The 111635-nt window shown below is 59.6% G+C and carries 108 protein-coding genes, 1 tRNA gene and 1 pseudogene (1 of these 110 running past the window's edge); 47 read left to right on the top strand and 63 right to left on the bottom strand.

The window, feature by feature from the left end; genetic code table 11:
• A pseudogene (locus tag ACTJJ7_RS20830) lies at positions 1–411 on the top strand (hypothetical protein); the annotation flags it as partial.
• Positions 412–544: 133 nt separating this feature from the next.
• Complete coding sequence (locus ACTJJ7_RS20835; protein ID WP_105732037.1) at positions 545–1477, top strand: ribose-phosphate pyrophosphokinase; 933 nt, start codon at positions 545–547, stop codon at positions 1475–1477.
• On the opposite strand, the gene chrA is transcribed toward ACTJJ7_RS20835, so the two are convergent.
• A complete protein-coding gene (gene chrA, locus ACTJJ7_RS20840) occupies positions 1474–2781 on the bottom strand; it encodes a chromate efflux transporter (protein ID WP_440968693.1) in 1308 nt (435 codons plus the stop codon). The two genes, ACTJJ7_RS20835 and chrA, sit on opposite strands and share 4 nt — an antisense overlap.
• Positions 2782–3053: 272 nt before the next feature.
• Here chrA and ACTJJ7_RS20845 point away from each other — a divergent pair, with 272 nt between their 5' ends.
• Genes ACTJJ7_RS20845 through ACTJJ7_RS20865 form a run of 5 tightly spaced genes read left to right on the top strand, consistent with a single transcriptional unit; the run spans position 3054 to position 6536 of the window.
• Positions 3054–3692 carry a 50S ribosomal protein L25/general stress protein Ctc gene (locus ACTJJ7_RS20845; protein ID WP_440968694.1) on the top strand — a complete coding sequence of 213 codons (639 nt, stop codon included), beginning with the start codon at positions 3054–3056 and terminating at the stop codon, positions 3690–3692.
• 26 nt (positions 3693–3718) lie between these two features.
• Positions 3719–4432 carry an aminoacyl-tRNA hydrolase gene (gene pth / locus ACTJJ7_RS20850; RefSeq protein ID WP_105732033.1) on the top strand — a complete coding sequence of 238 codons (714 nt, stop codon included), beginning with the start codon at positions 3719–3721 and terminating at the stop codon, positions 4430–4432.
• Positions 4433–4444: 12 nt separating this feature from the next.
• Complete coding sequence (gene ychF / locus ACTJJ7_RS20855; protein ID WP_440968695.1) at positions 4445–5548, top strand: redox-regulated ATPase YchF; 1104 nt, start codon at positions 4445–4447, stop codon at positions 5546–5548.
• 50 nt (positions 5549–5598) lie between these two features.
• Positions 5599–6069 (top strand): MaoC family dehydratase, encoded by a 471-nt coding sequence (locus ACTJJ7_RS20860; protein WP_440968696.1) that lies wholly within the window; start codon positions 5599–5601, stop codon positions 6067–6069.
• Complete coding sequence (locus tag ACTJJ7_RS20865) at positions 6066–6536, top strand: MaoC family dehydratase (RefSeq protein WP_440968697.1); 471 nt, start codon at positions 6066–6068, stop codon at positions 6534–6536. Before ACTJJ7_RS20860 ends, ACTJJ7_RS20865 begins: the two co-directional genes overlap by 4 nt.
• A 20-nt stretch (positions 6537–6556) precedes the next feature.
• Here the strand turns inward: ACTJJ7_RS20865 and ACTJJ7_RS20870 are convergent, their stop codons facing one another.
• From ACTJJ7_RS20870 to ACTJJ7_RS20895, 6 genes are all read right to left on the bottom strand, one after another.
• Positions 6557–7102, bottom strand: a complete 546-nt coding sequence (locus tag ACTJJ7_RS20870; RefSeq protein ID WP_105732029.1) for an adenine phosphoribosyltransferase — start codon at positions 7100–7102, stop codon at positions 6557–6559.
• A 112-nt stretch (positions 7103–7214) separates the two neighbouring features.
• Positions 7215–8084, bottom strand: coding sequence for a cytochrome c1 (locus tag ACTJJ7_RS20875; protein ID WP_440968698.1), 870 nt, complete (start codon positions 8082–8084; stop codon positions 7215–7217).
• Positions 8085–8104: 20 nt separating this feature from the next.
• Complete coding sequence (locus tag ACTJJ7_RS20880) at positions 8105–9403, bottom strand: cytochrome b (RefSeq protein ID WP_105732027.1); 1299 nt, start codon at positions 9401–9403, stop codon at positions 8105–8107.
• Positions 9404–9424: 21 nt separating this feature from the next.
• Positions 9425–9988: a ubiquinol-cytochrome c reductase iron-sulfur subunit gene (gene petA / locus ACTJJ7_RS20885; RefSeq protein ID WP_105732026.1), complete on the bottom strand. Its 564-nt coding sequence runs from the start codon at positions 9986–9988 to the stop codon at positions 9425–9427.
• A 235-nt stretch (positions 9989–10223) separates the two neighbouring features.
• A complete protein-coding gene (locus tag ACTJJ7_RS20890; RefSeq protein ID WP_440968699.1) occupies positions 10224–12074 on the bottom strand; it encodes an ABC transporter ATP-binding protein in 1851 nt (616 codons plus the stop codon).
• A gap of 168 nt (positions 12075–12242) precedes the next feature.
• Entirely contained in the window at positions 12243–14093 is a 1851-nt protein-coding gene (locus ACTJJ7_RS20895; RefSeq protein ID WP_130269790.1) for an ABC transporter ATP-binding protein, read from the bottom strand.
• A gap of 393 nt (positions 14094–14486) precedes the next feature.
• Here ACTJJ7_RS20895 and ACTJJ7_RS20900 point away from each other — a divergent pair, with 393 nt between their 5' ends.
• A complete protein-coding gene (locus ACTJJ7_RS20900; RefSeq protein ID WP_440968700.1) occupies positions 14487–14963 on the top strand; it encodes a tRNA (cytidine(34)-2'-O)-methyltransferase in 477 nt (158 codons plus the stop codon).
• A 49-nt stretch (positions 14964–15012) separates the two neighbouring features.
• On the opposite strand, the gene ACTJJ7_RS20905 is transcribed toward ACTJJ7_RS20900, so the two are convergent.
• Both ACTJJ7_RS20905 and ACTJJ7_RS20910 read right to left on the bottom strand, forming a co-directional pair.
• Positions 15013–16116 (bottom strand): ABC transporter substrate-binding protein, encoded by a 1104-nt coding sequence (locus ACTJJ7_RS20905; protein WP_105732022.1) that lies wholly within the window; start codon positions 16114–16116, stop codon positions 15013–15015.
• A gap of 229 nt (positions 16117–16345) precedes the next feature.
• The gene (locus ACTJJ7_RS20910) at positions 16346–16618 is read right to left on the bottom strand and encodes a hypothetical protein (protein ID WP_440968701.1); all 273 of its coding nucleotides are present in this window, start codon (positions 16616–16618) and stop codon (positions 16346–16348) included.
• Between the two features lie 147 nt (positions 16619–16765).
• Between ACTJJ7_RS20910 and hemF the strand changes: the two genes are divergently transcribed.
• A complete protein-coding gene (gene hemF, locus ACTJJ7_RS20915; RefSeq protein WP_105732020.1) occupies positions 16766–17680 on the top strand; it encodes an oxygen-dependent coproporphyrinogen oxidase in 915 nt (304 codons plus the stop codon).
• A 122-nt stretch (positions 17681–17802) separates the two neighbouring features.
• Positions 17803–17985 carry a DUF1059 domain-containing protein gene (locus ACTJJ7_RS20920; RefSeq protein ID WP_105732019.1) on the top strand — a complete coding sequence of 61 codons (183 nt, stop codon included), beginning with the start codon at positions 17803–17805 and terminating at the stop codon, positions 17983–17985.
• Here the strand turns inward: ACTJJ7_RS20920 and ACTJJ7_RS20925 are convergent.
• Genes ACTJJ7_RS20925 through ACTJJ7_RS20935 form a run of 3 tightly spaced genes read right to left on the bottom strand, consistent with a single transcriptional unit; the run spans position 17982 to position 20496 of the window.
• The gene (locus ACTJJ7_RS20925; RefSeq protein ID WP_440968751.1) at positions 17982–19247 is read right to left on the bottom strand and encodes a CCA tRNA nucleotidyltransferase; all 1266 of its coding nucleotides are present in this window, start codon (positions 19245–19247) and stop codon (positions 17982–17984) included. The genes ACTJJ7_RS20920 and ACTJJ7_RS20925 overlap by 4 nt on opposite strands.
• A 2-nt stretch (positions 19248–19249) precedes the next feature.
• The gene (locus ACTJJ7_RS20930) at positions 19250–19891 is read right to left on the bottom strand and encodes a CoA pyrophosphatase (RefSeq protein ID WP_105732017.1); all 642 of its coding nucleotides are present in this window, start codon (positions 19889–19891) and stop codon (positions 19250–19252) included.
• The gene (locus ACTJJ7_RS20935; RefSeq protein ID WP_105732016.1) at positions 19888–20496 is read right to left on the bottom strand and encodes a DUF1285 domain-containing protein; all 609 of its coding nucleotides are present in this window, start codon (positions 20494–20496) and stop codon (positions 19888–19890) included. Before ACTJJ7_RS20935 ends, ACTJJ7_RS20930 begins: the two co-directional genes overlap by 4 nt.
• A 134-nt stretch (positions 20497–20630) precedes the next feature.
• Between ACTJJ7_RS20935 and ACTJJ7_RS20940 the strand changes: the two genes are divergently transcribed.
• Genes ACTJJ7_RS20940 through ACTJJ7_RS20955 form a run of 4 tightly spaced genes read left to right on the top strand, consistent with a single transcriptional unit; the run spans position 20631 to position 27466 of the window.
• On the top strand, positions 20631–21638 hold the full coding sequence (locus ACTJJ7_RS20940) for an AAA family ATPase (RefSeq protein WP_105732015.1): 1008 nt from the start codon (positions 20631–20633) through the stop codon (positions 21636–21638).
• The gene (locus ACTJJ7_RS20945) at positions 21638–22552 is read left to right on the top strand and encodes a DUF58 domain-containing protein (RefSeq protein ID WP_105732014.1); all 915 of its coding nucleotides are present in this window, start codon (positions 21638–21640) and stop codon (positions 22550–22552) included. The genes ACTJJ7_RS20940 and ACTJJ7_RS20945 overlap by 1 nt, the downstream gene beginning before the upstream one ends.
• The gene (locus ACTJJ7_RS20950) at positions 22552–25383 is read left to right on the top strand and encodes a DUF4159 domain-containing protein (protein ID WP_440968752.1); all 2832 of its coding nucleotides are present in this window, start codon (positions 22552–22554) and stop codon (positions 25381–25383) included. The genes ACTJJ7_RS20945 and ACTJJ7_RS20950 overlap by 1 nt, the downstream gene beginning before the upstream one ends.
• Before the next feature lies 1 nt (position 25384).
• Positions 25385–27466, top strand: a complete 2082-nt coding sequence (locus tag ACTJJ7_RS20955; protein WP_440968702.1) for a hypothetical protein — start codon at positions 25385–25387, stop codon at positions 27464–27466.
• 8 nt (positions 27467–27474) lie between these two features.
• On the opposite strand, the gene ACTJJ7_RS20960 is transcribed toward ACTJJ7_RS20955, so the two are convergent.
• Positions 27475–27987, bottom strand: a complete 513-nt coding sequence (locus tag ACTJJ7_RS20960; RefSeq protein ID WP_440968703.1) for a GNAT family N-acetyltransferase — start codon at positions 27985–27987, stop codon at positions 27475–27477.
• 300 nt (positions 27988–28287) lie between these two features.
• Between ACTJJ7_RS20960 and ACTJJ7_RS20965 the strand changes: the two genes are divergently transcribed.
• Complete coding sequence (locus tag ACTJJ7_RS20965) at positions 28288–29265, top strand: glutathione S-transferase family protein (RefSeq protein WP_440968704.1); 978 nt, start codon at positions 28288–28290, stop codon at positions 29263–29265.
• A gap of 3 nt (positions 29266–29268) precedes the next feature.
• Here ACTJJ7_RS20965 and ACTJJ7_RS20970 read toward each other — a convergent pair whose 3' ends face one another.
• Entirely contained in the window at positions 29269–29739 is a 471-nt protein-coding gene (locus ACTJJ7_RS20970; protein WP_440968705.1) for an NUDIX domain-containing protein, read from the bottom strand.
• Between the two features lie 85 nt (positions 29740–29824).
• Between ACTJJ7_RS20970 and ACTJJ7_RS20975 the strand changes: the two genes are divergently transcribed.
• A complete protein-coding gene (locus tag ACTJJ7_RS20975) occupies positions 29825–30748 on the top strand; it encodes a metallophosphoesterase family protein (protein ID WP_440968706.1) in 924 nt (307 codons plus the stop codon).
• A 3-nt stretch (positions 30749–30751) separates the two neighbouring features.
• Here the strand turns inward: ACTJJ7_RS20975 and ACTJJ7_RS20980 are convergent, their stop codons facing one another.
• The 9 genes from ACTJJ7_RS20980 to putA form a co-directional block, all read right to left on the bottom strand.
• Complete coding sequence (locus tag ACTJJ7_RS20980; RefSeq protein ID WP_440968707.1) at positions 30752–31384, bottom strand: hypothetical protein; 633 nt, start codon at positions 31382–31384, stop codon at positions 30752–30754.
• A gap of 76 nt (positions 31385–31460) precedes the next feature.
• Complete coding sequence (locus ACTJJ7_RS20985) at positions 31461–32225, bottom strand: alpha/beta fold hydrolase (RefSeq protein ID WP_440968708.1); 765 nt, start codon at positions 32223–32225, stop codon at positions 31461–31463.
• 56 nt (positions 32226–32281) lie between these two features.
• The gene (leuA, locus tag ACTJJ7_RS20990) at positions 32282–33982 is read right to left on the bottom strand and encodes a 2-isopropylmalate synthase (RefSeq protein ID WP_440968709.1); all 1701 of its coding nucleotides are present in this window, start codon (positions 33980–33982) and stop codon (positions 32282–32284) included.
• Between the two features lie 304 nt (positions 33983–34286).
• The gene (locus tag ACTJJ7_RS20995; RefSeq protein WP_105732005.1) at positions 34287–35231 is read right to left on the bottom strand and encodes an alpha/beta hydrolase; all 945 of its coding nucleotides are present in this window, start codon (positions 35229–35231) and stop codon (positions 34287–34289) included.
• Positions 35232–35535: 304 nt separating this feature from the next.
• On the bottom strand, positions 35536–36714 hold the full coding sequence (locus tag ACTJJ7_RS21000) for an ATP-binding protein (protein ID WP_440968710.1): 1179 nt from the start codon (positions 36712–36714) through the stop codon (positions 35536–35538).
• Between the two features lie 219 nt (positions 36715–36933).
• Entirely contained in the window at positions 36934–37842 is a 909-nt protein-coding gene (locus tag ACTJJ7_RS21005) for a cation diffusion facilitator family transporter (RefSeq protein ID WP_105732003.1), read from the bottom strand.
• Complete coding sequence (locus tag ACTJJ7_RS21010) at positions 37842–40025, bottom strand: anthranilate synthase (RefSeq protein ID WP_440968753.1); 2184 nt, start codon at positions 40023–40025, stop codon at positions 37842–37844. The genes ACTJJ7_RS21005 and ACTJJ7_RS21010 overlap by 1 nt, the downstream gene beginning before the upstream one ends.
• A gap of 237 nt (positions 40026–40262) precedes the next feature.
• Positions 40263–41942, bottom strand: coding sequence for a formate--tetrahydrofolate ligase (locus ACTJJ7_RS21015; RefSeq protein WP_105732001.1), 1680 nt, complete (start codon positions 41940–41942; stop codon positions 40263–40265).
• Positions 41943–42085: 143 nt separating this feature from the next.
• On the bottom strand, positions 42086–45178 hold the full coding sequence (gene putA / locus ACTJJ7_RS21020; protein WP_440968711.1) for a bifunctional proline dehydrogenase/L-glutamate gamma-semialdehyde dehydrogenase PutA: 3093 nt from the start codon (positions 45176–45178) through the stop codon (positions 42086–42088).
• A 110-nt stretch (positions 45179–45288) separates the two neighbouring features.
• On the opposite strand from putA, the gene ACTJJ7_RS21025 reads away from it, so the two are divergent.
• A complete protein-coding gene (locus ACTJJ7_RS21025; protein WP_105731999.1) occupies positions 45289–45750 on the top strand; it encodes an Lrp/AsnC ligand binding domain-containing protein in 462 nt (153 codons plus the stop codon).
• A gap of 741 nt (positions 45751–46491) precedes the next feature.
• Here the strand turns inward: ACTJJ7_RS21025 and ACTJJ7_RS21030 are convergent.
• Positions 46492–47616, bottom strand: a complete 1125-nt coding sequence (locus ACTJJ7_RS21030) for a DUF2333 family protein (RefSeq protein ID WP_440968712.1) — start codon at positions 47614–47616, stop codon at positions 46492–46494.
• 253 nt (positions 47617–47869) lie between these two features.
• On the opposite strand from ACTJJ7_RS21030, the gene ACTJJ7_RS21035 reads away from it, so the two are divergent.
• Together ACTJJ7_RS21035 and ACTJJ7_RS21040 are read left to right on the top strand one after the other, a co-directional pair.
• Positions 47870–48619 carry a M57 family metalloprotease gene (locus ACTJJ7_RS21035; RefSeq protein WP_440968713.1) on the top strand — a complete coding sequence of 250 codons (750 nt, stop codon included), beginning with the start codon at positions 47870–47872 and terminating at the stop codon, positions 48617–48619.
• Between the two features lie 41 nt (positions 48620–48660).
• On the top strand, positions 48661–49002 hold the full coding sequence (locus ACTJJ7_RS21040) for a hypothetical protein (RefSeq protein WP_440968714.1): 342 nt from the start codon (positions 48661–48663) through the stop codon (positions 49000–49002).
• 18 nt (positions 49003–49020) lie between these two features.
• Here ACTJJ7_RS21040 and ACTJJ7_RS21045 read toward each other — a convergent pair whose 3' ends face one another.
• From ACTJJ7_RS21045 to ACTJJ7_RS21065, 5 genes are all read right to left on the bottom strand, one after another.
• Entirely contained in the window at positions 49021–50304 is a 1284-nt protein-coding gene (locus ACTJJ7_RS21045) for a DUF6638 family protein (RefSeq protein ID WP_440968715.1), read from the bottom strand.
• Complete coding sequence (locus tag ACTJJ7_RS21050) at positions 50304–52214, bottom strand: AAA family ATPase (protein ID WP_440968716.1); 1911 nt, start codon at positions 52212–52214, stop codon at positions 50304–50306. Before ACTJJ7_RS21050 ends, ACTJJ7_RS21045 begins: the two co-directional genes overlap by 1 nt.
• A gap of 12 nt (positions 52215–52226) precedes the next feature.
• A complete protein-coding gene (locus tag ACTJJ7_RS21055; RefSeq protein WP_440968717.1) occupies positions 52227–53378 on the bottom strand; it encodes a hypothetical protein in 1152 nt (383 codons plus the stop codon).
• Complete coding sequence (locus ACTJJ7_RS21060) at positions 53378–54466, bottom strand: hypothetical protein (protein WP_105731994.1); 1089 nt, start codon at positions 54464–54466, stop codon at positions 53378–53380. The genes ACTJJ7_RS21055 and ACTJJ7_RS21060 overlap by 1 nt, the downstream gene beginning before the upstream one ends.
• 123 nt (positions 54467–54589) lie before the next feature.
• Positions 54590–55180, bottom strand: a complete 591-nt coding sequence (locus tag ACTJJ7_RS21065; RefSeq protein WP_440968718.1) for a thymidine kinase — start codon at positions 55178–55180, stop codon at positions 54590–54592.
• A 190-nt stretch (positions 55181–55370) separates the two neighbouring features.
• Between ACTJJ7_RS21065 and ACTJJ7_RS21070 the strand changes: the two genes are divergently transcribed.
• The 4 genes from ACTJJ7_RS21070 (at position 55371) to ACTJJ7_RS21085 (ending at position 58983) form a co-directional block, all read left to right on the top strand.
• Complete coding sequence (locus ACTJJ7_RS21070) at positions 55371–56312, top strand: choline ABC transporter substrate-binding protein (RefSeq protein WP_440968719.1); 942 nt, start codon at positions 55371–55373, stop codon at positions 56310–56312.
• Positions 56313–56391: 79 nt separating this feature from the next.
• Positions 56392–57234: a choline ABC transporter permease subunit gene (gene choW / locus ACTJJ7_RS21075; RefSeq protein ID WP_105731991.1), complete on the top strand. Its 843-nt coding sequence runs from the start codon at positions 56392–56394 to the stop codon at positions 57232–57234.
• Entirely contained in the window at positions 57231–58280 is a 1050-nt protein-coding gene (choV, locus tag ACTJJ7_RS21080; RefSeq protein WP_105731990.1) for a choline ABC transporter ATP-binding protein, read from the top strand. Before choW ends, choV begins: the two co-directional genes overlap by 4 nt.
• 73 nt (positions 58281–58353) lie before the next feature.
• Positions 58354–58983 carry a toxin-antitoxin system TumE family protein gene (locus ACTJJ7_RS21085; RefSeq protein ID WP_440968720.1) on the top strand — a complete coding sequence of 210 codons (630 nt, stop codon included), beginning with the start codon at positions 58354–58356 and terminating at the stop codon, positions 58981–58983.
• Positions 58984–58996: 13 nt separating this feature from the next.
• Here the strand turns inward: ACTJJ7_RS21085 and ACTJJ7_RS21090 are convergent, their stop codons facing one another.
• The 6 genes from ACTJJ7_RS21090 to ACTJJ7_RS21115 all read right to left on the bottom strand — a co-directional run bounded on the left by ACTJJ7_RS21090 (position 58997) and on the right by ACTJJ7_RS21115 (position 64624).
• Positions 58997–59263, bottom strand: a complete 267-nt coding sequence (locus ACTJJ7_RS21090; protein WP_440968721.1) for a hypothetical protein — start codon at positions 59261–59263, stop codon at positions 58997–58999.
• A gap of 83 nt (positions 59264–59346) precedes the next feature.
• Positions 59347–60180, bottom strand: coding sequence for an ABC transporter ATP-binding protein (locus ACTJJ7_RS21095; protein ID WP_440968722.1), 834 nt, complete (start codon positions 60178–60180; stop codon positions 59347–59349).
• Positions 60177–61031, bottom strand: a complete 855-nt coding sequence (locus tag ACTJJ7_RS21100; protein WP_105731985.1) for an ABC transporter ATP-binding protein — start codon at positions 61029–61031, stop codon at positions 60177–60179. Before ACTJJ7_RS21100 ends, ACTJJ7_RS21095 begins: the two co-directional genes overlap by 4 nt.
• A gap of 4 nt (positions 61032–61035) precedes the next feature.
• On the bottom strand, positions 61036–61896 hold the full coding sequence (locus ACTJJ7_RS21105) for an ABC transporter permease subunit (RefSeq protein ID WP_105731984.1): 861 nt from the start codon (positions 61894–61896) through the stop codon (positions 61036–61038).
• Positions 61897–61959: 63 nt separating this feature from the next.
• Complete coding sequence (locus ACTJJ7_RS21110) at positions 61960–62967, bottom strand: ABC transporter permease subunit (RefSeq protein WP_105731983.1); 1008 nt, start codon at positions 62965–62967, stop codon at positions 61960–61962.
• A 52-nt stretch (positions 62968–63019) separates the two neighbouring features.
• Positions 63020–64624, bottom strand: coding sequence for an ABC transporter substrate-binding protein (locus ACTJJ7_RS21115; protein WP_105731982.1), 1605 nt, complete (start codon positions 64622–64624; stop codon positions 63020–63022).
• A gap of 333 nt (positions 64625–64957) precedes the next feature.
• Here ACTJJ7_RS21115 and ACTJJ7_RS21120 point away from each other — a divergent pair, with 333 nt between their 5' ends.
• The 5 genes from ACTJJ7_RS21120 to ACTJJ7_RS21140 all read left to right on the top strand — a co-directional run bounded on the left by ACTJJ7_RS21120 (position 64958) and on the right by ACTJJ7_RS21140 (position 68909).
• Complete coding sequence (locus ACTJJ7_RS21120) at positions 64958–65719, top strand: 3-hydroxyacyl-CoA dehydrogenase (RefSeq protein ID WP_105731981.1); 762 nt, start codon at positions 64958–64960, stop codon at positions 65717–65719.
• Between the two features lie 179 nt (positions 65720–65898).
• Positions 65899–67092 carry a hypothetical protein gene (locus ACTJJ7_RS21125; protein ID WP_440968723.1) on the top strand — a complete coding sequence of 398 codons (1194 nt, stop codon included), beginning with the start codon at positions 65899–65901 and terminating at the stop codon, positions 67090–67092.
• Positions 67089–67679 carry a protein-S-isoprenylcysteine O-methyltransferase gene (locus ACTJJ7_RS21130; RefSeq protein ID WP_440968724.1) on the top strand — a complete coding sequence of 197 codons (591 nt, stop codon included), beginning with the start codon at positions 67089–67091 and terminating at the stop codon, positions 67677–67679. The genes ACTJJ7_RS21125 and ACTJJ7_RS21130 overlap by 4 nt, the downstream gene beginning before the upstream one ends.
• A 54-nt stretch (positions 67680–67733) precedes the next feature.
• On the top strand, positions 67734–68417 hold the full coding sequence (locus tag ACTJJ7_RS21135; protein ID WP_440968725.1) for a hypothetical protein: 684 nt from the start codon (positions 67734–67736) through the stop codon (positions 68415–68417).
• A gap of 102 nt (positions 68418–68519) precedes the next feature.
• Positions 68520–68909 (top strand): DUF930 domain-containing protein, encoded by a 390-nt coding sequence (locus ACTJJ7_RS21140; RefSeq protein WP_440968726.1) that lies wholly within the window; start codon positions 68520–68522, stop codon positions 68907–68909.
• A gap of 54 nt (positions 68910–68963) precedes the next feature.
• Here ACTJJ7_RS21140 and ACTJJ7_RS21145 read toward each other — a convergent pair whose 3' ends face one another.
• A complete protein-coding gene (locus ACTJJ7_RS21145; protein ID WP_440968727.1) occupies positions 68964–69914 on the bottom strand; it encodes a cell wall hydrolase in 951 nt (316 codons plus the stop codon).
• A 239-nt stretch (positions 69915–70153) separates the two neighbouring features.
• On the opposite strand from ACTJJ7_RS21145, the gene ACTJJ7_RS21150 reads away from it, so the two are divergent.
• The 3 genes from ACTJJ7_RS21150 to ACTJJ7_RS21160 all read left to right on the top strand — a co-directional run bounded on the left by ACTJJ7_RS21150 (position 70154) and on the right by ACTJJ7_RS21160 (position 72042).
• On the top strand, positions 70154–70345 hold the full coding sequence (locus tag ACTJJ7_RS21150) for a hypothetical protein (protein ID WP_130269732.1): 192 nt from the start codon (positions 70154–70156) through the stop codon (positions 70343–70345).
• A 76-nt stretch (positions 70346–70421) separates the two neighbouring features.
• Positions 70422–71201: a HugZ family protein gene (locus ACTJJ7_RS21155; protein ID WP_440968728.1), complete on the top strand. Its 780-nt coding sequence runs from the start codon at positions 70422–70424 to the stop codon at positions 71199–71201.
• A gap of 4 nt (positions 71202–71205) precedes the next feature.
• Positions 71206–72042 (top strand): TrmH family RNA methyltransferase, encoded by an 837-nt coding sequence (locus tag ACTJJ7_RS21160; RefSeq protein WP_440968729.1) that lies wholly within the window; start codon positions 71206–71208, stop codon positions 72040–72042.
• Here ACTJJ7_RS21160 and ACTJJ7_RS21165 read toward each other — a convergent pair.
• Complete coding sequence (locus ACTJJ7_RS21165) at positions 72013–73074, bottom strand: hypothetical protein (RefSeq protein WP_440968730.1); 1062 nt, start codon at positions 73072–73074, stop codon at positions 72013–72015. The two genes, ACTJJ7_RS21160 and ACTJJ7_RS21165, sit on opposite strands and share 30 nt — an antisense overlap.
• 144 nt (positions 73075–73218) lie before the next feature.
• The gene (locus ACTJJ7_RS21170; RefSeq protein ID WP_105731972.1) at positions 73219–73800 is read right to left on the bottom strand and encodes a DUF1134 domain-containing protein; all 582 of its coding nucleotides are present in this window, start codon (positions 73798–73800) and stop codon (positions 73219–73221) included.
• A gap of 324 nt (positions 73801–74124) precedes the next feature.
• Here ACTJJ7_RS21170 and chpT point away from each other — a divergent pair, with 324 nt between their 5' ends.
• Positions 74125–74754 carry a histidine phosphotransferase ChpT gene (chpT, locus tag ACTJJ7_RS21175; RefSeq protein WP_105731971.1) on the top strand — a complete coding sequence of 210 codons (630 nt, stop codon included), beginning with the start codon at positions 74125–74127 and terminating at the stop codon, positions 74752–74754.
• A gap of 105 nt (positions 74755–74859) precedes the next feature.
• Complete coding sequence (locus ACTJJ7_RS21180) at positions 74860–75225, top strand: response regulator (RefSeq protein ID WP_105731970.1); 366 nt, start codon at positions 74860–74862, stop codon at positions 75223–75225.
• A 10-nt stretch (positions 75226–75235) separates the two neighbouring features.
• Here the strand turns inward: ACTJJ7_RS21180 and ACTJJ7_RS21185 are convergent, their stop codons facing one another.
• On the bottom strand, positions 75236–76102 hold the full coding sequence (locus tag ACTJJ7_RS21185; RefSeq protein ID WP_440968731.1) for a LysR family transcriptional regulator: 867 nt from the start codon (positions 76100–76102) through the stop codon (positions 75236–75238).
• 92 nt (positions 76103–76194) lie between these two features.
• Between ACTJJ7_RS21185 and ACTJJ7_RS21190 the strand changes: the two genes are divergently transcribed.
• The 3 genes from ACTJJ7_RS21190 (at position 76195) to ACTJJ7_RS21200 (ending at position 78310) form a co-directional block, all read left to right on the top strand.
• Complete coding sequence (locus tag ACTJJ7_RS21190; protein ID WP_440968732.1) at positions 76195–77160, top strand: quinone oxidoreductase family protein; 966 nt, start codon at positions 76195–76197, stop codon at positions 77158–77160.
• 76 nt (positions 77161–77236) lie between these two features.
• Complete coding sequence (locus ACTJJ7_RS21195) at positions 77237–77599, top strand: VOC family protein (RefSeq protein WP_105731968.1); 363 nt, start codon at positions 77237–77239, stop codon at positions 77597–77599.
• Between the two features lie 132 nt (positions 77600–77731).
• A complete protein-coding gene (locus tag ACTJJ7_RS21200; RefSeq protein ID WP_105731967.1) occupies positions 77732–78310 on the top strand; it encodes a tyrosine phosphatase family protein in 579 nt (192 codons plus the stop codon).
• A gap of 76 nt (positions 78311–78386) precedes the next feature.
• Here ACTJJ7_RS21200 and ctrA read toward each other — a convergent pair whose 3' ends face one another.
• Entirely contained in the window at positions 78387–79088 is a 702-nt protein-coding gene (gene ctrA, locus ACTJJ7_RS21205) for a response regulator transcription factor CtrA (protein ID WP_105731966.1), read from the bottom strand.
• Positions 79089–79543: 455 nt separating this feature from the next.
• On the opposite strand from ctrA, the gene ACTJJ7_RS21210 reads away from it, so the two are divergent.
• Positions 79544–79930, top strand: a complete 387-nt coding sequence (locus tag ACTJJ7_RS21210) for a flagellar export protein FliJ (RefSeq protein ID WP_105731965.1) — start codon at positions 79544–79546, stop codon at positions 79928–79930.
• A gap of 24 nt (positions 79931–79954) precedes the next feature.
• Here the strand turns inward: ACTJJ7_RS21210 and ACTJJ7_RS21215 are convergent, their stop codons facing one another.
• Both ACTJJ7_RS21215 and sciP read right to left on the bottom strand, forming a co-directional pair.
• A complete protein-coding gene (locus ACTJJ7_RS21215; RefSeq protein ID WP_130269714.1) occupies positions 79955–80251 on the bottom strand; it encodes a GNAT family N-acetyltransferase in 297 nt (98 codons plus the stop codon).
• 150 nt (positions 80252–80401) lie between these two features.
• The gene (sciP, locus tag ACTJJ7_RS21220; RefSeq protein WP_091878079.1) at positions 80402–80677 is read right to left on the bottom strand and encodes a CtrA inhibitor SciP; all 276 of its coding nucleotides are present in this window, start codon (positions 80675–80677) and stop codon (positions 80402–80404) included.
• Between the two features lie 304 nt (positions 80678–80981).
• Between sciP and mnmA the strand changes: the two genes are divergently transcribed.
• Positions 80982–82172, top strand: a complete 1191-nt coding sequence (gene mnmA / locus ACTJJ7_RS21225; protein WP_440968733.1) for a tRNA 2-thiouridine(34) synthase MnmA — start codon at positions 80982–80984, stop codon at positions 82170–82172.
• A gap of 39 nt (positions 82173–82211) precedes the next feature.
• Here mnmA and ACTJJ7_RS21230 read toward each other — a convergent pair whose 3' ends face one another.
• Together ACTJJ7_RS21230 and ACTJJ7_RS21235 are read right to left on the bottom strand one after the other, a co-directional pair.
• Positions 82212–83339 carry a DegT/DnrJ/EryC1/StrS family aminotransferase gene (locus ACTJJ7_RS21230; RefSeq protein ID WP_105733045.1) on the bottom strand — a complete coding sequence of 376 codons (1128 nt, stop codon included), beginning with the start codon at positions 83337–83339 and terminating at the stop codon, positions 82212–82214.
• Positions 83340–83511: 172 nt separating this feature from the next.
• Positions 83512–84474 (bottom strand): Gfo/Idh/MocA family protein, encoded by a 963-nt coding sequence (locus ACTJJ7_RS21235; RefSeq protein WP_105733044.1) that lies wholly within the window; start codon positions 84472–84474, stop codon positions 83512–83514.
• Between the two features lie 187 nt (positions 84475–84661).
• On the opposite strand from ACTJJ7_RS21235, the gene ACTJJ7_RS21240 reads away from it, so the two are divergent.
• Positions 84662–84738, top strand: a tRNA-Met gene (locus ACTJJ7_RS21240).
• A gap of 79 nt (positions 84739–84817) precedes the next feature.
• On the opposite strand, the gene ACTJJ7_RS21245 is transcribed toward ACTJJ7_RS21240, so the two are convergent.
• Complete coding sequence (locus ACTJJ7_RS21245) at positions 84818–85279, bottom strand: Lrp/AsnC family transcriptional regulator (protein WP_105731963.1); 462 nt, start codon at positions 85277–85279, stop codon at positions 84818–84820.
• Between the two features lie 111 nt (positions 85280–85390).
• Between ACTJJ7_RS21245 and ACTJJ7_RS21250 the strand changes: the two genes are divergently transcribed.
• Complete coding sequence (locus ACTJJ7_RS21250) at positions 85391–86002, top strand: LysE family translocator (protein WP_440968734.1); 612 nt, start codon at positions 85391–85393, stop codon at positions 86000–86002.
• A 10-nt stretch (positions 86003–86012) separates the two neighbouring features.
• Here the strand turns inward: ACTJJ7_RS21250 and ACTJJ7_RS21255 are convergent, their stop codons facing one another.
• Positions 86013–86891 carry a LysR family transcriptional regulator gene (locus ACTJJ7_RS21255; RefSeq protein WP_440968735.1) on the bottom strand — a complete coding sequence of 293 codons (879 nt, stop codon included), beginning with the start codon at positions 86889–86891 and terminating at the stop codon, positions 86013–86015.
• 228 nt (positions 86892–87119) lie between these two features.
• On the opposite strand from ACTJJ7_RS21255, the gene ACTJJ7_RS21260 reads away from it, so the two are divergent.
• Positions 87120–88667, top strand: coding sequence for an MFS transporter (locus ACTJJ7_RS21260; protein ID WP_440968736.1), 1548 nt, complete (start codon positions 87120–87122; stop codon positions 88665–88667).
• Positions 88668–88715: 48 nt separating this feature from the next.
• Here ACTJJ7_RS21260 and ACTJJ7_RS21265 read toward each other — a convergent pair whose 3' ends face one another.
• Complete coding sequence (locus tag ACTJJ7_RS21265) at positions 88716–90137, bottom strand: coniferyl aldehyde dehydrogenase (RefSeq protein ID WP_440968737.1); 1422 nt, start codon at positions 90135–90137, stop codon at positions 88716–88718.
• 237 nt (positions 90138–90374) lie between these two features.
• Here ACTJJ7_RS21265 and ACTJJ7_RS21270 point away from each other — a divergent pair, with 237 nt between their 5' ends.
• On the top strand, positions 90375–90761 hold the full coding sequence (locus ACTJJ7_RS21270) for a RidA family protein (RefSeq protein WP_105731958.1): 387 nt from the start codon (positions 90375–90377) through the stop codon (positions 90759–90761).
• 15 nt (positions 90762–90776) lie between these two features.
• On the opposite strand, the gene ACTJJ7_RS21275 is transcribed toward ACTJJ7_RS21270, so the two are convergent.
• From ACTJJ7_RS21275 to ACTJJ7_RS21290, 4 genes are all read right to left on the bottom strand, one after another.
• The gene (locus tag ACTJJ7_RS21275; RefSeq protein ID WP_130269702.1) at positions 90777–91550 is read right to left on the bottom strand and encodes a molybdopterin-binding protein; all 774 of its coding nucleotides are present in this window, start codon (positions 91548–91550) and stop codon (positions 90777–90779) included.
• The gene (locus ACTJJ7_RS21280; RefSeq protein ID WP_440968738.1) at positions 91547–92407 is read right to left on the bottom strand and encodes a cytochrome b/b6 domain-containing protein; all 861 of its coding nucleotides are present in this window, start codon (positions 92405–92407) and stop codon (positions 91547–91549) included. The genes ACTJJ7_RS21275 and ACTJJ7_RS21280 overlap by 4 nt, the downstream gene beginning before the upstream one ends.
• A gap of 70 nt (positions 92408–92477) precedes the next feature.
• Entirely contained in the window at positions 92478–92765 is a 288-nt protein-coding gene (locus ACTJJ7_RS21285; RefSeq protein ID WP_105731955.1) for a pentapeptide MXKDX repeat protein, read from the bottom strand.
• A 143-nt stretch (positions 92766–92908) separates the two neighbouring features.
• Positions 92909–93622, bottom strand: a complete 714-nt coding sequence (locus ACTJJ7_RS21290; RefSeq protein WP_440968739.1) for a DUF1223 domain-containing protein — start codon at positions 93620–93622, stop codon at positions 92909–92911.
• 208 nt (positions 93623–93830) lie between these two features.
• On the opposite strand from ACTJJ7_RS21290, the gene ACTJJ7_RS21295 reads away from it, so the two are divergent.
• Positions 93831–94388 carry a sigma-70 family RNA polymerase sigma factor gene (locus ACTJJ7_RS21295; RefSeq protein ID WP_105731953.1) on the top strand — a complete coding sequence of 186 codons (558 nt, stop codon included), beginning with the start codon at positions 93831–93833 and terminating at the stop codon, positions 94386–94388.
• Complete coding sequence (locus ACTJJ7_RS21300) at positions 94375–95016, top strand: NrsF family protein (protein ID WP_105731952.1); 642 nt, start codon at positions 94375–94377, stop codon at positions 95014–95016. The genes ACTJJ7_RS21295 and ACTJJ7_RS21300 overlap by 14 nt, the downstream gene beginning before the upstream one ends.
• A 15-nt stretch (positions 95017–95031) precedes the next feature.
• Here the strand turns inward: ACTJJ7_RS21300 and iolB are convergent, their stop codons facing one another.
• The 6 genes from iolB to ACTJJ7_RS21330 form a co-directional block, all read right to left on the bottom strand.
• The gene (gene iolB / locus ACTJJ7_RS21305) at positions 95032–95826 is read right to left on the bottom strand and encodes a 5-deoxy-glucuronate isomerase (protein ID WP_105731951.1); all 795 of its coding nucleotides are present in this window, start codon (positions 95824–95826) and stop codon (positions 95032–95034) included.
• A gap of 4 nt (positions 95827–95830) precedes the next feature.
• The gene (locus tag ACTJJ7_RS21310; protein WP_130269695.1) at positions 95831–96052 is read right to left on the bottom strand and encodes a DUF3329 domain-containing protein; all 222 of its coding nucleotides are present in this window, start codon (positions 96050–96052) and stop codon (positions 95831–95833) included.
• Positions 96049–96933: a myo-inosose-2 dehydratase gene (iolE, locus tag ACTJJ7_RS21315; protein ID WP_440968740.1), complete on the bottom strand. Its 885-nt coding sequence runs from the start codon at positions 96931–96933 to the stop codon at positions 96049–96051. The genes ACTJJ7_RS21310 and iolE overlap by 4 nt, the downstream gene beginning before the upstream one ends.
• Positions 96934–96981: 48 nt before the next feature.
• Complete coding sequence (gene iolD, locus ACTJJ7_RS21320; protein ID WP_440968741.1) at positions 96982–98832, bottom strand: 3D-(3,5/4)-trihydroxycyclohexane-1,2-dione acylhydrolase (decyclizing); 1851 nt, start codon at positions 98830–98832, stop codon at positions 96982–96984.
• Positions 98833–98855: 23 nt separating this feature from the next.
• A complete protein-coding gene (locus ACTJJ7_RS21325) occupies positions 98856–100787 on the bottom strand; it encodes a bifunctional 5-dehydro-2-deoxygluconokinase/5-dehydro-2-deoxyphosphogluconate aldolase (protein WP_130269690.1) in 1932 nt (643 codons plus the stop codon).
• 135 nt (positions 100788–100922) lie between these two features.
• Positions 100923–101765, bottom strand: coding sequence for a MurR/RpiR family transcriptional regulator (locus ACTJJ7_RS21330; protein ID WP_440968742.1), 843 nt, complete (start codon positions 101763–101765; stop codon positions 100923–100925).
• A gap of 160 nt (positions 101766–101925) precedes the next feature.
• On the opposite strand from ACTJJ7_RS21330, the gene ACTJJ7_RS21335 reads away from it, so the two are divergent.
• On the top strand, positions 101926–103059 hold the full coding sequence (locus tag ACTJJ7_RS21335) for a Gfo/Idh/MocA family protein (protein WP_440968743.1): 1134 nt from the start codon (positions 101926–101928) through the stop codon (positions 103057–103059).
• Positions 103060–103135: 76 nt separating this feature from the next.
• Here the strand turns inward: ACTJJ7_RS21335 and iolG are convergent, their stop codons facing one another.
• The 6 genes from iolG to ACTJJ7_RS21365 all read right to left on the bottom strand — a co-directional run bounded on the left by iolG (position 103136) and on the right by ACTJJ7_RS21365 (position 110218).
• Entirely contained in the window at positions 103136–104125 is a 990-nt protein-coding gene (iolG, locus tag ACTJJ7_RS21340; RefSeq protein ID WP_440968744.1) for an inositol 2-dehydrogenase, read from the bottom strand.
• 54 nt (positions 104126–104179) lie between these two features.
• Positions 104180–105205, bottom strand: a complete 1026-nt coding sequence (locus ACTJJ7_RS21345) for an ABC transporter permease (protein ID WP_105731944.1) — start codon at positions 105203–105205, stop codon at positions 104180–104182.
• Between the two features lie 28 nt (positions 105206–105233).
• Positions 105234–106775: a sugar ABC transporter ATP-binding protein gene (locus tag ACTJJ7_RS21350; RefSeq protein ID WP_440968745.1), complete on the bottom strand. Its 1542-nt coding sequence runs from the start codon at positions 106773–106775 to the stop codon at positions 105234–105236.
• 75 nt (positions 106776–106850) lie between these two features.
• Positions 106851–107780 (bottom strand): sugar ABC transporter substrate-binding protein, encoded by a 930-nt coding sequence (locus ACTJJ7_RS21355; RefSeq protein ID WP_440968746.1) that lies wholly within the window; start codon positions 107778–107780, stop codon positions 106851–106853.
• Positions 107781–108232: 452 nt separating this feature from the next.
• Positions 108233–109060, bottom strand: coding sequence for a TIM barrel protein (locus ACTJJ7_RS21360; RefSeq protein WP_440968747.1), 828 nt, complete (start codon positions 109058–109060; stop codon positions 108233–108235).
• A 126-nt stretch (positions 109061–109186) separates the two neighbouring features.
• Positions 109187–110218 carry a LacI family DNA-binding transcriptional regulator gene (locus tag ACTJJ7_RS21365; RefSeq protein WP_440968754.1) on the bottom strand — a complete coding sequence of 344 codons (1032 nt, stop codon included), beginning with the start codon at positions 110216–110218 and terminating at the stop codon, positions 109187–109189.
• Positions 110219–110382: 164 nt separating this feature from the next.
• Between ACTJJ7_RS21365 and ACTJJ7_RS21370 the strand changes: the two genes are divergently transcribed.
• Together ACTJJ7_RS21370 and ACTJJ7_RS21375 are read left to right on the top strand one after the other, a co-directional pair.
• Positions 110383–111477: a fatty acid desaturase family protein gene (locus ACTJJ7_RS21370; protein WP_440968748.1), complete on the top strand. Its 1095-nt coding sequence runs from the start codon at positions 110383–110385 to the stop codon at positions 111475–111477.
• Positions 111478–111552: 75 nt separating this feature from the next.
• Positions 111553–111635, top strand: the 5' end (the start) of a protein-coding gene (locus ACTJJ7_RS21375; RefSeq protein WP_105731938.1) for a MocE family 2Fe-2S type ferredoxin. The gene runs 235 nt beyond the window's last position; only the first 83 of its 318 coding nucleotides appear in the window; it begins with the start codon at positions 111553–111555; its stop codon lies off the right edge, out of view.

The raw sequence follows: 111635 nt of genomic DNA on the forward strand, positions 1-111635 counted from the left end.
GGCACCGCCGTGGCATCGGGCGCCGCGCAGCCGGGCGTGTCCCGCACGGCAAAACTGCGTTTCGCCCCGATCGTCGGCGCCCCGATTGCCGCCGCCACACCTTTGTCGCAACGTCTTTCGGCGCTGGCCAAGGCCAAGGGCATTGTGCTCGGCACCGCCGCCGATACCGACAACACACATATCATGAAGGGCTATTTCTCCGCCCTGCCCGACGGCAACCAGACGACGATCATCTATGTCTGGGACGTGCTCGATCCCGCGGGGACCCGGCTTCACCGCATCCAGGGACAGGAAATCGTCCCCGGCAACGGCACCGATCCCTGGAGTACCGTACCGCCGAAGGTGATGGAATCAATCGCCGACAAGGCCATCGACGGCTATCTGAAATGGGTATCCGGCGCCAAGACGTGACATATTTACGCGTTTGACGCGATAATTGCGAGGAACTGTGCATGAATCTGCCCTGCCCGCTTGCAATGTGCGTCAGGCACAGTAAAAGGCCCGGCATATCCTTCACTTGGCTGGCACCGGGGAAAATACGGGCATGAAACTATTCGCGGGCAATTCCAATCGCGTTCTCGCTGAATCTGTCGCCAAATATCTCAATATTCCGCTTGGAAAGGCCAGCGTCCGGCGCTTCGCCGATCAGGAGATATTTGTCGAGATCCAGGAAAATGTGCGCGGCGAAGACGTCTTCGTCATGCAGTCGACATCCTTCCCGGCAAATGATCACCTGATGGAACTGCTCATCATGATCGATGCTTTCCGCCGCTCCTCGGCGAAGCGCATCACCGCAGTCCTTCCCTATTTCGGTTATGCCCGCCAGGACCGCAAGGCCGGTCCGCGTACGCCGATCTCCGCCAAGCTGGTGGCCAATCTGATCACCGAAGCCGGTGCAAACCGCGTGCTGACACTTGATCTGCACGCCGGCCAGATTCAGGGTTTCTTCGATATCCCGACCGACAATCTCTATGCGGTTCCCGTTATCGCCAGTGATGTCCGCACCCATTACGGCACGTCGAATGTCATGGTCGTATCACCAGACGTCGGCGGTGTCGTCCGCGCCCGCTCACTGGCCAAGCGCATCGACGCGCAGCTGGCCATCGTCGACAAGCGCCGCGACCGTCCCGGCGAGTCGGAAGTCATGAACGTCATCGGTGAAGTCAGCGGCAAGGATTGTCTGCTGTTCGATGACATCGTCGATTCCGGTGGCACATTGTGCAATGCGGCCGAGGCCCTCCTCGCCAAGGGGGCCACCAGCGTCACCGCTTACATCACCCACGGTGTACTCTCCGGCGGCGCGGTTGCCCGCATCACCAGCTCGAAACTGAAGGAACTGGTGATCACCGACTCCATCCAGCCGACACCGGCCATCGAAGCGGCGCACAACATTCGCGTCCTGTCGATTTCCGACCTGATCGGCGAAGCGGTTTCGCGCACGGCGGCGGAAGAGTCTGTTTCCAGCCTGTTCGATTAGAGCCGGAGCAGGATACCGGCCAGCGCCGCCAGTCCCAGCACAACAAGCATGTTCAGGCGCAGCGCAATCAGCGCGACTGCCGCCCCCGATGCTATGGCCGCCGCCGCCCAGTCAAAGGCGGCGAGGTCCAGCAGCGGCAGATGCAGCGGGCCAAGCAAGGTCTCCTGAAAAGCGCCAAACAGCACATGCAGGCCGAACCACACGGCAAGATTGGCGATGACACCGACGACGGCAGCGGTAATTGCCGCCAGCGAGGCCTTCAGCCAGCCGACATGGCGCAGCCGCTCGACAAAGGGTGCACCGGCAAAAATCCAGAGAAAACACGGCGCAAAGGTGAACCACAGCGCCGTCAGCCCGCCAAACAGGCCGCCGGTGAGCGGATCGAAGCCGGACAGGCGCGCGCCGCCGACGAAACCGACAAAGGCCAGCACCAGGATCAGCGGTCCGGGCGTGGTTTCCGCAAGACCGAGACCGGTGAGCATTTCGTCGGGCTTCAGCCAGCCGTAATAGTCCACGGCCTGCTGCGCCACATAGGCAAGAACCGCATAGGCGCCGCCGAAGGTTACCACCGCCATCTTGGAGAAGAACGCTGCTTCGGCGGCAAAGACATTGCTTTGCCCCAGCCCCGCCACTAAGAGCACAAGCGGTCCCAGCCAGAGCATGGTCCACACCATGGCGGACTGGAAAGCGCCGCGCGCCGCCGGTTCAGCAAGGCTTGCCTCCGGCAATGATGGGGGCAATCTATTGGTCAGGCGATAGCGCGCGAAACCGAAAAGCCCGGCGATCAGGATGACCAGCGGGAACGGCATCTTGATGAGGGCAATGGCGATAAACGCGCAAACAGCGATACCATAGGCGGGATAGTCGGTCAGGGCGCGCTTGCCGACCTTGATCAGGGCTTCGAGCACGATCGCCAGCACCGCCGCTTTCAGACCGAACAGCAGCCCCTCGACAACAGGCACCTGCCCGAAACTGACATAGAGCGCCGACAGCGCCAGCATCACGCACGCGCCCGGCAGGATAAACAGAAGCCCGGCGACAACACCGCCCCTCACCCCGTGAAACAGCCAGCCGAGATAGGTGGCAAGCTGCATTGCTTCGGGTCCGGGCAGCAGCATGCAGAAATTCAGCGCATGCAGGAAGCGTTCCTCGCTGATCCACTTTCTTTCATCGACCAGCACCCGGTGCATCATCGCGATCTGCCCGGCGGGACCGCCAAAGGACAGAAGGCCGATCTTGCCGAAGGTATAAAACGCGTCGCGCGCCACGATTTTTTGCTGTTCCAGCGCTATTGTCCCGGCCATTGCCCGCCCTTGTTTTGTTTTCCCGCCCTAAACAGCGCCTGTAACGGTGGAATGACAGACTTTCCCGCCATGCCGGTCAAGCAACAAACTTGCACATGGCGTCTCTTTCCGTTATAGAGCCGCCATCCGCGTAGACACCCTTGGAGGCAACGCGGAATGGGGCGGTCATTTCATCCGGTTCCGGATGGCCATGCGACCGCTTCATGTTTTTTGGGCTATCCTTGCAGACAACCCGGAAAACACTCCAGATTTGAACCTCGAAAGGAAATGCCATGAGCGAAGCATACGAGCTCAAGGCCGAGGCGCGCGAACGGGTTGGTAAGGGGTCCTCCCGGGAACTTCGCCGCAACGGTAAAGTGCCAGCAGTCATCTATGGTGACAAGCAGGCACCAATCTCGATTACCCTCGACTACAAGACACTCTACTACAAGATTCACGGCGGCGGCTTCAAGACGACGATCGCGAACATCCAGCTGGATGGCAAGTCCATTCAGGTCCTTCCCAAGGATTTCCAGCTTGATCCGGTCAGCGACAAGCCAGTGCATGTTGACTTCCTGCGTGTGTCGGCAAAGTCGGTTGTGAACGTGAACGTCCCTGTTCACTTCCTCAACGAAGAACTGTCCCCAGGCATCAAGCGCGGCGGCGTTCTCAACATCGTTCGTCACGATGTCGAACTGCATGCCCCAGCAAATGCAATTCCGGATGCGATCGAAATCGATCTGACCGGCCTGCAGATCGGTGACTCGATCCACATTTCCGCTGTTACACTGCCGAAGGGCGTAACGTCGGTTATCCATGATCGTGACTTCACCATCGCCACGATTGCCGCTCCGGCTGTTCTCGCTGCAGAAGACGAGACCGTTGAGGCAGCAGCCGAGACCACTGAAACGGCAGAAAAAGACGGCGAGTAATCGTCTCTATTGGGAGCTATGGCACCGTGCTGCTCATCGCAGGTCTTGGCAATCCCGGCTCCCAATATGCTGCAAACCGGCATAATATCGGTTTCATGGCGGCGGATGAAATACACCGTCGCCATCGTTTTTCTCCCTGGACCAAGAAGTTTCAGGCCCTGATCGCCGATGGCACGATCGACGGCGAAAAGGTCATTCTGATCAAGCCCCAGACCTTCATGAATCTGTCCGGCCAGTCCGTTGGCGAGGCCATGCGCTTCTACAAGCTGGCGCTGGACGATCTCGTCGTCATCTATGACGAACTGGATCTGCCGCCGGGCAAGCTGCGCGTGAAGACGGGCGGCGGTTCGGGCGGGCACAACGGCATCAAGTCCATCGATGCCCATTGCGGCAAGGACTACCGGCGCATTCGTGTCGGGATCGGTCATCCCGGCGTCAAGGAGATGGTGACGCACCATGTCCTCGGCAATTTTTCCAAGGCCGATGGCGAATGGGTCGAGCCCATTCTCGGGGCCATCGCCGACAATACGGGTTTGCTCGTCAAGAAGGACGATGCCGGGTTCATGAACCGTGTGGCGCTCGCCACCGGCAGCGGCCACAGGAGCGAACCGAAACCCGTTGCAAAACCGGCGGGTCAAAGCCATATCCGGCAGGCGCGTCCGGCCAAGCCGACCGTCACCATTCCAAAAACCGGCCCGATGGCCGACATGCTGAACAAGCTCTTCGGCAAGAAAGAATAAGGATCGCAGATTATGGGTTTCAAATGCGGCATCGTTGGCTTGCCCAATGTCGGCAAATCGACGCTTTTCAACGCCTTGACCAAGACAGCTGCCGCGCAGGCTGCGAACTATCCGTTCTGCACCATCGAGCCGAACACCGGCGAAGTTGCCGTGCCCGACCCGCGCCTGCAGGCCATCGCCAAGATCGGCAAATCCGCCAACATCGTCCCGACCCGCATCAGCTTTGTCGATATCGCCGGCCTCGTGCGCGGCGCATCCAAGGGTGAAGGCCTCGGCAACCAGTTCCTCGCCAATATCCGCGAAGTCGACGCCGTGGTGCACGTCCTGCGCTGCTTTGAAGATGACGACATCACCCATGTGGAAGGCCGGATCGATCCCGTCTCCGACGCTGAAACCGTCGAGACGGAACTGATGCTTTCCGACCTTGACAGTCTTGAACGCCGCATCGTTCAGTTTCGCAAGCGCGCTGGCGTCAAGGACAAGGAAGCCCTTACCGTTCTTCCCGTCATGGAACAGGCACTCTCCCTGCTGCAGGGCGGCAAGCCGGTCCGCTTCATGCTGAACGGCATCGCACCTGAAGACCTCCTCATTCTGCAGGGCCTCAATCTCCTGACTTCAAAGCCGGTGCTTTACGTCTGCAATGTCGCCGAAAGCGATGCGGCAACCGGCAACGAACACACGCAAGCCGTCGAGGAAATGGCAACGGCCCAGGGCGCCGAGACGGTCACCATCTCCGCTGCCATCGAAGCCGAGGTTGCACAGCTGCCGGATGAAGAAGCCAAGGAATATCTCGACGCGATGAACCTGGACGAGCCGGGTCTCGATCGCCTGATCCGCGCGGGTTACAAGCTTCTGCACCTGATCACCTATTTCACCGTGGGGCCGAAGGAAGCCCGCGCCTGGACCGTTGAACGCGGTTCCAAGGCACCGCAGGCCGCCGGCGTCATCCACACCGATTTCGAGCGCGGCTTCATCCGCGCGCAGACCATCGCCTACAATGACTATGTCACCCTCGGCGGCGAAGTCGCTGCCAAGGAAGCGGGCAAGGCGCGCGACGAAGGCAAGGAATATGTGGTGCAGGACGGCGATATCATGCTGTTCCGTTTCAACACATAAGACGCGCTTCTGCCTCTTGAACCAAATGCGCTCATGCCTATTATGATGGCATGAGCAACGATACCCCCCGATATGCCTATGAGGATTTCACGGTTGGCAGCGAATGGCTGCTGCCCGCAAAATCCGTCGAAGCCAGCGAGATCATCGATTTTGCCACGCAGTTCGACCCCCAGCCCTTCCATCTGGACGAGGCTGCGGGCAAGGCCAGCATCCTTGGCGGCCTTGCCGCCTCCGGCTGGCACACGGTCTGCATGTTCATGCGCATGATGTGCGATGCCTATCTTCTCGATTCCACATCGCAGGGTGCGCCGGGCATCGACTACGCCAAGTGGAAAAAGCCGGTTCTTGCCGGAGACACGCTGACCGGCAAGAGCACGGTCATCGAACGGCGGGTATCCAAATCCAAGCCGGACCTCGGCTTCATCGTGCTGCACCACGCCATCTCCAACCAGCATGGCGAGGTGGTCTGCGAACTGCAGAACACCGGCATGTTCACATTGCGGGAGCCCGCCGCAGCATGAGCGCAGCCCTCACCGCCCTTATCGGGATCGAACGCGATCTCGGCTCGCACACATTCACCGCGGAAGAGATCGTCACCTTTGCCAGGAAATACGATCCGCAGCGTTTTCACGTCGATCCGGAAGCGGCCAGGCATAGCAATTTCGGGGCGCTGTGCGCCTCCGGCTGGCACACGACGGCCATCTGGATGCGGCTGAATGTCGAGGACATGAAACGCCAGGTCAAGGCGGCCATGCAGCGGGGCGAAACGCCGCCGCAATTCGGCCCCTCGCCCGGCTTTGAAGACCTGAAATGGCTGAAGCCGGTCTATGCCGGCGATACGATCCGCTTCACCCGGACATTGAACGGGTTTCGCGCGCTGCAATCGCGCCCAGGCTGGGCGATGATGCAGATGTCATCAGCGGCCTATAACCAGAACGAACAGAAGGTCCTGGAGTTCAACAGCGCCGCGTTGATAGGATTAGCCTAGTAACGGCCCGCAGAAGGCCCTCAGTGGCCTTCATAGGCGACGAGCGTGCGCACGTTGACGCCAAGCGCTTCGAGCTTCCTGCGCCCGCCCAGGTCAGGCAGATCGATGATGAAGCAGGCGCTCACAATGTCGGCGCCCATCTGCTGCAGCAGTTTCACCGCAGCTTCGGCCGTACCGCCCGTCGCGATCAGGTCATCGACGAGAATGACCTTCTCACCCGGCACGATGGCATCCCGGTGCATCTCCATTTCATCGACGCCATATTCCAGGCTGTAGGCAATGCGCACCGTATCATGCGGCAGCTTGCCCTTCTTGCGGATCGGCACGAAACCGGAGGACAGCTGGTGCGCCATGGCGCCGCCGATGATGAAGCCGCGCGCTTCCACACCGGCAACCTTGTCGACCTTGCCGCCCGCATAGGGATGGACCAGTTCATCGACGGCCCGGCGAAAGGCGCGTGCATTGCCAAGCAGGGTCGTGATGTCGCGAAACATGACGCCGGGTTTGGGATAGTCGGGGATATTCCGAATGGCATCCACCAGCGTCTGCTTCAGCGTCGAATCCATGTCGTCACTCCTTTGTGCCTGCAAGGCGCACAGCGGTGCAGTTTAATAGACCACCACCGCAAAAGAAAAGGGCGCAAGGCGCCCTTTCCGGATCAGATATTGTCAGAGCCGATCAATGTTCGATGTCGGCCCAGATACGGCGCTTGGCGACGTAGAGGAGACCTGCAAACAGAACAAGGAAGATCATGACGCGGAAGCCGGTCTTCTTGCGGTCTTCCAGGTGCGGTTCAGCAGCCCACATCAGGAATGCCGATACGTCCTTCGAATACTGCGCCAGCGTCTGCGGCGAACCGTCATCATAGGTCACCTGGCCATCCTGCAACGGCTGGGCCATGGCCAATGACTTTGCGGCGATGAAGTAAGGGTTGTAGTGCGTTCCCTCGGGAATCTTCATGCCTTCCGGCGGTGTCTCGCCGAAGCCGGTCAGCAGCGCGTGAATATAGTCCGGTCCGCCTTCCTGATACTGTCCCCAGAAGATATCGATCAGGAACTGCGGGAAGCCGCGCTCGACGGCACGGGCCTTGGCGATCAGCGAGAAGTCGGGCGGAGCGGCACCATTGTTGGCGGCAGCCGCTGCCTGTTCATTGGCGAACGGCGCCGGGAAATGATCGGCCGGGATAGCCTTGCGGGTGAACATCTCACCTTCCGCATTGGGGCCGTCCTTCACCTCATATTCCGCGGCGAATGCCTTGACCTGCGCTTCGCTGTAGCCGAGTTCCGAAAGCGAACGGAAAGCCACCAGCTTCATCGAATGGCAGGCCGAGCAGACTTCCTTGTAGATCTTCAGACCGCGCTGCAACTGCTGCTTGTCATAGGTGCCGAAGGGTCCGGCGAAGGACCACTTCATCTGTTCCGGATGCTTGATCGGGAAATGCGTCGGCTCAGCCGCATTGTGGGCTGCTTCTTCCGCAAACGCACCGCCGCCGAGAGCCAGCATGGTACCGAGACCGGCAGCTGCGAGACCGAGGAGGATTTTTTTCATCGGAGAGTCCTTCACGTTTCTCAGCCTTTGGTTTCCGGAGCCGCCGCAACACCCGCGGGCTGACCGCCGCTCTTGGTCTTGGCAAGCACAGCTTCCGTAATCGAGTTTGGTATGCGGCGCGGCGTTTCGATCAGGCCGAGCAACGGCATGATGATGATGAAGAAGCCGAAGTAGAAGGCTGTGCCGAGCTGCGAAAGGATCGTGTAGATGCCTTCGGCAGGACGCGAACCGAGCCAGCCGAGCATGATGGCATTGGCAACGAAGATCCAGAAGAACAGCTTGTACCAGGGACGGTAGACGGCCGAACGCACCTTCGATGTATCGAGCCACGGCACGATGAACAGGATCGCGATCGAGCCGAACATGGTCAGAACGCCGCCGAGCTTCGAGTTGATCGGTCCGATGTTGAAGGTGATGGCGCGCAGCATCGCGTAGAACGGCAGGAAGTACCATTCAGGAACGATGTGGGCTGGCGTCTTCAGCGAGTCGGCCGGGATGTAGTTGTCCGGATGACCCATGTAGTTCGGCATGTAGAAGACGAAATAGGCAAAGAGGATCAGGAAGAGCGACAGCGCAAATGCATCCTTGATGGTTGCATAGGGTGTGAACGCCACCGTGTCCGTCTTCGACTTGACTTCAATACCGGTCGGGTTGGTCTGGCCGGTCACATGCAGGGCCCAGACGTGCAGGATGACAACACCGGCAATCATGAAGGGCAGCAGGTAATGCAGCGAGAAGAAGCGGTTGAGGGTCGGATTATCCACGGCAAAACCGCCGAGCAACAGCTGCTGGATCGGGTCGCCGATGATCGGAAACGCCGTAAAGAAGCCGGTGATGACGGTTGCACCCCAGAACGACATCTGGCCCCATGGCAGGACGTAGCCCATGAAGGCGGTTGCCATCATCAGGAGAAGGATGATCACGCCGAGGATCCACAGCAGCTCGCGCGGCGCCTTGTAGGAACCGTAGTAGAGCCCGCGGAAAATATGCACCCAGACCGCAAGGAAGAACATCGATGCGCCGTTGGAATGCAGGTAGCGCAACAGCCAGCCCGAATTCACATCGCGCATGATCTTTTCAACGGAATTGAAGGCCAGTCCCGTATCGGCCGCATAATGCATGGCCAGAACGACACCGGTGATGATCTGCGAAACCAGCATGATCGCCAGGATGCCACCGAAGGCATAGGCGTAGTTGAGATTGCGCGGAACAGGATAGGCGACGAATGAATCATAGATCAGACGCGGCAACGGAAGTCGCGCATCGACCCATTTTTCGATACCTGTGTTCGGCGTATAGGATGAATGTCCACCGCTCATGTCGTGTCTCCCCCTGGAACCTTAGCCGATCTTGATGACGGTGTCGGAAATGAATGAAAGTGGCGGGACGGGCAGGTTTTCCGGTGCGGGACCGGAACGGATGCGCCCGGCAGTATCGTATTGCGAGCCGTGGCACGGGCAGAACCAGCCGCCGAAATCCCCCTGCTGCCCGAGCGGAATGCAACCCAGATGGGTGCACACGCCGATCATGACCAGCCAGTTTTCCTTGCCTTTGCCTGCACCGCGATCCGCATCGGTCGCCTGGGCATCGCTCGGCAGATTGGCATTGCGCGCAATCGGATCCTTGAGCTGGCTCAGCTGGACGTTTTTGGCATCCTCGATTTCCTTCGGCGTACGGTTGCGAATGAAAACGGGTTTGCCGCGCCATTTGACTGTCAGGGACATGCCCGGCGTCAGCGCTGAAACATCAACTTCGATGGACGAGACTGCCAGCGTGGATGCGTCCGGTCTCATCTGGTCGATGAAGGGCCATGCAAAGGCTCCCGCTCCGACCACACCGGCCATACCTGTCGCAATATAGAGGAAGTCACGCCGTGTCGGCTCGGTCGTATCGTGTGCGCTCACGGGGCCTGTTCCTTTCCGAATAACAACGCAGCAGGAGAGTCCACTTTGTCACCACAATACACGACTGGCCCATAGAATGAGCCTCGCGGATTCCCCAGCATATTGCGTGGTTTCTAAGCATGTCGCAGGAGCTTGTCCAGCCTGACAGAGCCACAAGGGCAGGATGTCGCAGGGATAAGTCGCCACACCTTTTCCACTCTTTGGCCATGAATCTGTTTGCATTTTCGCAGCGGCCTCACGAGCGCCCGATAAAGCCGCCGGATTGGCGCGCCCAAAGCCCGGCGTAGAGCCCGTTGGCAGCGATCAGCGCGTCATGGCTGCCGCTCTCGACAATGCGTCCGCCATCCATGACCACAAGCCGGTCGAGGGCAGCGATGGTCGACAGGCGGTGCGCGATGGCGATGACGGTTTTGCCGCGCATCAGCCGGTAGAGATTGTCCTGAATGGCGGCTTCCACCTCCGAATCGAGCGCCGACGTCGCCTCATCGAGAATGAGAATCGGTGCATCCTTCAACATGACCCGCGCAATGGCAATCCGCTGCCGCTGGCCGCCGGACAGCTTGACGCCGCGCTCGCCCACATGGGCGTCAAAGCCCTGCCTGCCCTTGGGATCGGTCAGGGCGGCAATGAAGGTTTCGGCCTGTGCGTTCTCCACCGCCTGCCGCATCAGTTCGTCGGATGCGTCGGGACGGCCATACAGAATGTTGTCACGCACGGAGCGATGCAGCAGCGACGTGTCTTGCGTTACCATTCCGATATGCGCACGCAGCGAGTCCTGCGTGACCTGCGCAATGTCCTGCCCGTCGATCAGGATGCGCCCGGCCTGGACGTCGTAGAAGCGCAGGAGCAGATTGACCAGGGTGGACTTGCCCGCACCGGAACGTCCGACAAGCCCGACCTTTTCGCCGGGAAGCACGCTCAGCGACAGATTGTCGAAGACCGGCTTCGAACGGTCGTAGTGAAACTGCACATTGTCGAAATGGATGGCGCCTGCGGGTACCGCAAGGCGCGCCGCACCGGGCTTGTCGACCACGGTGACCGGCCGCGCCAGCAGCTCCATCGAATTCTGGATGGTGCCGTAATTGCGCAGGAGACCGTTGAGGTTGGCCATGGTCCGTCCCAAAAGCATGCTCAGCCGCAGGACAAGGCCGAGGGTGAAGGCGATGGCGCCGGGCGATATTTCCGACTTCAACCACAGATCGATGGAAACAATCGCCACAGCGCAGATCATGACACCGCTGGTTGCGCCGAGCGCAATGCGGATGCCGCTCAGGCCGCGCGTCAAAGGAATGATGGCATCGAGCCAGCGCTGCATGCCCTGCCGCATATAGGCGTCATCGCGCTCGGCGCTGCCGAACAGTTTCAGCGTCTGGATATTGCTGTAGCCGTCGACCAGCCGGCCCGTGACGACGGAGCTTGCTTCCGCGGTCTCCGCCGCAGCCCGGCGCACGCGCGGCAGGAAATAGCGGGCGATCAGGCTGAACACCGCGAGCCAGACGACGACGATCGTCGCCAGCCGCCAGTCAAGGTCGCCGATCAGCGCGATGGTGGTGACGCTGTAGACGATGCAGATCCAGATGGCCTGCAGAAGCGTCATCATGAAATCGCCAACCGCCTGCCCCGTCGCCCAGACCTTGGTGACGATGCGGCCGGAAAAGTCATTCTGGAAGAAGGCAAGGCTCTGGCGATAGGTGTGCAGATGCGCCTGCCAGCGCACCAGATTGAAGAAACCAGGTACAACCGTCTGTTCCTCGACCAGCGCCGACAGCGTCAGGATGATCGTCCGGGCGATGAGGACACCCGCCAGCATCAGAAGAAGCGGCGTGCCGTGATCCTGCATCAGGCCTTGCCAGCCCTTTGCCGGGTTGACCGATGCCAGGATATCAACGAGCCCGCCGAGAAACCAGAACAGGCCCGCTTCCGTCAGCGCCACCAGCCCGCCCAGCACCAGCACGGCGAAAAACGCGGCCTTGGCCTGCCGGACATAGAACCAGATGAACGGAAACGGCCGCGACGGGACATGATCCGCCGGCGGTGCAGCGTAGGGATCGATCCAGCTTTCGAACAGACGGAAGAGATTTCTCATGCGGTGCAGAAGCCTTTCTGGGTCAGACGTGCAGCGCGCGACTGAAAAGATACTGTTGAGTGAGTCCTCCTGCCCGTCAAATTAAAGTTCGTTCAGATATTCTCCGGCAAAGAAAACGCCCCCCGGCCGAACCGGGAGGCGCCATGTCTGAAACAGGGTAAAAGCCGGTTATTCCGCCGCTTCCTGCTCGTCATCCAGCCCGAGGAAGCCGCCGGATTGCCGCGCCCAGAGGTTGGCGTAAATGCCGTCGGCGGCAATCAGTTCCTCATGGCTGCCGCTTTCCACGATCCTGCCCTTGTCCATCACCACGAGACGATCAAGCGCCGCAATGGTGGACAGGCGGTGTGCGATGGCAATGACCGTCTTCCCCTGCATCAGCCGGTAAAGATTGTCCTGGATGGCCGCTTCCACTTCCGAATCAAGCGCGGAGGTCGCCTCATCCATGATGAGAATCGGCGCATCCTTGAGCATGACCCGGGCAATGGCGATACGCTGGCGCTGGCCGCCCGAGAGCTTGACGCCCCGTTCGCCCACATGCGCATCGAACCCGCGCCGTCCCTTGGGATCGGATGCCGCTTCGATGAACGCCTCCGCCTGTGCATTCTGCACGGCCTGGCGCATCAGCTCTTCCGAGGCATCGGGCTTGCCGTACAGCACGTTGTCGCGGATGGAGCGGTGCAGCAGCGAAGTATCCTGCGTGATCATGCCGATATGTTCGCGCAGCGAATCCTGCTTCACCTTGGCGATGTCCTGGCCATCGATGGTGATGCGGCCGCTCTCCAGATCGTAGAACCGCAGCAGCAGGTTGACGAGCGTCGACTTGCCCGCCCCTGACCGGCCGACCAGCCCGATCTTTTCGCCCGGCCGGATATCGAGGGACAGCTTGTCGATGACGCCCGCACCCTTGCCATAGTGGAAACCGATGGCTTCGAAGCGGATGGCACCGGCGCTGACGGCCAGTTCCGGCGCGTGGGGAACATCGGTGACAAGGCGCGGCAGCGAGATGGAGGTAATGCCGTCTTCCACTGTTCCGATATTCTCGAACAGCGCCGACATTTCCCACATGATCCACTGCGACATGCCGTTGAGACGCAGCACGAGGCCAATGCCCACGGCCACAGCGCCAACGGAGATGGCCGAACCCAGCCACAGCCAGATCGCAATGCTGCTCACCGAGAACAGCAGAAGGCAGTTCATCGCATAGAGCATGACATGGAATCCCGTCACCATGCGCATCTGCGTATAGGCTGTGGACAGGAACTCCTCCATTCCCTCGCGGGCATAGTTTTCTTCCCGCTTGGAATGGGAGAAAAGCTTGACCGTGGCAATGTTGGTGTAGCTGTCGACGATGCGGCCGGTCATGGATGAGCGTGAATCCGCCTGCGCCTTGGATGCCACCTGCAGCTTCGGAATGAAGTACCACATCAACCCGATATAAGCGGCAAGCCAGATCAGGAACGGCACCATGAGACGCAAATCCGCAGCGGCGGCGATGATGAGCGTGCCGCTGAAATAGACAATCACATAGTTCAAGACATCGAGCAGCTTCATCACCGCCTCGCGCACGGCGAGCGATGTCTGCATCAGCTTGGTGGAAATCCGCCCGGCAAACTCGTCCTGGAAGAACGTCATGGACTGGCGGACGACATAGCGATGCACCATCCAGCGGATGCGCATGGGGTAGTTGCTCAAAAGGGTCTGGTGAATGACCAGCGAATCGAGCAGCACGATGCCGGGCATGACGATCAGCACGACGCCTGCCAGCAGTGCGAGCTTCCAGCCCTCCTGCGCGATGAAGGTTTCACGCGACTGGTTGGACAGCCAGTCGACGACATTGCCCATGAAGGCATACATCGATACTTCAAGGACGGCGATCGACGCCGTGCACACCGCCATGACCGCGAGCCACGGCCAGACGCCGCGCGTATAGTGCATGCAGAATGCAACGAGTGTCTTGGGTGGCTCACCGGGCTCGGCGGATGGAAACGCCTCAAGCCTTTTTTCAAACCAGCGAAACATTATCTAACCTCTTTCGGGCGACGGTCTCGGCATGACATGCGAGACGAGAATGATTCCGGCGCAGAGTGGCGGTTACTGCGCTTAGGTTGCCGGAGCATGATGGAAACAGAAGGAAACAAACATGCAAACGCCAACCATGGGACGATTGCGACTTGTGTCAGGGAAGAAAAACTACGCGGAAAAAACAGACACAAGACCGCCAACGACACCGGCCACGGCTTCTTCAGGAGAAGCCATCCGGTTTGGAAGAAGTCGGAAAAATTCAGTCATCGACACCTCCAAAGTTAGCGTTGCGGTCGAAACCCTATACCTATTATGAACGGAAAAAGCGAGAGCCTATTCTCATGAAATACGCCTGCATGAGTAAAATATTGCCAATGGAGCATGCCGCCTGTGACTGAAGTCAAAACCGACCTGCGAATCGCGCTTTATCAGCCGGATATTCCGGGCAATACCGGTACGATCCTGCGCATGGCTGCCTGTTTTGGAATCGGCGTCGACCTCATCGAGCCCGCGGGCTTTGATGTTTCCGACCGCTCGCTCAAACGCGCGGGGATGGATTATCTCGAGCAGGCCGCACTCACCCGCCATGCCGACTGGCAGCACTTCCAGAAATGGCGGCAGGGCGAACAGCGCCGCCTGCTGCTGTTTTCGACCAAGGCAGCCGTGCCCTACACGCAGTTTGCCTTCCGGCGAGGCGATATCCTGCTGCTTGGACGCGAATCATCAGGCGTACCGGATGAGGTGCACCAGTCGGCCGATGCCAGGCTGATCATTCCCATGGTGCCGGGCGCGCGGTCGCTCAATCTGGCGCTGTCGGCGGCCATCGCAACCGGTGAAGCCTTGCGGCAGTTCTCGCTGCCCGCATGAAAAACGCCGGCCATGTCTGACCGGCGTCCTCATTCAACTGACAGGAAGCTTACTTGACTTCAGCTGCCTTGCCGTCTTCCCACTTGTAGAGAACGAAGGTCGGCGTCGTCAGGTCGCCTGTTTTCGCGTAGGTCAGGTCGCCGACAACGGTAGAAACGGCCGCACCGGAGTGCAGGGCCGCAGCCACGGCTGCCGGATCGGCGGAACCAGCCTTTTCAATGCCGGCCTTGATGACCTGCAGCGCCGCATAGGCATTGAGCGTGAAAGCTTCAGCCGGAATGTTCTTGGCCTTCAGCGCTTCCATGATCTTTGCGGCAGACGGGTTCTTTGTCGGATCGGCGCTGTTGGTGAACAGCGTACCGGCAGCTGCAGCCCCGCCAATGGCCCAATATTCCGTGTTCGACAGGCCTTCGGCACCGATGATCTGGGCCTTGATGCCCTGGTCAGCCAGCTGGCGGGCAATCAGGCCGCCTTCCGGATGATAGCCGCCGAAATAGATGACTTCGGCCTTTTCGGACTTCAGGCGGGTAATGAGCGCGCTGTAATCCTTTTCACCGGCATTGATGCCCTGATCGACAACTTCCTTGACGCCGCCCTTGTTGAGCGTTGCCTTCAGATTGTTGGCAAGGCCCGTGCCATAGGTGTTCTTGTCATAGACAACCGCGACGCGCTTGTCCTTGTAATGCTTGAGAATGTACTGGGCAGCAACCTCGGCCTGCTGGTCATCGCGGCCGCAGGTGCGGAACACGGTGTCCAGGCCGCGTGTCGTCAGATCAGGAGTGGTGGAGGTTGGAGTGATCATCAGGATGCCGTTTTCAGCCAGCACGTCGGAAACCGGCATCGAAACGCCTGACGTGACCGGGCCAACCACAAACTTGATACCTTCGCCGACCACCTGGTTGGCAACCGATACACCCTGCTTCGGCTCGCCGGCATCATCGAAAAGCTTGATGACGATCTTCTCGCCCTTGATGCCGCCCTCGGCATTGATGGCTTCCGCAGCCGCTGCAACACCGTTCTTCACCTGCATGCCATAGGCAGCCACAGGGCCGGTTACAGGCGCGATGTTGCCGATGACGATGTCAGCACGGGCGAATGAAGTCATCGCCATGACAGCCGTCAACGCCACGCCAGAGATCAACGATAAGCGCATAGTGTCCTCCTTGAATTTTTTATTGCGCGGCCGGAAGATTCTCCGGCGCTGAAAAAAGTTCTACTGTCTTTATGGCAGGCTGTCAGCCACGATTCATGACAATCCTGAATCCATCATTGAAATAATTTGATGCCATTTATGAAGAAAAGTGTTCGATTGCTGACAATTCGCGTCAATTTTTCCTGCAATTCTGAAAATTTCACACTTTCAGCAGTCTTTCCAGTCGACTTTAGTCGGCATTGGGCAAACGGCGCATGGTGAATTCGATGATATCGCCCGGCCGTTCGTACCAGCTTTCGATTTCCGTCCAGTAGGCCGCCTTCGGGTATTGCTCGAACCACTCCTTCGCCTTCTCGCGGGCGGCAGGACGCGGCAGGCGAAAGCTCTCGCGGATGAATGCGCCGCGCTGCCGGGTGGCTTCGCCCCGGCTTTCCTTCAACTGCTTGCGCAAGCCGTCGAGCGGCGGCTTGGGAAAGTGTGTCCTGGGTACTTTGGAGACCATTTTGCATCCCTGCCTGAACCCTGTATGGCGGAGAGTAGATCAAACCCCGCCCCGAAAACGAGTCATTTTTTTGGGATAGCCCAAAGACCACCTTCCTTTGCCGCGCCCCGGATGTGATAAAGTGCACAGCAAGAAGGAATCGCTCATATGGACCGCCCGGATATTCCCGCCATCCTGCCTGAGGCACTTGAAGACAAGAAGACAGCCGCCACTGCGTGGTTTGCCGAATTGCGCGACAAGATCTGCGCCAGTTTCGAGCAGCTCGAGGATGATCTGGAAGGCCCCCTCTCCGACCGGCCGGCGGGCCGCTTCGTCCAGACGCCCTGGCAGCGCGAGGAAGGCAAAGGCGGCGGCGGGATCATGTCGATCATGCATGGCCGGGTCTTCGAGAAGGTCGGGGTTCACACCTCCACCGTCTATGGCGAATTTTCACCGGAATTCCGCAAGCAGATACCCGGTGCGGATGAAGATCCGCGCTTCTGGGCCTCGGGTATTTCACTGATTGCCCATCCGCAGAACCCGTTCGTCCCGGCAGTGCACATGAACACGCGCATGGTTGTCACCACCCGCCAGTGGTTTGGCGGCGGCGCCGACCTGACGCCGGTTCTCGACCGCAAGCGGACGCAGGAAGACGCGGACACCGCCGCTTTCCACAAGGCGATGAAATTCGTCTGCGACAAGCATGCGGCAGTCGCCAGCCACCAGAAGTTCAAGGACTGGTGCGACGAGTATTTTTATCTGCCGCACCGCAAGGAGCCGCGCGGTACGGGCGGCATTTTCTATGACTGGCTGCATTCCTCCGACGAGAATGGCGGCTGGGATGCCGACTTCGCCTTCACCCGCGACGTCGGCCGGGCCTTTTCGGTGGTCTACCCCTATCTCGTCCGGCAGAATTTCAACCGGGACTGGAGTTCCGAAGACCGGCAGGAACAACTGGTCCGGCGCGGACGCTACGTCGAATTCAACCTGCTCTATGATCGCGGCACCATCTTCGGCCTGAAGACCGGCGGCAATGTGGATTCGATCCTGTCGTCCATGCCGCCAACGGTCAAATGGCCGTGAACTGATTTTTTCAGGGATCAATCCGGGCTTTCATGCGTTATGGTGCTGCCGGTACGGTATCTAGCCGTATCTCGATGGAGAGGGCTCGCGTCACACCGGGCCCACAACAGGGAGAAAAGGCCATGAAAGAACTTCATTGCATCGTTCCCGGTTGCCAGTGGCATACCCGTCACGACACCGAAGCCGAGATCATCCGCCGCGCCACCGAGCACCTTCGCGAAACCCACGGCGAAACGGCCATTCGCGAAGCCATGCTCGAAACGATCAAGGCCAATATCCAGCCTGAAAAGGGCAAGGCAGCCTAGGCTTTCCCGATAAATTCGGGAATTCTGGCGAGCAGCGCATCGCGGTCGAGCGTGAAGCCCGAGTCAATCCAGACATCCTCAAGCGCGCGTTGCAGCTTGCCCACATCGGGGCCCTTTTCCAGACCGGCCGCAATGAGATCGCCGCCGGTGATGGGGAATTTGGGTTTCTCGTACGTCCTGGCAAATTCCAGAAGTTTTGACAGATGGCCGGCACGCATCATAGCGGCATTGTCATTGAGCGCCTCCATGCGCGCTGAAACCAAGGCAAGGCGCAGGCGGTCCATCATGCCCTGCTTCTCGCTGCGGTAAAGCCGCTTGGCAAACCCGCCCTCGGAAATTTCGGCATTGGGCAACACGGCACCAGCCCATGCCTGCAGCCGCTCGCGTTCCTGATTGGAAAGCTTGAGGCGCACCGCCATGGCGTGAATGCGCTCGGCATTGGGCGGGATCATGCTGGCAAGGCGCAGCAGCGGATCAGCCGCCCAGCCCAGCTCGTTCCCGGTCTTGACGAGACCATGGATCGCATCGATGCCCCATTTCTCACTCTCGGGCAAAACGGCCGTCAGCACGCCCGCCTGACGCATCCACAACAGCGCGCGCGAAGGATCCGGCGCCGCCAGCATTTTCTTCAGCTCCGACCAGATACGCTCCGCCGACAGCTGCGCCAGCCCATCCTTCAGGCGGGCGCAGGCCTTCAGGCCTTCGCTCTCGGGACGGCCATGGCCATACCAGGCAAAAAACCGGAAGAAGCGCAGGATGCGCAGATAGTCCTCGCGGATACGCTGCTCCGCGTCGCCGATGAAGCGCAGGGTCCGGCTTTCAATATCGGCAAGACCGCCGACCAGATCGACGATCGTGCCATCCGCCTCGACATAGAGCGCGTTGATGGTGAAATCGCGCCGGTTCGCATCGACCTGCCAGTCCCGGCCGAAGGCCACGGCGGCATGGCGCCCGTCGGTCTCGACATCGGCGCGCAACGTCGTCACCTCGAACGGCCGCTTGCCGGCGACAACGGTCACCGTGCCGTGGCTGATCCCGGTCGGCACGGCCTTGAACCCCGCCGCCTGTGCCCGGTGAATCGTTTCATCCGGCACACAGGTGGTCGCGATATCGAGATCGGACACCTCCTGCCCGAGAAGCGCATTGCGCACTGCACCGCCAACGACGCGTGCGCCCTCGCCATTGGCGGAAAGGGCAGCGAGCAATCTTTGCAGGGCCTCGTCCTTCAACCATGGGGCCTTGCCGGCAATCGAAACTGTCATGCTCAAGAATAGAGCCTTTCATAAAGTGTACGGATGATGCCCGCCGTGACGCCCCAGATGAAGCGGTCGCCAAACGGCATCGTATAATAGAAACGTTCCTTGTCCTGCCATATCCGGCTTTCCCTGCGGTGGTTGGCAGGATTCATCAGAAAGGACAATGGCACTTCGAAGACATCGGCCACTTCATCCGGGTTGGGCGTCAGGTCGAAGGGCGGATGAACGAGCCCGAGCACCGGGGTAATGGAATAACCCGTCGTGGTGAGATAGCGCGGCAGGCGGCCGAGAAGTTCGACATGCCGCCCTTCCAGCCCGATCTCCTCATGCGCCTCGCGCAGCGCCGCCTTTTCCGGCTGGAAATCATCTTCCGGATCGATGGCGCCGCCGGGAAACGCCACCTGGCCTGAATGCTTGCGCATGTTGGCATTGCGCAGGGTGAGAATGACACCCGCTTCATCCCCGTGATCGACGATGGGGATCAGCACCGCCGCCTCACGCAGTTTTGTCGCCGCGATCAGGGCATCGAGGTCCGGATTGAGCAGGTGGTCGCCATGATCGACACTCAGCGTCTCATGGCCCTTCGCCGCAACGCGCTGCGCAAAGGCCCGGGCCGAAAAGCCGTCATCCCTCAATATTGTCTGGTTCATAGACTTTGCTCTTCCAGTTCGCCCGATGGCATGATCGGAAAGACCGTACCGCCGGAACGCACGGCAAACATGGATTTGCCGCCAACGACGATATCTTCGCCATGGCTGACCAGTTCATACATGACCGGGCGGGCCAGCAGCGCTTCCAGCCGTCCGCGCACCAGCACGTAGGGCTTGAGGCCGCCATTGGCCGGGTCGATGACAAAGCGCAGGGGATTGCCGGCATTTGCCTCGACAATATCGCCGACATTGGTGCGGAAGGTCATGACCTGATCGCCGCCCTCGCCCGATACATTAAGCTCAACGCCAAGGAAGGGCGCATCCTCGACGCGGATGCCGACTTTCTCGACGGGCGTGACCAGATAGGTCTTGCCATCGGCATCCCGGCGTAGAACCGTGGAGAACAGCCGGACCAGCGGTGCGCGGCCGATAGGTGTTCCCATGTAGAACCAGGTGCCATCCGCCTTGATCTCCATATCAAGATCACCGCAGAAATCCGGGTTCCACTTTTCCACCGGCGGCAGGCCCTTGCCTTGTGCCGCGGCGCGCGAAATCAGCGCTTCAAGCCCTGCCGCATCGCGCAACGTGCCTTCTGACTGTGCCATACCAAGACCTTTTTGTTCATTCGTCACGAAATAGTCACCGTTAAACCGCTTGTCTGCATGTCATAGTGATTTAGACTCATTTAAGTGTGAAGCTGACCATAAACCAGCTCCGCAGGCCAGAGACGAGGTAAACCATGACAATCATCAAAACCGGGGAACCATCGGATCCGAAGGCCATGATAGCAGAGGCGGAAAAGGCTCTGGCCGATATCTCCAGGGTACGCGCTGCCGTCGGCACTGTCATCTTCGGCCAGGAAAGCGTGATCGAACGCACGCTCGTCGCGCTGCTTGCCGGCGGCCATGCCCTTCTCGTCGGCGTTCCCGGCCTTGCCAAGACCAAGCTCGTTGAAACCCTCGGTACCGTGCTCGGCCTCGATGAGCGCCGTGTGCAGTTCACGCCCGACCTGATGCCGTCGGACATTATCGGCTCGGAAGTCATGGAGCAGGACGACCATGGCAAGCGCTCGTTTCGCTATGTCAAAGGCCCGATCTTCGCCCAGCTGCTGATGGCTGACGAAATCAACCGCGCCTCGCCGCGCACCCAATCCGCCCTGCTGCAGTCCATGCAGGAATATCACGTGACCGTAGCCGGTGAACGGCACGACCTGCCGGCGCCGTTCCATGTGCTGGCGACGCAAAACCCGCTGGAACAGGAGGGCACCTATCCCCTTCCCGAGGCGCAGCTTGACCGCTTCCTCATGCAGATCGATATCCTTTATCCGGAACTCGACGCAGAGCGCCGCGTCCTGCTGGAAACCACCGGCACGTCCGAAGCCCGCGCGGCCAAGACCATCACTGCCGAGCGCCTGCGCGACATGCAGCAGCTGATCCGCCGGATTCCCGTGGCCGAAGGCGTTGTCGAAGCCATCCTCAAGCTCGTGCGTTCGGCCCGCCCCGGTGCGGACAACGATATCGCGCAAAAATTCATCGCCTGGGGCCCCGGCCCGCGCGCCAGCCAGGCGCTGATGCTGTGCGCGCGCGCCCGCGCGCTCTATGACGGGCGTCTCGCGCCGTCGATTGACGATGTCAGGGCGCTGGCCGAACCAGTTCTGCAGCACCGCATGGCACTGACCTTCGCTGCCCGCGCCGACGGCATGAACGTGCGCGAGGTCATCGCCAATCTGACCAAGGCCGCACTCTGATGGCAGCCATTGGCGCGCAGGTCGAGAAGACCGCGACACGCGAGGCACTGGCGCGTGCACGCCAGCGCGCCGCGCTGTTGCCCGATCTTCTGGTCGAAGCCCGCCGCATCGCCAACACCACCAATACCGGCTGGCATGGCCGCCGCAAGAGCGGCGTCGGCGAGACCTTCTGGCAATTCCGGCCCTACACGGACGGCGAAGCCATTGCGCGCATCGACTGGCGCCGGTCGGCGCGCGATGACCGCACCTATGTCCGGGATCAGGAATGGGAAGCCGCCCATACGGTCTGGCTCTGGGCTGATTCCTCGGCCTCCATGCTCTACAAATCGGATATGGCGCAGGTATCGAAGGAATCGCGCGCGCTCGTGCTCATCCTGGCGCTGGCCGAGCTTTTGTCGCGCAGCGGCGAGCGCATCGCCTTTCCCGGCGTCACCGATCCGGCCTCCGCCGCCAATGGCGCGGAGCGACTGGCGGTTGCATTGTCGCATGTCATCGATCTGCCGAAGCAACCGGATTTCAGCAAGGTCCGGCGCTTTTCCGATGTGGTGCTGGTCAGCGATTTTCTCGAGCCGGTCAGCGAAACGCTTGCCCTGCTCGAGCAGATTGCGCAGCGCGGCGCTCGCGCGCATCTGGTCGAAATCTACGATCCGGCCGAAGCGGATTTCCCCTACAAGCGGCGCACGGAATTCGTCGATCCGGAATCCGGCGCTGTTCTGACCGTTGGACGGGCGCAGGACTATGCCGAGGAATACAAGCGCCTGTTCCTTGCCCGGCGTGAAACGCTCAGCGCCTATTGCCGCCGCATCGGCTGGAGCTACACCGCCAACCGCACCGATCGCCTCGCCTCCGAAGCACTGGTTTCCGTACACCTGAACATGACCGCCGATGCCGGCTATCAGAGGACGGGCCTATGATGGGTGCCTTTCCTCTTGCCCTCGGTGCACCGGCAATCCTTTTCGGTCTTCTGGCCCTGCCTGTCATCTGGTGGCTGCTGCGCGCGACGCCGCCGCGGCCGGTCCGGGAATCCTTCCCCCCGCTGAAAATTCTGGCCCAGATCCTCAAGAAGGAGGAAACGCCGGACCGCAGCCCCTGGTGGCTGACGCTGCTGCGGCTTGTGCTCGCCGCGCTCGTCATTCTGGCGCTCGCCGAACCCGTATGGAATCCGCGCGCCGAGACTTTGAGCGGCAAGGAACCGGTCGCCATCGTGCTCGACAATGGCTGGTCTTCCAATGAGGAATGGGCCGCGCGCAAGGAAACGGCGGAACGGCTCATCGCCGATGCCAATGCCTCCGGCGCGCTGATCTACATCCTGGGTACGGCCGAGAAGCTGAATGCTGACGTCGGCCCGTTCGATGCCGCAACCGCGCTTGAGCGGCTGCGCGCGCTGAATGTCCGGCCGATTCCCGTCAACCGCAGCGCAGCCTTCGACCGGCTGAAGGCCGCCCTTGTCAATGTCAAAGGCGTGCGCGTCGCCTACCTCAACGATGGTGTCGACACTCCGCAGGCGGCGACAGCCGTCAAATCCATGGAGGGGAGCGGGATCGCCTCGGTGATCTGGTATCAGCCATCGATCGCAGCTCTTTCTGCCATCCGGCAGGTGGAGAACAATGCGAATGGACTGACGGTCCACGCCGTGCGTTCCGATGACAGCCGCGCCTCGGGCGGCATCACCATCGGCGCCTATGATGAAAAGGGCCGCCGCATCGCCGAAACCGGACTGGTTTTCCGGGCCAATGAAGCGGCCGGAGAGGCCGTCATCACGGCGCCCTATGAACTGCGCAACGACTTTCACAGCCTGCGCATCGACAACGCCCCGCATGCGGGCGCCACCTTCCTTGTCGACGACAACAACAAGCGCCGCCGCGTTGCCCTGCTGTCCGGTTCTGAAGCCGACCTGTCACAGCCGCTGCTGTCGCCGCTCTATTACATCTCGCGCGCGCTTGAGCCCTTCGCCGATCTCCTGCGGCCGCGCAATGCGGAACTGATCAAGGCCATCCCCGAACTCCTGGAGCAGAAGCCGTCCGTCATCATCATGGCCGATATCGGCAAGCTGCCCGGCGAGACCGAACAGGCCATGGTGGACTGGGTTGCCAAGGGCGGGACACTCATCCGCTTTGCCGGTCCGCGCCTTGCGGGCAACAGCGAACACGACCCGCTTCTGCCGGTCAATTTGCGCAAGGGGGAACGTTCCCTGGGCGGTGCCCTGTCGTGGAAGGAATCCCAGCCGGTTGCCGCGTTCCCGGATACGGGTCCGTTTGCCGGGCTGCCGACGCCGCAGGACGTCACGGTCAATCGCCAGGTGCTGGCAGAGCCCGCCATCGACCTTTTCGAGAAGAGCTGGGCCAATCTTGCCGACGGCACGCCGCTGGTGACGGGCGAGACCCGCGGGCGCGGTCAGATCGTCCTCTTCCACGTCACGCCGGAAGCCACGTGGTCGAACCTGCCGATCAGCGGCAGTTTTGTCGACATGCTGCACCGCATCGTCACCCTGTCGCGCAACACCGGACCATCGCCGCAGGAAAATGGCGCGGGGGCTTCCCGCGCCTTTCCGCCCTATCTGACATTGAACGCCGAAGGGGCTTTGACCCCTCCCGGCGCGGATGCCAAGCCGCTTATCCTCAAGCCGGGCGAAACCGGCACGGTGAGCTTTGACAATCCGCCCGGCTTTTACGGCGTCGAGGATTCCATGAGCGCCCTCAACCTCTTCAAGCCGGACAGCGGCATCAAGCCTCTGGTCCGTCCCGAGCTTGCCATTCCCGTGACCACGGCACGCTATGCCGTCGATGAATCGGTACCGCTGCGCGGTCCGCTCTTCGGGCTCGCCGCCCTGCTGCTGGCGCTCGATGCGCTTGCCATTCTCTGGCTCGGCGGGCATTTGCGCCGCCGCTTCAAGACGGCAGCAGCCGCCTCTCTCGCAATCCTCATCATTCCCGCCATCCTGGCATTCGGACCCTCTCCGGCCCATGCCCAGCAGAACGACAGCAAACCGGGCGACCAGACCATACTGGACGCGGTCAATGCCACGCATCTCGCCTATATCATCACCGGGGACCGTGCTATTGACGATATCAGCAAGGCAGGCCTTTTCGGGCTTTCCAGGGCGCTGGCCGACAGCACGGCGCTGGAGCCCGGCGATCCCATAGGCGTCAACCCCGAAACCGACGAGCTTGCCTTCTTTCCGCTCATCTACTGGCCCGTCGACGCCGCGGCCAAAATGCCGTCGCGGGACGCCATTGCCAAGATCGACGCCTATATGCAGCAGGGCGGAACCGTTCTGTTCGACACGCGCGATCAGGATGCCGCCGCCATCAGCTTCGACAACAGTTCGACCCCGGCCAATGCGCGCCTGCGCGACATTCTTTCCGGCATGAACATACCGGCGCTGGAACCGGTTCCAAACGACCATGTGCTGACCAAGGCCTTCTATATCCTGCAGGATTTTCCCGGCCGGTTCCGCGGCAGCCAGCTATGGGTACAGGCCTCGCAGGCACCCGAAGCCAACAAGGACCGTCCCGTGCGGGTCGGCGACGGCGTTTCCCCCATCATGATAACCGGCAATGATCTCGCCGGCGCCTGGGCCGTCAATGCCAGCGGTGCTCCCCTGCTCCCGACGATCCCCAACGATCCGGATCAGCGGGTCCTTGCCTATCGCGCGGGCATCAACATCGTCATGTACATGCTGACCGGCAACTACAAATCCGATCAGGTGCACGTGCCCGATCTTCTGAAGCGGCTGGCGAACTGACATGTATCTCTCCCTCGATTTCCAGCCCCTGCTGTCGACCCCGCTGCTGGCACTGCTGCTTCTGCCTTTGCTGGCGCTTGCATTGGCGGGCCTGTACCTGCGCCAGCGCGGCGGCGTGATCCGCCTGCTCGCCGTGGCCGCGCTCGCCATGGCCCTGTTCAATCCCGTTGTCATCAACGAGGAACGCGAGCCGCTCAAAAGCGTCGTCGCCGTGATCGCCGACCGCAGCCAGAGCCAGGATATCGGCGAGCGCACCGCCGATACGACCGAGGCGCTCAAGCAGGTCCAGGCCGCGCTGGCGCGCCTGCCGCAATTCGAGGTGCGGACCGTGGAAACCAACCGCGCCAGCGAAACCGACGATGCCACGGCCACGCGGCTGTTCCAGGCCATGAACGGCGCATTCCGCGATGTTCCGCCTTCGCGCATCGGCGGCGCCATCATGATCACCGACGGGCAAATCCACGATATCCCGAACAATGTCGCGGCGCTTGGTTTCAATGCACCGGTCCACGGGCTGATCACCGGACGTCCGGGCGAGATCGACCGGCGTATCCAGTTTGTGCGGGCGCCGCGCTTCGGCATTACCGGCAAGCCGCAGCAGATGACCTACAAGGTCACGGCCGCGGGTGAATCCCAGGGCGGCCGGGCACGCGTCACCGTGCGGGTGAACGGCAATGAGGTCACCTCCCAGGATGCCATCATCGGCCAGGAAATGCCGCTTGAAGTGACGCTGCCCCGCGCCGGCGTCAACATTGTCGAGCTGGCGGTCGACGCCGTTCCCAACGAGCTGACCGAAATCAACAACCGCGCCGTCGCCATGGTCGACGGCATCCGCGAAAACCTGAAAGTACTGCTGGTTTCGGGCGAGCCGCACAATGGCGAGCGCACCTGGCGCAACCTGCTGAAATCCGATGCATCGGTGGATCTGGTTCATTTCACCATTCTGCGCCCGCCGGAAAAGCAGGACAGCACGCCGATCAATGAACTGTCGCTGATCGCCTTCCCGACGCGGGAACTGTTCGTCGAGAAGATCGACCAGTTCGATCTCATCATTTTCGACCGCTATCAGCACCGCGACGTGCTGCCGCTGCTCTATTACGATTACATCAACGACTACGTGCAGAAGGGCGGCGCATTGCTGATTGCCGCCGGTCCTGAATATGCGGGCAACGTCTCCATCGCCAACACGCCGCTCCTGACCATCCTGCCGGCAACGCCGACGGGGGACGTTACCGAGAAAGCTTTCTATCCGCGCCTGAGCGACGACGGCAAACGCCATCCCGTGACGCGCGGGCTTGAAGGCAGCACACAGGAGCCGCCGCAGTGGAGCCGCTGGTTCCGCGTCATCGATGTCAACAAGCCGGAAGGCACGGTCGTGATGAATGCCGGCGACAAGCCGTTGCTCGTCCTCAACCGCATTGGTGAAGGCCGCGTCGGCATGTTCCTGTCCGATCAGGGCTGGCTGTGGGCGCGTGGCTTTGAAGGCGGCGGCCCGCATGCGGCGCTCTACCGCCGCATTGCCCATTGGCTGATGAAGGAACCGGAACTGGAAGAGGAAGCCCTGACAGCGACCGGCAGCGGCCGCAACCTCGAAATCCGCCGCCAGACGATGAAGAAGACCGCCCAGCAGGCCAGCATCATCACGCCATCGGGCAAGAAGCAGGACATCCCGCTCACTGAGACCGAGCCTGGCGTATTCAGCGCCTCGGTGCCGACAACGGAAATCGGCCTGTTTCAGGTTGCCAATGGCGATCTGACGACGCTTGCCCATGTCGGGCCGGTCGATGCACCAGAATTTGCGGACTATATATCGACGACAGCCAAGCTCGACGGCTTCGCCCGCGAAACCGGCGGCGGTGCCCGCCGCTTGCGGGCAACCGCAGACCAGGCATCGATCGAAGTGCCCAGCATCGTCGCTTCGCGCAGCTTCGCCAGCGCCAGCGGCGACAACTGGATCGGGTTGCGGCCGACGAGTGAAACGGTCCTGAAGAGCGTCAACCGCCTGCCGCTGTTCTCCGGCTTCCTCGGACTTGCCGCGATGATCCTCGTCCTTGGCAGCATGTGGTACCGCGAAGGCCGGTGATTACCGGCCTACTGACCGTCAATCCCCGCATGCCGTACCCGGCCCTGCACATCTTTCAGGGCGCGCGGCGTGAGTTCGCAGGCAAGGAACCGCGATGGTTCGACCGGCGCAGGCATCTCGATCTGATGCCCGACAATGGGGCGGAAGCCGAATGGCGCATAATAGGGCTCGTCCCCCACCAGAATGACCAGCTTGTGACCGGCAAGCCGGGCGGCTTCCATGGACATGCGCATGAGCGCCGCGCCGATGCCCTGTTTTTTCCAGGCGGGCCGGACTGCTAGCGGACCGAGCAGCATCGCCGGTGTCTTGCCGATCAGGATGGGCGTCAGCCGCACCGACCCCACCACATGCTCGCCGTTCAGCGCGACAAAGGACAGGGCACGGTCATGCGGACCGCCCTCGCGGATGCGGTAGGCGGCACGGGTGAAACGGCCGGGGCCGAAAGCTTCCTTGTTGATGTCTTCGATGGCAGCGTCATACACCGGTTCTTCCGGCGCGTAGGTCACGACATGGGTCAGCATGCTGGGTATCTTCATAAAGGAGTAGACAATGGCCTTTGGCCAACACAGGAACGTCCGCCGCGCTGTTCAAGCGCCGGTTCGGGTTTCATCGTCGGATGAAGAGGAATCCTGTCACAAAATGTCTCCTTTTTTCCCGCGTAGCATCTCAGCCGCCCGCCGTAAACCGATTTTCGCGCGCCCATGGCAAAAAGTGACACTCTGTTCACCCGGGCCGGGGTGGTTTGAACGGCATTTGTGTCTAGGTATAGGCAATAAACGCAGGCATCATTGCACGCAGGTTTGCGAGCCAAGGAGTATGAAATGGGTCTTCTGATTGACGGCAAGTGGCACGACCAGTGGTACGACACCAAGGACAGCGGCGGGCGCTTCATCCGTTCGGAATCGCAATTCCGCAACTGGGTGACGGCGGATGGCTCTGCCGGTCCATCGGGCAAGGGCGGCTTCAAGGCCGAGGCCGGACGCTATCACCTCTATGTTTCCTATGCCTGTCCCTGGGCGCACCGCACGCTGATCTTCCGCGCGTTGAAGAAGCTCGAGGATGTCATTTCCGTATCCGTGGTCGATCATTTCATGGGTGCGGAAGGCTGGACCTTCCATGCCGTGGACGGCGCCACGCCGGATCACCTCTTCGGTTCGAAACGGCTTCACGAAATCTACACGCGCGCTGATCCTTCCTATTCCGGCCGCGTGACGGTGCCTGTTCTGTGGGACAAGCAGCAGAACACCATTGTTTCGAACGAGTCCTCCGAAATCATCCGCATGCTCAACACGGCGTTCGACGCCTTTGGCGATGCATCGCAGGATTTCTACCCCGACGCCCTGCGCAGCGAGATCGACGCCGTCAATGCCCTCGTCTATCCCAATATCAACAATGGCGTATACCGCGCAGGCTTTGCCACCACGCAGGAAGCCTACGGGGAAGCGTTCGACCAGCTGTTTGCCACACTCGATCAGCTGGAGGAGCGTCTCGGCAGGCAGCGCTATCTCGCGGGCAATCGGGTTACCGAGGCGGACTGGCGGCTGTTCACCACCCTGCTGCGCTTTGATCCGGTTTATGTCGGGCATTTCAAATGCAACCGCCAGCGCATCGCCGACTATCCGAACCTGTCCAATTACACCCGCGATCTCTACCAGGTGCCTGATGTGGCCGGGACCGTGAACATGCTGCACATCAAGGCGCATTATTACGGTAGCCACAAAACCATCAATCCGACAGGTATCATCCCCAAAGGGCCGCAGGTGGATTTTGCCGCGCCGCATGACCGGGACCGGTTCTGAAACTCACCAGGTGAGCGATATCTCGGCGCCATCGAGAATTTCGGCAAGCCGCCGCCGCGTCGCGGCGGTGGTGCCTTCCGGCAGGGCATCGAGCCGGAAAAATCCGGCCTCGGCGATTTCGCGGTCCGGCAGGCGCGGTGCGGTCTGCCGGAACGAACGGCAGACATAGAGCGCGACATGATCGCGCTTCGAGGCATGCGCATTGTGATAGATGGCAAAAAGCTGCGGCCTGGCCGTCAACTCGATATTGCCTTCTTCTATCAACTCCTTTGCCAGCGTGTGTTCGACCGTATGGCCGGTTTCCACGCCGCCGCCGGGAAACTGCCAGCCGGGCACATAGGTATGCCTGATGAGAAAGACCGACCGGGCCGCTTCGTCGAGGATCACGCCGCGCGCGCCCAATGTCATCGGGCGCCGCAGGAGAAAGTAGGTGTGAAACAGGCGATGCCGCCATTTCACGTTTTTGTCAGCCATTTCACCGGTCCTAAATGGGAACCCTGCTGCAGAGCAAAGGTTCTAACACTGGATTCCTACACCAGAGTCTCTTAAAGCTGGCATAATGTTTCGTCTCGCACATATCTCCGACATCCACCTGTCGCCCCTGCCCGCGCCAAGTCTGCGCGAGCTCGTGTCAAAACGCATCACCGGCTATATCAACTGGCGGTCCAACCGCAAGGGTTCGATGACCGAAGGCACGCTCGATACCCTGATTGCCGATCTGAAGACGCAGGCGCCGGACCATCTGGCGGTGACGGGCGATCTGGTCAACCTCGCGCTGGACGAGGAACTGGAGACCGCCGAGCGCTGGCTCAAAACCCTGGGCAATCCGCATGACGTGTCGGTTGTCCCCGGCAATCACGATGCCTATGTGCCCGGTGCTTTGAAAAAGACCCGGCGTTACTGGGCGCCATGGATGCTGGGCGACCGCGAGGCCGCCGAACACCGTCCGGTTGAGTTCCCTTACCTGCGGGTCCGCGGCGACGTCGCCCTGATCGGCGTGTCATCGGCCCGTGCCACCGCACCGTTCATGGCAACCGGCGATCTGCGCGACCGGCAGGCACGCCGCCTCGGCGAAATCCTTGGGGAGACCGGCAACCGCGGCCTGTTCCGGGTGATCATGATCCATCACCCGCCGGTACGCGGCGCGGCGCCGTCGCACAAGCGGCTGCTCGGCATCGGCCTGTTCCAGCGGACCGTGCGGCGGCACGGGGCGGAACTTGTCCTGCATGGCCATACGCATCTGGCGACACGCTACGAGATCGACGGCCCCGGCTGGAAGATACCCGTCATTTGCGTCCCTTCCGCCAGCCAGAGCTTCGGTGGCCACAAGCCCCCGGCGCGCTTTAATATCTTTGCCATCGCGAAGACGGCCTCCGGCTGGTCATGCCGCATGACCGAGCGCGGCATCGTCGATGCCGCCATGACCATCAGCACGATAGCCGAGCATGAGCTTCACGTTGGCGTTGTATCTGCGCCCGCCTGAGCGTCAGAAATAGGGTGAAAGCCGGTCCCAGAAAAAGGCGAGCAGCGCACCAGCACCGGCGAAAGCGCCGATCAGCAGCCAGATGACCGCATTGACGAAATCATTCGCCATCGAGCGATGCTGCCGCAGCTGAACCGCCGGTGCCACCGCCGGTTGCGGTGCGGGCTCAGCCGGGCCTTGCGGCACGGCATCGGCCTCTGGACGCAGGCTGATGCGGGCGCCCTCCATCATGCGCTGCCGTTCGACGATCCGCTCGGCAATGTAGGTGGTGACCGCGTCGGAAACCGGTTTCACCTCGGGCGACTCCGCCAGAACAGTCCGGCCAAGCCTTGTATCCCTGACAAAGCGATAGGTGCGCCTGTCCCGTCCCATCATCACATGCGCGGTGGCATCGATCCACAGGCGCGGTTGCAAGCCGGTGGAAATGGCAAAATCCCACTGCTCGTCATCGGCGGGGACGTCGTCGAAGACCGGCTGCAGATCCTGCGCCAGGATTTCGATGCGGGCGAGATCGGCTTCCTTCATGTCGATGACGACATCGCCGCGGTCGGCCGCTGCCACCTGCGCGCCGCGAATGGCATCGCCAAGCCTGCGTCTGGCATCCATCGGGCTGATCTTGTCGTGCATCTCACTCATAGGCGTTTCCGGCAAGGTGGGGTTAAGGCATCATTAACAATATGCGTCCGTCGTTGCATCACAAACTTGTCGGAATTCAGCCTGTGCGCACAGTTGTCGAAATGAGATGGATGACCTCGCCCGGAATCTCCTCGACCAGCATGTGACCAGCCCCGTCAAAACGATGTATCGAGAAACGCGGCGGCAGCCCTTCCGATTGATACACCGGCAGGACATTGTCCAGCCGGCCCCATGCAACGGTGACCGGCATGGCGAAAGCCTCGATGAACGCCTTGGGAATAGTTCCCTGCAATCCGTCCTTCATCATTCGGGCGAGAATGGCACCGAGCCGTTCGATCTGTCCCGGTTTGCGGCGCAGGTCCACGTCGCGCCGGATCATCTCTTCAGGAACAGGATTGCGCCAGCCGAACATGCCCTCTAAGGCCACCTGAAGCGCGTCATATGTTCGGGCCGCCGCATAATGCTGGAGCAGCCGTCCATTGATATCCGGGCCGAACCCGCCGGGAGCCAGCAAGGTCAAAGACGCCACCCTCTCCGGGGCGAAGGCGGCAACCAATGCGGCGGTTGCGCCGCCCATGGAGTGGCCGACCAGATGAACCCTTGGGATACCGCGCCTGTTGAGGTCCTCGACAACCGCCTGCGCGAAATGGCGGGCGGTCACCGCATCGGGATAGTCCAGCGATGCACCATGACCGGGCAGATCGAATGCAAGGGTCGGATGATCAGCGGAAATCGCCGTTTGCACGGCATGCCAGCCGGCAGCTGTTCCGCCAAACCCATGCAGGAAGACGATGGGCGTTGCCTTCCCCTCACCCATCCCGATTGCGTGCAACTGGTGCATGAAACGCTCCCAACAGAAAAAGGCCGCTTCACAGCGGCCTTTTTGAGGTGTGCGGCTTATTTGCCGATGATGCGGTTGGCCGCCGAGACAATCCCCTCAAGCGAGGCGGCAACAATGCTCTTGTTGATGCCTGCACCGAAAATCTTGCCGTTCGGATGCTCGATTTCCATGTAGCTGATAGCCGCGGCATCGGAACCATGCTGGAGCGAGTGCTCCGAATAGTTGACGACCGAGAGCCTGAAACCGAGATAGTGCGACAGGGCATCAATGAAGCCGTCGACAGGACCTGTTCCCCTGCCCTCGATCCGCTTCGTCTCACCGCGGTCGGTAATCTCCGCCGAGAGGATGCGCATGCCCTTGTGCTCCGTATCGGGATAGGTGTGGTGATCCACGAATTTCAGGCGGGCATCCGGCTGATCGACATAAAGCTCGAGGAACCGCTGATAAATCTGCTTGGATGGCATCTCTTTGCCTTCCTCGTCGGTGATCTGCTGGATGTCATCGCGGAACTCCACCTGCATGCCGCGTGGCAGATTGATGCCATAGTCAGCCTGCAGGATATAGGCGAGTCCGCCCTTGCCCGACTGGGAGTTGATGCGGATGATCGCCTCGTAGCTGCGGCCGACATCCTGCGGATCGATGGGCAGGTAAGGCACTTCCCACAGGGTCTTGTTGGCCTGCTTGATCGCCTTCATGCCCTTGTTGATCGCATCCTGATGCGAGCCGGAGAACGCCGTATAAACCAGTTCGCCGACATAGGGATGGCGTTCCGGAATCACCAGCTGGTTGGAATATTCGTAGACTTCCTTCATCCGGTTGATATCGGAACAATCGATTTCCGGGTCGACGCCCTGCGTGAACATGTTCAATGCCAGCGTGACGATATCGACATTGCCCGTCCGCTCGCCATTGCCGAACAGGGTGCCTTCCACCCGGTCGGCACCGGCCATCAGGCCGAGTTCTGTCGTGGCGATGCCCGTTCCGCGGTCATTGTGCGGATGCAGGGAAATGATCAGGTTTTCGCGATTGTCGAGCTGGCGGCACATCCATTCGATGCGGTCGGCATAGACATTCGGTGTCGACATCTCGACCGTCGACGGCAGGTTGATGATCAGCTTGTTGTCTGGCGTCGGCTTGACGATTTCCGTGACGGCATTGCAGATCTCGAGCGCCACATCGAGTTCGGTGCCGGTAAAGCTTTCCGGCGAATATTCGAAACGGAAGCCGCCGCCGGCCTTGGCCGCCATGTCGGTGATCATCTTGGCCGCATCGGTGGCAATGGATTTGACGCCGCCGACATCCTTGTTGAACACAACCCGGCGCTGCAATTCACTGGTCGAGTTGTAGAAATGGATGATCGGCTTGGTGGCGCCCTGCAAGGACTCGAAGGTGCGGGTGATCAATTCCGGGCGGCACTGCACCAAGACCTGCAGGGATACGTCGTCGGAAATATTGCCTGCCTCGACACACCAGCGGGCAAAGTCGAAATCCGTCTGCGATGCCGAGGGAAAGCCGATTTCGATTTCCTTGAAACCCATGTCGAGCAACAGGGCGAACATCCGCACCTTGCGGTCGTGGCCCATCGGATCAATCAATGCCTGGTTGCCATCGCGCAAGTCGACGGAACACCAGATCGGCGCCTTTTCGATGCGCTTGGACGGCCATTGCCGGTCTTTCAGATCAACCAGCGGATACGGCTCATATTTCTTGCTGGCATCGGGCATGCCCATGGTGCGGGGAGCGGTCATATCGGTCATTTGCTTCTCGTTTCCGGCCGTCTGCGCATCTCTGGCGCTGATGCGGCACTTTTTCAAGCGTTGGAATGGTCTTGTAAAGGGGTAAGGAGCAAAAAGCCTGGCGGCACTTTCGACCGCCGGACGCTCCTCTCAACGAGCCCGGCGATCGCCGATAAGGTCGAGAAGAAGCGGAAGGAGATAGGCGCGGCTGGTCAAACCCGCAAAAGCGGATTTGGCAAAAGACGACATATGTGTCTGGCGCGTTTCCATGGGCCAGACAATTAACCGACTGTCCGGCCGGATGCAAGAGGCGATCGCAGGGAACTCAGTTCTTCTTTAACTGGGCGCTCGTTCCCGAAAGCCACTCGCTGACAACTTTGACATCGTCATTGCCAAGACCGTGATCTGATTTGATCGAACGCGCCTCGACCGCCGCCCCGTGCGAACGCAGCAAGGTCGCAAGCGCTGGCGCGAATGGCGCATAGGTCTGGTCGGCGACACCGGAAACCGTCAGGACCCGGGCACCGGCGAGATTGGCATCGGTATTTTCGGTCAGCACCGGCATGGAGCGCAGCAGCACCGCCTGCTTGACCATGTCGGGATAGAGCATCATCACTGCGCCAACCAGGTTGGCGCCGTTTGAATAGCCGAGGAATGTCGTGCGGTTGAGATCGATCTTGTACTTCTCGGTCGCCTGCTTCAGGAAACCGGCGAAGGCCTTGGCCTCGACATGAATATCCTTCTGGTCAAAGCTGACCGGCGTCAGGCGGCGATACCACCGGCTGGTGCCATCCTGTACAACCCGGCCGCGCACGGCTAGCAGCAGGGCGTGCGGCGCGATCTTGGTGGCAAGGGAGACGAGACTTGTTTCGTCCTGACCCGAGCCATGCAGAAGAACCATCGCATCGCCATTGGGCTCATCCGGCCGGTAGAGGCGGTATTTGAACGCAAGGTCGTCGCGCAGCGCGCTCTCCCCCTGTGGAACAATCTCGCCCTTCACTGCCTTTTTCAACATGCCCGCACCGCCTGTTGCAACGATATTGATGGGCTGCACCTTCTCCGGCGCCGCCACTGCAGCCAGCGGCTTCTGCCCGCAGGCTGCAGCGCTAGTTTTAGCGGGAACCGCAAGCGGATCAACCGTGTTCGCAGGGACCTGTGTCTTCGCCGCCGCTGGCTTCTCACAGTCAATGATGATCCGCGCACTGGCGGGATAGGCCGCAGCGATCAGTGAAAGCCCGGTGAGAAGTGCGTAGAGGGTCGGTTTACCCATAAGTTAATCCTGACAGTTAAAGGTTAACCAGTCTTGTAAACAGCCGCGGTTATCCGCTCGGCGCTGCCATGCGTTCTTGGCGCTCGATTCCCTGAAGAATGGATGCTTGCCGCCAAATCCTGTGTCCCCTGACAGACGCCCCCGGCGCTGCATCATCGATGGAGAAAATGTACCGACTGACAATGGTGTCATTCAGCGGCTCTGCTATGTCAATACAATTGTAACAAAATCATGACAGTCCGAAACATTGCGTGACAAATGTTGCGGCGATGCACCATTTTCATTGCGCTCCAAACCAGATTTATCAGTTCCAGAGATGCGAGACCGGCACGGCAAACATGTTGGAACCGAATGGAACAACCTTATCGCCATCATAGATGAGCATACCCGCGATAAAGCGGCCTTTTGTGGCCTCTGCGAGCTTACGCATTCCACGAAAATCCGCCGATAGCACGGTAGCGGACGCCTTGACTTCAAGCCCCACGATCCCGCCCCGATTGTCTTCAAGAACAAAATCAACCTCTTCCTGGGTCCGGGTCGTCGTCCTGAAATGATGAATGGATATTCCTCGCGCCTGCATCCATCCCACCTGTTTGAGAAGCTCGCCAAAAACAAAACTTTCCAGCAAATATCCGAACACATTCCGGTCCGACTTGATTCCATCCATTGTGGCGCCGAGTACGGCAGCAAGCAGTCCGCTATCCAGAAAGTGAAGTTTTGGCGACTTGGCCAGCCGCGATATCTGATTGTTGTGCCATGGTTCCACAGAGTAAGTGATGTATAAGGCCGTGAAGATATCGAGATAGCGTTGGACGGTCTTGCGATCCATTGCCAGAGCAGCACCGATTTCACTGAAATTGACGAGTTTGGCCGAATAGTTTGCAAAGAGACGGATCAGCCGCGGCATGTCCCCAATACGAGCGATATCTGCGATGTCGCGCACGTCCCGCTGAATAATGGCGTTTATATAGTCGAGATACCATTTGGTGCGGCGCTCCGGCGTTGAGCGTGCGATTGCTTCGGGATAGCCGCCTGCCAGGACAATCTCAATCAACTCGGAGCCTGAAACGGATGTTCCTTTAACCGGTGCCACCTGGCCTTGAAACGCCAGATCAAGAAAGGCTGGCTTGTGCCCGCTGATTTCACCCCGCGCCAACGGCATCAAAGTAATCACTTCCATCCGGCCCGCCAGGGAATCGGCGACTGTTGGCAGTGTCATGATGTTGGCCGAACCAGTCAGCAGGAAGCGTCCCGGGCGCGGATCTTCGTCAACACTTTCCTTGATAGCGAGCAATAAACCAGGCGCTCGTTGAATCTCGTCAATCGTCACGCGATCCAGGTCCCTTATGAAACCTTTGGGATCAGATTTGGCAGCATTCAATATCGTTGCATCGTCGAGCGTAAAATAGCTCCTCGACACGTCTGACACAGACTTTGCCAAAGTCGATTTTCCTGCCTGACGTGGCCCTGCAATCAGCACCACTCTGCTGTCCGTCAGAGCAGACCTTACATCCTGTGCTGAAAATCTCGGATACATTTTCCAACTGCGTGAATGGCTTGCAAATCGACCCTAAGACACAAAATGGGATTCTACAAGACACAAAACGGGATTTCACCCGATACAAAATGGGAATCGAAATGACGCAAAAGAGGATGTAAATCACCAAGCTGCCCCCAACCAAGAGCCTATAGGTTGGATCGCTCAGGCAAAGGGAACAGCAGCCGTGCCGATCGGCAGTTTGGCCTCTTCCTCCGGTTCGACATGAATGACGACACTCGAATCGGGAATCTGTTCCATGAGCGCATTCTCCATCCGGTCGCAAATGACATGCGCATCGCCAACGCTCATGCTGGCATGAACGACCAGATGAAACTCGATGAACGTCACCCGCCCGGCAATGCGCGTCTTCAGGTCATGCACCTCCAGCGCACCGCCGGCATTGGCCGAGATGATGTCGCGGATGCGCATGGTTTCCTCGGTGGGAACACCGACATCCATCAGGCCCTGCACCGAAGAGCCGATCACCGTCCAGCCCTGCCAGAGGATGTTGAGCGCCACGATCACCGCAAGCAGCGGATCAAGGAACGTCCAGCCGGTAATCACGGCGCCGACAAGACCGATGAACACGCCGGCGGATGTGACCACATCGGTCATGATATGCTTGCCGTCCGCCAGCAGGGCCGGCGATTTGTGCCGCCGGGCACGGCTGATCAGCAGCGTGGCCCACAGGGCATTCACCAGCGACGCACCGCCATTGATCGCCAGACCCAGCCATGGTTCCTCCATGACCTTGGGCGTCTCCCAGGCCGACCAGACTTCCCGCAGGATCAAGAGCGCCGCCACGACGATCAGCACGCCCTCGAGCACCGCCGAAAAATACTCGGCCTTGTGGTGCCCGAAGGGGTGATTCTGGTCGGCGGGCTTGTGGCTGACACGGATCGCCCACCAGGCGGCAAGCGCCGCCACGACATTCACGATCGATTCCAGCGCGTCGGAATACAGCGCAACCGAACCGGTGACGTGATAGGCGGCATATTTCAGTGCCAGCACGCCCATGCCGACGAAAATCGACCAGAATGCCAGTCGCTGGACGACGTTTTCACCTTCCATCAGGCAGCTCGCTCCTTGGCCTTGCGCGGCAGATGCGCCACGATGTTTTCAATCATGCGCATGCCCGCATTGTGCCCGAGCGTCATAATCGATTCCGGATGGAATTGCACCGCCGCAATCGGTTCGCTCTTATGCTCGAAGGCCATGATGACCCCATCTTCGGTCTCGGCCGTCACGACAAACTCATCCGGCAACCGCACCGGATCAGCAAAAATCGAATGATAGCGGCCAACCGTGACCTCCTTGGGCAGCCCGGAAAAAATCCTGCCCTGCTTTGTAATCCGGATACGTGACGGTTTTCCGTGCATTGGAACATGCAGTTGCCGCAGCGTGCCGCCATAGGCTTCCGCCAGCGCCTGCAAGCCGAGGCAGACACCGAAGATCGGCAGGTCGCGCTTGCGTGCGTTCTTGATCGTCGCCTTGCAGTCGAAATCCTCCGGCGTGCCGGGCCCCGGCGAAAGCACCACCAGATCGGGCTTCAACCGGTCGAAGATTTCATCGGGCACCGGCGTGCGGACGGTAGTCACAGTTGCGCCCGTCTGCCGGAAATAATTGGCGAGCGTATGGACGAACGAATCCTCATGATCGACAAGGAGGATCGACAGTCCCTCGCCGACCCGCGCAACGGCGCGTTCTTCCACGGGGATATTGCTCTTATGCGCCTCGCGCACCGCCGCGATCATTGCCGAAGCCTTGAGTTCTGTTTCCGCCTCTTCCTCTTCCGGAATGGAATCAAACAGCAGCGTGGCCCCCGCCCGTACCTGCGCGATGCCGTCCTTGATGCGGATGGTGCGCAGGGTCAGGCCAGTGTTCATGTCACCATTGAAATTGACCATGCCGATGGCGCCGCCGTACCAGGCGCGCGGGCTGCGCTCGTTCTCTTCGATGAAGCGCATGGCCCAGAGCTTTGGCGCCCCGGTCACCGTCACGGCCCATGCATGCGACAGGAAACCGTCAAAGGCGTCCATATCCTCGCGCAGACGGCCCTCGATATGATCCACCGTGTGGATGAGGCGCGAATACATTTCGATCTGGCGGCGGCCAATCACGCGCACGGAACCCGGCTCGCACACCCGGCTCTTGTCGTTGCGGTCGACGTCCGAGCACATGGTGAGTTCGGACTCGTCCTTCTTGGAATTGAGCAGCTTGATGATCTGCTCGGCATCGGCAATCGCATCCTCGCCGCGCTTGATCGTTCCTGAAATCGGGCAGGTTTCGATACGGCGGCCAACCAAGCGCACGAACATCTCCGGCGAAGCCCCGACGAGATATTCATTGTCGCCGAGGTTGATGTAGAAGGAATAAGGCGACGGGTTGATGGCTTTCAAACGGCGCGAAATGACCGAAGGCTTGGTCTCGCAGCGCTCATAGAATGTCTGGCCCGGCACAACCTCGAAGAGGTCACCGCGCTTGAAGCTTTCCTTGGCTTTCTTCACCAGTTCCGCATAGTCGCCCGGATTGTGATCGCCGCGCCCCGGAATCGTGTCCGTTGGCTTGAATGCCCTGGCTTCGGTTTCGCGCGGCAGGCCTTCCGTGGAAGCACCTTCAAACGTGTATTCGTAACGGTCGAGCCATGCCTTGGCCGCGTGGTGATCGACGACCAGAATTTCGTCCGGGAGATAGAGCACGATATCGCGCTGATCATCCGGCCGCTTCAGCTTGTACTGGATCGGATCGAACTGGAACGCGAGGTCATAGCCGAATGCGCCGTAAAGGCCGAGATTGGCGTCTTCCTCGCTGAAGAACAGCGCAACAATGCCGCGCAACACCGTGAAAACTGAAGGAATGCGCGAGCGTTCTTCTTCGGTGAAGGCGCGGCTCGGCAGAGCGATTTCAAGATCGAGCCTGGTCGCGCTTGCGGCGGATACCGACACATCGGCGAGGGCCGAAACCGCTTTGTGGATCGGGCGCAGCAAGATTTCGCCGCGCTTGTTCAGCGCCTCGATCGTCATATGGCGGCCATTGGAGGTGATAACGACCGGCGGATCGATGATCGCCGTATCCCAGCGTGTATAACGGCCCGGATACTCGTAATTGGACGAGAAGACTGCCCCGCGCCGTTCATCCAGCCCGTCGACATAGCTGTCGATCGCGCTGGCATAGGCGGTCGCAATGCGTGACCGGGAAATGGTAACACCGCCCGCGGTATCGAATATTTCCACATCGCCCTCAATTTTATGCATCATCATTTCCACTCCGTTGCATTTGGCTTTGCGGGCTTCTGGCGGTCAAACAAAAAGGCCGCCCGGAAAACCCGTTGCGGCCCTGATCCCTTTACGTGCGTGCAAAAGGCTGCGTGGCCGCTATCAGCGAGCCCACCACCAGCCATTTGCAATAACAACGCACGTGTTCATGGCGGTGATTGTTAGCGTTACGCGGCGATGCATGCAACAGCAAAAATCACCGGCCTGAAAAACGCTTCAGAACAGCCCCTCGATCAAGCCCTGCGCGTTGAGATGAATGCGTTCGGCGGAAGGCGACTTCGGCAGACCCGGCATGGTCATGATCTCACCGCAGATCGCCACGACAAAACCCGCGCCAGCCGAAAGCCGTACTTCGCGTACATGCACCACATGATTGACCGGTGCGCCGCGCAAATGCGGATCCGTCGAGAACGAATATTGCGTCTTGGCCATGCAGACGGGAAGATGGCCGTATCCTGCGGCCTCCCACTGCCGGAGCTGCTCGCGCACGCTGGCATCGGCATCCGCCTCTGCCCCGCGATAGATGCGCTTGACCACCGTCTCGATCTTGTCGAACAGGGACAATTCATCCTCGTAGAGCGGCGAGAACTGGGCCGAACCGCTCTCGGCGAGAGACACCACCTTGTGTGCCAGTTCCTCGATCCCGGCCGATCCAAGCGCCCAGTGCTTGCACAGGATGGCTTCGGCGCCGTGGGCCGCAACGAAATTTTTCACCGTTTCGATCTCGGCATCCGTATCGGCGCTGAAATGATTGATCGCCACGACCACCGGCACACCGAACTGGCGGACATTTTCCATGTGGCGGCCAAGATTGGCGCAGCCCGCCTTCACTGCCGCAACATTCTCAAGACCGAGATCGTCCTTGGCGACACCGCCATGCATCTTCATGGCGCGCACCGTGGCGACAATGACGGCGGCAGCAGGTTGCAATCCGGCCTTGCGACATTTGATGTTGAAGAATTTCTCTGCGCCGAGATCCGCACCGAAACCGGCTTCGGTCACCACATAATCAGCAAGCTTCAGCGCGGTTGTCGTGGCAACGACCGAATTGCAGCCATGGGCAATATTGGCAAAAGGACCGCCATGCACGAAGGCCGGGTTGTTTTCCAGCGTCTGCACCAGATTGGGCTGCATGGCATCCTTCAACAGGACAGCCATGGCCTTGTCAGCTTTAAGGTCCCTTGCATAGACCGCGGTCTTGTCAAAACGGTAGCCGATGATGATATCGCCCAGCCGCCGCTCCAGATCCTGCAAATCCGTGGCAAGGCAGAGAATGGCCATGACTTCCGACGCCACCGTGATGTCAAAACCCGATTCACGCGGAAAGCCATTGGCCACGCCGCCCAGCGACGATGCGATGTCGCGCAGCGCGCGGTCGTTCATGTCCATCACCCGCCGCCAGGTCACCCGGCGCGTATCGAGATTGAGCGCGTTCCCCCAGTAGACGTGATTGTCGATCAGGGCTGCCAGCAGGTTGTGCGCCGCCGTGATGGCATGAAAATCACCGGTAAAATGCAGGTTGATGTCCTCCATCGGGATGACCTGCGCATAGCCACCGCCGGCGGCGCCGCCCTTCACGCCGAAACAGGGGCCAAGCGATGCCTCGCGGATACAGACAATCGCCTTCTTGCCGATGCGATTGAGGCCATCACCCAGACCGACGGTGGTCGTCGTCTTGCCTTCGCCGGCCGGTGTCGGGCTGACCGCCGTCACCAGAACGAGCTTGCCATCCCTTGCGCCACGCTTTGAGCGAATGAATTGCGCCGAGAGTTTTGCCTTGTCGTGCCCATAGGGAACGAGGTGCTCCGGCGCAATGCCAATCTTTGCACCGATCTCGAAAACCGGTTTCTTGGTTGCAGCGCGGGCGATCTCAATATCGGACTTCACGACAGCCATCGGCATATCCTCCCCATTTTAGGGTTGCGCCCTATTTATCGGTTACCATTCTGAATACGCCAAATAGCATCGTAGAAGCGAATTGGGGATAGTGAGTGCCCCACTATCCCCAATCGCGCATCTGATTTCAGCCGTTTTCCCGCTTATTCGCCCATGGCGATGAGGCTGGCATTGCCCCCGGCTGCGGCGGTGTTGACTGAAACCACCTGTTCCAGCGCAAACCGGGTCAGATAGGACGGACCGCCCGCCTTGGGTCCGGTGCCGGAAAGTCCAGACCCACCGAACGGCTGTGTCCCGACAACCGCGCCGATCGTGTTGCGGTTGACATAGACGTTGCCGATGTCGAGCCGGTCGATGACCTTGGCGACCGTTGCCTCGATGCGCGTGTGCAGACCGAAGGTCAGGCCGTAACCGGTCGAGGCGATCTGGTCGAGCACAGCGTCCAAATCCTTGGCCTTCCAGCGCACCACATGCAGAACCGGCCCGAACACCTCTTTCTCCAGTGCTGCCGCAGTGTTGAGTTCAACGATATGCGGCGCAAAGAACAGACCTTCGCCCGGGGCCGTACCGGCATAGCGAACCTTCTGGCTCGTGCGCATCGCGGCAATATGGGCCGCGAGCATATCGCGCTGCGCCTGATCGATGATCGGACCGACATCAGTGGAGGCCAGCGAGGGATCGCCAAGTGTCAACTCACGTGCCGCACCCTCGATCATTTCGAGCATGTTGTCGGCGATATCTTCCTGCAGGTAGAGGATTCGCAACGCAGAACAGCGCTGACCTGCCGAACGGAACGCCGACATGACCACATCGTCGGCAACCTGTTCGGAGAGCGCGGTTGCATCGACAATCATGGCATTGAGACCGCCGGTCTCGGCAATCAGCGGTACGATCGGGCCTTTCTTGGCTGCCAGCGCGCGGTTGATGGCCCAGGCCGTATCGGTCGAGCCGGTGAAGGCAACGCCGGCAATATCCGCATGGGATGTCAGCGCCGCACCGACCGAGCCGTCACCCGGGACATAGAGCACGGCATCTTTCGGCACGCCCGCCTCATGCAGAAGCCGGATGGCTTCATAGGCGATCAGCGGTGTCTGTTCCGCGGGCTTCGCCACAACGGTGTTTCCAGCAGCCAGTGCCGCGGTGACCTGCCCCAGGAAAATCGCCAGCGGGAAATTCCAGGGGCTGATGCAGACGAAGGCACCGCGTCCGCGATGGCGCAGCTTGTTGTCTTCGCCCGTCGGGCCGGGCATGGCTTTGTCGGAGGCAAACTGGCGGCGTGCCTCGGCGGCGTAGTAGCGGCAGAAATCCACCGCTTCACGAATTTCGGCAATGCCGTCATCCAGCGTCTTGCCCGCTTCACGGGAGAGAAGGTCCATCAGCAGATCGCGGTGGCTCTCAAGAAGGTCCCCGGCCTTTTCCAGGGCCTTGGCGCGGGTTTCCACGGGAACGCGCGACCATGAGACGAAAGCTTTTTTGGCAATGCCGACCGCCTTTGCCGCTTCGTCGGCTGTCGCGAACACAACCGTTCCGACAGTTGCGCCATTAACCGGCGAAATCACATTCTGGGCCTTGCCCGCAGCCTTCACGCCGTCGATCAGCGGAACAGCGTTGACCGTTCGGGATGCCTTGGCGATGCCGCCCAAAAGGGCTGCCAGTTCCTTGCGGTCACCCAGTTCCACACCGGCCGAATTGGCACGCTTGCCATAGATTTTGGCAGGCAGCGGGATATGCGGGTGGCGGTAACCCTTGCCGTCATTGAGTTTTTCCGCCGGGCGCACCAGCAGGTCCGCTATCGGCACGTTGCTGTCACCGACAACCGACACGAAAGATGAGTTTGCACCGTTTTCAAGCAGACGGCGAACCAGATAGGCTAGAAGGTCGCGATAGCCACCAACGGGTGCGTAGATGCGGCAGGCGATCTTCTCGTCCTTTTCCGTGATCTGCTTGTACAGGCTTTCGCCCATCCCGTGCAGGCGCTGGAACTCAAAGCCGGTTTTATCGTCGCCAGCCATTTCCAGGATCATGGCGACCGTCAGCGCATTGTGGGTGGCAAATTGCGGGAATATGCGCGGACGGGCGTCAAGCATGCGCTTGGCACAGGCCATATAGGACGCATCGGTTGCGGGCTTGCGGGTGAACACGGGATAATCAGGCAGACCGCGCTCCTGTGTCCGCTTCACCTCCGTGTCCCAGTAAGCTCCCTTGACCAGACGCACCATCATCTTGCGGTTGTGGCGCGCCGCCAGGCGGTCAATATGGTCAATCACCTCAAGCGCACGCTTCTGATAGGCCTGAATGGCCAGGCCGAACCCGTCCCATCCATCCAGCGACGGATCGGCAAAAACCCGGTCGATCACATCCAGCGATAACTCAAGCCGGTCGGCTTCTTCAGCATCGACCGTGAAATTGAGATCGTAGGATTTTGCCTTCTGCGCCAGTGCCAAAAGATCCGGCACCAGTTCAGCCATGACCTGATCATGATGCGTGGCGAGATAACGCGGATGCAGCGCGGAGAGCTTGACGGAGATGCCCATGCGATCCGGCAGCTTCTTGTTGCCCGTGGCACGGCCGATCGCGTCGATGGCATCGGAATAGGACTTGAAATAGCCGCGCGCGTCCTTGCGCGTACGGGCTCCCTCGCCCAGCATATCAAAGGAATGGCGGTAGCCCTTGGCCTCGTTGGAGGCAGCACGTTTCAGCGCATCCTTGATGGTTTCGCCAAGAACGAAGTGGTGGCCGAGATAACGCATGGCCTGCTTGGTGGCGGTGCGGACCGTGGGAAGACCAATACGCTTGACCAGCGAGGAAATCACCCCTTCCGGCGTCTCACCCGGCTTGATCACCTTGGCGGAAAGGCCGAGCGCCCAGGCTGACGCCGATACAAACCATGTATCGCCGCTTGGCTCGTGCTCCGACCATTTGCCCTGCTTCAGCTTGTCCTCGATCAGCTTGTCCTGCGTTGCCGCATCCGGCACGCGCAGAAGGGCTTCGGCGAGAACCATCAGCGCCAGCCCTTCACGGGTGGACAAGCCATATTCGCGTAGGAAATCCTCCACACCGCCGATACCGCTCGCTTCCTTGCGAATCGTCGCAATGTATTTACTGGCGCGTGCATCGATGCGGCGGTTGACGTCTTCGGGCAGTGCGATGGTTTTCAGCAAAGACGCAACCAGTTGCTGGTCATCGACAGCATATGGCGCAGTAAAATCGTTTGAAGACGGCAGTGGTCTGGTCATCAGGCTTCCCCTTATTGATTTTTTCCATATAATCTATTCCACTTGGTTCTTCTCACCAATGAACGCTTGAGAAACAGCGTAAAAAACTAAAAATACGGGGTATTTTAGAGATGAAAAACCTGGACAGTCTTGACCGGCGCATTTTGCGCGAGCTGCAGAAGGACGGGCGGCTCTCCAACACCGAGTTATCCGAGCGTATCAGCCTCTCGCAAACAGCGACCACGGAACGGGTCAAGCGCCTGACAAGAGACGGCTATATCCTTGGCTACACGGCCAGACTGTCGCCGAAAAAGCTCGACCGTGCAATGCTGGTCTTCGTCGAAATCAAGCTGGACCGCACCACTCCCGATGTTTTTGCCACCTTTGCCGCTGCGACCCGGCGCAACCCCGACGTGATGGAATGCCACATGGTTGCCGGCGGTTTCGATTACCTGATCAAGGCGCGCGTCGCCGACATGGAACATTATCGCCGTTTTCTCTCCGATGCCCTGCTGTCACTGCCGGGCGTGCGCGAGACGCATACCTATGCCGTCATGGAAGAAGTCAAGGAAACCACGCACCTGCCGGTTTGATCGACCTGCAACCGGATACCTATCGCCACACAACTCCCCGTTCGTTGCCGAAGCGGTCGCACTTCGTCATCAATGGAGGTGTTGAGGGCAAAAGCAACAGCACCGGGCCAGCGGTGTATCGGAGGAGATAGGCTGCTCCGGCTGCGGCATCAGCCATGCTTTCAAACTTGGAGGTGGAGCGATGTGGTTTAAACCCTTCGGCATCACCCTGGAAATGAAAAAAACCCGGACTGGCTGGCAAGTCACTATCCGGGTTCTTTTCAAGTAGCCAGGAAAGAGGGTGGGCGAAAGCTCGCCCTCACTCCAAGGCCAAATATAGCATTTTATCCGATCAAGTCCACTTATTGCTGCAGAGCCCGCTTGATATCGATCCGGTTGGAACGCACGCCTGACGGTTTGACCGCCCCGCAACCGGATACCTATTGCCACACAACTCCCCGTTCGTTGCCGAACCGGTCGCACTTCGTCATCAATGGACGTGTTGAAGGCAAAAGCAACAGCACCGGGCCAGCGGTGTATCGGAGGAGATGGGCTGCTCCGGCTGCGGCATCAGCCATGCTTTCAAACTTGGAGGTGGAGCGATGTGGTTTAAACCCTTCAGCATCACCCTGGAAATGAAAAGGATCCGGAATCGCTGGCAAGTGATCCTCCGGATCCGATTCATGTAACCAGGAAAGAGGGTGGGCGAAAGCTCGCCCTCACTCCAAGGCCAAATATAGCATTTTACCCGCCCAAGTCCACTTATTGCTGCAGAACCTGCTTGATATCGATCAAATTGGAACGCACGCGCAGGATATAGAAACCCATGGTTGTCAGATGGTTGGGCAACAACCAACCGCCCTCGCTGCCATTGGCAATGATCCATGGCGTTATGTTGAGCGCCGAACGGAGCTGTCCGTCCATGCCATCCCACAGGGGAGCCAGATTCTTCTGCTGCACGACCTGCTTGAAGTCGACCTTCGCCGCATTCATCAGACCGTAATAGGCGTAGAGCTGGCCATAGGCGAACCAGAACCGGTCATCCGCACGGGTATCGAACCAGCCATAATTGTTCTTCTCCGAGCGATCCTTCAGGATAGCAGAGGTAGAGCCGATATCATTGGCAATACGGTCGATGAACTGCATGAGATTGTCGGCACGCGCGTCGAATACGGCACTGCAGGTTTCAAGTTTCGAATTGAACGTCCTGAGGTCTTTGACCGCCGAGCGGTAGTAGCTCGGGGTTGGAGTCTTGGGGCCAAACGGGTTGAGGCCAAAATACCATGCATCCTCGGTGAACTGCAGGTTGCCGCGCGCTTTCTGCAGATCATTATCGATCTGCGATGTGCCGCGGACGCGGCCAAGCGTGTCAACAAGCTCGACAGCTGTCCGCCGCACGGCGGAGTTGATACCGCGCTGGAACGCCGCCTTGTTGTCGAGGAAGGGCGTATCGTCCCACGACATGCCGAAGAAACCGAGCTTGAACAGCAGCATGGAGGAAATCCAGGCATTCTGGTTCACGTTGAAATCAGTGAGATCAGCCGTGACTTCCACAATGGCCGACCGGGCGCAGCTCTTGGGTGCCGTCCCGGCGGCTTGCGCAGCAACCGGTTCGCCGGCAGCAACGTCACGCTTGTCGAAATTATAGGCGGCGACATAGTCCGGATTGAAATTCGTCCAGACCTGCGTGACCCAGAAGAAATAACCGTAAAGCCCGACCCAGAGAATGAGTATTGCACCCACGACTGCCTTCAGGATCCAGCCGCGCTGGGTGTACCAGCGCCCTGCCCACAGGAACGGCCACAGGAGGATACCGACCGCATAGCCGATGCCGCGTCCGATCAGATAGAAAATCCGGCTGAAGAAGTTGATGACGGGATCGAGCATTGTGCATCCTTGTTAGGAGGTGAGACCGTAGAGCCGCCTGCGCAGCCCTTCCTTGTCCTTCAAATAGGTGGTTTTGAGTATATCGACAACGTGTTCCTGATAGGCAAGGCTTCGATCTCAAATATCCAGCACTAATTCCCCCTGCATATTGGTAGGGGATGAGGCAAGATACCCCCTACGAAAGTAATATTGACGGCCGCATCCGGTTAACCTCTTCATGGGCATCATTTGCGAAAGATCGAATGGAGTCCGCATGTCTCGTTTCCATCTTTTTATCGCAGCCTTCGCCGCCTGCACGCTGCTGATAGCAAGCGGCGTTAACAGGGATAGCGGCTGGGCTTTTTCTCAGGCGAGTGCTCACAGCCCCAAGCAGGAAAAAGGATATCCCCTTACCACGGTTTTATGGCCGATAGCACCCATAACGACATGCTGGAATATGCAACCCCAAACATTCAATGACTATGCCGCACAGCGCGAAATAGTAAGACAAGCGGTTGCTGATACATGGGAGGCCGCTTCGCTCATCCGCTTCGTCGGATGGGAGCGATGCGTAGCGGGAGTGCAAAACGGGGGGCTAACCATCGTTGTCAACGAAGAGGGCCCAGCAACTTACGGCTTGGGAACCCGATTGAAAAACCTTGATCCCGGCATTCAACTGAATTTCGAGTTTACACAATGGAGCCCTGGTTGTCAGAGGACAACGGCTGACTGCATCAGAAAAATCGCCGTCCATGAATTCGGACATGCCCTCGGGTTCGCCCACGAACAAAACAGACCGGATACCCCACCAGGCGCGTGCGATCACGACCAGGGAGCACAGGGTACCAATGGCGACCTGCTGGTTGGCGCATGGGATTTGGCTTCCGTCATGAATTATTGCAATCCGAAATGGATCGGTGATGGCAGGCTTAGCGCGACGGATATCGAGATGGTGCAGCGCTTTTATGGTAGTCCAAACAGTGCCGCAGACATTGGAGCAAGCATATATGTACTACTGAACTAAATCATTTAATTCCAACGATAATTATAATACGGGTATTTCTTATGAGAAAATCTACATGCATTTTTACCACGTTACTTATAGTATATACCATTCCAGCCGATGCTACTGGGGACGGCTCAGGTTTAGTTCAAAATATAATTGCTAATCCCGGCGGATCTGTAACGTTCAGCTTAGATAAGCCACATTCAGGCGGACCCGCTTGTGGTTCTGGAACTTTCAAAGATGATTTCGCTTTTGACGGCAACACCGCTGATGGGAAAAACAAGCTAGCCATTTTGATTGCAGCAGCAAATGGTCGAAAACTAGTTAGAGTCCTCGGAACTGGCAATTGTGCCGTGTGGGGTGATCGTGAAACCGCAAACTACATCATCGTCTATTTCTAATTTGAACATTGATAGGCTTCACTCAAGACCATACAACCGCCTGCGCAGCCCTTCCTTGTCCTTCAAATAGGTGGTTTTGAGTATATCGACAACGTGTTCCTGATAAGCGGGGTTCCAGCGGCCGTAATCGGCGTAGAAGCCCTGCTTGTTGAAAATGTAACGCGACAGGAAATCCCATGGGACAAAATCACTGATCAGCTGATTGACCAGCCAGGCATCGGGATGGCTTGGGAGCGCCCGCACCACCAGAAAACGGCGCGCCGGATCGATCTCGGAGAGGTTGATCTGCCCTGTCTGGGCAATTTCACGTTTCACGGCGTTCAGGAACGGCCATGTCCCGTCATGATTGATCAGGCTGGCATTGGCGTGAATCCAGGTCTGCAGCCAGATGCGATCAATGCCGCTCAGATTGCGTTCCGGTTCAAGCGTCTGGATGAGATGGCGGATGATCATTTCGCCGCGGTTTTCCAGATAGCCCGACTGCTCGATCCACGAGCCGCGCGGCAACTCGATACGCCCCGTCGCGGCAAGAAACTGGAACACCTGGTCGGCATCCTTGATCGAGATGTAATTGACCTGCCAGGGGCGCGAGCGGCGGAAACCGGGAGCAGCGGGATCGCCGATGACCGTTGTCGTATTGTCATCGACAAAGATATAGATGCCGCCGAAATGGCTGGTCCAGAAGGCGCTGTGGCGGAACACCACCTTGTCGGGCACCAGTGAATTCTCGCGGATATCGCCGGTGACCTTGGCAAGGTCGACCATGCGGTTGATGAGATCGTCGTCGCGCCAGGTGTTCGGCTCGTTCTGCAGCCGGTCCACCAAGAGACGCAGTTCCGCCGCCTGCCCCATGACGTTTTCAGCGGAAAGGACGCGGAACTCGACCTGATTGATCGACAGCAGATCCTCGATGTCGTTGACAATGGAAACACTGTCCTCGATCTCGCCGAAGATCACATCCTTGATGGTCAGCGCGTTGATCGCCCGCGCATTGCTGCTGAAAAACTCGTACATCAGCTGGGACGTGTTGGAGAACTGCGTGTGAACCACCGGCAGCGTCGCCTGATCCGGCGTCAGAATGATGAAGCGGCGGTTGACGCCATTGGGATCGAGATAGGACGGGTCCTTCAGCTCAGCGGCGATTTCCGGCGAGAACCCCGTCCGGTCAATATTGAACCGCGCAAGTTCGGTTGCCTTGAAGCCAAAAGCCGTCAGCGCCCGGTTGTAGCGTTCGATCAGATGCGGCTGGTCGATCGTCAGCAGACGCCCGTAGATCAGTTCGTTTTCATAGAGAAGGTCCATCAGGCGTCCCACTGCCCCCTGGCTTTCAGGGCTTCCACTTCCCTGATCGCCCGTTCGCGCAGGCGCGCATCGCGAACGATTTTCTCCACGGCGGCATCGTCGGACTTGTCGGCATAACGGAATTCCGAATCCGCATACCGGTTGGTTTCCTGCAGCACCATCTCCATGGTGAAGGGCTTGCGCAGTTCCTCAACCATTGCCTTCTTGTCGTCGTAGGGTTTGTGCATGAAGGTCTCGGGCTTTTCGAACCACTCATCCGGCAGCTCAATGTCCATGGCGCGCATCTTGATCGCGTCCGTCACATTCTTGATGGCGCGGCCGGTGAACCGCGGTTCGCGCTCCTTGATCATGTGCAGATAGGTGCCGATATCGGCAAGCGTTTCCGGTTCGCCGTTCTCGGAAATGAAGCGCTCATACACCGCTTTCAGCCCGTCTTCCTGCGGCTTCGACAATTGTTCATAGGCGGCATCCACGGCGCGTTCGATCTGCTGGTCTTCGAACAGCGTGTGTTCACCCAGCGGAATCCTGTGGTTCTTGCCGGCAAGCAGCGCAAAGATATCGATGTAATCGTTGCGCGTCTGCGGCCCGTCCACCAGCCAGCGTGCCCCGGCGCGCTGGCGCAGTGCATCGTCGACATTCTCCGGATAATTGGAGAACATGCCGAACGCGCAATTGCCGCGCACCACCGTCGATGCCCCGGCAAAAGCTTCCATCAGCACGCCGGTAATTTCCTGCTGGCCGGCAGACGCCCGGTCGTCGGAACGCCGCGCCGCAACCTGATCGATATCGTCGATGGTACCGAAGCCGATCACGCGCGGATTGAGCACGTTGTTGACGAATTGCCGGCAGTTCTGCCCGGATTTTCCCTGATAGGAGGAAATCTGGTCGACGCCGAAATTCTCGTAATGGAAGGCATAGCCCGCCACCTGGCAGTAATCGTTGACGAGACCGGCAATCATCTGGATCAGCGTCGTCTTGCCCGTGCCGGGTGCGCCGTCGCCGATGAAGGTGAACAGAAAGCCGCCCAGCTCGACGAACGGGTTGAGCTGCCGGTCGAAATCATAGGCCATCAGCATCTTTGACAGCTTCAGCGCCTGATATTTGGCAATGTGATTACCGATGACTTCATCCGGCTTTTTGAAGGTCATCACCAACGGCGTGCGCTTCTTGCCCGGCGCTACATCGAAACCGTCAAGCGTGAAATCGTCGCTGTCGAGACGCAGATGCGTGTCTTCAAAGCTGCCAAGCCCGTCAAAACGCCCCTTGCGCTGCAGCAGGCCTTCAATGGCCGCAGCGGCATAGGCCTTCGCCCGCGCCAGCATGGTCTGTTCATCGGCGGCACCGGCAATGGCCCGGTCCAAACCGCCGACGATGGATTTCAGTGCATCCTGCGCCGTATCGAAATTAAAGTCTGGAACCGTCACGTCATTGGCGGCTTGGCTATCCGCTTCGATCAGCTGGCCGAGATAGGCAGCCAGCGCAAAGGCCGAGACGTAGGCAGCGGCGGACAAGAGCTTCTTGAAATGGCTGGCGTCTTCTCCCTGCAGGGGTGCCGAGGCATTGCGCGCCAAAAGGTTCTCCAGATCACTCTGCCGGCCGAAAACATCGGCAACAGCCAATGCCACCGCCACGCCACGGCGCACCCGGAACAACAGCGTGTGCTGGGCGATGGACAACATCTGGTCATCAGGACGGACGGCCTGGATTGTCCTGGTCAGATCCACCTCGCGCGTTGACCGCAAACCGCCGGTCGAAACGGTTGAGACAAACCGCCGCCCGGTACCGGCAAGCTCGGTCCCGGATTTCGCATCGCCCGATTCCAGCACGACAAAGCGCGTGACCATGGCCTGCGCCACCGGCAGATGCTTGGTGATGTCCTTCTCGTCGATGGTGGTCAAACCGACATCCATGATCGTGCTCCCCTAAATGTCGCTGATGACCTGGCCATTGGACAGGATATGGGTTTTGAACCCGCTGAAAATGCGGCTGGCCTCGCCCGAGGCATAGAGCGCCTGATAGGCTTCGTGCGGCACCAGCGCGTGCTGTTCGTAACTGCTGACGCCCTGCCGGGCTGCCTCCAGATCATCCGTATTGATATAGAACTCCTCGCGCGCCGGCTCCGACGACCACAGCCCGCGCTTTCCCGGCCGTTCCGCCTTGGAGAAAACCTCCTGCATGGTCCATGTCAGAAGCCAGGCATCCTCCGGCTTGCGCACGCGTTCCAGAACGTCGGCAACCGTCTGGTTATGCTCGGTAATACCCGTCGTATAGAACGGCCCGAGAACCACGCGCCGCAACTGCTTGGGGTGAAGCTCCGGAAAATCCGTATCGAGGCTTGTCGCAATCGTGACCGGCGACAGCGAATAGGCCGAATTCTTGGCGGCGAAATCATCAAAACGCCGCGCCAGTTCCGGATTGAGCAGGCCGCCGACAGGCAACGGAATCCGCACGCCGGGATTGAGCTTGCCATCCTTGCCCACGAGGGTTTCCACGAGGCCGTCCGACGAATCCTCGATGATCGCCATGTAGATCAGCGGCAGGTTGGAAGCGCCGTCAAAGGCGCCCCAGTGCACCACGTAGAGCGGCCGCATGGTCTTTGGATTGACTGAAACGCGGATGGTCACCGGCAGGATGAAGGGCGAGAAAACCTCGCCCTGCTCGACCGCTTCCAGATAAATCCGCTCCGCCATCGATTTCTGCAGATCGCGCGGAAAGGCGCGGTGCCGCAGGATGAAATCCGCCATTTCATGGCGCAGCGCTGCCGCTGGCGGAATGGCCGCCAGCCGGGCCCTGGTGTCCCGCTTGTCATTTTCCAGTTCCAGCACATTCTGGAAAACCGGAAAGCCGCTTTCGGCGCGCGAAATCTGGAACCGGTCGGTAAAGCCGATCCGGTTGCGCCAGCATTCGAAGGAGGCTTCCAGCCGCCGCAGATATTCCGATACGGTCTGGGCGACGAGATCGTGCTTGTAGAGCGGCGACTGCTGGTTGTTGAGAAAAATATCCAGCCCGTCCAGCGCAGCGCGGATCGCACCGAAATAGCGTTCGGCGGCGGTCAGATCAGCATTCCCAGCCATTAATTCTGCACGTAGTCAGCGGAATTGTGTTTCTTCAGGACTTCCGAGAAACGGCGTGAGAATGCATCGTCGGCGAGCTTCTTGCGCCGCTGGATATCCTGGGTGCTGACCATGTTCTTCTCGTGCATCTCCAGAAGGTCGCCAATGTGTTTCTGCGCCGCGGCGCCAACACCGGCCATGGTCTCTTCCGCCGCCGTATCGACGCGGCTGCCAAGGGTATTGATCTTGTGGGCAACGTCCTGCTGGGCGGCCGTCTTCAAGGAATCTTCCAGCGCCTTGTAGAGAACGATGCGCTGTTCGGTATCGATCGACAATTTGTTGATCAGCGTGCTCTGCGCGGCGATCTGGTTGTTGAGCGAATCGACGAATGTCTGGAACATGGAGGTGTAGCGTTCCAGCGTCTGGCTTTCCGCCAGAAGCTCCTGCTCCTTCGCCTGACGCTCATTGTATTCCGTTGCCAGTTTCGAGCGGTCGCCTTCCAGCGTGGCGCGGGTGCCCTGATCGGTGGAGGCGGCAATCCGGTTTTCAATATCGAGCAGCAGCGGGTTCAGCTCTTCGATGCGCTTCTGGGTGGCTTCGAGCGTCGCCACTGTCGTCTTGCGGCGCTCGATCACATTGGCAAGGCTGGCTTCCGACGTCTTGTAGCGCGCATCGAGAATGGTCTTCTGCTCTTTGAGAATGCCAACGATGCGGTCGGACTTCGACAGCAATTCCTGCAGATTGCCGGCCAGCGACATGTTGCGCACGCGATCCGTGCGCAGACGCTGCATCTTGTCCTTGGAGAAAACGCCGACCAGCTTTTCCCAGCCGGAATAGCTCTTCATGCTTTCAAATTCGGAACCGAAGACATTGGTCGCATCTTCCAGTCCGATGATCAGGTCGGCAATATTGCCTTCCATCACCTTCTGCTGGCGCAGGACATCGTCGATGCGGGCATTTTCAATATCGAAGTCAGGATTTCCAATCGCGGTATCCGCCTTGGCGAACTTGTCGAGCACGACGCTGGACTGGTCTATTTTCGTCCGCATCTCATTGACCATGTTCCGGGTCTTTTCGATCTCGGTATCAAAGCTCTGCAAGCTCGCCATTGGTGTCTCCCCTAGATGCCCAAGATAAAATCATAAATTTATCTGCCGCCCGAATATAGACACGGCATTTAACGAAAAAAAGCCTGTAGAAAAATGACAGGCGATATTGGGCCGGAGCCGGCTCTAATGGTCCAAAGCAATCCGCCCGGTTTCTTCTTCCCAATGCTTGCGGCAAAGCGAGACATACACGGATTTCTCGATGGACACCTGATCTCCTTCAACGATTGCCCTGCCAGCCGCATCATGCCGGACGACCATGGTCGCCTTCGAGCCGCAATGGCAGATGGTCCTGATCTCCCGCAGCGTATCGGCGATGGCCAGCAGCTCCGCCGAGCCGGGGAAAAGCTTGCCCTGAAAGTCCGTGCGCAGTCCGAAACACATGACGGGCAGATGCAGCCGGTCGGCAACGCGTGCCAGTTGCCAGACCTGTTCCCGGGTGAGGAACTGCGCCTCGTCAACGAAAACGCAGCTCAATGCATTCTCGCCATGCGCCGATGCAATCCGGTCGAAAAGATTGTCCTCGTCGCGGTAAAGCTCGGCCGCAGCGGTCACGCCAAGACGGGAGGAAATCACGCCGACGCCATTTTCCGCATAGTGCGCAGCCGTGAACATCATCGTCCGCATGCCGCGTTCCTGATAATTGTAGGACGCCTGCAGGAGCATGGTGGACTTGCCGGCGTTCATTGTGGAGTAGCTGAAATAAAGTTTTGCCATAGGGGCGTTTAATCAGACTCGTGGCCGCGCTTGAAGCCTCTCCGGTGCAGAGGGTGCAACTTTTGCCGGAATATCAACAACTGTCGCGAATTGACCGGATTTATGCGCGGCTATGCTTGAACCCCTGCGAAATTGGTGCTTGGTTCATGCCCTTAACAGCCGGTAGAAAACCGGAGAGGGAGAACAATCGATGAAAATGTTGACCAAACTGACCATTTCACTGGCTCTCACGCTGACCGCCGGCACCGCATTCGCCGCGGAACCCGCGAGTTGCAAGTCCGTTCGATTCGCCGATGTCGGCTGGACCGACATTACCTCGACCACGGCAGCGGCAAGCGCCGTGCTCAAGGGACTGGGTTATTCCACCGATACGAAGGTCCTGTCGGTTCCCGTAACCTATGCGTCCCTCGGCAAGAAAGACATCGACGTATTCCTGGGCAACTGGACGCCCAGCATGGCCGCCGATCTCAAACCCTATCTCGACAACAAGACGGTTGAGGATCTCGGTGTGAATCTCACCGGCGCAAAATATACGCTGGCAGTACCGCAGTACCTTTATGACAAGGGTTTGAAAGACTTCAAGGATATCGTCACGTTCAAGGACGAGCTCGGCGGCAAGATCTATGGCATCGAGCCGGGCAATGACGGCAACCGCCTGATCCTCGACATGATCTCCAAGAATGCTTTCGGCCTAAAGGGCTTCGAGGTTGCCGAATCATCCGAGCAGGGAATGCTGGCGCAGGTTGCCAAGCAGACGAAAACCAAGGGGCCCATCGTCTTCCTCGGCTGGGCGCCGCATCCGATGAACACCAACTTCAAGATTCAGTATCTTTCCGGCGGCGATGATTTCTTCGGCCCCGACTTTGGCGGTGCAACCGTTCACACCAATGTTCGCGCCGGCTATACGACCGAATGCCCGAATGTTGGCAAACTTCTGGCCAATCTCAAATTCGACCTGAAAATGGAAAACGAGATCATGGGCAAGATTCTGGATGACGGCGAAGACGGCCCGAAGGCCGCCTCCGAATGGCTGAAGGCCAATCCTGCCATTCTCGACACCTGGCTTGCCGGTGTGACCACGGTTGACGGCAAGGACGGTCTGCCAGCCGTCAAAAAGTCTCTCGGTCTTTAAGGCCTGCCGATATTGTCGCCCGGCGCCTGCGCCGGGCGATTCTTTCGCCTGATACTGCAACCGACAGAGGAATTTTCGCTTGGACTGGCTGACACAAGACAAGATTCCGGTAGGCAAGACGGCAAAGGCCGTCGTCGACTGGCTCACGAACAATTTCGCCGGGTTTTTCGATGGGCTCGCCTTCGTCATGCAGTCGTTCATCGACGGCCTCATGTTCGTCCTGAAATATCCGCATCCGCTGATCATGGTCGCCATCTTTTCAGCGGTTGCCTATGCGCTGCGCCGTTCGATTGCGGTCACCCTGCTCACTCTCTTCGGCTTCCTGTTCATTCTCAATCAGGGCTACTGGAAGGAAACGATGGAGACACTGACGCTGGTGCTCTCCTCCTGCATCCTGTGCATGGGCATCGGTGTCCCCGTCGGCATCATCGCCGCCCACCGCCCCCGCTTCTACGCGGCCATCCGGCCCGTCCTTGATCTGATGCAGACATTGCCGACCTTCGTCTATCTCATCCCGGCCATCGTCTTCTTCGGCATCGGCATGGTGCCCGGCCTGATCGCAACGGCGATCTTCGTTCTGCCTGCTCCGATCCGGCTGACGCATCTGGGCGTGTCCTCCACCCCGCAGCATCTGGTTGAGGCAGGTGAAGCCTTTGGCGCATCGTCGCGCCAGCTTCTGTGGAAGATCGAACTGCCCTATGCCATGCCGCAAATTCTGGCGGGCCTGACCCAGACCATCATGCTGTCGCTGTCCATGGTGGTCATTGCCGCCCTGGTCGGTGCCGATGGGCTCGGCGTTCCGGTTGTCCGCGCGCTCAATTCGGTCAACACGGCATTGGGCTTCGAGGCAGGCCTTGTCATCGTGGTCGTCGCCATCGTGCTTGACCGTATCTTCCGTCCCGGCAAGGAGCCTGGTGAATGACCGCGATCACCCTTGAAAACGTCTGCATCATTTTCGGCAAGAAGACAGACGGCGCGCTGGCGCTTGCCGACCAGGGCAAGAGCCGGTCGGACATCCAGGCGGAAACCGGCCATGTGCTCGGCGTCCACAATTGCTCAATCACTATTGCCGAAGGTGAAATCCTCGTGCTTATGGGCCTGTCCGGCTCGGGCAAATCCACGCTCCTGCGCGCCATCAACCGCCTCAACCCGATTTCGCGCGGCTCGGTCGTCGTGCATCATGGCGGCCGCTCCGTCGATGTCGGCAAGGCGGACAAGAATACGCTGCGCGATCTGCGCAAGCATCTTGTCTCCATGGTCTTCCAGCAGTTTGGCCTTTTGCCCTGGCGCACGGTCGAGGAAAATGTCGGCTTCGGTCTCGAATTGTCGGGTGTGTCCAAGGAAGACCGGGCGGAAGCCGTGGAACAGCAATTGGCGCTGGTCAATCTGAAGGACTGGGCCAAGCGCAAGGTCGGCGAGCTCTCCGGCGGCATGCAGCAGCGTGTCGGCCTTGCCCGCGCCTTTGCCACCGGCGCACCGATCCTGTTGATGGACGAGCCGTTTTCGGCGCTCGATCCGCTCATTCGTACCCGCCTTCAGGACGAACTGCTCAGCCTGCAGGAACGGCTGAAGAAAACCATCGTTTTCGTCAGCCACGATCTCGACGAAGCGATGAAGATCGGCAATCGCATCGCCATCATGGAGGGCGGCCGCATCATCCAGTGCGGCACGGCGCAGGATATCCTGCTCAACCCGGCCAATGATTATGTCGCTGACTTCGTGGCCAACATGAATCCGCTGGGTGTGCTGACGGCCGGCGACATCATGGTGCCGCTTGACCGCAGCCGGTCCGCCAACCGTCCCTTCGCCGCGACGGCACGGCTGGCCACCCCCGTGCGCCAGATCATGCAGGCGGTGTCGAAAAATGGCGGCGATGTCGGCATTGTCGAGAACGGCGCCATTCTCGGCATGATCTCCGCCGACGACATCGTGCGGGGGCTACTAAAGCATCAGAGAAACCAGCCGTGAACATCCCTACAATGCGATGGTTCACTCCATATTGATGGTGTGATTTACATCGTTTTTTGATGATGGTACAGTCATGGCGCAGGCAGAAAGCCTTGTTTCCCGGCGGGTCTTCGTGGGCCAGAACATATTCACGGAGATTGTGGTCTGGCGTATTCCGGCGCCATTGAAAGGCAGCAGCCACACGTACAAATATCGTTTTGCTTTGGTTGCCAATAATGTCTGCGTGTTACGGTACGACAATGAAGCTGGCAAAGGCGATCACAGGCATATTGGAGAAGCGGAAATTCCCTATGCGTTTTCGACGATAGAAGCGCTTCTGGCGGATTTCAAAGGCGATGTTGAAAGATGCTCCATGAAAACAATCACCTTTAAGGTTCAGACACTGGCGTCCGCTCTCGATGATGTTGAGATCGCCTGGAAAACAGGTGAGGCCGAGACGACACCCCAGTTCAGTTTTGTCACCTGGGAGGTCATGCACAAAATTCTGTCGCCCAAGCGATTGGAGATCGTGACCGCAATGGCCGGAGCAGGCCCTCTGAGCATCCGCGAAATCGCACGCCGGGCTGAGCGCGATTTCAAGGGCGTTCATGCGGATGTCACACTGCTTCTGAATGCGGGGGTGATCACCAAAACCGGGACTGGCAAGATGATCTTCCCTTACGACAAAATCCACGTCGATTTCGAGATTTCAGCGGCGGCTTGAAGCGCGGACAGGTCTACTTGTCGTCGCCGTCCTCATCGTTATCGCCGCTTTTGCCGGCCGGTTGCCATGCATGCGGCGTGACTTTCTTCTGCGTGTTTGAATCGGTGAAGATCCACCAGCCCGCGTCGGTTTCATCCCACTGGCCGCCAGTTGCCTTCAGGCGGTCCAGCGACCGGTATTGCGCCAGGGATTCGTTCTCCTGCCCGTCCTCGTCCGTCCAGAAGACCTGGACCTTGCTGCCGTCCTTCGGGGCAGTTGCAATCGGCTGACGTCCGCTCATAACAGTTCCTCCTGCAAATCGTGCTGTGCGTGGTTAACCACGCACAACGGGTCTGCCATTAACGGACGAACCGCGCGCTAAAATCAAGCGGCGGCTTTTTTCTTCTCCAGACGGGCACGGATGCTGGCGACATCGGATTTCGGCGTCGCCGCAAACAAGGTCTTGGTATAGCTGTGCTGCGGGTTCGAAAATACCTCGTCCCGCGTTCCGTACTCAACCACTTCGCCGTAATACATCACCATCACCTCATCGGCGATGTAGCGCACGACCGACAGGTCATGGCTGATGAACACATAGGTCAGGTTGAATTCATCCTGAAGGTCAGCCAGCAGGTTGAGGACCTGTGCCTGCACCGAAAGGTCAAGCGCGGAGACCGGCTCGTCAAGGACAAGCAGGCTTGGGCTCATCATCAATGCACGGGCAATGGCGATACGTTGGCGCTGCCCGCCGGAAAACATGTGCGGATAGCGGTTGTAGTGCTCCGGACCGAGGCCAACTTTCACCAGCATCTGCATGGCAAGGTCCCGCCGCTCGGCGGCGGACTTGTTGGTGTTGAGCAGCAGCGGTTCGCCGAGAACCTCGCCGATCTTCTGGCGCGGGTTGAGCGAACCATAGGGATTCTGGAAAATGATCTGCACCTTGCGGCGCATTTCCGGCGTCACCCTGTCCTTGGCAATGTTGATGGGTTTGCCGTCAATCAGCAGCTCGCCTTCCGACTGCGGATCAATCAGCGTCAGGATGCGGCCGAGCGTCGACTTTCCGCAGCCGCTTTCGCCGACAATGGCAAGGGTCTTGCCTTTCTCCAGCGTGAAACTGACACCCTTGACCGCACGCACTGTCTTCGGCTTGCCGAACAGGCCGCCGCTGACGTGGTAATCGCGGACAATATTGCGCCCTTCAAGAACGATCTCGCTCATGTTGCTGCTCCTGCATTGGCGGCTTCGTTCTTCATGAAGTCTGCGACGGTGGACAGGCGGTCACCCGTCGCATTTTCCGGCAAGGCCGAAAGAAGGGCACGCGTATAGGGACTCTTCGGCGTTTCAAACAGAGACAGCACGTCGGCTTCCTCCATCTTGCGGCCTTTGTACTGGACAATCACGCGATCAGCCGTTTCCGCGACGACGCCCATGTCATGGGTAATCATGATCAAACCCATGCCATGCTTGGCCTGCAGGCTGACCAGCAGATCGAGAATCTGCTTCTGGATGGTCACGTCGAGCGCCGTCGTCGGTTCGTCGGCAATCAGCAGCTTGGGATTGCAGGCAATGGCGATGGCAATCATGACGCGCTGGCATTGGCCGCCCGACATCTGGTGTGGGAACGAGTTCAGCCGTTCCTCCGGCGTGGGAATACCGACCTGCTGCAGCAATTCGATTGCCCGCGTGCGCCGGGTTCTGGCATCCATTTTCATATGGAAGCGCAAAACTTCTTCCAGCTGGAAGCCAACCGTAAAGCACGGATTGAGGCTTGCCATGGGTTCCTGAAAGATCATCGCCACGTCGCGGCCGACGATCTCCCGCCGCTGTTTGGTCGTCATCGTCAGCATGTCATGGCCATTGAAGGTCATGGTGTCGGCCGTGACGGTGGCCGTCTTCGGCAAAAGCCCCATCACCGCAAGCATGGCAACCGATTTGCCGGAGCCGGACTCACCGACAATGGCCAGCACTTCGCGGGCATCGACATGCAGGTCGATCCCCTGCACGGCCATGAACTGGCCAGAGCTCGTGTCAAATCCGACCGAGAGATTCTTGATTTCAAGCAGCGCCATGATCTCAGCTCCTCTTCAGCTTGGGATCGAGGGCATCGCGCAGACCGTCGCCGACGAGATTGATCGCAAGCACGGTAATCAGGATGGCCAGACCGGGGAAAGTCACAACCCACCAGGCACGCAGGATGAATTCGCGCGCTTCGGCAAGCATGGTGCCCCATTCCGGTGTGGGCGGCTGCGCACCCATGCCGAGGAAGCCAAGAGCCGCCGCTTCAAGAATCGCGTTCGAGAAGGACAGCGTGCCCTGAACGATCAGCGGTGCCAGACAGTTCGGCAGGATCGTCTTGAACATCAGCCGTATGTGACCCGCGCCGGCAAGCTTGGCGGCAGTCACATATTCACGGTTCTTTTCGCTCATGACCGCTGCGCGCGTCAGACGGGCGAAGTGCGGCTGCAGAACCAGCGCAATGGCGATCATCGCATTGAACAGCCCAGGTCCCAGAATGGCGACGAGCACCAGCGCCAGCAACAGCGGCGGAAAGGCGAGAATGATGTCCATGATGCGCATGATCAGCGCATCGACCCAACCGCGGAAATAGCCGGCGAGAACACCGAGAATGACGCCCGTGACCATGGAAATGGCAACGACGATCAGACCGATGAACAGCGAGAAGCGCGCGCCATAGATCAGGCGGGACAGCAGATCGCGGCCGACGGCATCCGTTCCCAGCAGGAACGACGAATTGCCGCCCTCCTGCCAGGCTGGCGGCGTCAACAGCGCTTCACGATATTGCTCATAGGGCGCATGCGGCGCAATGAACGGTCCGAGAATGGCAACAAGTACCAGAAAAATCAGAGTGGCAAGCCCGATGACAGCGCCCTTGTTGACGCTGAAATAGAACCAGAATTCCGTGAACCTGCCCATGCGGCCCGTTGACGGGGCGGCGGCGAGCGGTGCGGGAGGGGAAACTTCGTTAGTCACGGTTCCTCACTTTACGCGGATACGCGGGTTGACGACCGCATAGAGCAGATCGACAATCAAATTGACGGTCATGACGATCAGCGCGACCAGCATCAGGCCGCCTTGAACGACGACATAATCGCGCTTGGCGATGGCGTCGATCATCCACTTGCCGATACCTGGCCAGGAGAAAATCGTCTCCGTGAGGATGGCGCCTGCCATCAGCAGGCCCATCTGCAGGCCAATGGTCGTGATGACAGGGATCATGGCATTGCGCAGGGCATGGATGCCGATGACCCGCTTGGGCGCAAGACCCTTGGCACGCGCCGTGCGCACATAATCCTCACCCAGCACTTCCAGCATGGCTGAACGTGTCTGGCGGGCGATGACCGCGAGCGGAATGGTTCCAAGCACAATCGTCGGCAGGATCAGGTGCGAGAATGCGGATTTGAACGCACCTTTCGGCCCGGAAATGAGACTGTCAATCAGCATGAAGCCGGTTGTGGGCTTGAAGAAATAGATCAGATCCATGCGGCCCGAGACCGGCGTCCAGTGCAGAATACCGGCGAACAGGATGATCAGCAGGATACCCCACCAGAAAATCGGCATGGAATAACCAACCAATGCAATTCCCATGCTCAGCTGGTCGAAGATCGAACCGCGCTTGACCGCGGCGAAAATGCCGGCGGGAATGCCAATGATGACGGCAAACAGCATGGCGCAGAGACTGAGCTCAAGCGTAGCTGGGAACAGGGAGAGGAAGTCCGCAAGGACCGCCCGTTTGCTGGCGATCGACGTCCCAAAATCCCCATGGAAAATATTCCAAAGGAACGAGAAGTACTGCTCCCAGATCGGCCTGTTGAAGCCGAACTGCTCAAGCAGCATCTGGTGACGCTCCGGCGTCATGCCGCGCTCGCCTGCGAGCGCAATGACAGGATCGCCCGGCAGCAGGCGGATAAACATAAAAGCCACAAAGCTGATGCCGATAAAGGTCGGAATCAGCAGCAGCACTCGTGAAGCGATGTATCGGAACATGGTAACCCAATAAAAGGCGGTACCGGCCGAAGCCGGTACCGCGAGGAGTCAATTACTCGGTGATGTCAACATCGGCGAAGTTGTGAACACCGAACGCGCTTTGCACGTAACCGGTCACATTCTTCGTCGTCACATCGGTTACCAACGAGTGCGCCAAAGTGGCCCATGGTGCTTCACGCTTGAAGATGACCTGAGCCTGTTCGTAAAGCTTGGTGCGTTCGGCCTGATCGGCAGTCACAGCAGCCTTGTCGATGAGCGCAGTGAACTCCTTGTTGCACCATGCGGTACGGTTGGCCTGGCCAACGGCCTGACACGACAGCAGCACGGCAAGGAAGTTGTCCGGATCGCCATTGTCACCGGTCCAGCCGAGGATGACCGCACCGTCATGCTTCGGATCGGAAGCGCGCTTCAGGTATTCCTGCCAGTCATAGCTGACGATCTCGACCTTCACGCCGACCTTGGCAAAGTCGGACTGCAGCAGTTCAGCCGTACGGCGGCCGTTCGGCATGTAGGGGCGCGCAACCGGCATCGCCCAGATCTTCATCGACAGATTTTTGACGCCAGCCTTTTCGAGAGCCTTCTTGGCTGCTTCAGGGTTGTATTCGTCATCCTTGATTGCCTTGTCATAGGACCACATTGTCGGCGGGATCGGGTTGACCGCCGGTGTGCCCTGACCGAGATAGACGGCATCAACGATTGCCTTCTTGTCGATGGCCATATTGAGCGCCTTGCGCACTTCCGGCTTGTCGAAGGGGGCCTGGGTCGTGTTGTAACCAAGATAAGCAATATTCAGGCCTGGCTTCTGAATAACCTTCAGATTGGTATCAGCCTTGAGGCCCGCCACGTCAGCCGGATCAGGATAGATGGTGATATTGCATTCGCCCGCCTTGATCTTCTGTACGCGTACAGCAGCATCGGTCGTTATAGCGAAAATCAGGTTGTCGATCTTTACCTTGCCCTTCCAATAGCCGGGGTTGGCTTCATAACGGATGGCCGTGTTCAGCTGGTAATCAACGAACTGATATGGGCCTGATCCGACGGGCTGCTCGTTGAACTTCTGCGGTGTGCCGTCAGCCTGAAGCTTATCGGCATATTCCTTCGAGACGATCGAGGAGAAGTCCATTGCAAGACCGGCAAGCATCGGGGCGCTTGGCTTGTTCAGCACGATCTTGACCGTCAGGTCATCGACCTTCTTGACTTCCTTGATCAGCTTGGGGAAGTCCATGCTTTCAAAATATTCGTAGGTCGCGCCTTCGACATACTTGGCCCATTTGCTGCCTTCCTTCTGACGTTCGAAGGAGAAAACAACGTCATCGGCATTCAGATCGCGCGTTGGCGTGAAATAGCTGGTTGTCTGGAACTTGACGCCCGGACGAAGCTTGAATGTGTATTCAAGGCCGTCATCGGAAATCGTCCAGCTTGTTGCCAGGCTCGGCTCGACTTCGGATGTACCAAGCTTGAATTCAACAAGCTTGTTGAAAACAGCCTGTCCGGTCGCGTCAAGCGTTTCACCGCCGGTATAGAGCGCAGGGTCGAAACCGCCGGGAGCAGCTTCAGAGCAGAACACGAGAGATTTAGCCGAGGCTCCACCTGCCATCAGCCCACCCGTCAACATTGCAAGCGCTGTCGCCGCAAGGAGTTTCTTGTAGGTCTTCATTTTTCCACCTTCAGAGGTTTTTTGTGTTGCCGGCCCCCATGCCCGCAACCGAGGTTGCATGGAAGCCTTTGCAATGTCGCAATGCAAGCAGATTTATTCGCAGTCAACCTACCACCTCATGAAGAAACGAAGATTCTGGGGAAACTTTTTAACAAAGCCGTAAAAATAGCGAAATTCACTAAATGAGACGTCTCGAACTTTTGCTAAGCAGCGTTTTTAAATCGGCATAATCCGGGCCCGGACATGCTTTTCACCATCTGCGCCCGCAAATAACGACTGGATCAGCACCCAAACTCGTGCCAGAACGCATGAAAATCAACGAGGAGATGCATTGTGAACGTTCAGGGCCAAACAGCGATTGTTACGGGTGGCGGATCGGGCCTGGGCGCGGCGACGGCGCGCGCGCTGGCAGAGAAAGGCGCAAAAGTCGCCCTTTTCGACATCAATGCCGATGCGGCGCAAAAAGTTGCCGATGACATAGGCGGCCTGGCGGTCGCCTGCAACGTATCGAGCGCGGACGACGCCGAGCGGGCAGTCGCCCATGTCGCAAACAAGCTTGGCACCGCACGAATCCTGGTGAACTGCGCCGGTATCGCCAATGCCGGGCGGATTGTCGGCCGCGACGGTCCGCATGATCTGGAACTGTACCGCCGGGTCATCGAGGTCAATCTCATCGGTTCGTTCAACATGCTGCGGCTGGTCAGCGATGCGGCCGCCAAGCTCGAGCCGCTGGACACGGGTGAACGCGGCGTGATCATTTCAACCGCCTCGGTTGCCGCCTTCGATGGCCAGATCGGCCAGGCGGCCTATGCTTCATCGAAGGCAGGCATTGCCGGTCTGACATTGCCCGCCGCCCGCGAACTCGCGCGTTTCGGCATCAGGGTCATGGCCATTGCACCCGGCATATTCGGCACGCCCATGCTTCTGGCCATGCCGCAGGAGGTTCAGGATTCTCTGGCAGCCTCCATTCCGTTCCCTTCCCGCCTCGGCAAACCCGAGGAATATGCAGCCTTGGCCCTGCACATCATCGACAACCCCATGTTGAACGGCGAAACGATTCGTCTTGACGGCGCGATACGCATGGCGCCTAAATAATAGCGATTGGACAGGTGTGGGCTGAAAGGCGGATACGCCAAAAGGCTGCGATGGCACCAACCATTGCAACTCTTTGCCTTTGACGACGTTCTGTTAACGTCGGTCATCTAAATTCCTTTTTGGCTCGATTCAGCTGAGAGCGCTGACACCGTCGCAATCGGAACCTGGAAAGGTGGCAGATGTCCGTTATCAATCGCCTGGTTGTTCTCTTGCCAGGCTTTGAACATATGCCGGTCGAGGCCCATCATCGGCGCTTCCTGCGGGAGGCAACCAAGACAGCGCCTGTTTATGACATGTCGTTGCAGGAAGATGGCGCGTTGAAAGTATCGTCCGCCGAGGGCGGCGTCGGCGTGGGGGAGTTCACGCTTGTAACCGCCGGTGCGAACTGGTCCGCCAGGACCGATTTTGTCCTCTATGGCCTGGGTGACATCAACCATTTCTATGCCGCACGCAATCCTGCCGTCCGCATCCTCAGCGGCATCGTTGCTCTGATCGATTTCATCGTCAGCGGCACGTTCTTCCGCTTCCTGTCGACAAGCTGGCGCTATGCGCTTTTCTTCCTTTATCCGCTCGTCATCATGGGTGCCGTTGCCGTGCTGTCCATCGGTGCCGGACGCCTCGCCTTGGCGATGACGCAGCAGGCGGCGGTTGCCGTTGCCGTCGGCCTGGCGGCGGCCCTGGCCCTGCTTGCCGTGGCAGCGCGGAAAATGCACTTTCTCCTGATCATGGACGACTGGACATTCGCGCGCGACATGGCACGCGACAACCGTCCCGACATCACGGCGAAACTGCACCATGTCATCAGCGATGCCGCGGCCCGGATCAGCCAAGCGGCGCCTGCGACCGAGGTCGTCGTTGCCGCGCACAGCATGGGCGCGATCTGCGCCCTGCACATTCTCGATGCCGCCCTACAGCAGAATGATTCCCGGCGCTATGGCCTGCTCACCGTGGGTTCGAGCCTGCTCAAGCTGGCATTGCATCCGGCCGCCAAAGCCCTGCGGGCAAGCGTCGAAGCCGTCGCGCGCAGCCGCGCCATTTGGGTCGACGCCCAATCGCTGACCGACCCGATGAATTTCTACAAATCCAATCCCGTCCGTGATCTGAATATCGCGGATGCGGAATCGCCCGTCCTGGTCAAGGTCCGCTTCCGCAGCCAATTGTGCGACGAAACCTACAGGTCCATCCGCCGGAATTTCTTCCGCGTGCACCGGCAATTCGTCTATGGCGTCGAAAAGCGCTCGGCCTATTCCTGGCATGCGATTCTCTGCGGGCCGGAAACCTTTGCCGATGTCGCCGCACGCGGCGGACTGCCATGCGAATGCGCCGCCCAGTCCGCCTCACCCATGAAAATAGCCGAAACTGCCACCATATGATGTCACTTGCCGTTGCCGGAAAGGCCCTGTGGGTCGTTCTTATCGTCGCCTGGTATCTCTTGCGCCGCCCGTTCGACAGGCGTGCGCGCCGCGCGAAACTGACCGTTGACCGCCGCAAGGGCGCCGACACGCTGCGGCTCGCCATATCGCTGACCGGCCTCGGCATCATTCCGGCCGTCTATGTGGCCACCGGCCGGCCGGGATTCGCCTCCTACGCGCCAAGCCCCGTCCTCTTCGTCTTGGGTATCCTGACCGGCATCGCCGCACTGCTGCTGTTCCGGCTCACGCACAAGGCCCTGGGGCAGATGTGGTCGGTCTCCCTGCAACTGAAGCAGGATCACAAACTTATTACCACGGGCATCTACAAACGCCTGCGGCATCCCATGTACACAGCCTTCTGGCTCATGGCATTGACCCAGGCCTTGCTTTTGCCCAATTATATCGCCGGTCTATCGGGTCTGGCGGGGTTCGGATTCCTGTTCTTCTCCAGAATTGGGGCGGAAGAACAGATGATGGAAGAGGCCTTCGGGGAAGAGTATCGCCAATATCGCGCCAGAACATGGCGCGTATTGCCATTGGTCTATTGAAAGCTGTGCCGTTTTCAGCGGCAAAGCCATCACAGGATTGAAAAGAGAATTGTCTTGCTGAACACCGCTTCAAACGCATCAACCTCGTTCAAGATGTTCCTCGCACCGGCCTTTGCCCTCACCCTCGCGGCCTGCCAGTCGACACCGCCATCCAGCGTGTCCGTTGCCCCGTCGGCCTATGCTGCGGAAATGCCGGAACTGACCTGCGCCGCCCATGGCAGCGCCAGCGGATCCGCGGTCAAGCTGACGGCCAACCGCACCAGGCCCGGCGACCCCGCCTACATCGAATTCCGTCAGCGCCTGTCGCCCGGCATTCCAAGCGGCCACATGTATGTGGTTTTCGGCAGGCTGGATGCCAATGGCAATCCCGTCACGCGCCAGTATAACGGCCTCTTCCCCAAGGGCAGTCTGCTGGGCCTTTACGGCGGCGCCCTCATTCCCATGCCCGCAGAACTGAAGCCCAGTTACGCCGACTGCCATTTCGCCACAGGTGCGGCCTATCGTGTATCCTTGACGGAAACGCAGTATCAGAGCCTTCTCGGCAAGGTACGCGCCAATCTGGCCAACCCGCCGAAATGGACGATGTTCGGTTTCAACTGCAACAATTATGCGGCTTCTCTCGGCAGCGTTGCCGGTCTTGTCGAGCCGTCGAACACCGCCCTGCCGTCATTTGCCTATATCTACGCCTATATCGAAGCCAATGGCGACAAGAAGCCGGTTGCCCGCAAGCAGTCGTAGAGCTTTTCATAATTTGGTCCCAATCCGGGAGACATTGGAGCCTTTCCGGCATCCGGACCCGGACCCTTGTCCTTCTGCCCATTTTCGGAGAGCGCGGCATCGATGAAATCAGTTCTGGCCATGCTTTTGGCGACGGCCGCCGTGATGGGCTCAGCCAAAGCCATGGATTCAACCGAAGCGGAAGAGCTGGAGGGATTGAGTCCCGAGACCCGGCTGGAACAGCGCTGCGATCTGGAAGCCATGGAGCGTATTCACCACGATCCGGTCAAGCTGGTGCCTGACGAACTGGTCGCCTATGCCTTCAAGGAACCGCTGGTGACCGGCGACAAGATCCAGTCGACCGGTGCTGCCTTTCGCAGCAAGGGTGAATGGTACCACCTCTCCTATACCTGCACGACGTCGCCCGATCACATGACCGTTTTGACATTTCAATACGCAATTGGACAGATGGTTCCCCACAGCGAGTGGGCGCAGCACTATCTCGTGCCGTAGACGGATATTGACCAGCGCCGCCAGGGCGACGCTGGAGCCTGATCTTTTGCTTGTCTAGTTTGTGAAGCCCGGACGATCCTGCGCGAGCAGCATCTGCCCTATCGCATCGACCGATTTGCTCTTCGGTGCCTCAAAAGCAAGGACTGCCTGCTCGGCATTCTGCGGCATGGCCGCCGTCTTTGCCGGGGCGGGTGCGGGCGCCGTGAAGACCATGGCTGGTGCGGGTGGATCAACCGGCACAGCGGTATTGGCAAAAGCAAGCTGCTGCGGAGCTTCCCCACGCATCGGTTGGGCCTGCGCCACGGCAAATGGCTGATTGGTCACACGACCGGATGTCGCGGTTGTCACCGTCGGCTGCGCGCTGGCAACCATGATGGTGTTGACCGAGGCCGGGTTCGTATTTCTCATGCTGGCAATATAGGCATTGGCAATGGCAACACTGGCCACCTTGTTGCCCAAATCCGGCGAGTTGTACCTGTCACGCTTCTCGTAAAAAGCATTGCCACCGGCAACAACCGTATAGTGCATGTTGCGGTAGGGGAAGCGCAGACCGGCCGTGTGGAAGAACATCGCGTCCTTGACCTTGGGATGGCGCTGGCCCTTGAGCACGGCATCAGCCGCCTGCTGTACGTCGGGAAGCGCTGCCGATTGCATGGGCCGCGATAGGACGCCGGGAGCAAACTGCCCCTTCTCGCCCACCACGCCGCAGATCGTATTGGCATATTTGCCGGAATCGAGACGGTTCATCACCACGGTGCCCACCGCAAGCAGACCATCCTTGCTCGAACGGTTGGACTCGAAGAACATCGCCCGTTCCAGGCATTCCTTGTCCTTCGGCGTATAGGCATAGGTGGACGTCTTGGAGACGGTCGTATTGCTGCTTGTCAGATTTGCCTTCACCTTACCGGCATGCTGGGCATTCTGTGTGGTGCAACCACTGACGAGGCCAATGGCGGCAATAACACCCACGATCGAGGGGGTTTTCCACTTCCTTGCGCCGATCACGAAGCAATTCTCATCGCTGTTTTTCCTGCTGGTGAAGTTGCCCACAGATTGAGGTCATTTGGGGCCAAACAATGGCAGATGGAGCTAACGGGTGATCACAATTTACCATCTATTTGAAATCATGGCGTTATTTTCTTCATAAAAGAAGCAAAAAATTTCCAAAAATGGCAAAATTAAGAATTTGTTTACCGTATTTGCAGTAAGATTAATGCAACTGATCCGGCTCGAAAGACAGAATCATGCCCCACTATTCTGCAAGGTATGACACGCGTGAAGCACTGATGGAAGCGCTCGTCGAGTTGATGGCGCTCGAGGTGCCGGCCGAAGAATTTGCGCCCGTCCTGTGCACGATCGGACCGGTCGATCTCGACTTGCTTGCCGATTGCATGAACGACGTTGGCCTCAACGACAACCGGCCGATAGCTGCATAATTCCTCCCCGGTGAAAATGGCTTGCCGGGGGCCTGCCAAGCCATTATCTCTCGCCCAGCAATGCGAGGGATGAGCCGTGACACAGAAAAAAGATGTGCTGCGCGAGACAGATGCCGAAGCCGTCAGGCTCGCCCGGACATTGATTCGCAAGGCGCGCCATGCCGTCATCGCAACGCTCGATCCCGCGACAGGCGGTCCGATCGCAACCCGCGTCGGCCTCTCCACGGACCATGATGGAACGCCGGTCATTCTGGTCTCCGCCCTTTCCGCCCATACGCCTGCCCTGCTCGCGGATCCGCGCTGCTCCCTGCTTGCCGGAGAGACCGGCAAGGGCGATCCTCTTGCCCATCCGCGTGTAACGGTGTTCGCCCGGGCAAGGGAAATTGCCCGCGATACGGCAGAACACGCCCGTATTGAATGGCGCTATATCTCGCACCAGCCCAAGGCAAAACTCTACGCCGGATTGGGTGATTTCCGCTTCTTCCGGCTGGAACCCACGGGCGCCAGCCTCAATGGCGGCTTTGGCAAGGCCTATCAGTTGACCGTCGAGGATCTGCTCACCGGCAATCCAGCCAATGACGAGCTGGCGGCGGCGGAAAAATCCGCTGTCGAACATATGAACGCGGATCACGCCAACGCCATTTCGCTCTACGCCCGCTTCTTTGCAAAGGCACCCGCAGGCAACTGGCGCATGACCGGAATTGACGCCGATGGGTTCGATATCGCCGATGGCGACGACGTCCAGCGCATCTGGTTTCCGGCACCGCTGACGTCAGCCGGGGACATGCATAAGAGCCTCGTGCGCATGGCGGGTGAAGCGCGGGCGGGCCTGGCCGCCGCAGGCGAAACGGTCTGACACGATGCCGCGACAGGATGAAGGCTGGCTGGAACACCGCATCACGCGCATCGATGACGCAGAGGATGCGCGGCTCAGCCCCTATCGCAATGTCCGCGAGCGCGATCTGGTTGGACGGGAAGGCCGTTTCATTGCCGAGGGCAAGGTTGTGCTCAACGTGCTGCTTGCCAATGCGGCTTTCGCGGTCGAGTCGCTTCTGGTCCTGGAAAACCGGCTTGCCGGCCTTGCGGCGCAAATAGCCCTCTGTCCGCACGACGTTCCGGTCTATTGCGTATCGCGCGCCGTCATGGATGTGATTGCCGGTTTCCCCATGCATCGCGGCATACTTGCCGTCGGCCGCCGCAGCGCACCCCGTTCAGCCGGCCAGCTGATCAATGCCCTGCCGTCCGCCTCGCTTGTCGTGGTGCTGTGCGGCATATCCAACCATGACAATATGGGATCGATCTTTCGCAATGCCGCGGCATTCGAGGCTGACTGCATCTTGATGGATGAAACCAGCTGCGATCCGCTCTACCGCAAGGCGATCCGCGTGTCCGTGGGTGCGGCACTCAAGATTCCGTTCGCGCGCGAAGGCTCGATTGATGATCTCGTCAGCACATTGCAGCAGGCGAAATTCGATATTTACGCGCTCAGTCCGTCGGGCATGGAAAGCCTTTACACCGCACAACCGGGATCACGCACGGCGCTGCTGCTGGGAACCGAGGGCGAAGGCCTGCCGAAAGCCCTGATGCAGACGCTCAAGACGGTGAGAATTCCGATGTCCGAAGCGTTCGACAGCCTGAACGTCGCCACGGCCTCCGGCATCGCGCTGTCACGGTTTAGCCGGTTCTCCGGCATTTGACGCCATCGCGGAAGCGGCTTTTTGCAGGGCGCGGATGCGATCTGCCAAACTGGTGATCGCTTCACCGTTTTCGTCATAGGCCACCGGGACCTCGCCGCCTGCGCTTGCCAGGAGCTTGTTCACCGGAGACGACGGGCCTTCAAGCCGGGCAACCATGGCAACCACCTGGGACGCCAGTGCGTTCATCTCTTCACGCAACCGCTTGCTTTCCTCGGCCTGCACAAGCGCCTGCTTGCCGCGCGGCGCATGGTCCGCAGCGACACCCTGCTTGCGGCCTTCGGCAATGATGGTGCGCAGGCGCTCGTTGAGACGCTCGACTTCCTTTTCGCGCCGCAAAAGCTTGGCCTCGTTGTCCGACAGTTTCGTCATCAGTTCGCTTGCCCGTGTTTCCGCACCATCGCCGCGCTTTGTTTCCTGTCCGAGCGAATGTTGCAATGCCTTGAGCTCGGTTTCCAGCTTGTGTTTCTGCTCTTCGCCGTCCCGCTTGGCCCGGCGCGCTTCCTTCAGCTCGTCCGAAAGGTTCTCGATGCGGGTGGTCTGTGCCGCCACATCGATCTGCAGGCTGTCGGCTTTCGTCTCCGTGCTGTTCAGGCGGCGATGCAGGAGTTCAAGCTCCGCGGAACGCTGCTCCAGAGTTTGCACCGTACCGGCAAGCTCTTCCGCCGATTTTTCCAGTGCCTGATCGCGTTGCGCAAGGGATGCCTGCAATTCGGCGATCGTTGCATCACGGGCGGCAACGTCGGCCGAAAGCAGGCGGACCTGCCGCTCCTTCTCGCTGAACACGGCCAGTTGCTGCGCCGATTTTTCCTTGATGCCCGCCAGGGTCATTTCCAGCTTGCGTTCGCTTACGGCGTGTTCTGCCCGCAATCCATCGCGCTGCGCCTGGATTTCATTGAGCGTCAGCGGTGTTTCCGCTTCGACGCGCCTGCGGGTCAGCAGCATGGCGCGACGCCAGACCGGAGGCGCAAAGATCAGCGCCAACAAGACGGCACTCAAAAATCCGAGGGCAAAATAAAGTGCGGTCTGGATCACGATAAGGGTCCTGTTAGAAGGTCAGGCGGAGGATAGAACGGAATATCCCCCGCTTCAAATCTGGCACAATGCCGGTCCGCCATCAAACGGCAAAGACGCGGAACGGTTTCCGCGTCTTGCTCATGCATCAGGAAAGGCGGACGATCAAAACGGGTTCCAGGTCGGAGACTGGGTGATCTTGAGATAACCGACATTCACGCCAAGCCGTGCGCCAACGCCGGTGCGTATGGGGACCAGCAGGACCTGATTGCGCTTGAGGACATTGAAACCGACACCGGCGAAGAGATAGGCCGAGCCCGCCACGCCGACAAAACGGCCGTAGAGATTCTGTATATCGTCAAGATTGTAGACGAGCATCATGACTCGGGAACCCTGGCCGCCGAAGTCCCATCCGATGGATGGGCCCTGCCAGAAACTTTTGTGATCCCCGGCATTCTTTGTATAAAGCGTGCCCTCGCCATAGGTGAGGCCCCCGATGATGGCGCCCGATCCCTCTTCACCCAGGATATAGCCGTTCGGCAGACCATAGCTCTGGAAAATCTTCTCGACCGCCGATGCCAAACCACCGGATGTCGATCCGAAAAATCTCTGCCCCGAATTGACGATCTCATCCATCGAGAACTGGTCCTGCGCCGCATTGGCCGCATGCGGCTCTACAACAGCCAGGGACACCATCGTCAGGATCAGGAGAAAAAAACGGTTCATAGACAAGAATAGAGACGCCATCATAATTCCTTTTGGCTGTTCGCTTCTTTGTCCGACGCCAGATGCGAATCTTGTGTTCGCCTTATAATTGAAGCACCATTTAAAGGTCTAAACCTTGTATAAAAGTTTATGAATCGATCTTGGCATTTCAATGGCTTGCCGGGGACGGGAAAAAGATAAGGAATTCAGCATCTCCCGGTATCGTCGACGTCGTTCTTGCCGATCCGGACCGAGCTATGTATCCAAATGCAGCAGCAATCAGAGTGATTCGGCCTGAACATCTGATTCGGCATAACCCCAATACGCAGATTCCAATTGTCAGCCAAATCCTTAGGAGTTTCTCTCATGACATTGCCCGTTATTCTCTCGGCAACGGACCTCGGAGCCCTCCTGAGCAGCCGCATCTGCCATGATATCATTTCGCCGGTGGGTGCGATCAACAACGGGCTGGAACTTCTGGAAGAAGGCGGCGCCGACGAAGATGCAATGAACCTCATCAAATCGAGCGCGCGCAGCGCCTCTGCCCGCCTGCAGTTTGCCCGTATTGCCTTCGGCGCCGCCGGATCGGCCGGTGTCCAGATCGATACAGGCGATGCCCAGAACGTGGCCAATGAATATATGAAGGGCGAGAAGGCCGAGTTCACCTGGACCGGCAACCGCGTCCTGCTGCCCAAGAACAAGGTCAAGCTGCTGCTCAACCTGGTGCTGATCGCCAATGCGGCCCTGCCGCGCGGCGGCACGCTGAACGTTGCACTGGAGACACCGGAAACCGAACCGCGCTTCGTCCTGACATCGCGCGGACCGATGCTGCGGGTTCCGCCGAAATTCCTTGAACTGCACAGCGGCAAGACCCCGGAAGAGCCGATCGACGCCCATGCGGTGCAGCCCTATTACACGCTGCTGCTGGCGCAGGAGGCCGGAATGACCATCTCCATCCATGCCACGCCGGAAGAGATCGTGTTTTCGGCGGCGTGAGCCGGTAAAAATTTACCATCCGCCTTGGCCATTTCTTCACAATCGGCCTGATACTCTCCCTTGAAGCAGCTGCAATGTCGCAGTGATTCCGGGGGGAGTTGGCACGTGTTACGTTGTATGGTCGTTGATGGAGCGCCGGTGGTCAGGAAAGTTGCAACGCGCCTGCTCGCGAGCGACAGCGTCGTCGTGACGACGGCCGACACCGGCTTTCAGACGGTTTCCGCCTGCAGCGTGGAGATGCCTGACATCATCATTCTGGACTGCGCACTGCCGGATATGCCGTCGGTCGATATCATCAGCCAGATCAGAGCCCTGCCCGGCGGCAAGGAAAGCCGGATTTACCTCTGCCTTGCCGAAATCGATGTGACCAAGATCATGCGGGCCAAACGGGCCGGCGCCTATGGTTATCTCCTGAAGCCTTTCAACCGGGAATCGATCTCGGAAATCCTGCCGGCGCCTTCCGTCGGGTGAAATCCTATGGTCAAGCGATCCTGATCGGGCATTCCCGGCCGATGATATCGGCGAGGAAGGTCATCACCATGCGCATCACGGGCGAACGGCCGATATCGGGATAGGCCGTCAGCCACAGATCACGCACCGGCGGCGGCTCCTTGACCGGCAATTTGACCAGCAGCGCATCATTGTCTCCCATGAAACAGGGAAGCACGGCCGCTCCCAACCCGGCACGGGCCGCTTCCTGCTGACCGAAGAGATCGCTGGCCTGAAAGATGACCGGGCGTCCGGCGAGGATTGAACGCAGCCACACCTGCTGGGCCACGTGATCCAGCGTCGCGTCATAAGCGATGAACGCCAGCGCTTGCCGCGGCAGGGCCGCCTGCTCGCGCGTGGCATAGAGCCCGAAGCGCATGGCACCGATGCGCCGGATGAGCAGATCCTTCTCCGCCGGCTCGGCCATCCGGACGGCGAGATCGGCCTCGCTGCGATCGAGCGCCGCGTTCTGCGTCGCCCCCGCAAGCGCCAGCGTTATGTCAGGGTGTTCGCGGTGAAACTCCACCACGTGCGGCGCAATCAGCCTTGCTGCAACCGCTAGCGGCGCGCTGATACGCACCGTCGTCACCGCCGACAGCGACAAGCCCCGCGCGCGCCGTTCAATGGCATGCGTCAGCTGCGTCATGTCGTCAGCCAATTCCGCGATCGCCTTTCCCTCAGCCGTCAAAGGGGAGCGGCGCGGCAAGCGGTCGATGAGACGCAGCGCGAGCGCCTGCTCCAGCGATGCCACCCGCCGCCCGACGGTGGCATGGTCGACGCCAAGCGTGCGGGCCGCGGCGGACAGCGATCCCGTCCGCGCCAGAACCGAAAAATAGTGCAAATCCTGCCAGTCAATCATCGGTGAATTATCGCACATATAGTGAGATAAAACACGGAATTTCCTCACACAGCGCACTGTGTTCGAATGGTCGCCTTCCAAAGGAGAACATCATGGCACTGATCATCGAAATGACCGGCCCCGGTGGCCCTGACGTATTGCGGGCAAGAGACGCTGTCGCCGGCGATCCGGGACCGGATGAGGTGCGCATCCGCCAAACGGCCATCGGCGTCAATTTTGTCGATATCTATTTCCGCAGCGGTCTCTATTCCCCGCCAAGCCTGCCGGCCGTGCTTGGGCTCGAGGGGGCGGGCATTGTCGACGCCATCGGGAATGGCGTCACCAATCTCAAACCCGGAGACCGGATTGCCTATGCCGGCATGCCGCTCGGCGGCTATGCCGAGGTGCGGCTGATCCCGCAATCGCGCCTGATCAAGCTGCCGGATACGGTTTCGGACCGCATCGCCGCAAGTACATTGTTGCGTGGCCTGACGGCCTATATGCTTTTGCATGAGGTTCGCTCTGTCAGGCCGGGCGAATGGGTGCTGGTTCACGCGGCCGCAGGCGGCGTCGGCCAGCTGGTTACCCGTTGGGCAAAGCGCCTGGGGGCCAATGTCATCGGCACTGTCGGGTCTGAAGGCAAGATTGCAGTGGCCAAAGCCGCAGGCGCCGATGAGGTGCTGCTGCACACATCAGAGAATTGGGCCAGTGACGTGCGCCGTATCTCCGGCAACAAGGGTGTTCATCTCGCGATAGACGGGATTGGCGGCCCGGTCTTCATGGAAACCTTGAAGACCGTACGGCCCTTCGGCATTCTTGGCTCCATCGGCCAACCGGCAGGCGCCGTGCCGCCGGTCCGGCTCGAAGACCTGGGCAACATCGCGGTGATGCGCCCCAGCATCATTGCCGCCGTCAACAACCCGGAGTTCTACCAGCGCGGGTCAAAAGCCCTCCTCGCTGCCCTGGAGCATGGCTTGAGCAGTCCGATAGGCGCGGAATATGCCCTGCGCGATGCGGCAAAGGCGCAGGCGGATCTGGAGGCGGGCAAAACAACGGGCAGTGTCATTCTGACCACGTAGTCATCTCCCGTTGCCGGGCCGCCGCCGGACCGTTAGGCTGACAGAATGAAAGCCAGCGATCCCAGGGCAGAAGAAAATGGCGATAACCGGAATTGAACACATCCAGCTGGCCATGCCTGCGGGTGAAGAACAGGCCGCAAGGGCATTTTATGACGGCCTTCTCGGCATTCCCGAAGTGCCCAAGCCGGCATCGCTTGCCGGGCGCGGCGGATGCTGGTTTGAAACCGGCAGCGTTCGCATCCATCTTGGTGTCGAGCAAAATTTTTCCCCGGCGAGAAAGGCCCACCCCGCCCTGTTGACGGACAGCCTTGTCGCCCTGGTCAGTGCATTGGAAGCGGCAGGCTATGCGATTACCGAGGACCAGCCGCTGGAAAAATATGACCGGCGCTTCGTCCACGATCCCTTCGGCAACCGCATCGAACTGATGCAGCCCCGATGAAACCAACGCCTCTGGATTCAGCCGGTCCGCGTCGCAAATATGCCGAAGAATCCGGGATAATCTTTGCTATCGCGGCGGAACGCTCCCACAATGCGATTGGCCCCACACAAGCACCAGGATGACCGATTCTCCATGAAACCTCTTTCCATTTCCACGCTGACCATTTGCGGCATTGACGAATTGCCGGCCCAGAGCGGACGCACCGTCACCCACGTCCTATCCATTCTCGATCCGAACTGGCCGGAGCTCGAGGCATTTCAGGCCTATGGTACCCATCACCGCACGACGCTGAACTTTCACGACATCATCGATGCTGACGCGGGCAAGATCCTGCCGCAGCCGCAACACGTTGCGGAAATCCTCAATTTCGGCAAGACGCTGGCTGAATCCGAAGCCGAAGACACCAAGGGCCACCTGCTGATCCATTGCCACATGGGCATATCCCGTTCGACGGCGGCCATGCTCTCCCTCCTCGCCCAATCCCATCCGGACGAATCGGAGGACCGGCTGTTCGAGCGCCTGCGGCAGATACGCCCGCAGGCCTGGCCGAATTCCCTGATGATCCAGTATGCGGATGATCTCCTCGGCCGCAACGGCAGGCTTGTCGACGAACTGCGCCGCCACTATGGCTGGCAGATCAAGCGCGAGCCCAACTATCTCGAATGGATGGCCCGCATCGGCCGCAGCCGCGAGCTTGAAATGGCCGTTTGACCCGCATCAAACATGCAGAATGCAAAAGGCTCCGTCAGTGACGGAGCCTTTTGCTTGAATGACCCGAGACGAAGGCTCAGGCGATTTCGCGCATGTCCGACGCATCCGGCTCACGCAGCACATAGCCGCGGCCCCAGACGGTCTCGATGTAGTTGACGCCATCCGAGGCGGAATCGAGCTTCTTGCGCAGCTTGCAGATGAAAACGTCGATGATCTTGAGTTCCGGCTCGTCCATACCGCCATAGAGGTGGTTGAGGAACATTTCCTTGGTGAGCGTCGTTCCCTTGCGGAGCGAAAGCAGCTCCAGCATCTGGTATTCCTTGCCAGTGAGGTGAACGCGCTGGCCGCTGACTTCAACGGTCTTGGCATCGAGGTTCACGATCAGGTCGCCCGTGGTGATGACCGACTGGGCATGGCCCTTCGAACGGCGAACGATCGCATGGATGCGGGCGACCAGTTCGTCCTTGTGGAAAGGCTTGGTCATGTAGTCGTCGGCGCCGAAACCGAGGCCGCGCACCTTATCCTCGATACCGGCCATGCCGGAGAGGATGAGGATAGGCGTCTTGACCTTGGACAGACGCAGGGTCCTCAGGACTTCATAACCGGACATATCCGGCAGGTTGAGGTCGAGGAGGATGATATCATAGTCGTAGAGCTTGCCGAGATCGACACCCTCTTCGCCCAGATCCGTCGTATAAACATTGAAGCTTTCCGACTTGAGCATCAACTCGATGCTCTGGGCCGTCGCACTATCGTCTTCGATTAAAAGAACCCGCATATCATTCCCCTTTTCCCGCCGCTGAAATGGGTTGCCGTGCAATCCCGAAGTCAGGTCGCGAAACAAGCCGTTTCCATAACGTTAAGATTGCCACCGAATGGTTAACAAAATCTAATTCCGCTTTGCAAGTGTCTTTGACTCATAAGTTAAAAATCGCAGACACTGCGTTGATTCATAAGGTGAGTCACCCGGCAAAAAACCGTAAGCCAAAGCTTCAGGTTCTGCGCCTAAGCGATTCATTCGACTCAATAAATTTTTAGCCGGACACAGCCGACTTCGATTTACCGAGCTTTAAGTCTTAAGGCGTATGATTAATGCTGAACGTAAAGGAAAGGTTACCAGACGCGGCAACCTTTAAGTTTTTGTTTCATTTTCCCGAAGTGATTCGGGGTGAAACGCCAGCCGGATGACTCCTGTTGATGAGTCTGCGTACCGGCTTTGTGGGGGTAGTGAGTATGAAGTCGCATGAAGGTTTGGTTCGATTGAAACTGTTTCAGGTCAAGGAAAAGCGCCGCCAGCTCGGCCAGCTTGATCTCATGATGGGCGAATTCGAACGCATGGCTGCTGAGTTGGACGCGCAGATTATGTCCGAGGAAAAGAAGGCGGGCATTACCGACACGTCGCATTTTGCCTACCCGACATTCGCCAAGGCTGCACGCCAGCGCCGCGACAATCTGTTCGATTCGATCCGTGACCTGAAGGCTCAGAAGGACGATGCCGAGGCCGCATTGGCCGAATCAGAAGCCGAGCTGGCCAAGGCCGAGGCGCTGGAACAGCGCGACGGCAAGGTCCGCGACATCGACGACATGCCGGTCGCCGACAAACGCGCCATGATCGGCTGACCAGGAACGGCAGCCGGGTCTGTTTCAGCTCTGCCGCACTACATCGGCCCAATCCTTGTGCCGCAGGGATTGGGCGCGCATGAACGGGCACAGGGGAATGATCTTCCATCCCCCGGCCCGCGCATCATCAACCGCATGCAGCGCCAGCGCCTGCCCCACGCCCTGGCCGCGCAGCGCATCCGGCACACCCGTGTGATCAACGATGATCAGTTCGGGATTCACCCGGGAAAACGTCATCTCCGCCTCGTGCCCCGAGACGACGGTCACATAGCGCCCGCCCTTTGCGGTTTCTTCCTTGGTAATTTTGATATCGCCTGTCATTGAACGTCTCCTTGCCGTCACCCGTGATCTGTTAGATCAGGTTTCCGGCTGGAGCGGAACAGCATGGTAGCGACGGCAATTCTGATCCCCATGAAAAGGAAAAGGCTGGTCTCAACGACCAGCCTCAGCCAAACTCAAAGGCGACATCATCTAATGACGATATTGCTGTATCCGGGTTGTTCTTAGTCCAGCCAGGCCATGATCGGAGATCGAGGACTGCCAGGACAGGAACTCTTCCACCGTCAACGTATAGCGATGGCAAGCCTCCTCAAGACTAAGAAGACCACCGCGCACAGCGGCAACCACCTCAGCCTTGCGGCGAATAACCCAGCGCCGCGTATTGGCGGGTGGAAGATCGGCGATGGTCAGCGGGCTGCCATCCGGGCCGATTACGTATTTTACTCTCGGTCGAACAAGATCGGTCATTGTACTCTCTACACTAAACTTCAAGACCTATCGCAGCTGACATTACAGGCAGGGCTTTAATAATTGCCTAAACAGCGAGTCATTCTCTGGTAACTTCTGCGAATTCCAGGAGATTGTTGAAAATCGCCATTTTGCCGGCTTTCACCCGCGTCTGCGGCCGTTGCCGCAGCGACACAGCACTCACCTTTGCGTGAGAAAAATGCACCGCCTGCCACTTCCTGTTGGCAAGATCGAGTCAATTGACCTATATAAGGGCCTTGAATATCCCTGCGCCGTTATGTCGCTGCAAGAACCGGATCCGCTTATGACACTGAATAATCTCGATCTGCCGGGCAAGCCGGAAGACACACGTATCGTCGTCGCCATGTCGGGCGGCGTGGATTCTTCTGTTGTGGCGGGCATTCTCAAACGTCAGGGTTACGATGTCGTCGGCGTTACATTGCAGCTCTATGATCATGGCGCATCCACCCATCGCGCAGGCTCCTGCTGCGCCGGCCAGGATATCGAAGACGCGCGCCGCGTGTCAGAACGCCTTGGCATTCCGCATTATGTGCTGGATTACGAAGCGCGCTTCCGCGAGGCGGTGATCGATCCCTTTGCCAACAGCTATGTCAGCGGCGAAACGCCTATCCCATGCGTCTCCTGCAACCAGACGGTCAAGTTTGCCGATCTTCTGCAGACCGCCAGGGATCTCGGCGCCGATGCACTCGCCACGGGTCACTATATCCGCAGTCACGCCAATGGCGCACACCGCGCACTCTACCGTCCGGTCGACACGGACAAGGACCAGAGCTATTTCCTGTTCGCAACCACGCAGGAACAGATCGACTACCTGCGCTTCCCGCTGGGGTCACTGACCAAGCCGGAAACCCGTGCCATAGCCGAAGAGCTTGGCCTGTCCGTCGCCAACAAGCAGGACAGCCAGGACATCTGCTTTGTTCCGCAGGGAAAATATTCCGACATTATTTCCAAGCTGAAGCCAGAGGCTGCCAATCCCGGCGATATCGTCCACATCGATGGACGCGTCCTTGGCCGCCACGAGGGCATCGTGCACTATACCATTGGCCAGCGCCGCGGTATTGGCGTGGCGACGGGCGACCCGCTCTACGTTGTCCATCTCGACGCGGCCAATGCACGTGTGGTCGTTGGTCCGCGCGAAGCGCTGGAAACCCGCAAGGTTTTTCTGCGCAACGTCAATTGGCTCGGTGATGACGCGCTTGCCGGCATTCCGGAAGGCGGCGTTGAAGTCTATGCCAAGGTCCGTTCGACGCGTCCGCCGCGCCCGGCTGTCCTGCACCATCGCGCTGGCGAGACCTGGGTCGAGCTGGTCGATGGTGAAAGCGGCATCGCCCCCGGCCAGGCCTGCGTTCTCTATTCCGATGACAGCAACACCGCCCGTGTTTATGGCGGCGGCTTCATCGGCCGCTCCGAACGGGCTCCGCAGGCGGAAGCCATGCTCAAGCGCCTGGCACAACAGGGCCAGGCCGTCGCCTGATCACACAAATGTCTGTCAGTGATGCAGCACCAAAAGCGCTTAGGCAGCGCTTTTGGTCTTGAACTCGCGAATGGTCCCGATAATGCGGTCCTGATCAGCCTCGCTCAGATAGGCATGCATCGGCAGGCACAGGATGTTCTTCGGCAGCGTTTCCGACACGGCAAGACCGCCCGGCGCGCGCATATAATGCGCATAGGCTTCCTGCAGATGCAGCGGCTTGACATAATAGATCACCGAAGGAATGCCATTGGCCTGCAGATGCGCCTTGAGGGCGTCGCGGTTATCGGTCTCGATGGCATATTGCGCCCAGGCCGAACGGGAGCCCTCCGGCATCAGCGCGACCTTGACCACGTCCTTGAGGCCGTTGGCATAGCGCTTGGCCACGATCTGCCGCGCTTCCATCTCGTCTTCGAGAATGGCGAGCTTTTCAATGAGGACCGCCGCCTGGATCGTATCGAGGCGTGAATTCATGCCGACGCGTACATTGTCATACTGCGTCTCGCCCTTGCCGTGGAACAGGATGGAGCGCAACAGGTCGGCAAGCGCCGCGTCATTGGTGAACATGGCACCGCCGTCGCCATAGCAGCCCAGAGGTTTTGCCGGATAGAAACTGGTCGCGCCGACATGGCCGAATGCACCGCACATCGCATTGTCGCGCTTGCCGCCGATCGACTGCGCCGCATCTTCAATCACGAACAGGCCATACCGGTCGGCAATTGCCGATACCGAGGTGTAATTGGCAGCAAGACCGAACAGATCAACAGGGATGATGGCCTTTGGCTGCAGGCGTCCCTCGGCAAGCACAGCCTTGATCGCCGCTTCCAGCTGCTCGACATTGATGTTGTAGGTATCGGCGTCGACATCGATGAAGACCGGTTCCGCGCCGACAAGCGCCACAACTTCGGCGGTGGCAGCGAAAGTGAAGCTCGGGCAGAACACCGCATCGCCCGGACCGATGCCGCGCGCCATCAGCGGAATCTGCAGGGCATCCGTGCCATTGGCACAGGCAACCACATGTTCGACACCGAGATATTCGCCAAGACGCTTTTCGAACTCGGCAACTTCCGGTCCGAGAATATACTTGCCTTCACGCACCACTTTGGCGATTGCCGCATCAAGCTTGCTGCTGATCCGTTCACGCTGTGCGCCGAGATCGATGAACTGCATCATTGCTCCAATATCAATTGCTCCGCGAATCCGTCGCGAAAAACGGTCATGACAACTCTTTAGAAGGGCCGCGGGAGGTCTGCCAGACGTTGTCGTTCAAAGTTTGTCCGGTCTTGTAACAACGCTTTACACCGAGCGCAATCTTGCAGCACTTTTGGGACTGACGGACGGATCAGCTTGCCTTGTCGTGCGCAACCGTGCCGGCGGTCAGAATCCGCAGGACGCGAATCGCTTCTTCGCCGTCGGTGACCGGCTCGGTGCGTGTGTTGATGCTGTCGATGAAATTCTGGCATTCCCGGGTCAGCGGCATGCCCTGCGCGATCTTGACATAGGTCGGCTCTTCCGTCGTCGATGCCCACTGGCCATTGTCCTGCCAGATCGAATGCTTGTAGACGGCCAGCTTCTTGTCCCACTGCTCCATGTCGTCGAAGACGGCCATGGCCTTGGTTCCCACCACCGTAAGCCTGCGCTCACGATAGGGATTGAGCCGCGAGGCGAAAAGATGCCCGCGAATATTATTGGGAAAGCGCATGTGCAGATGGGCGAAATCGCTGAGGTGATCGAGCACCGCCGCGCCCTCGCCGCGCACTTCCAATGGTTCGGTGCCGGTGATGGCCAGGATCATCGACAGGTCATGCGGCGCCAGATCCCAGAGGGCATCGTTTTCCGTGTGGAATTTTCCAAGGCCGAGACGGTGGGAATGGATATAACGCACATCGCCGAGATCGCCCGCCTTGATCAGCTCCAGAAGCCGTTCGAATGCCGGATGAAAACGCAGGACATGTCCGACCATGAAAATGCGTCCATTGTCGCGCGCGGCCTTCACGGCGGCTTCCGCATCGGGAACGGTCAGGGCAATCGGCTTTTCGACGAGGACGTCCTTGCCATTGGTGACGGCGCGAATCGCCGCAGCCGCATGAAATTGCGGCGGCAGGGCCATGACGATGGCATCGACCTCGGGATGGGTGAAAAGATCGTCGACTTCAATATGCAGAACATTCTGCTCCGCGGCGAAGCCGGCGGCGCGATCGGTGTTCTGGTCGGAGACTGCAAACAGCGCCCCGAGACTCTTCAATGTCCGGATATGATTGCTGCCCCAATAGCCGCAACCCAGCACTGCAATCCGTGGAGCCATCTTTTCAGCCTTTTTCATATCGGCATCCATTATCCGCAGGAAGAAACGAACACAAGTCTTGGATACGGAGAAGATTGCTTGACAGGCCGTTGCTCCCCACATATATCCGCCCCGTCCCTGTCAATTGACAGCGCGTCCCCCGGTCCTCATTTGCAGGCTAGCCGTTCACGGGTCGCATGACATATGGGGCGAAGTAGCTCAGTAGGTTAGAGCAGAGGAATCATAATCCTTGTGTCGGGGGTTCGAATCCCTCCTTCGCTACCATTGTCTTTCCAAAGAAGGCGGTTTTCAGATCGGCGCTGCGCAAATTGCGGTTTGCCGCTGGCTTTCGGTTTTTTGCCGGTTAATCCAGCGGCAGAGCATAGGTTTGCTTCACAATCTGGCTCGGCACATCGGTTTTGACGTTCTGGATGCCATTGACCCGCGTCAGATGAGAGGCCTGAAAACGCCGGTATTCGTCAAGATCGGCGACCACAACCCGCAGCAGCGCGTCGCTCTCCCCCAGCATGATGTAGCATTCCACCACCTGGGGCAGCCTCTTCATCGCATCCATGAAATGATCGATGGTTTCGGCATCCTGCGCCGTCAGCCACACCCGCGCGAACAGCGAGAGCGATAAATTGACCTTGGCCGGATTGAGCACGGCGACATAGCGGTCGATGACACCAGCCTCTTCGAGCAGCCGCACGCGGCGCAGGCAGGGCGATGGCGACAGGCCAGCCTCTCTGGCTAGCTCCACATTCTGCATGCGCCCGTCCTTCTGAAGCGCGCGAAGGATACGCTTGTCGATCTCATCCAGCATCATTGAAATTTCCTGCCAATGTTTCAGATAGAATATAATAATTATGCCAGGAAAACATCATATCGTGAAATCTTTGCAATCCCATTGCGCGCAGCGTGCGCTACGGTTCCAGCCATGGAAATACACACACTATTGCTGTTCACAGCAACCGTACTGCCGCTGATCTGTACGCCGGGGCCGGACATGCTGTTCGTTGCATCGCAGGCGATTGCAGGCGGACGCAGCGCGGGCCTGCGTGCGACAGCCGGTGTGTGCCTTGGCTACCTCGTCCACTCCACCCTCGTTGCCCTCGGCCTTGCGGCTATCGTGGCGGCATCGCCGCTGCTGTTCGATGCGCTGCGCTGGATCGGCATCACCTATCTCCTGTACCTCGCCTGCAAGCTCATCGCGTCGGCATTGCGGGCCGGACGGATGCCCGTTGCTGCCAGGCCGGCCAAGCGGCAACTCCAGCGCGGCTTCCTCACCGCCTTTCTCAATCCCAAGGGCATGATGATCTACTTCGCGATCCTGCCCCAGTTCATCCAGCCCGGCAGCAGCATTGCGCTGCAGACGGCGATCCTGTCGGCTGTCTTTGTCCTCTGGTGCGCCGTCGTCTACGTGATTCTCAGCTTCGCCATCGGGCAGTTGGCCGGGCGCGGCGGATTCAACGACCGGCGCCGGAGGATGGTCGAAGGGAGTGCTGGCGGGCTGCTCCTCGTTGCCGCTGGTCTGATGGCGGCAAAATGAACGCGGCGCCTCAGCCCGCTCTCGCCAGTTTTGCCGCTGCCGCCTGTTCCGGCATGTCAACAACGAGCTGGCCGAATTCGCGGGTGGCGGGTGTCTGCCCCTCTTCGCTCCAGATCAGGCTGAAAACTGCCGTCGGCAGCGATGGCAGGCCATACTGGCCGTCAAGAATCTTCATTCCCGGTTCAAGATCATCGCGGGTCATCACGGTCATTGCCAGCCCTGACAGCACAGCGGCGCGGATCCCCTGCATGCTCGCCGACGTGAAAACGACGTGCCAATCGATCGAGGTCCGGTCCAGCGCTTCGACGCCGACCTTGCGGTTGAGGCATGGAGCAGGGATAAACGCGAAAGGCAATGACGTGCCCGGCGGCACTTTGAACGTTTCAGCCGCCACCCAGACAAATTGCGTCTGCTTGAGAACTTTACCGTTGGCCGCCTCCGGCAATGTCAGCACGACGGCCAGATCGAGTTCGCTGGCTCTGACCATCGCATGAAGATCAAGGCTCATGCTGACATTCACGTCGAGCTGGACCTCCGGATTGGTGCGGGCAAACTGGCACAGCAATGTCGGCAGCCGGTCCCCGATGAAATTTTCCGGCACGCCGAAGCGCACGATGCCCGATACGGGCGATGCCTGAAAGCGGCGGCTCAAGGCATCGAGCGAATGCAGGATCTGGCAGGCATAGCGCAGGAAATCGTCGCCATCTTCCGTCAGCCTGACGCTGCGCGTGGTGCGGTAGAGCAGCGACCGGCCAACCTGCTCCTCCAGCCGCCGGATCTGATGGCTGACAGCAGATTGCGTCAGGTTCAGCCGCCGGGCGGCCCGGGTAAAGTTTCCAGCTTCTTTGACAGCCACGAAGGCGCGTAACAGTGTTGGGTCGAAATCCATGTCAGTAGATTAATGACAATCGCTAATTTATTCTAGTAAATTAAATCATTTTTGTCATGATACGAACTGACCTAAAGTGGGCATTACCCGCTTCGGCGACCATCGGACCGGTCATCCCGCCGAGCCGGTGCTTTTTCGTCCTGACTTGGCCCGGAACTCACCGGCACCGCATGCGTGCCGGGGAAGGTGCGTTCTATTGCCAGGTGCAACCTTTGGAAAGAACGATCCATGTCCCTCTCCTCCTCCCGCAGGAACATGGTGGCGCTGGCCGCCATATGTTTGTCGTCCCTCATGTTCGGCCTCGAAATTTCGAGCGTGCCGGTGATTCTGCCAACCCTGGAAAAAGTTCTGCATGGCACCCTGAAGGACATGCAGTGGATCATGAACGCCTATACCATTGCCTGCACCACGGTGCTGATGGCCGTCGGCACGCTGGCCGACCGCTATGGCCGCAAGCGCATCTTCGTCATCAGTCTGGTGCTGTTTGCCATCACATCCTTCGTATGCGGCCTTGCCCAGGATGCCGCCATCCTGATCGTCAGCCGTTTTCTCCAGGGTATTGCCGCCGGTGCCATGCTGATCTGCCAGATTGCCATTCTGTCGCATCAGTTTCAGGCGGGGCGTGAGCGCAGCAAGGCCTTCGGCATATGGGGTATCATCTTCGGCATCGGCCTTGGTTTCGGGCCGATTATCGGCGGCATCATCGTTGCCCTCACCAGCTGGCAATGGGTGTTCCTGGTGCACGTTCCCCTGACCATCCTGACGTTGATTCTCGTCTTCGGCAGCATCGTGGAATCCAGCGATCCCGAAGCGAAGAAACTGGATGTCCTCGGCATCACCACCCTGTCGCTGGCGGTTTTCGGCCTCACCTATTTCATCACGCAGGGCCCCGATCTCGGCTTTACCAGCGTCACCGCCTTGGCCATCATCAGCGCATCGGCGGTGAGCTTCATCGGCTTCATCGTCGCGGAAAAACGCAGCCCGCATCCCATGTTCGACTTTTCCGTCTTTCGCATCCGCAACTTTTCCGGGGCAATTCTCGGCTCGATCGGCATGAATTTCAGCTTCTGGCCGCTGATGATCTACCTGCCGATCTATTTTCAGAGCGGACTTGGCTACGACATTGTCGCGGCTGGACTGTCGCTGCTGGCCTATACGCTGCCCACCCTGGTCACCCCGCCATTGGCGGAGCGCTTATCGCTCCGCTACCGGCCCGGCATTGTTATTCCGCTCGGGCTGTTCACCATCGGCCTTGGCTTCATGCTGATGCGGTTTGGCAGCAGCGCCGACCATGCAAGCTGGCTGACCATGCTGCCCGGCTGCCTGCTGGCGGGTATCGGGCTGGGCTTGACCAACACGCCGGTCACCAACACGACCACCGGCTCGGTTTCGAGCGCCCGCGCCGGCATGGCGTCGGGCATCGACATGAGTGCCCGGCTGATTACGCTCGCCATCAACATCGCGCTGATGGGCTTTATCCTGCTGGAAGGCACCCTGTCCTATCTCAGAAGCGCCTTTGCCGGGGCGTTCGACCCGTCGCGGCTGCGTCTGCTGGCGGAGAAAATCGCCGCCGGAAACTTTGCGAGCCTCCCGCAGACTTTTCCCGAACTCACGGCTCTCGACCCGGCCGGGACGCTCGTCCATGGCGCCTTGATCCACGGCTTTGGCCTGATCATGCTTTATGGCGGGGCGGGCGTCTGGGTTCTGGCAGTGATCAGCTTTCTGATCTTCGGGCCTGGGAAGCGCTTGAGCGAAGCGACCGCCGCGAACCTTTGAGGCCAGCGTCGGTACTGAAGGTCACGGACACTGCCGTTCTCGTGAATTTCAGCGCGCGAAAAGCCTGACCACCAGGTTTGCCAATCCCCTGTAGGGCGGCTTGACCCGGTCGGACAGCGGCATCTTCGCCTGATGCAACACCGGCATGATCTTGCTGAAGGTCAGAAAGCCCTCGCGCCCGTGATAATGGCCCATGCCGCTGGCCCCGACGCCGCCAAACGGCAGATCGTTGCAGACATTGTGGAACAGCGTCTCGTTCACGCAAACGCCGCCCGCCACGATGTTCGCCAGCATTTTTTCGGTTTCGGCCTTGTCATTGCTGAAGCAGTAAAATGCCAGCGGCCGGTCATGCCCGTTAATATAAGCAATGGCCTCATCGGCACTGCCATAGGTCTTGACCGGCAGGATCGGGCCAAAAATTTCCTCCTGCATGATCTTGCTGTCATCGCCGGGATCGAGCACCAGCGCCGGCGCCAGCAGGCGCTCGGTTTCTGCCCGTGCCGCATCTTTCGGCTCGACCAGCGTCATCACATCCAGCCCGCGTTCCCGTGCATCATCAAGCAGGCCGCGCAGGCGGCGATACTGCCCCTCATTGACGATATGGGTATAGTCGGGATTGGCATCGAGCTGCGCATAGCGCGATTTGACCTCGGTCCGCATGGCCTCGACAAATTCATCGCGCCGCGCCAGCGGCACCAGCGCATAGTCCGGCGCGATGCAGGTCTGGCCGGCATTGTAGAGCTTGCCGGTAACAATGCGCGTCACCGCCTTGGCGAAAGGCGCGTCCTCACCGATGAATACGGGCGATTTTCCGCCGAGCTCCAATGTCACGGGTGTCAGGTTCGGGGCGGCCGATGCCATGACCTTGCGGCCGACGGCGGTGGAGCCGGTGAACAGCAGGTGATCGAAGGGCAAACCGGCAAACGCGCCGCCCACATCGGCACCGCCGAGCGCCACGGCAACGCGGTCTTCCGGAAAGACATCGGCCAGCAGTTCCCGCAGGAATTCGCTGGTGCGCGGCGTATGTTCGGACGATTTCAGGTAAACATGGTTGCCCGCAGCGATGGCTGTGGCGAGCGGCGTCAGGGCGAGATTGACCGGATAGTTCCAGGGGGCAATGACCCCCACCACGCCCAGAGGCACGTACCGGACTTCCGCCTTGGCTGGCCACATGCGCCATCCGGCCGAACGGCGTTGCGGTTTCATCCAGGATTTCAGATGCGAGAGCATGTGATCGATCTCGCCAAAGACGGTCATGCCTTCGCCCAGCATGCTTTCATGGCGCGAGCGATGGCCGAAATCGGCACTGATCGCCTTGACCATCGGTTCGAGCCGGTCCTTCAACCCGGCGCGCAGGCGCTTCAGATCGTCCTGGCGCTGGGCGTAATCCGGCCGGTGTGCCAGCCAGGACGTGCGCAGACGATGGAGGGTTGGCACCAGTGCATTAGCAGGTGTGGCATTCATGTCCATGGTGTTTTCCTCCGGTCTTCTCCACCTCGTGTTCTACCACGGATGGGATGCTCCCCGTCAGCACTTTCAATGGAACAGCCCATTTCCGAAGGGGTGCGGCCGTGCTAGTTTTTCCCCGGCCCGTCAAAGAGCGAGGAACCCGCCTCACCTCTGAGCGTCCTGCGCATCACCAGCCACAGCTATTGGAACTCTCCGGTTCTCCAGCCACCCCCATTTTCCACGGAAGGAATTGAGATCATGAAACTGATTGCGCGCAATCCCCGCAACGGCGTTTACCCGGCAACGCCAGACTATCTCCATGCCTTGGAAGTGCAGCAGCCGGAACGCTTCCTCTATATCAGCGGCACCATGGGCCTCGATCAGGACGGTATACCCGGCACGACCCTGGCAGAACAGCTCGATCTCGTCTGGAACAACATCCGGGCCATCCTGGCCAGCGCCGGGATGACGGTCGACAATATCGTCAGGACGACGAGCTACCTGCGCGATCCGGCCTTTGCCGAAGCCAACCAGAATGCGCGGGTGGCGGCGCTGGGCGGACGCACGATCCCCACGACAACCATTGCCGCCCAGACATTGTCCGAAGCCTGGCTTGTCGAAATCGAAGTCATCGCCGCCGCCTGACTCCAGCCGAACCGCTCAGATACCCGCATACCATTCATAGCCGCGATCTTCCCAGAAGCCGCCCTTGCCGCCCCACAGGCCCCTGAAATTGTCAACCAGTTCAATCCGCATGAGATATTTGGCATGCTTGTAACCCAGTTGCCGTTCGACGCGCAGCCGCAGGGGTGCGCCGTGCGCCACCTCAAGGTCCTTGCCGTTCATGCTGTAAGACAGGATGGTCTGCGGATGAAAGGCGTCGATCAGATCGATGCTCTCGTAATATTGGCCGCTGCCATCCAGCGACTTCTCGTATTCGTCAGCGCAGTAGAACACCGCATAGCGGGCGCCGGGGGCAAGACCCGCCTTCTGCAGGACAAGACCGAGGGGAACGCCGGTCCATTTGCCGATGGCGCTCCACCCCTCAACGCAATCGTGCCGGGTAATCTGCGTGCGCGACGGCATCGCCTTCAGATCGGCCAGCGACAGGCTGAGCGGCGTGCGCACCATGCCGTTGACCACCAGCCGCCAGTCGGCGAAATTGCCCTCCATCAACCGGGCGTAGTCCTCGCTGTCGGGCATCTGCGTGCCATTGGCCTTGAATGTGGGCGACAGGTCGGCTTCGGTGAATTCGCGCGCCAGCGGCGCATGCGCCTGCAGGAGACGCTGCGAGCCCATGGTCAGCGCTTCGGCCTTCTGCAGGATATCGTTGACGCCGGCATTTTCCACCAGCGCATCGCACCCGGTCAAAAGTCCGGTCGCGGCAACGCTGGAGCCGATCAGGAAACGGCGGCGGGTAAGTTCCAACTTCATTTCACTGTTTCCTTGCCGGTCTCGACCGTCAGGCCGTAATAGCCGGTGATCATCGAGCGCAGATTGTTCCAGACGCCGGATGCCAGCACCATCACCAGGTGCACAACGACAAAGGCGACAAGCAGAGATGCGGTGATGAAGTGAATGGTGCGCGCCGACTGGCGTCCGCCGAAGACATCGAGCAGCCACGGGAAAATGGCGTTGAAGCCCGGTGACATGGTGAGGCCGGTCAGCACCATCAGCGGCAGAAGGATGAAAATGACGGCCATATAGGTCAGCTTCTGCAGGCTGTTGTAGCGCCGCGCCTCTTCGCCCTTGGGAAAGCGCAGGCGGGCATGTTCGCCAATCTCATGCGCCAGATGCTGCGGCGTCAACTGGTCCCTGGTCGGCACGATATCCCGGCGGAAATGCCCGGCGATCAGCCCGTAGAGCAGATAGACGAACCCGTTGATGACAAAGAACCAGGCGAAAAAGAAATGCCAGCGCCGCCCGGTCGCCAGGTCCTGATAACCCGGAATGGTGATCCAGCTTGGAAAGGCGCGCGGCGTCAGTTCGCCGTCAACCGTCGACGCGCCAAGAACACCTGTCGTCGGGATCGAGATCGAGCCGACGCGGGTGATGCCCTTGATCGTGTCGCCGTCGCTGACGGCACCGATCGAGATGAAGGAATGGTCAGCATCGGCACCGTACTGTCCCCAATAGAGATCGGGATGGGCATTGAAGATTTGCAGACCGCTCATCAGGAGAAAGCTGAGGCACAGGACATTGAGCCAGTGGGTCAGCCGCACGGCAATCGAATGCCGGTAGAACAGAATTTTCCTGGGCCGTGCCGGTTCATGATCAGTTGCACTTGTCATGATGCTATCCTTGGCTGTCGGGCAATGGATCCGGTGCCGTCCCGTTCGCGGGACAGCACCGGAAGGATTGTTAGTTCTTCTTGGGCGCCATGGCGTCCGGCTTCATCGCATCTTTCTTCATGGCATCGGGCTTCATCGCATCCTTGGCCATGGCCTGCTTGTCGCATTCCTTGGTCATGGCATCCTTCTTCATGGAGTCTTTCTCCATGCCGGCCTTTTTCATGCAGTCAGCCTTTTTGCTGCTCATCTTCATAGGGTCTGCCTTCATGGCATCTTGCGCAAGGGCGCTGTTGATGCCGGCAAGACCGGAAGCGAGAACAAAGGCCGAGAGGGCAATGCGGCGTGCAAGAATGTTCATGGTGGTCTCCTCGATTTGAATAAGACACGTATCTGCGTGCCGTTGAGTTTCGGATGCCATGCGGTCATCCACACTTCCTGGGCATCGCGCTGCGTGTCTCACAGCTGTTCATGCCAGGAATTCTTTGTCCGCAGCTGCGCAATTCAGTTTGTGGCAGCAGCCAGGATCGGCCCGCCATGCGGCGCCTGTATCAGGACGGCCGTGCGCAGGCCCGGCTTGGCCGGAGCAATGTCCAGGGTCACCGCCTTGCCGTCCCAGTGTCCAAGGTTGGACAGGCTGTGGACCACATTCTTGTGCGGCAGCGTGTGGCCGGTATTTTCGCCCCGGCTGACGGGAACGTTGACGGTCTTGTCGTCATAGGTCACCAGCCAGATATCGGCTCCGTTTGCGGGGGCTTTGCCCGCAGCGATGGCGAGCGAATTGTCGCTGATCACAACGGACAACGGATCGGGCTTTGGCGCGGTAGCGATCAGATGGTCGATCTCGCCGATGCGGTTACCGACGACATCCGCGCGGCCGTTGACGACCATCTGCGGGGTGAACGGTCCGTCGCGGCCGAGCGGCGGCTCATAGGTAACCTGCCGGTCCGTATATTCAGGCGCGGCGAAGATATCCTTCCAGCCGAGCCGGTCCCAATAAGTCACGCCAAAGCTGAGGGCCAGAACATCCGGCCGCTTGCTGATCTCGATCAGATTGGCATTGGCAGGCGGGCAGGACGAGCAGCCCTGGCTGGTGAAGAGTTCAACGACAGTCAGCGGCTTGCCGTTGCCGGCAAAGGCGGCGCCAGCGCCAAGGCTGAGCAATCCTGCAATCACAGACACTGCGGACACATATCCAACTTTACTGCGCAACCCCATGACGGCCTCCTGATTTTTCTGGCGTCGACCGGAACTGTCGGCCGGTCACATCAGGCAATTCGCCGGGCAACGGAATTTGGTTACACCGATCACGGATTGGTGATCGAAAAGTTCGACTATCGGCCACTGGCATGCGGTAACCGCTGTCGATATGATCGGCACATCTGTAACCTTTTCGCCGCCGCTGCGAATAAAGGAATGAACCAGGGTGCATTCGGTCGAAGCGCGTTTGAAGGAACTGATGCTCGCAAGCCTTGCGGGTGACGCGCAGAGTTATCGTGTGCTGCTCGATGAGGTGGCCAAGCTTTTGCGCCGGTATTTTCTGCGCCGTCTGGCCGATGCCCACCGGGGTGACGCGGATGATCTGGTGCAGGAAACACTGCTCGCCCTGCACACGCGGCGGCAGACCTACGAGCCGGATCGGCCCTTCACCGCGTGGCTGCATGCGATTGCGCGCTACAAGCTGATCGATCATTTCCGGCGCAACCGCATCCGGGCAACCGTGCCGCTGGACGACGCGCAAGACCTGTTTGCACCGGACAATTCAGATGCCGCCGCAGACCGCATGGATGTGGACCGGCTGTTGCAGACCATACCGGAGAAATCACGGGATCTGATTTACCGGACCAAGATAGAAGGGCAGTCGATTGCGGAAGCGGCCCGAAGTACCGGCCTTTCCGAATCGCTTGTGAAGGTCAGCATTCACAGGGGATTGAAGGCCATAGCCGCGAAGTTGAGAGGACAGGCAGCCGATGACGACAAATGATCTGATCGAGCGTCTCGCCGGCGAATTGAAGCCGGTATCGCGCAAAGCCGTGCTGCGGCGGATCGGCATCGGCCTCGGCATCAGCTCGGTCGCCTCCGCCATTCTCATGTGGTCGTGGCTGGGCATGCGCCCGGACCTGATGACCGCGGCGGGAACCATGGCCTTCTGGGTCAAATTCACCTATACGCTCGTGCTTGCCATGGGCGGCGCCTGGGCGGTCAAACGCATTGCCTACCCGCTTGGCAGCATCCGCGTCAGCCTTGCCGTGATGGCGGTCGCCATTGCCCTCATCTGCATGCTTGCCTTCGCTCAGCTTGCCATGTCGCCGCGCGATCACTACGCCAACATGATGAAGGGGCACACGATCACGGTCTGCACCTTCAACATCGTGGTGCTGTCGCTGCCGCTGCTGTTCGGCGCCTTCTGGGTGCTGCGCGGCCTGGCGCCGACGCGGCCCACGGTTGCCGGGACTGCGGCGGGCCTTGCGGCGGGATCGATTGCCGCGCTGATCTACTCTTTCCACTGCGATGAAAGCGCCATGCCGTTCATCGCCATCTGGTACACGCTGGGCGTGATTTCTTCCGGGCTGATCGGTGCGATTGCCGGCCGCTTCATTCTGCGGTGGTAGATTGTAGCGTGGAGCCTACTTCATCAGCCATTCATGCTCGGGTGCGTTGTGGAATTTCCACGTGCGCTTGGGACCAGCCATGACATTGAGATAATAGAGGTCATAGCCGTGGCAGGCCGCACAGGGATGATAACCCTTGGGCACCATGACCACATCGCCATCCTCGATCGCCATGGCCTCGTCCAGTGACCGGTCATCGGTATAGACCCGCTGGAAGGCAAAACCTTGGCGCGGATTGAGCCGGTGATAATAGGTTTCTTCCAGGTAGGATTCCGCCGGCAGGTTGTCCTGGTCGTGCTTGTGCGGCGGATAGCTCGACGTGTGTCCGCCCGGCGTGATCACCTCGACCACGAGCAGGGAATCGGCCGGTTCGCTTTCCGGCAGGATGTTGGTGACATAGCGCGTATTGGTGCCCTTGCCGCGCGTTTCCTGACCGAGATCGTCGGGCGCAATCACCCGGACCGGCAGATCGCCGCCGAGGCTTGGCGCCGAGCAGACGGCAAGTTCGACAGCCGTATCGGCCACCACCGACCAGTCGCAATTGGCGGGCATGTAGACCGACCACGGCTTGCCCTCGAATGGCGACATGCGCTCGCCCAACAAACCGAGATCGTGGCCGTTCACCTGGGCAAATCCCTTGCCCGTCACGAAAACGAGACAGACTTCGGTGTCGCCGCTGCGTCCGGCAATGGTCTGCCCCGGCGCAGCGCGATTGAGATCGAAGCCGACATAGGTCCAGCCGGCGGTTTCCGGCGTGACATGCGCCACGCGGCCGGTGCCGGTTTTCGCCTTGAGCAACAATTTCGACATGGTCCTATTCCTCTTTCCCGTCCGCATCCGCCGGCTTGGCCGGGTCGGATGCGTCAAAAGCGATGAAAAACTGCCAGATGCCATAACCGGCAAAGCCAAGCGCTATCGTCCCCCAGAACGGCGTACCCGTGACGAACTCGAAAATGGCCCATGCCACGCAGAAGGCCACGACGGCAATACGCCGCCACAGGGGACGAAAAAACGGATGCTTGGAATCGCTGGTCAAACCAATCCTGCCTCTTTGATGAAGCGGCTGAGATTGGCGTGGCCAAGCTTGGAATAGACGGCTGGATCAGCCTTCACAGGGTCCTGCTCTGCCTCGACAACCACCCAGCCGCTATAGCCCTGGAGTTCCTTGAGGACACGAACATAGTCGATCATGCCGTCGCCGGGAACCGTGTAAACGCCGGCAAGGACGGAATCGAGGAAGGACCAGTCTTCGCGGTTGGACTGCCACATGACGGCCTCGCGGATATCCTTGCAATGCACATGGCTGATGCGCGCCTTGTGATGGCGGGCAAGACGTGCGGGATCGCCGCCGCCCCAGGTGGCATGGCCGGTGTCGAGCAGCAGATGCACCGCATCGCCCGTCACCTGCATGAACCGGTCGATCTCGGCCTCGGTCTGCACCACGGTGCCCATGTGGTGATGATAGACCACCTGCAGGCCATAGGTCAGTTTCACCGCTTCGGCGAAGGCCGTATAGCGCTTGCCGAACTCGGCCCACGCAGCCTTTTCCAGAACCGGGCGGGCCGACAGCGGCACCTCCTTGTTGGAGTGGATCGCGTTCGATGTTTCGGCGGCGATGAGGACTTTGCAGCCCATCTCCTTCAAGAGGGTAGCGTGGCCGACAACAGCCTTCAGTTCGGCGTCGACATCGCGCACGAGCAGTTCGGTCGAGTACCAGCCGCTGACGAGGTCATGGCCGAACGCCGCGAGGATCGGACGCAGCTTGTCCGCGGTGCGCGGAAACTTGTTGCCCAGCTCCATGCCGGTGAACCCGGCCGCCTTCGCCTGTTCCAGACAGGTTTCCAGCGGGATGTCTCCACCGATTTCCAGCATGTCATCATTGGACCAGCCGATTGGGTTCGCCCCGATACGGATCATTCTTATCTTCCTTCAGTTGTTGTGTGCGTGGTTCAGCTACAAATCGGGTTAATCGCCGACGCGCTGCAGTTTCAGCTTCTCTTCATAGGCCTTGCGCGCGGCATTGACCTGCGGGCGCTGGCTGACCTCGGGCACGGCCACATCCCACCAAGTGCCGCCGGCGTCGGTGGAAACAAGCGGGTCGGTATCGATGACGACAACCGTGGTTCGGTCATTCTGCTTGGCGCGTGTCAGCGCGGCTTCCAGTTCGGCAATGGAGGTCGCTTTTTCGGCAATCGCCCCGAGGCTTTTTGCATGGCCGACAAAATCGACGTCGGGCAAAACCGCGTGGTGCGAGTCTTTCAGGAGGTTGTTGAAGTTCGCGCCACCGGTGCCCATCTGCAGCCGGTTGATACAACCGAATCCGCGATTGTCGAGAAGCACGATCGTGATCCTCTGGCCCAGCATGACCGAGGTGGCGATCTCCGAATTCAGCATCAGATAGGAACCGTCGCCGATCATCACGACCACCTCGTCGTCCGGCTTGGCCATTTTCGCCCCGAGCCCGCCGGCGATCTCGTAGCCCATGCAGGAAAAACCGTATTCGGCGTGATAGGAGCCCGGTGCGCCTGCCTGCCACAGCTTGTGCATTTCACCCGGCAATCCGCCCGCCGCATGCAGGACTGTCGCCGCGCTGCCCATGGCCCGCTGCACGGCGCCGATCACCTGTGCATCCGATGGCAGCACCGCGTTGGTCGGTCCGGTGACCTCAGCGGCGGCCTTCTGCCACTCCGCCTTGCCCTGTTTGGCATTTTCGGTCCAGCTCGCAGGTACCTTGTAACCGGCAGCTGCCGCAGCCAACTCCAGCAGCCCTTCCCGCGCATCGGCGACGAGTGGTGCCGCCCGGTGCTTGCCCGCATCGAAAGCCTGCACGTTGAGGCCGATGAATTTCTTGTGTCCATTGCGGAACAGCGCCCAGGAACCGGTGGTGAAATCCTGCAGGCGCGTGCCGACGGCCAGAATGACATCCGCCTCTTCCGCCAGACGGTTGGCCGCCGATGTGCCGGTCACGCCGATGGCTGCCATGTTCAGGGGATGATTGTCAGGCAATGAGGACTTGCCACCCTGCGTTTCGCAGACGGGAATACCCGCCGCTTCCACAAAAGCTTTCAGCTCGTTCGATGCCTGCGAATAGATGACACCGCCGCCGGCAATGACCAGCGGCTTTTTCGCTGATTTGAGCAGTTCGACGGCGGCAGCCAGTTCCCCGCGGTCCGGGCGCGGGCGGCGCGTTGTCCACACGCGCTCGTCGAAAAAGCTTTCCGGATAGTCATAGGCTTCCGCCTGCACATCCTGGCACAGCGCCAGCGTCACTGGACCGCACTCGGCCGGATCGGTCAGCACCGCCATGGTGCGGGCAAGCGCCGGAATGATCTGTTCGGGCCGGGTGATCCGGTCGAAATAGCGCGAGACAGGACGGAAGCAGTCATTGGCCGAAACCGTGCCGTCGCCAAAGCTTTCCACCTGCTGCAGAACCGGATCGGGAATACGGTTGGCAAAGACATCGCCAGGCAGAAGCAGCAGCGGCAGGCGGTTGACATGGGCAAGCGCCGCAGCGGTGACCATATTGGTTGCGCCCGGCCCGACGGAACTCGTCACCGCCATCATGCGCTGGCGGAAACTGGCCTTGGCAAAGGCGATGGCCGCATGCGCCATGGCCTGCTCATTGTGGGCGCGGTAGGTCGGCAGTTCATCGCGCAGCTGATACAGCGCCTCGCCGAGACCCGCCACGTTGCCGTGGCCGAAAATCGCCCAGACACCGGCAAACACCGGCACCTTCCGGCCGTCGATCACGGTTATCTGGCTGGCAAGGAACCGCGTCAATGCCTGCGCCATCGTCAGGCGTATCGTCTTGGTCATGTCAATCTCCTCCCGGCCTGATGCTATGCCGCTTGTTGCTTGCGGCTGGCAAGCCACGCCCTGGTCAATTTTTCGAAACGATCGGCCATATCGGCAATGGCCGCCTCATCGGATATCTTCCCCGCCAGCCATTGTTCGGCGGCGTCCATGAAAATGGTGCGGCCAACGGCAAAGCCTTTGACGACAGGGGCGTTGGCGGTGGCAGCGAACGCTGCTTCCAGCTCATCCTGCGGCGCTTCCAGCCCGAGCAGGACGACACCGCGGCACCACGGATCGTTCTTTTCGATCACCGCCTCGATCTTCTTCCATGCGGCGGCCGAAGCCTGCGGCTCGAGCTTCCACCAATCGGGCTTGATGCCAAGCGCATAAAGCTCTTCCAGCGCCCGCGGAATGGTCATGTCGTCGAGCACCCCGTGTTTTCCGGCAATGATCTCGATCAGCAGTTCACGCCCGACCTTGCGCGCCGCTTCGAACAGGGTGCGCAGCTTCGCCTGCTGCTCCGCCTTCAGGTCGGCCGGATCGTCCGGGTGATAGAAGCACAGGCATTTGATGCAATGATCCACCGGCCATTCCGCCAGCTGTGACCCGATATCCTGCGAGAATTCAAAACGCAGCGGGCGCGAACCCGGCAGTTCGACCGGGCGGCCGAGCCAGTCGAAATTATGCCGGGCAAATTCGAACATCGCCTCGCGCCCGAACTTTTCATCGAGCAGCATGCCATAACCGCTACGGCCATCCGCAACCCGTGCGGCGGCCTTGACGGCCAGTTCCTTGAATACCTGCACCCGGCCGATATCCGCGCCAAGCCTTTTGGAAAGGTCCTCAAACTGCACGCGATGGTCAATGGCAAAGGCCATCATGGAAGGGATGTCATGGCGGCGCGTGGTTGCCCAGTGCACGTGATTGATCGCCTCGTCCTTGCGCAGGGCATGCTGCGGGCTGCCGTGCTCAAGGAAGAATTGCAGCTCTTCGAATGTCGGGATTTCCGGCGAGCACAGGAGACGCGATACCGCAAAGGCGCCGCAGGCATTGGCCCAGGTCGCCGCCGTGGCAAGACTCTCGCCGCCGAGCCAGCCGCGCAGGAAACCGGACATGAAGGCATCGCCCGCGCCCAGTACGTTGAACACCTCGATGGGAAATCCCTTGCCGACAATGCCGTCCTCAAGATCGTCCGATATGGCGCCCTCATAGACGATACAGCCCATCGGCCCGCGCTTGAGCACGATGGTCGCATGGGCGGAAAGCGCGCGGATGGTCTTCAAAGCGGCGAGCAGATCAGCTTCACCGGAGGCGATCAGCACTTCCTCTTCCGTGCCGACGATCAGGTCGCAGTCGGCCAGCACTGTCTTCAAATGGCTCGATACGGCATCGGAGGCGATATAGCGGCTGTCGCCGGCCCCGTGACCGGCGAGCCCCCAGAGGTTCGGCCGGTAGTCGATGTCGAACACCACTTTGCCGCCCGCTTCCTTGATCAGGCGGATGGCCTTGCGCTGGGCGGCATCGGTGTTGGGTTTTGAAAAATGCGTGCCGGTGACGACCACCGCGCGGGCCGAGCGGATGAACTGCGGATCGACGTCGTCCTCGTTCAGCGCCATGTCGGCGCAGTTCTCGCGATAAAAGATCAACGGAAAGCTCTTGTCGTTCTCGACCGACAGGATGACCAGCGCCGACAGCCGTTCCGCATCGGTGATGACACCATCGACCGCCACGCCTTCGCGCAGCATCTGCTCGCGGATGAAACGGCCCATCTGCTCGTCGCCGACGCGGCTCAAAAGCGCCGAGCGCAGCCCGAGACGGGCGGTGCCGATAGCGATATTGGCCGGGCAGCCGCCGACGGATTTGGCGAAGGACGCGATATCCTCGAGGCGGGAGCCGATCTGCTGGCCGTAGAGATCCACCGACGAGCGGCCAATTGTGATGACATCAAGCTTTTTGCCTGTTGCAGCGCTGCCCATGACGATCCTCCCGATATGCTGATCCATCCCGCTGAAAACAGGCCGGGAATTTTTGCATATGAAATAATAATTCTACCAAATCGTCAATATGGAATGTATATTCTTTTTAGATTTCCCGCATTTCATTTGGCGCTGTTACAGGCTGCGGCGCCGTTCCGCCACACTCACAGTCAGCGCCATGGCGAGCGCCATTGTCCCGGAGAGAGACCGGAATCCGGAAAAGTCGCCTTCCGCCGCCTCGAACCACACGCTGGCGGATTGTGCCAGCGGGGAAAACGCGCTGTCGGTGATGGCAACGACAGGCACGCCGCGCGCTGCCAGCGCTGCCGCATGCTCGACCGTTGCCGAGGCATAGGGCGAAAAGCTGATGGCAATCGCCGCATCCTGCGGCCGGGCAAAGGAAAGGATTTCCGGGTCGATACCGGCCGTCGATTCAATCAGCTGATTGCGGATTTTCAGTTTGCCGAAGGCATAGGCCATATAGGCGGAGATCGGATAGGACCGGCGGCGGGCGATGAGATAGATCGTGTCCGCATGCGCCAGAATCTCCACCGCGCGCTCCAGCACATCCTCCTCGGCACTGCGGGAAATGGTCTGGATGGATTGGCTGGCCGCCGTCAGGAAACCGTTGAGAATGACGCGGTTCTTGGAAAGGCCGGGCGTATCACCGCGCAGGCCTGACAGCCGTTCTTCATACGAGCCCTGGCGTTCGCGCAGGCGCTCGCGGAACACCGATTGCAGGCTGGTAAACCCGTCAAAACCCAGATGCTGGGCAAAGCGGATAAGCGTGGAGGGCTGCACGCCGGCCGACTGGGCAATGCTTGCCGCCGTGCCGAAGGCGATTTCATCGGGATTGCCGAGGGCATAGGCCGCGATCTGAGCCAGCCGCTTGGGCAGGAGCTGGCGGCGATCCAGGATCAGCGTGCGCAAGGCATCGAAGTCCTGCGGCAGAGTTGCTTCTGTGGCCGTGCTGCCCATTGCGAATCGTTCCCCTTGGTTTTGCGATACGGATGGCGAGACTACCAAAATAATCCATTCCGCAAAACGGATCAGTTATTCCATTTTCATTCGTTATAGATTACTTCAATCAACATCTGCAAGAGATGCAGACATCCTCAAATGTCGTGGGAGTGAAGACATGTCGGGTCAGGAGAATGCGCGCGCACTGGGTGTAGGGCTGATCGGAACCGGTTTCATGGGCAAATGCCATGCCCTGGCCTGGAATTCCGTCCGTGCGGTTTTCGGCGATGTGCCTCCGGTCCGTCTCGTGCATCTGGGCGAAGCCAATGCCGCGCTTGCCAGCCAGCGTGCCGCCGAGTTCGGCTTTGCCAAGGCGTCGGGCGACTGGCGCGCCGTGATCAACGATCCGGATGTTGACGTCGTCTCCATCACCACGCCCAACCAGTTTCATCCGGAAATGGCGTTGGCCGCGCTTCAGGCCGGCAAACACGTCTGGTGCGAAAAACCCATGGCCCCGGCATTCGACGACGCCAAGGCCATGACAGCGGCGGCAAAACAGTCCGGCAAGGTTGCGGCGCTCGGTTATAATTACATCCAGGGTCCGGCCATCCGCCATATCCGCCAGCTGCTGGCGGAAAAGATCATCGGCGACGTCAATCATCTGCGCATCGAGATGGACGAGGATTTCATGGCCGATCCCGACGCGCTGTTCTACTGGAAGCATGCCGCGACGTCAGGCTATGGCGCGCTCGACGACTTTGCCGTGCATCCCCTGTCGCTGCTCTGGGCGCTGTTTGGCCGGGTCAGCCGGGTCATGTGCGACATGTCAAAACCCTATGCCGAGCGCCGGACGCAGGACGGCGGCATGAAGGCGGTTGAAACCTATGACAGCGCCAGCGTGCTCCTGCATATGGAAAACGGCGTGGCCGGCACACTGCAGGTCAACCGTTCCGCCTGGGGCCGCAAGGGACGTATTGCCCTGCAGATTTTCGGCTCGAAAGGCTCGATCCTGTTCGATCAGGAACGCGCCAATGAATTCCAGCTCTACGTCACGGCGGACAGGCCGACGGAACAGGGCTACCGTACGATCCTGACCGCACCGCATCACGATCCCTATGGACGCTTCATCCCGGCTCCCGGCCATGGTCTCGGCTTCAACGACCTCAAGATCATCGAATGCCATGAACTGATCAAGCGCATCAATGGTGAGGCGGCGCGTCTGATCGGATTTGAGGATGGTCTGGAGATCGAGCGCACCGTGCACGCCATGGCCCGGTCATTCAATGAACAACGCTGGGTGGACGTGCGGTGAGAGGGGATTTCCCTCTTCGCCCTGCATATAACCGCCCTGCCGGTGGCCGCACCGGCAGGGCGTTTTTCATTGAAACTTAGAGATTGATCGTCTTGCCTTCCTTGACCGACCGCAGGGCAGCATCAGCCAGTGCCAGGGCGATCAGGCCATCCCTGCCACTCGGCGCGGCCTTGGCGCCCGTCGCAATCGCATCGATGAAAGCTGCGATCTCGTTGGCATAGGCTTCCGTGTAGCGGGTCATGAAGAAATCATGCAGCGGCGGACGGGTATAACCATTGCCATTGGCGACTTCGATTGACACCGGACGCTGGTTCTCCGCCGCCACCATGCCCTTGGAGCCATGCACTTCGATGCGCTGGTCATAGCCATAGGTGGCGCGGCGCGAATTGGAGATGACGCACTGCTTGCCGGAGGCGGTCGAGAGAATGACACTGACACTGTCATAATCGCCGAGCTCACCGATCTTCTTGTCCACCAGAACCGAAGCATGAGCGGTCACGGCCACCGGGTCCTCGCCCAGCAGGAAGCGCGCCATGTCGAAATCATGGATCGTCATGTCGCGGAAAATACCACCGGAACGGGTGATGTAGTCGGCGGGCGGTGCACCCGGATCACGCGAGGTGATCGTCACCATTTCCACCGTACCGATGGCGCCATCGTCGATCGCTTTGCGCACGGCGGCAAAATGCGGATCGAAGCGCCGGTTGAAACCGACCATCAGGGTCGCCTTGGTTTCATCGACGACGGCAAGGCATTCCTCGACGCGCTTCACATTGAGATCAATCGGCTTTTCGCAAAAAATCGCCTTGCCGGCGCGGGCAAAGCGCTCGATCAGATCCGCATGCGTATCGGTCGGCGTGCAGATGATGACCGCATCGATATCCCCGGCCTTTTCGATCTCATCGATGGTGCGGATGTCGCAGCCATAGGCGCCCGCAAGGTCCTTTGCCGCCTGTTCGAACGCGTCTGCCACCGCTACAAGTTTCGCCTGCGGGTTGGACATCACGGCCTTTGCGTGAACCTTGCCGATACGGCCCGCACCGAGCAGGCCAAAGCGTACAGTCATTTCAATACCTCTTGGAAAGACGCCCGGATGGGTTCCGGGCATTACAGATTGGTTTCAGACTTTTCTCTTCTTCTGGCGATAGACGTCCACGACGACCGCCGCAACGATAATCACGCCCTTGATGATTTCCTGGTAATAGGCATCGACCCGCAGGAAGGTGAACCCGGAAATCATCACACCGAGAATGATGGCGCCGATCACCGTGCCGGTGATGCGCCCGACGCCGCCGGTCAGCGACGTCCCGCCGATGACGGCAGCCGCAATCGCATCCAGCTCATAGGTCACGCCCATGCCCGACTGCGCCGTCTGGGCACGCGCCGCGGTGACGATACCCGCAAGACCGGCCAGCACGCCGGCGATGGCATAGACCTTGATCAGGTGCCGTTCGACATTGATGCCGGAGACGCGCGCCGCCTGCACATTGGCGCCGATGGCATAGGTGAATTTGCCGTAGCGCGTGTACCGCAGCGCGATGTGGAAAATGAAGGCCACGACCAGGAACACCACCACCGGCCAGATGCCCGTGCCGATGAAATTGAACTGGTCGGTGAGCCCCGAAACCGGCGAGCCCTTGGTGTACCACTTGGCGACGCCGCGCGCCGACACCATCATGCCAAGCGTCGCGATGAACGGCGGAATCTTGGTCTGCGCGATCAGCGCGCCATTGACGATACCGGCAAGCAGGCCGATTCCGAGACCGATCGCCAGTGGAACGATGAAAGGCAGGTCCGTCAGGCCGGGATAAACGGGCCGCGCCCAGGTCGAGGCCTGCGCGAAACTCGCGGCGATCATCGCCGTCATGCCGACGACGGAGCCCGATGACAGATCGATGCCGCCTGTGATGATGACCTGCGTCACGCCGACGGCGATAATGCCGATGACCGACACCTGCAGAATGATGATGGTCAGGCGCTGCTGGTTCATCAGAAAGCTCTGCCCGACGAAAATCCAGCCGAGCACTTCATAGATCAGGGCGATGCCGATCAGGACCAGGAGGATGCTGACCTCGGGCGGCAGCCGCCGCCCCTGCTTCGAGATCGCCGGTGCGGCTGCCTTCGCGGTTGCTTGTTCGCTTGTCATTGTTGTTCCTCCCCGTCCGGCAGCGGCTTCACTTGGAAGCCAGCTCCATGACTTTTACCTGGGTTGCCTCTTCCCGATCCAGGAAACCGGTGACGCGGCCCTCATGCATCACCATGATGCGGTCGCTCATGCCGAGAACCTCGGGCATTTCCGACGAGATCATGATGACGGCAACGCCCTGCTTGGCGAGTTCGGAAACGAGGCGGTGGATTTCCGCCTTGGCGCCGACATCGATGCCGCGCGTCGGTTCATCGAGAATGAGAATTTTCGGATTGGTCAAAAGCCAGCGGCCGATCAGCACCTTCTGCTGGTTGCCGCCGGAAAGATTTTCGACCCGCTCCTGCAGATTGGGCGTCTTGACCCGCAGCTTGTCGCTCATCACCTTGCAGGCCGCGGCAATACCCTTTTCCGAAACAAAGCCGAATGTGACGAACCGGTCCTGCAGCACGGCGATCTGCATGTTCTCCAGAACGTCGAGAATGAGCAGGCAGCCGGTTTCCTTGCGGTCTTCGGTGATGAAGGCCATGCCATGCTGGATCGCCTGGTTCGGCGAAGCGATGGCAACCGGCTTGCCGTTGACGGCAATCGAACCCGTCGTGGCGGGTGTCACGCCGAATATGGTTTCGGCAACATTGGAGCGTCCCGACCCGACCAGCCCGGCAATACCGAGAATTTCGCCCGCCCGCACATCGAAGGAAACACCGCTGAACACATTCTTCAGCGCAAGGTCCTTCACCGAGAGCACGACCTCGCCGATCGGCACGGTCTCCTTCGGGAACATCTGGGTGATCTCACGCCCGACCATCATCTTGATGATGTCGTCGCGCGTCACGTCGGTGGATGCATGCGTGCCGATATAACGGCCATCGCGGAATACCGAGAATTCGTCGGCGATCTCGAACAGCTCGTTCATCTTGTGGGTGATGTAGACGATGCCGATGCCCTGGCTGCGCAGGCTGCGGATGATCTCGAACAGATGCGCCACCTCGCGCTCGGTCAGCGCCGAGGTCGGCTCATCCATGATCAGCACATCGGATTCGTAGGAGACCGCCTTGGCGATCTCCACCATCTGCCGGTTGGCGACGCTGAGATCCCGCACCTGCGCTTCCGGATCAAGCGCGATGTTCAGCCGCTTGAACAGCTCGGCCGTCATTGCAAACATCTTGCCGTGATCGACAAAGCCGAACATGTTTTTCGGCTCGCGCCGGATCCAGATATTCTCGGCCACCGTCATGAAAGGCATCAGGTTCAGCTCCTGATGGATCATGGCAATGCCGTTTTCCAGCGCATCGAGCGGCGATTTCAGCCGGATCGGCAGCCCCTTCAGGAAAACCTCGCCCTGATCTGGAACATATATTCCAGCCAGGATTTTCATCAGCGTGGATTTGCCGGCACCGTTTTCGCCCATCAGCGCATGCACTGTCCCGCGCTTCAGGCGAAACGACACATCGTCCAGCGCCAGGACACCGGGAAACTCCTTGCGGATACCTTCAACATTCAAGAGATATTCGGCGTTCGGCACCGCACCACTGGCGCGAACCGCAGCCATCGTTGTTGGGCTGACTGCCATAGTCGTCTCCTCCCGAGACATTGAGCAAAGGCCGGAACGCGCCCAAAAGCGCGGTCCGGTGCAAGGCGCGGTGCCTTAGTTCTTGGACTGGTACTTCGACAGATTGTCCGGCGTCACCAGCTCGAAAGGAATATAGACCTTGGTCTCAACCTTTTCGCCCTTCGACAGCTTCAGAGCGGCATCGACCGCACCCTTGCCCTGACCGGCGGCATTCTGGAACACGGTCACGTCGAGATCACCGGCGGCCATGGCAGCAAGTGCATCTTGCGTGGCGTCAACGCCGGCCACGACAACCGTATCCATCTTGCGTCCGGCAGCCTTGAGGGCCTGGATCGCGCCGATGGCCATTTCGTCATTGTTGGAAATGACGGCATCGAATTCCAGACCGGCGGAGAGCCAGTTCGTCATGAGGTCGGCACCCTGGGTGCGCGACCAGTTGGCGGTCTGCTCCTCGACGATGGTAAGGCCCTTGCATTCGTCCGTGGCGATCACGTCATGAATGTCCTTCGTCCGCTGGCGTGCCGCCTGGTTGGACAATTCACCCATCATGACGACGATTTTGCCCTTGCCCTTCAGAAGCTTGCAGACTTCCTTGGTTTCCAGCGTGCCGGACTCGACTTCGTTGGATGCAACAAAGGCCTGTTTTGCCGGCAGTTCGTTGACGTTGACCGGTTCACGGTTGACATAGACCAGCGGAATGCCCGCTGCGGTCGCCAGCTTCGACATGGCGGCCGTCGCGTCCGTATCCACCGCGTTGACGATGATGGCATCGACCTTCGAGGCGATAAAGTTCTGGATCTGGCTCTGCTGCTTGGCAACGTCGTTCTGCGCGTCTTCCACCTGCAGCTTCACGCCATCCAGCGTCTTGGCATAGTCCTGCATGCCATTGCGCAGGACCGTCAGGAAGTTGTCGTCGAACTGCGCCATCGACACGCCAATATTGGCGGCCAATGCCGACGTGCTCATCAAGGCTGTAACAGCCACGCTCAATATCAGTTTTTTCATTTCGTCTCCTCCACATGGTGCCCGGCCACACCGTCCTGATCCGGAAGCTCCGCGAACATCGGCATCGTGGCCATGCAACCCCTGCTGCCAGCGATGCCTCTGCCCCTAGAGTGCGCGAAACGCCGCGCAAACTTTTCTGGACTTGTCATACGGAATATAAAAACCGTCGCATCCAGTTTCTGAAATATTTATTCCATTTTCTCAAGAGGGCGTCAAGCAAGATTCCAACCGCGGGGATCACAAAAGCGGCCCGCAGGCGGAAGTTTCCCGCCGATCAAGCCACAACGGCATCGCCACGAATAGAGCGGGCACAAACTGCACTGCTGTGCATCCGTTTGGTGCGCATACGATATTCCCATCGTCCGGCAGAATCGCAGCTGGAGACAGGAAACAACAAATCACCGGCAGACGGGATTTCTCCCGGCCGCCGGTGACTGGAACCATTCGATCTGTCAGGCCAGCTGGGATTTGATCAGCGCAATACTCTCCGACAAAGCCCCTGCCGGATCGTCGAGCTGCTGCACTTCCTCGGCGAAGGGTTCAAACGAAAACACACCGGCATAACCACCGGCAAGCAAGGCCCGGATCTGCGCTGTATTGCCGAGGCGATCCTGCCCATCGACGAGGACGCGATGCGAATCGCGCATGTCGCTTAACGAGACAGCGGCATCGGTGACACCCGAGATGTGCACCAGCCCGGTCCATTGCGGAAAGAGCGCCGGTTCCCCAGCGAGATGGTGATGAAACGTATCATGGACGATGCGGAACGTATCCTGCCCGCCAACCGCTTCGATGGCCTCCACCGCTTCGCGCTTTGAGCGCAATGAACAGATTTCGAAGCCGAGCGGTTCGACAAATCCAAAAAGCCCCCGCGCCGTCAGGATCGGCTTGAGCGCTGTCAGCGCCGCACGCAGATTGGCCTGCCGCGCACCATCCTCCTGGCCGGTCCCGTCATTGACCGGCACCAGGACGAGAGCTGCCGCTCCCGCATCCCTGGCATAATCGGCGAGTTCAATGGCTTCCTTTTCGCGCTCGGGCGTCCATTCATTGAAGCGCTGCAACGCATTGATCGTCGCGATCTTCACCCCGGCCGCCGCCGCCTGCGCGCCAATATCCGCCGCAGGCGTTCCGTCGATGATGGCGTTGCCGGTGAGATCATTGCGGATTTCCACGTCCCGCACACCGACGGCGCGCGCCAGTTCGAAAAATGCCTGCGGCCGCAATGCCGGTGTGACCATATGATTGATTGCAAAAACCGGTGCGGAACGCGTCGCGCTCATCGGAAAACCTCCAAGGAATGAAATGCCAGCACAATGCCAGCGCCGCGCGAAACATCTGTTCCATTCAGCTGCCAGTCAATCACCCCAACGCTGCAGAAACTATCATTTCTGATAGATTCGTCCGCGTCAGATGTTTTCAGGCAGATAAATATCGAAGGGCAGAAAGGTTTGCCCCGGCGTGTTGGCCGCGCCGGTTTCGATGACATGGCCCATCAGCTCCACCAGTTCGCGGCAGAGACGCGGCAGCGGGGTGGCAATAGCCATCGTGACGACCTTATCGGCCAGCGCCGCGCGCGATTCCGGCGTGATTTCATTGCAGATCATCACCGGCGGTTCCGGCAGAATGCTCTCGCGCAGGGCTGCGATCGCGCCTTCCATGCCGCCGCCGGCGACATAACACCCCGCCAGGTCCGGATGGTGTTCCAGAAGGTTGAGCATCGCCTCGTGCGTGATCTGCCGTGTCTCCAGATTGATCAGCGTATCGAGCACGGTAAACTCGGGCGCTTCTTCGCGGAAAAACGAGCGGAAGCCGATTTCCCGCAGCTCATGCCCCTGAAACCGGTGACTGCCGACAAAGATCGCCACCTTGCCCGGACGGCGCGCCGTTTTGGCGATCATCCATGCCGCCGTGCGTCCCGCCTTGCGGTTGTTCAGGCCGACATAGCCCTCGCGCACACCGGCGGCAAAATCGGACAACAGGGAGAAAACGGCAATGCCCCTCGCCTTCAGGTCTTCGATCACGGCGGTGATCGACGGATGATCGGGCGCGACGAGCGCGACCGACTGCGTGCGCCCGGCCAGAGACCGCAGCTTGACGATAATATCCTCCGGCGCCAGCGACGGGCAGAAGTCGACAACGGGCACGCCGCGGAAATGCGGCGCCGCATGCACCGCCTGGTCGATTTCCCGCGCGAAATCCTGGTAGAAATGCTGGCCGGATTTCTGCAGGAGAAAACCAAGCCTGTATTCCGGCAGTTCCTGCCGCATGCGCTGGCGGATCAGCCCCGCCGCGTGATAGCCGATGCTGTTGGCGGCGTCATAGACGCGCCGCGCCGTTTCCTCGCGCACGGGCAGGCGGTTGTTGAGCACGCGGTCCACCGTCGCCACGCTGACCCCGGAAACCCGGGCAAGATCGGCAATTGTCGGTCTGTTGGCCATATCGCCTCGAATGATAGATTCTATCATGAAACCGTATCATTCAATGATGGAGATTGATAGGATTTCATCATCGCGAATTGAGCATGACCTCCCCCGCCGCTACACTTCCCGCATCGGCCTCAGGTGTTTGAACCGTGTGTGCCGAAGGATTGGGAGGTCCTGCCATGGACGCAGCATTGCCGGCATCACGCGATTACAGCCTCGTTGGCCGCGATTCACAGCGCGCCGTGGAGACCGGGCTGGCAGCCGCCGAATGGTATCACACCGATGTGCCGCGCAAGGCCATGAAAGAGCTGATGAAGCGCGAGGACGGGCCTGCCATACGCGACACGGCGATCTGGCTCGGCAGCATGGTTGTCCTTGCCGGGCTGGGCATTCTGCTTTGGGGCACGGTCTGGTGCATCCCCGTCTTTCTCGCCTATGGCGTGCTCTACGGCTCCGCCTCGGATTCGCGCTGGCACGAATGCGGCCACGGCACCGCCTTCAAGACCCGCTGGATGAACGATGCGGTCTATCAGATCGCCTGCTTCATGATCATGCGCAATCCGGTGACGTGGCGCTGGAGCCATGCGCGTCATCACACCGACACGGTCATTGTTGGCCGCGATCCGGAGATTGCCGTCATGCGTCCGCCTGATCTTGTCCGCCTCATCCTGAATGTCTTCGGCATTCTCGATGTCTGGCATGCGATGACGGATATGTTGCGCAATGCCGCCGGGTTTGTCAGTGCCGGGGAAAAGACGTTCATTCCCGCGCAGGAGCAGCACAAGGCCGTGCGCTTCGCCCGCATCTGGCTCGCAATCTATGCCGTTGTCATCGCCCTTGCTGTTTATACCGGCTCGCTCCTGCCGCTGATGCTGGTCGGCCTGCCCCGCCTGTATGGTGCGTGGCACCATGTCCTGACCGGCTTGCTCCAGCATGGCGGGCTTGCCGACAATGTCGTCGATCACCGGCTCAACAGCCGCACGGTGCTGATGAACCCTGTCAGCCGCTTCATCTACTGGAACATGAATTATCATGTCGAGCATCACATGTTCCCCATGGTGCCCTACCACGCGCTGCCGCGCCTGCACGCCATGATCAGGCATGACCTGCCCGCACCCAATCCGTCCATCCTCGACGGCTACCGCGAGATGATCCCCGCCTTTCTGCGCCAGTTGCGCAACGAGGACTATTACCTCAGGCGCGAATTGCCGCTGACGGCGAAACCCTACCGCGAGGAATTCCACGGCGAGGATGCCCGCGCCGCAGCGGAATAGAATTGGTAAGAACAGGCTTACGAATAAGACCAGTGAGCAAGGCCTGCGCGGCTCTTGCCAAAGGGAGGACAGAGCATGAGCGACTGGATTGAGGCCTGCACGGCCGATGCTATCGATGAGGAAGATGTCATGCGTTTCGATCATGAAGGCCGGACGTT

Source organism: Phyllobacterium sp. 22229 (assembly GCF_052056495.1).
Taxonomy (GTDB): Bacteria; Pseudomonadota; Alphaproteobacteria; order Rhizobiales; family Rhizobiaceae; genus Phyllobacterium; species Phyllobacterium myrsinacearum.

Excerpts from the sequence above, each read along its gene's own strand:
- ACTJJ7_RS21370 (WP_440968748.1), top strand. The coding sequence starts at position 110,383 with ATGGACGCAGCATTGCCGGCATCACGCGATTACAGCCTCGTTGGCCGC.
- ACTJJ7_RS21355 (WP_440968746.1), bottom strand. The coding sequence starts at position 107,780 with ATGAAAAAACTGATATTGAGCGTGGCTGTTACAGCCTTGATGAGCACG.
- ACTJJ7_RS21100 (WP_105731985.1), bottom strand. The coding sequence starts at position 61,031 with ATGGCGCTGCTTGAAATCAAGAATCTCTCGGTCGGATTTGACACGAGC.
- ACTJJ7_RS21210 (WP_105731965.1), top strand. The coding sequence starts at position 79,544 with ATGAAGTCGCATGAAGGTTTGGTTCGATTGAAACTGTTTCAGGTCAAG.
- ACTJJ7_RS20860 (WP_440968696.1), top strand. The coding sequence starts at position 5,599 with ATGAGCAACGATACCCCCCGATATGCCTATGAGGATTTCACGGTTGGC.
- ACTJJ7_RS21345 (WP_105731944.1), bottom strand. The coding sequence starts at position 105,205 with ATGACAAGCGAACAAGCAACCGCGAAGGCAGCCGCACCGGCGATCTCG.
- ACTJJ7_RS21285 (WP_105731955.1), bottom strand. The coding sequence starts at position 92,765 with ATGAACATTCTTGCACGCCGCATTGCCCTCTCGGCCTTTGTTCTCGCT.
- ACTJJ7_RS21110 (WP_105731983.1), bottom strand. The coding sequence starts at position 62,967 with ATGTTCCGATACATCGCTTCACGAGTGCTGCTGCTGATTCCGACCTTT.
- ACTJJ7_RS21170 (WP_105731972.1), bottom strand. The coding sequence starts at position 73,800 with ATGGCGTCTCTATTCTTGTCTATGAACCGTTTTTTTCTCCTGATCCTG.
- ACTJJ7_RS21050 (WP_440968716.1), bottom strand. The coding sequence starts at position 52,214 with ATGGATGTCGGTTTGACCACCATCGACGAGAAGGACATCACCAAGCAT.
- ACTJJ7_RS20955 (WP_440968702.1), top strand. The coding sequence starts at position 25,385 with ATGTATCTCTCCCTCGATTTCCAGCCCCTGCTGTCGACCCCGCTGCTG.
- ACTJJ7_RS21275 (WP_130269702.1), bottom strand. The coding sequence starts at position 91,550 with ATGAAGTTGGAACTTACCCGCCGCCGTTTCCTGATCGGCTCCAGCGTT.
- ACTJJ7_RS21215 (WP_130269714.1), bottom strand. The coding sequence starts at position 80,251 with ATGACAGGCGATATCAAAATTACCAAGGAAGAAACCGCAAAGGGCGGG.
- ACTJJ7_RS21270 (WP_105731958.1), top strand. The coding sequence starts at position 90,375 with ATGAAACTGATTGCGCGCAATCCCCGCAACGGCGTTTACCCGGCAACG.
- ACTJJ7_RS21350 (WP_440968745.1), bottom strand. The coding sequence starts at position 106,775 with ATGGCAGTCAGCCCAACAACGATGGCTGCGGTTCGCGCCAGTGGTGCG.
- ACTJJ7_RS21255 (WP_440968735.1), bottom strand. The coding sequence starts at position 86,891 with ATGGATTTCGACCCAACACTGTTACGCGCCTTCGTGGCTGTCAAAGAA.
- ACTJJ7_RS21300 (WP_105731952.1), top strand. The coding sequence starts at position 94,375 with ATGACGACAAATGATCTGATCGAGCGTCTCGCCGGCGAATTGAAGCCG.
- ACTJJ7_RS21230 (WP_105733045.1), bottom strand. The coding sequence starts at position 83,339 with ATGCAGTTCATCGATCTCGGCGCACAGCGTGAACGGATCAGCAGCAAG.
- ACTJJ7_RS21015 (WP_105732001.1), bottom strand. The coding sequence starts at position 41,942 with ATGGCTGTCGTGAAGTCCGATATTGAGATCGCCCGCGCTGCAACCAAG.
- ACTJJ7_RS20995 (WP_105732005.1), bottom strand. The coding sequence starts at position 35,231 with ATGGGTAAACCGACCCTCTACGCACTTCTCACCGGGCTTTCACTGATC.
- ctrA (WP_105731966.1), bottom strand. The coding sequence starts at position 79,088 with ATGCGGGTTCTTTTAATCGAAGACGATAGTGCGACGGCCCAGAGCATC.
- ACTJJ7_RS21105 (WP_105731984.1), bottom strand. The coding sequence starts at position 61,896 with ATGGGCAGGTTCACGGAATTCTGGTTCTATTTCAGCGTCAACAAGGGC.
- ACTJJ7_RS21190 (WP_440968732.1), top strand. The coding sequence starts at position 76,195 with ATGGCACTGATCATCGAAATGACCGGCCCCGGTGGCCCTGACGTATTG.
- ACTJJ7_RS20865 (WP_440968697.1), top strand. The coding sequence starts at position 6,066 with ATGAGCGCAGCCCTCACCGCCCTTATCGGGATCGAACGCGATCTCGGC.
- ACTJJ7_RS20950 (WP_440968752.1), top strand. The coding sequence starts at position 22,552 with ATGGGTGCCTTTCCTCTTGCCCTCGGTGCACCGGCAATCCTTTTCGGT.
- ACTJJ7_RS20980 (WP_440968707.1), bottom strand. The coding sequence starts at position 31,384 with ATGAGTGAGATGCACGACAAGATCAGCCCGATGGATGCCAGACGCAGG.
- ACTJJ7_RS21235 (WP_105733044.1), bottom strand. The coding sequence starts at position 84,474 with ATGGCTCCACGGATTGCAGTGCTGGGTTGCGGCTATTGGGGCAGCAAT.
- ACTJJ7_RS20930 (WP_105732017.1), bottom strand. The coding sequence starts at position 19,891 with ATGAACCAGACAATATTGAGGGATGACGGCTTTTCGGCCCGGGCCTTT.
- leuA (WP_440968709.1), bottom strand. The coding sequence starts at position 33,982 with ATGACCGATATGACCGCTCCCCGCACCATGGGCATGCCCGATGCCAGC.
- ACTJJ7_RS20890 (WP_440968699.1), bottom strand. The coding sequence starts at position 12,074 with ATGAGAAATCTCTTCCGTCTGTTCGAAAGCTGGATCGATCCCTACGCT.
- iolG (WP_440968744.1), bottom strand. The coding sequence starts at position 104,125 with ATGACTGTACGCTTTGGCCTGCTCGGTGCGGGCCGTATCGGCAAGGTT.
- ACTJJ7_RS20970 (WP_440968705.1), bottom strand. The coding sequence starts at position 29,739 with ATGGCTGACAAAAACGTGAAATGGCGGCATCGCCTGTTTCACACCTAC.
- hemF (WP_105732020.1), top strand. The coding sequence starts at position 16,766 with ATGGACCGCCCGGATATTCCCGCCATCCTGCCTGAGGCACTTGAAGAC.
- ACTJJ7_RS20965 (WP_440968704.1), top strand. The coding sequence starts at position 28,288 with ATGGGTCTTCTGATTGACGGCAAGTGGCACGACCAGTGGTACGACACC.
- ACTJJ7_RS21335 (WP_440968743.1), top strand. The coding sequence starts at position 101,926 with ATGTCGGGTCAGGAGAATGCGCGCGCACTGGGTGTAGGGCTGATCGGA.
- ACTJJ7_RS20925 (WP_440968751.1), bottom strand. The coding sequence starts at position 19,247 with ATGACAGTTTCGATTGCCGGCAAGGCCCCATGGTTGAAGGACGAGGCC.
- iolD (WP_440968741.1), bottom strand. The coding sequence starts at position 98,832 with ATGACCAAGACGATACGCCTGACGATGGCGCAGGCATTGACGCGGTTC.
- ACTJJ7_RS20880 (WP_105732027.1), bottom strand. The coding sequence starts at position 9,403 with ATGAGCGGTGGACATTCATCCTATACGCCGAACACAGGTATCGAAAAA.
- ACTJJ7_RS21330 (WP_440968742.1), bottom strand. The coding sequence starts at position 101,765 with ATGGGCAGCACGGCCACAGAAGCAACTCTGCCGCAGGACTTCGATGCC.
- ACTJJ7_RS21025 (WP_105731999.1), top strand. The coding sequence starts at position 45,289 with ATGAAAAACCTGGACAGTCTTGACCGGCGCATTTTGCGCGAGCTGCAG.
- ACTJJ7_RS21325 (WP_130269690.1), bottom strand. The coding sequence starts at position 100,787 with ATGGGCAGCGCTGCAACAGGCAAAAAGCTTGATGTCATCACAATTGGC.
- ACTJJ7_RS21010 (WP_440968753.1), bottom strand. The coding sequence starts at position 40,025 with ATGCATAAAATTGAGGGCGATGTGGAAATATTCGATACCGCGGGCGGT.
- ACTJJ7_RS21040 (WP_440968714.1), top strand. The coding sequence starts at position 48,661 with ATGAGAAAATCTACATGCATTTTTACCACGTTACTTATAGTATATACC.
- ACTJJ7_RS21130 (WP_440968724.1), top strand. The coding sequence starts at position 67,089 with ATGATGTCACTTGCCGTTGCCGGAAAGGCCCTGTGGGTCGTTCTTATC.
- chrA (WP_440968693.1), bottom strand. The coding sequence starts at position 2,781 with ATGGCCGGGACAATAGCGCTGGAACAGCAAAAAATCGTGGCGCGCGAC.
- ACTJJ7_RS21195 (WP_105731968.1), top strand. The coding sequence starts at position 77,237 with ATGGCGATAACCGGAATTGAACACATCCAGCTGGCCATGCCTGCGGGT.
- ACTJJ7_RS20835 (WP_105732037.1), top strand. The coding sequence starts at position 545 with ATGAAACTATTCGCGGGCAATTCCAATCGCGTTCTCGCTGAATCTGTC.
- ACTJJ7_RS21265 (WP_440968737.1), bottom strand. The coding sequence starts at position 90,137 with ATGGACATGAATGCCACACCTGCTAATGCACTGGTGCCAACCCTCCAT.
- ACTJJ7_RS20875 (WP_440968698.1), bottom strand. The coding sequence starts at position 8,084 with ATGAAAAAAATCCTCCTCGGTCTCGCAGCTGCCGGTCTCGGTACCATG.
- ACTJJ7_RS21030 (WP_440968712.1), bottom strand. The coding sequence starts at position 47,616 with ATGCTCGATCCCGTCATCAACTTCTTCAGCCGGATTTTCTATCTGATC.
- ACTJJ7_RS21070 (WP_440968719.1), top strand. The coding sequence starts at position 55,371 with ATGAAAATGTTGACCAAACTGACCATTTCACTGGCTCTCACGCTGACC.
- iolE (WP_440968740.1), bottom strand. The coding sequence starts at position 96,933 with ATGATCCGTATCGGGGCGAACCCAATCGGCTGGTCCAATGATGACATG.
- choV (WP_105731990.1), top strand. The coding sequence starts at position 57,231 with ATGACCGCGATCACCCTTGAAAACGTCTGCATCATTTTCGGCAAGAAG.
- ACTJJ7_RS21115 (WP_105731982.1), bottom strand. The coding sequence starts at position 64,624 with ATGAAGACCTACAAGAAACTCCTTGCGGCGACAGCGCTTGCAATGTTG.
- ACTJJ7_RS21160 (WP_440968729.1), top strand. The coding sequence starts at position 71,206 with ATGCCGCGACAGGATGAAGGCTGGCTGGAACACCGCATCACGCGCATC.
- sciP (WP_091878079.1), bottom strand. The coding sequence starts at position 80,677 with ATGACCGATCTTGTTCGACCGAGAGTAAAATACGTAATCGGCCCGGAT.
- ACTJJ7_RS20935 (WP_105732016.1), bottom strand. The coding sequence starts at position 20,496 with ATGGCACAGTCAGAAGGCACGTTGCGCGATGCGGCAGGGCTTGAAGCG.
- ACTJJ7_RS21250 (WP_440968734.1), top strand. The coding sequence starts at position 85,391 with ATGGAAATACACACACTATTGCTGTTCACAGCAACCGTACTGCCGCTG.
- ACTJJ7_RS20960 (WP_440968703.1), bottom strand. The coding sequence starts at position 27,987 with ATGCTGACCCATGTCGTGACCTACGCGCCGGAAGAACCGGTGTATGAC.
- ACTJJ7_RS21045 (WP_440968715.1), bottom strand. The coding sequence starts at position 50,304 with ATGGACCTTCTCTATGAAAACGAACTGATCTACGGGCGTCTGCTGACG.
- ACTJJ7_RS20940 (WP_105732015.1), top strand. The coding sequence starts at position 20,631 with ATGACAATCATCAAAACCGGGGAACCATCGGATCCGAAGGCCATGATA.
- ACTJJ7_RS21090 (WP_440968721.1), bottom strand. The coding sequence starts at position 59,263 with ATGAGCGGACGTCAGCCGATTGCAACTGCCCCGAAGGACGGCAGCAAG.
- ACTJJ7_RS21060 (WP_105731994.1), bottom strand. The coding sequence starts at position 54,466 with ATGGCGAGCTTGCAGAGCTTTGATACCGAGATCGAAAAGACCCGGAAC.
- ACTJJ7_RS21150 (WP_130269732.1), top strand. The coding sequence starts at position 70,154 with ATGCCCCACTATTCTGCAAGGTATGACACGCGTGAAGCACTGATGGAA.
- chpT (WP_105731971.1), top strand. The coding sequence starts at position 74,125 with ATGACATTGCCCGTTATTCTCTCGGCAACGGACCTCGGAGCCCTCCTG.
- ACTJJ7_RS20975 (WP_440968706.1), top strand. The coding sequence starts at position 29,825 with ATGTTTCGTCTCGCACATATCTCCGACATCCACCTGTCGCCCCTGCCC.
- mnmA (WP_440968733.1), top strand. The coding sequence starts at position 80,982 with ATGACACTGAATAATCTCGATCTGCCGGGCAAGCCGGAAGACACACGT.
- ACTJJ7_RS20895 (WP_130269790.1), bottom strand. The coding sequence starts at position 14,093 with ATGTTTCGCTGGTTTGAAAAAAGGCTTGAGGCGTTTCCATCCGCCGAG.
- ACTJJ7_RS21365 (WP_440968754.1), bottom strand. The coding sequence starts at position 110,218 with ATGGCCAACAGACCGACAATTGCCGATCTTGCCCGGGTTTCCGGGGTC.
- ACTJJ7_RS21360 (WP_440968747.1), bottom strand. The coding sequence starts at position 109,060 with ATGAGCGCGACGCGTTCCGCACCGGTTTTTGCAATCAATCATATGGTC.
- ACTJJ7_RS21065 (WP_440968718.1), bottom strand. The coding sequence starts at position 55,180 with ATGGCAAAACTTTATTTCAGCTACTCCACAATGAACGCCGGCAAGTCC.
- ACTJJ7_RS21035 (WP_440968713.1), top strand. The coding sequence starts at position 47,870 with ATGTCTCGTTTCCATCTTTTTATCGCAGCCTTCGCCGCCTGCACGCTG.
- ACTJJ7_RS21185 (WP_440968731.1), bottom strand. The coding sequence starts at position 76,102 with ATGATTGACTGGCAGGATTTGCACTATTTTTCGGTTCTGGCGCGGACG.
- ACTJJ7_RS21290 (WP_440968739.1), bottom strand. The coding sequence starts at position 93,622 with ATGGGGTTGCGCAGTAAAGTTGGATATGTGTCCGCAGTGTCTGTGATT.
- ACTJJ7_RS20985 (WP_440968708.1), bottom strand. The coding sequence starts at position 32,225 with ATGCACCAGTTGCACGCAATCGGGATGGGTGAGGGGAAGGCAACGCCC.
- ACTJJ7_RS21125 (WP_440968723.1), top strand. The coding sequence starts at position 65,899 with ATGTCCGTTATCAATCGCCTGGTTGTTCTCTTGCCAGGCTTTGAACAT.
- ACTJJ7_RS21005 (WP_105732003.1), bottom strand. The coding sequence starts at position 37,842 with ATGGAAGGTGAAAACGTCGTCCAGCGACTGGCATTCTGGTCGATTTTC.
- ACTJJ7_RS20920 (WP_105732019.1), top strand. The coding sequence starts at position 17,803 with ATGAAAGAACTTCATTGCATCGTTCCCGGTTGCCAGTGGCATACCCGT.
- ACTJJ7_RS21280 (WP_440968738.1), bottom strand. The coding sequence starts at position 92,407 with ATGACAAGTGCAACTGATCATGAACCGGCACGGCCCAGGAAAATTCTG.
- ACTJJ7_RS21200 (WP_105731967.1), top strand. The coding sequence starts at position 77,732 with ATGAAACCTCTTTCCATTTCCACGCTGACCATTTGCGGCATTGACGAA.
- ychF (WP_440968695.1), top strand. The coding sequence starts at position 4,445 with ATGGGTTTCAAATGCGGCATCGTTGGCTTGCCCAATGTCGGCAAATCG.
- ACTJJ7_RS20870 (WP_105732029.1), bottom strand. The coding sequence starts at position 7,102 with ATGGATTCGACGCTGAAGCAGACGCTGGTGGATGCCATTCGGAATATC.
- ACTJJ7_RS20945 (WP_105732014.1), top strand. The coding sequence starts at position 21,638 with ATGGCAGCCATTGGCGCGCAGGTCGAGAAGACCGCGACACGCGAGGCA.
- ACTJJ7_RS21260 (WP_440968736.1), top strand. The coding sequence starts at position 87,120 with ATGTCCCTCTCCTCCTCCCGCAGGAACATGGTGGCGCTGGCCGCCATA.
- ACTJJ7_RS21245 (WP_105731963.1), bottom strand. The coding sequence starts at position 85,279 with ATGATGCTGGATGAGATCGACAAGCGTATCCTTCGCGCGCTTCAGAAG.
- ACTJJ7_RS20845 (WP_440968694.1), top strand. The coding sequence starts at position 3,054 with ATGAGCGAAGCATACGAGCTCAAGGCCGAGGCGCGCGAACGGGTTGGT.
- ACTJJ7_RS20910 (WP_440968701.1), bottom strand. The coding sequence starts at position 16,618 with ATGGTCTCCAAAGTACCCAGGACACACTTTCCCAAGCCGCCGCTCGAC.
- ACTJJ7_RS21095 (WP_440968722.1), bottom strand. The coding sequence starts at position 60,180 with ATGAGCGAGATCGTTCTTGAAGGGCGCAATATTGTCCGCGATTACCAC.
- ACTJJ7_RS20905 (WP_105732022.1), bottom strand. The coding sequence starts at position 16,116 with ATGCGCTTATCGTTGATCTCTGGCGTGGCGTTGACGGCTGTCATGGCG.
- ACTJJ7_RS21085 (WP_440968720.1), top strand. The coding sequence starts at position 58,354 with ATGGCGCAGGCAGAAAGCCTTGTTTCCCGGCGGGTCTTCGTGGGCCAG.
- iolB (WP_105731951.1), bottom strand. The coding sequence starts at position 95,826 with ATGTCGAAATTGTTGCTCAAGGCGAAAACCGGCACCGGCCGCGTGGCG.
- ACTJJ7_RS21055 (WP_440968717.1), bottom strand. The coding sequence starts at position 53,378 with ATGGCTGGGAATGCTGATCTGACCGCCGCCGAACGCTATTTCGGTGCG.
- ACTJJ7_RS21140 (WP_440968726.1), top strand. The coding sequence starts at position 68,520 with ATGAAATCAGTTCTGGCCATGCTTTTGGCGACGGCCGCCGTGATGGGC.
- putA (WP_440968711.1), bottom strand. The coding sequence starts at position 45,178 with ATGACCAGACCACTGCCGTCTTCAAACGATTTTACTGCGCCATATGCT.